At 30.4% G+C, this 115,343-nt stretch carries 136 protein-coding genes (1 of these 136 only partly in view); 87 read left to right on the top strand and 49 right to left on the bottom strand.

Annotation, left to right across the window (positions count from 1 at the left end; genetic code table 11):
- The first annotated feature begins 185 nt into the window (after positions 1 to 185).
- The 20 genes from ABC382_RS01055 (at position 186) to ABC382_RS00960 (ending at position 16,268) form a co-directional block, all read left to right on the top strand.
- A complete protein-coding gene (locus tag ABC382_RS01055) occupies positions 186 to 674 on the top strand; it encodes a hypothetical protein (protein ID WP_412926498.1) in 489 nt (162 codons plus the stop codon).
- A gap of 464 nt (positions 675 to 1,138) precedes the next feature.
- Positions 1,139 to 1,480: a hypothetical protein gene (locus tag ABC382_RS01050; protein ID WP_412926497.1), complete on the top strand. Its 342-nt coding sequence runs from the start codon at positions 1,139 to 1,141 to the stop codon at positions 1,478 to 1,480.
- A 47-nt stretch (positions 1,481 to 1,527) separates the two neighbouring features.
- Positions 1,528 to 1,869, top strand: a complete 342-nt coding sequence (locus ABC382_RS01045) for a hypothetical protein (protein WP_412926496.1) — start codon at positions 1,528 to 1,530, stop codon at positions 1,867 to 1,869.
- Positions 1,870 to 1,882: 13 nt separating this feature from the next.
- A complete protein-coding gene (locus ABC382_RS01040; RefSeq protein ID WP_412926495.1) occupies positions 1,883 to 2,509 on the top strand; it encodes a hypothetical protein in 627 nt (208 codons plus the stop codon).
- Between the two features lie 137 nt (positions 2,510 to 2,646).
- Positions 2,647 to 3,684 (top strand): hypothetical protein, encoded by a 1,038-nt coding sequence (locus tag ABC382_RS01035; protein ID WP_412926494.1) that lies wholly within the window; start codon positions 2,647 to 2,649, stop codon positions 3,682 to 3,684.
- Between the two features lie 527 nt (positions 3,685 to 4,211).
- Entirely contained in the window at positions 4,212 to 4,730 is a 519-nt protein-coding gene (locus ABC382_RS01030; RefSeq protein ID WP_412926493.1) for a hypothetical protein, read from the top strand.
- A gap of 7 nt (positions 4,731 to 4,737) precedes the next feature.
- Complete coding sequence (locus ABC382_RS01025) at positions 4,738 to 4,968, top strand: hypothetical protein (RefSeq protein ID WP_412926492.1); 231 nt, start codon at positions 4,738 to 4,740, stop codon at positions 4,966 to 4,968.
- An 85-nt stretch (positions 4,969 to 5,053) separates the two neighbouring features.
- Positions 5,054 to 5,959 carry a hypothetical protein gene (locus ABC382_RS01020; RefSeq protein WP_412926491.1) on the top strand — a complete coding sequence of 302 codons (906 nt, stop codon included), beginning with the start codon at positions 5,054 to 5,056 and terminating at the stop codon, positions 5,957 to 5,959.
- A 19-nt stretch (positions 5,960 to 5,978) separates the two neighbouring features.
- Positions 5,979 to 6,755 carry a hypothetical protein gene (locus ABC382_RS01015; protein ID WP_412926490.1) on the top strand — a complete coding sequence of 259 codons (777 nt, stop codon included), beginning with the start codon at positions 5,979 to 5,981 and terminating at the stop codon, positions 6,753 to 6,755.
- Positions 6,756 to 7,227: 472 nt separating this feature from the next.
- Positions 7,228 to 8,124, top strand: coding sequence for a hypothetical protein (locus ABC382_RS01010; RefSeq protein ID WP_412926489.1), 897 nt, complete (start codon positions 7,228 to 7,230; stop codon positions 8,122 to 8,124).
- A 765-nt stretch (positions 8,125 to 8,889) separates the two neighbouring features.
- A complete protein-coding gene (locus ABC382_RS01005; RefSeq protein WP_412926488.1) occupies positions 8,890 to 9,180 on the top strand; it encodes a hypothetical protein in 291 nt (96 codons plus the stop codon).
- A gap of 1,172 nt (positions 9,181 to 10,352) precedes the next feature.
- A complete protein-coding gene (locus tag ABC382_RS01000; protein WP_412926487.1) occupies positions 10,353 to 11,141 on the top strand; it encodes a hypothetical protein in 789 nt (262 codons plus the stop codon).
- A 426-nt stretch (positions 11,142 to 11,567) separates the two neighbouring features.
- The gene (locus tag ABC382_RS00995) at positions 11,568 to 12,263 is read left to right on the top strand and encodes a hypothetical protein (RefSeq protein WP_412926486.1); all 696 of its coding nucleotides are present in this window, start codon (positions 11,568 to 11,570) and stop codon (positions 12,261 to 12,263) included.
- Positions 12,250 to 12,711: a hypothetical protein gene (locus ABC382_RS00990; protein ID WP_412926485.1), complete on the top strand. Its 462-nt coding sequence runs from the start codon at positions 12,250 to 12,252 to the stop codon at positions 12,709 to 12,711. Before ABC382_RS00995 ends, ABC382_RS00990 begins: the two co-directional genes overlap by 14 nt.
- A 108-nt stretch (positions 12,712 to 12,819) precedes the next feature.
- Positions 12,820 to 13,551: a hypothetical protein gene (locus ABC382_RS00985; protein ID WP_412926484.1), complete on the top strand. Its 732-nt coding sequence runs from the start codon at positions 12,820 to 12,822 to the stop codon at positions 13,549 to 13,551.
- Positions 13,552 to 13,610: 59 nt separating this feature from the next.
- Positions 13,611 to 13,958: a hypothetical protein gene (locus tag ABC382_RS00980; RefSeq protein WP_412926483.1), complete on the top strand. Its 348-nt coding sequence runs from the start codon at positions 13,611 to 13,613 to the stop codon at positions 13,956 to 13,958.
- Positions 13,959 to 13,976: 18 nt separating this feature from the next.
- Positions 13,977 to 14,177: a hypothetical protein gene (locus tag ABC382_RS00975; RefSeq protein WP_412926482.1), complete on the top strand. Its 201-nt coding sequence runs from the start codon at positions 13,977 to 13,979 to the stop codon at positions 14,175 to 14,177.
- Positions 14,178 to 14,194: 17 nt separating this feature from the next.
- Positions 14,195 to 14,686, top strand: coding sequence for a hypothetical protein (locus ABC382_RS00970; RefSeq protein WP_412926481.1), 492 nt, complete (start codon positions 14,195 to 14,197; stop codon positions 14,684 to 14,686).
- A gap of 78 nt (positions 14,687 to 14,764) precedes the next feature.
- Entirely contained in the window at positions 14,765 to 15,436 is a 672-nt protein-coding gene (locus ABC382_RS00965) for a hypothetical protein (protein WP_412926480.1), read from the top strand.
- Between the two features lie 268 nt (positions 15,437 to 15,704).
- A complete protein-coding gene (locus tag ABC382_RS00960) occupies positions 15,705 to 16,268 on the top strand; it encodes a hypothetical protein (RefSeq protein ID WP_412926479.1) in 564 nt (187 codons plus the stop codon).
- A 54-nt stretch (positions 16,269 to 16,322) separates the two neighbouring features.
- Here the strand turns inward: ABC382_RS00960 and ABC382_RS00955 are convergent, their stop codons facing one another.
- Entirely contained in the window at positions 16,323 to 16,616 is a 294-nt protein-coding gene (locus ABC382_RS00955; protein ID WP_412926478.1) for a hypothetical protein, read from the bottom strand.
- Positions 16,617 to 17,435: 819 nt separating this feature from the next.
- Here ABC382_RS00955 and ABC382_RS00950 point away from each other — a divergent pair.
- Entirely contained in the window at positions 17,436 to 17,699 is a 264-nt protein-coding gene (locus tag ABC382_RS00950; RefSeq protein WP_412926477.1) for a hypothetical protein, read from the top strand.
- Between the two features lie 69 nt (positions 17,700 to 17,768).
- Here the strand turns inward: ABC382_RS00950 and ABC382_RS00945 are convergent, their stop codons facing one another.
- Genes ABC382_RS00945 through ABC382_RS00935 form a run of 3 tightly spaced genes read right to left on the bottom strand, consistent with a single transcriptional unit; the run spans position 17,769 to position 21,393 of the window.
- Complete coding sequence (locus tag ABC382_RS00945) at positions 17,769 to 17,957, bottom strand: hypothetical protein (protein WP_412926476.1); 189 nt, start codon at positions 17,955 to 17,957, stop codon at positions 17,769 to 17,771.
- A 25-nt stretch (positions 17,958 to 17,982) separates the two neighbouring features.
- Positions 17,983 to 21,153, bottom strand: coding sequence for a DUF2325 domain-containing protein (locus tag ABC382_RS00940; protein ID WP_412926475.1), 3,171 nt, complete (start codon positions 21,151 to 21,153; stop codon positions 17,983 to 17,985).
- A 6-nt stretch (positions 21,154 to 21,159) separates the two neighbouring features.
- On the bottom strand, positions 21,160 to 21,393 hold the full coding sequence (locus ABC382_RS00935) for a ribbon-helix-helix domain-containing protein (RefSeq protein WP_412926474.1): 234 nt from the start codon (positions 21,391 to 21,393) through the stop codon (positions 21,160 to 21,162).
- A 351-nt stretch (positions 21,394 to 21,744) separates the two neighbouring features.
- On the opposite strand from ABC382_RS00935, the gene ABC382_RS00930 reads away from it, so the two are divergent.
- The gene (locus ABC382_RS00930) at positions 21,745 to 21,975 is read left to right on the top strand and encodes a helix-turn-helix domain-containing protein (protein ID WP_412926473.1); all 231 of its coding nucleotides are present in this window, start codon (positions 21,745 to 21,747) and stop codon (positions 21,973 to 21,975) included.
- A gap of 51 nt (positions 21,976 to 22,026) precedes the next feature.
- Here the strand turns inward: ABC382_RS00930 and ABC382_RS00925 are convergent, their stop codons facing one another.
- Complete coding sequence (locus ABC382_RS00925; RefSeq protein WP_412926472.1) at positions 22,027 to 22,344, bottom strand: hypothetical protein; 318 nt, start codon at positions 22,342 to 22,344, stop codon at positions 22,027 to 22,029.
- 34 nt (positions 22,345 to 22,378) lie between these two features.
- The gene (locus ABC382_RS00920; protein ID WP_412926471.1) at positions 22,379 to 22,909 is read right to left on the bottom strand and encodes a hypothetical protein; all 531 of its coding nucleotides are present in this window, start codon (positions 22,907 to 22,909) and stop codon (positions 22,379 to 22,381) included.
- Between the two features lie 632 nt (positions 22,910 to 23,541).
- Between ABC382_RS00920 and ABC382_RS00915 the strand changes: the two genes are divergently transcribed.
- From ABC382_RS00915 to ABC382_RS00850, 14 genes are all read left to right on the top strand, one after another.
- Positions 23,542 to 25,308 (top strand): DUF262 domain-containing protein, encoded by a 1,767-nt coding sequence (locus ABC382_RS00915; protein WP_412926470.1) that lies wholly within the window; start codon positions 23,542 to 23,544, stop codon positions 25,306 to 25,308.
- Positions 25,309 to 25,392: 84 nt separating this feature from the next.
- The gene (locus ABC382_RS00910; protein WP_412926469.1) at positions 25,393 to 25,725 is read left to right on the top strand and encodes a hypothetical protein; all 333 of its coding nucleotides are present in this window, start codon (positions 25,393 to 25,395) and stop codon (positions 25,723 to 25,725) included.
- 113 nt (positions 25,726 to 25,838) lie between these two features.
- Complete coding sequence (locus ABC382_RS00905; protein WP_412926468.1) at positions 25,839 to 26,171, top strand: hypothetical protein; 333 nt, start codon at positions 25,839 to 25,841, stop codon at positions 26,169 to 26,171.
- A 24-nt stretch (positions 26,172 to 26,195) separates the two neighbouring features.
- A complete protein-coding gene (locus tag ABC382_RS00900) occupies positions 26,196 to 26,384 on the top strand; it encodes a hypothetical protein (RefSeq protein WP_412926467.1) in 189 nt (62 codons plus the stop codon).
- Between the two features lie 511 nt (positions 26,385 to 26,895).
- Positions 26,896 to 29,334, top strand: a complete 2,439-nt coding sequence (locus ABC382_RS00895) for a hypothetical protein (RefSeq protein ID WP_412926466.1) — start codon at positions 26,896 to 26,898, stop codon at positions 29,332 to 29,334.
- Positions 29,335 to 29,436: 102 nt separating this feature from the next.
- A complete protein-coding gene (locus ABC382_RS00890; protein ID WP_412926465.1) occupies positions 29,437 to 32,067 on the top strand; it encodes a hypothetical protein in 2,631 nt (876 codons plus the stop codon).
- Between the two features lie 515 nt (positions 32,068 to 32,582).
- Positions 32,583 to 33,251 carry a hypothetical protein gene (locus ABC382_RS00885; protein ID WP_412926464.1) on the top strand — a complete coding sequence of 223 codons (669 nt, stop codon included), beginning with the start codon at positions 32,583 to 32,585 and terminating at the stop codon, positions 33,249 to 33,251.
- A gap of 325 nt (positions 33,252 to 33,576) precedes the next feature.
- The gene (locus ABC382_RS00880; protein ID WP_412926463.1) at positions 33,577 to 34,095 is read left to right on the top strand and encodes a hypothetical protein; all 519 of its coding nucleotides are present in this window, start codon (positions 33,577 to 33,579) and stop codon (positions 34,093 to 34,095) included.
- A 29-nt stretch (positions 34,096 to 34,124) separates the two neighbouring features.
- On the top strand, positions 34,125 to 34,556 hold the full coding sequence (locus ABC382_RS00875; RefSeq protein ID WP_412926462.1) for a hypothetical protein: 432 nt from the start codon (positions 34,125 to 34,127) through the stop codon (positions 34,554 to 34,556).
- A 29-nt stretch (positions 34,557 to 34,585) separates the two neighbouring features.
- Positions 34,586 to 35,251: a hypothetical protein gene (locus ABC382_RS00870; RefSeq protein WP_412926461.1), complete on the top strand. Its 666-nt coding sequence runs from the start codon at positions 34,586 to 34,588 to the stop codon at positions 35,249 to 35,251.
- Positions 35,252 to 35,283: 32 nt separating this feature from the next.
- Positions 35,284 to 35,508, top strand: a complete 225-nt coding sequence (locus ABC382_RS00865) for a DUF3797 domain-containing protein (RefSeq protein WP_412926460.1) — start codon at positions 35,284 to 35,286, stop codon at positions 35,506 to 35,508.
- Positions 35,492 to 35,782 carry a hypothetical protein gene (locus ABC382_RS00860; RefSeq protein WP_412926459.1) on the top strand — a complete coding sequence of 97 codons (291 nt, stop codon included), beginning with the start codon at positions 35,492 to 35,494 and terminating at the stop codon, positions 35,780 to 35,782. The genes ABC382_RS00865 and ABC382_RS00860 overlap by 17 nt, the downstream gene beginning before the upstream one ends.
- A 268-nt stretch (positions 35,783 to 36,050) precedes the next feature.
- Entirely contained in the window at positions 36,051 to 36,512 is a 462-nt protein-coding gene (locus ABC382_RS00855; protein WP_412926458.1) for a hypothetical protein, read from the top strand.
- A gap of 41 nt (positions 36,513 to 36,553) precedes the next feature.
- A complete protein-coding gene (locus ABC382_RS00850; RefSeq protein WP_412926457.1) occupies positions 36,554 to 36,769 on the top strand; it encodes a hypothetical protein in 216 nt (71 codons plus the stop codon).
- Between the two features lie 382 nt (positions 36,770 to 37,151).
- Here the strand turns inward: ABC382_RS00850 and ABC382_RS00845 are convergent, their stop codons facing one another.
- Both ABC382_RS00845 and ABC382_RS00840 read right to left on the bottom strand, forming a co-directional pair.
- A complete protein-coding gene (locus ABC382_RS00845) occupies positions 37,152 to 37,595 on the bottom strand; it encodes a hypothetical protein (RefSeq protein ID WP_412926456.1) in 444 nt (147 codons plus the stop codon).
- A 92-nt stretch (positions 37,596 to 37,687) separates the two neighbouring features.
- Entirely contained in the window at positions 37,688 to 38,359 is a 672-nt protein-coding gene (locus ABC382_RS00840) for a hypothetical protein (protein ID WP_412926455.1), read from the bottom strand.
- Between the two features lie 269 nt (positions 38,360 to 38,628).
- Here ABC382_RS00840 and ABC382_RS00835 point away from each other — a divergent pair, with 269 nt between their 5' ends.
- The 7 genes from ABC382_RS00835 to ABC382_RS00805 all read left to right on the top strand — a co-directional run bounded on the left by ABC382_RS00835 (position 38,629) and on the right by ABC382_RS00805 (position 45,339).
- Positions 38,629 to 40,821: a type IA DNA topoisomerase gene (locus ABC382_RS00835; protein ID WP_412926454.1), complete on the top strand. Its 2,193-nt coding sequence runs from the start codon at positions 38,629 to 38,631 to the stop codon at positions 40,819 to 40,821.
- 47 nt (positions 40,822 to 40,868) lie between these two features.
- Positions 40,869 to 41,318 (top strand): hypothetical protein, encoded by a 450-nt coding sequence (locus tag ABC382_RS00830; protein ID WP_412926453.1) that lies wholly within the window; start codon positions 40,869 to 40,871, stop codon positions 41,316 to 41,318.
- A 498-nt stretch (positions 41,319 to 41,816) separates the two neighbouring features.
- A complete protein-coding gene (locus ABC382_RS00825; RefSeq protein ID WP_412926452.1) occupies positions 41,817 to 42,707 on the top strand; it encodes a hypothetical protein in 891 nt (296 codons plus the stop codon).
- A gap of 48 nt (positions 42,708 to 42,755) precedes the next feature.
- Positions 42,756 to 43,139, top strand: a complete 384-nt coding sequence (locus ABC382_RS00820; RefSeq protein WP_412926451.1) for a hypothetical protein — start codon at positions 42,756 to 42,758, stop codon at positions 43,137 to 43,139.
- A gap of 42 nt (positions 43,140 to 43,181) precedes the next feature.
- On the top strand, positions 43,182 to 43,436 hold the full coding sequence (locus ABC382_RS00815) for a hypothetical protein (protein ID WP_412926450.1): 255 nt from the start codon (positions 43,182 to 43,184) through the stop codon (positions 43,434 to 43,436).
- Positions 43,437 to 43,634: 198 nt separating this feature from the next.
- Positions 43,635 to 44,756: a hypothetical protein gene (locus tag ABC382_RS00810; RefSeq protein ID WP_412926449.1), complete on the top strand. Its 1,122-nt coding sequence runs from the start codon at positions 43,635 to 43,637 to the stop codon at positions 44,754 to 44,756.
- Between the two features lie 28 nt (positions 44,757 to 44,784).
- Complete coding sequence (locus ABC382_RS00805; protein ID WP_412926448.1) at positions 44,785 to 45,339, top strand: hypothetical protein; 555 nt, start codon at positions 44,785 to 44,787, stop codon at positions 45,337 to 45,339.
- A 73-nt stretch (positions 45,340 to 45,412) separates the two neighbouring features.
- Here ABC382_RS00805 and ABC382_RS00800 read toward each other — a convergent pair whose 3' ends face one another.
- The 30 genes from ABC382_RS00800 to ABC382_RS00655 form a co-directional block, all read right to left on the bottom strand.
- Positions 45,413 to 45,610, bottom strand: a complete 198-nt coding sequence (locus ABC382_RS00800) for a hypothetical protein (RefSeq protein WP_412926447.1) — start codon at positions 45,608 to 45,610, stop codon at positions 45,413 to 45,415.
- Positions 45,611 to 45,615: 5 nt separating this feature from the next.
- Positions 45,616 to 46,116: a hypothetical protein gene (locus ABC382_RS00795; RefSeq protein WP_412926446.1), complete on the bottom strand. Its 501-nt coding sequence runs from the start codon at positions 46,114 to 46,116 to the stop codon at positions 45,616 to 45,618.
- A gap of 14 nt (positions 46,117 to 46,130) precedes the next feature.
- Positions 46,131 to 46,910 carry a hypothetical protein gene (locus tag ABC382_RS00790; RefSeq protein ID WP_412926445.1) on the bottom strand — a complete coding sequence of 260 codons (780 nt, stop codon included), beginning with the start codon at positions 46,908 to 46,910 and terminating at the stop codon, positions 46,131 to 46,133.
- A 378-nt stretch (positions 46,911 to 47,288) separates the two neighbouring features.
- The gene (locus ABC382_RS00785) at positions 47,289 to 47,885 is read right to left on the bottom strand and encodes a hypothetical protein (protein WP_412926444.1); all 597 of its coding nucleotides are present in this window, start codon (positions 47,883 to 47,885) and stop codon (positions 47,289 to 47,291) included.
- 162 nt (positions 47,886 to 48,047) lie between these two features.
- Complete coding sequence (locus ABC382_RS00780; RefSeq protein WP_412926443.1) at positions 48,048 to 48,344, bottom strand: hypothetical protein; 297 nt, start codon at positions 48,342 to 48,344, stop codon at positions 48,048 to 48,050.
- 193 nt (positions 48,345 to 48,537) lie between these two features.
- Positions 48,538 to 48,780: a hypothetical protein gene (locus ABC382_RS00775; protein WP_412926442.1), complete on the bottom strand. Its 243-nt coding sequence runs from the start codon at positions 48,778 to 48,780 to the stop codon at positions 48,538 to 48,540.
- Between the two features lie 407 nt (positions 48,781 to 49,187).
- Positions 49,188 to 49,388 (bottom strand): hypothetical protein, encoded by a 201-nt coding sequence (locus tag ABC382_RS00770; RefSeq protein ID WP_412926441.1) that lies wholly within the window; start codon positions 49,386 to 49,388, stop codon positions 49,188 to 49,190.
- Positions 49,389 to 49,413: 25 nt separating this feature from the next.
- Positions 49,414 to 49,800 carry a hypothetical protein gene (locus ABC382_RS00765; RefSeq protein WP_412926440.1) on the bottom strand — a complete coding sequence of 129 codons (387 nt, stop codon included), beginning with the start codon at positions 49,798 to 49,800 and terminating at the stop codon, positions 49,414 to 49,416.
- Positions 49,801 to 50,742: 942 nt separating this feature from the next.
- On the bottom strand, positions 50,743 to 51,387 hold the full coding sequence (locus tag ABC382_RS00760; protein WP_412926439.1) for an HD domain-containing protein: 645 nt from the start codon (positions 51,385 to 51,387) through the stop codon (positions 50,743 to 50,745).
- A gap of 1 nt (position 51,388) precedes the next feature.
- Positions 51,389 to 51,673: an AbrB/MazE/SpoVT family DNA-binding domain-containing protein gene (locus ABC382_RS00755; RefSeq protein ID WP_412926438.1), complete on the bottom strand. Its 285-nt coding sequence runs from the start codon at positions 51,671 to 51,673 to the stop codon at positions 51,389 to 51,391.
- 53 nt (positions 51,674 to 51,726) lie between these two features.
- Complete coding sequence (locus ABC382_RS00750; protein ID WP_412926437.1) at positions 51,727 to 52,191, bottom strand: hypothetical protein; 465 nt, start codon at positions 52,189 to 52,191, stop codon at positions 51,727 to 51,729.
- Between the two features lie 41 nt (positions 52,192 to 52,232).
- Complete coding sequence (locus ABC382_RS00745; protein ID WP_412926436.1) at positions 52,233 to 52,691, bottom strand: hypothetical protein; 459 nt, start codon at positions 52,689 to 52,691, stop codon at positions 52,233 to 52,235.
- A 175-nt stretch (positions 52,692 to 52,866) separates the two neighbouring features.
- Positions 52,867 to 53,658, bottom strand: coding sequence for a hypothetical protein (locus ABC382_RS00740; protein WP_412926435.1), 792 nt, complete (start codon positions 53,656 to 53,658; stop codon positions 52,867 to 52,869).
- Positions 53,659 to 53,683: 25 nt separating this feature from the next.
- On the bottom strand, positions 53,684 to 54,190 hold the full coding sequence (locus ABC382_RS00735; RefSeq protein ID WP_412926434.1) for a hypothetical protein: 507 nt from the start codon (positions 54,188 to 54,190) through the stop codon (positions 53,684 to 53,686).
- A 34-nt stretch (positions 54,191 to 54,224) separates the two neighbouring features.
- The gene (locus ABC382_RS00730; protein ID WP_412926433.1) at positions 54,225 to 54,707 is read right to left on the bottom strand and encodes a hypothetical protein; all 483 of its coding nucleotides are present in this window, start codon (positions 54,705 to 54,707) and stop codon (positions 54,225 to 54,227) included.
- Positions 54,708 to 54,730: 23 nt separating this feature from the next.
- Positions 54,731 to 55,036, bottom strand: coding sequence for a hypothetical protein (locus tag ABC382_RS00725; protein ID WP_412926432.1), 306 nt, complete (start codon positions 55,034 to 55,036; stop codon positions 54,731 to 54,733).
- Between the two features lie 40 nt (positions 55,037 to 55,076).
- Positions 55,077 to 55,322, bottom strand: coding sequence for a hypothetical protein (locus ABC382_RS00720; RefSeq protein ID WP_412926431.1), 246 nt, complete (start codon positions 55,320 to 55,322; stop codon positions 55,077 to 55,079).
- Positions 55,323 to 55,359: 37 nt separating this feature from the next.
- A complete protein-coding gene (locus ABC382_RS00715; RefSeq protein WP_412926430.1) occupies positions 55,360 to 55,797 on the bottom strand; it encodes an ASCH domain-containing protein in 438 nt (145 codons plus the stop codon).
- Between the two features lie 52 nt (positions 55,798 to 55,849).
- Complete coding sequence (locus ABC382_RS00710; protein ID WP_412926429.1) at positions 55,850 to 56,326, bottom strand: hypothetical protein; 477 nt, start codon at positions 56,324 to 56,326, stop codon at positions 55,850 to 55,852.
- A gap of 13 nt (positions 56,327 to 56,339) precedes the next feature.
- On the bottom strand, positions 56,340 to 56,513 hold the full coding sequence (locus tag ABC382_RS00705) for a hypothetical protein (protein WP_412926428.1): 174 nt from the start codon (positions 56,511 to 56,513) through the stop codon (positions 56,340 to 56,342).
- Positions 56,514 to 56,605: 92 nt separating this feature from the next.
- A complete protein-coding gene (locus tag ABC382_RS00700) occupies positions 56,606 to 56,971 on the bottom strand; it encodes a hypothetical protein (RefSeq protein ID WP_412926427.1) in 366 nt (121 codons plus the stop codon).
- Complete coding sequence (locus ABC382_RS00695; protein ID WP_412926426.1) at positions 56,958 to 57,638, bottom strand: hypothetical protein; 681 nt, start codon at positions 57,636 to 57,638, stop codon at positions 56,958 to 56,960. Before ABC382_RS00695 ends, ABC382_RS00700 begins: the two co-directional genes overlap by 14 nt.
- 45 nt (positions 57,639 to 57,683) lie before the next feature.
- Positions 57,684 to 58,079 carry a hypothetical protein gene (locus tag ABC382_RS00690; protein WP_412926425.1) on the bottom strand — a complete coding sequence of 132 codons (396 nt, stop codon included), beginning with the start codon at positions 58,077 to 58,079 and terminating at the stop codon, positions 57,684 to 57,686.
- A gap of 2 nt (positions 58,080 to 58,081) precedes the next feature.
- Entirely contained in the window at positions 58,082 to 58,786 is a 705-nt protein-coding gene (locus tag ABC382_RS00685; RefSeq protein WP_412926424.1) for a hypothetical protein, read from the bottom strand.
- Between the two features lie 381 nt (positions 58,787 to 59,167).
- Positions 59,168 to 59,641 carry a transcriptional regulator gene (locus ABC382_RS00680; protein WP_412926423.1) on the bottom strand — a complete coding sequence of 158 codons (474 nt, stop codon included), beginning with the start codon at positions 59,639 to 59,641 and terminating at the stop codon, positions 59,168 to 59,170.
- Between the two features lie 174 nt (positions 59,642 to 59,815).
- Positions 59,816 to 60,271 (bottom strand): hypothetical protein, encoded by a 456-nt coding sequence (locus ABC382_RS00675; RefSeq protein ID WP_412926422.1) that lies wholly within the window; start codon positions 60,269 to 60,271, stop codon positions 59,816 to 59,818.
- A gap of 75 nt (positions 60,272 to 60,346) precedes the next feature.
- A complete protein-coding gene (locus ABC382_RS00670) occupies positions 60,347 to 60,976 on the bottom strand; it encodes a hypothetical protein (RefSeq protein ID WP_412926421.1) in 630 nt (209 codons plus the stop codon).
- 33 nt (positions 60,977 to 61,009) lie between these two features.
- On the bottom strand, positions 61,010 to 61,651 hold the full coding sequence (locus ABC382_RS00665; RefSeq protein ID WP_412926420.1) for a hypothetical protein: 642 nt from the start codon (positions 61,649 to 61,651) through the stop codon (positions 61,010 to 61,012).
- 36 nt (positions 61,652 to 61,687) lie between these two features.
- Positions 61,688 to 62,725, bottom strand: a complete 1,038-nt coding sequence (locus tag ABC382_RS00660; protein ID WP_412926419.1) for a DUF3895 domain-containing protein — start codon at positions 62,723 to 62,725, stop codon at positions 61,688 to 61,690.
- 72 nt (positions 62,726 to 62,797) lie between these two features.
- Positions 62,798 to 63,250 (bottom strand): hypothetical protein, encoded by a 453-nt coding sequence (locus tag ABC382_RS00655; RefSeq protein ID WP_412926418.1) that lies wholly within the window; start codon positions 63,248 to 63,250, stop codon positions 62,798 to 62,800.
- A gap of 206 nt (positions 63,251 to 63,456) precedes the next feature.
- On the opposite strand from ABC382_RS00655, the gene ABC382_RS00650 reads away from it, so the two are divergent.
- The 3 genes from ABC382_RS00650 to ABC382_RS00640 are packed head-to-tail and all read left to right on the top strand — an operon-like array spanning position 63,457 to position 64,617.
- Positions 63,457 to 63,825 (top strand): sunset domain-containing protein, encoded by a 369-nt coding sequence (locus ABC382_RS00650; RefSeq protein ID WP_412926417.1) that lies wholly within the window; start codon positions 63,457 to 63,459, stop codon positions 63,823 to 63,825.
- Positions 63,826 to 63,844: 19 nt separating this feature from the next.
- Entirely contained in the window at positions 63,845 to 64,282 is a 438-nt protein-coding gene (locus ABC382_RS00645; RefSeq protein ID WP_412926416.1) for a hypothetical protein, read from the top strand.
- Between the two features lie 23 nt (positions 64,283 to 64,305).
- Positions 64,306 to 64,617, top strand: a complete 312-nt coding sequence (locus tag ABC382_RS00640; RefSeq protein ID WP_412926415.1) for a hypothetical protein — start codon at positions 64,306 to 64,308, stop codon at positions 64,615 to 64,617.
- Positions 64,618 to 64,828: 211 nt separating this feature from the next.
- Here ABC382_RS00640 and ABC382_RS00635 read toward each other — a convergent pair whose 3' ends face one another.
- The 3 genes from ABC382_RS00635 to ABC382_RS00625 form a co-directional block, all read right to left on the bottom strand.
- Complete coding sequence (locus ABC382_RS00635; RefSeq protein ID WP_412926414.1) at positions 64,829 to 65,113, bottom strand: hypothetical protein; 285 nt, start codon at positions 65,111 to 65,113, stop codon at positions 64,829 to 64,831.
- 217 nt (positions 65,114 to 65,330) lie between these two features.
- Entirely contained in the window at positions 65,331 to 66,071 is a 741-nt protein-coding gene (locus ABC382_RS00630) for a DUF2786 domain-containing protein (RefSeq protein WP_412926413.1), read from the bottom strand.
- 190 nt (positions 66,072 to 66,261) lie between these two features.
- Positions 66,262 to 66,870 carry a hypothetical protein gene (locus tag ABC382_RS00625; RefSeq protein ID WP_412926412.1) on the bottom strand — a complete coding sequence of 203 codons (609 nt, stop codon included), beginning with the start codon at positions 66,868 to 66,870 and terminating at the stop codon, positions 66,262 to 66,264.
- 186 nt (positions 66,871 to 67,056) lie between these two features.
- Here ABC382_RS00625 and ABC382_RS00620 point away from each other — a divergent pair, with 186 nt between their 5' ends.
- The gene (locus ABC382_RS00620; RefSeq protein ID WP_412926411.1) at positions 67,057 to 67,779 is read left to right on the top strand and encodes a hypothetical protein; all 723 of its coding nucleotides are present in this window, start codon (positions 67,057 to 67,059) and stop codon (positions 67,777 to 67,779) included.
- 441 nt (positions 67,780 to 68,220) lie between these two features.
- Positions 68,221 to 68,799 carry a hypothetical protein gene (locus ABC382_RS00615; protein WP_412926410.1) on the top strand — a complete coding sequence of 193 codons (579 nt, stop codon included), beginning with the start codon at positions 68,221 to 68,223 and terminating at the stop codon, positions 68,797 to 68,799.
- Positions 68,800 to 68,842: 43 nt separating this feature from the next.
- Here the strand turns inward: ABC382_RS00615 and ABC382_RS00610 are convergent, their stop codons facing one another.
- Positions 68,843 to 69,121 (bottom strand): single-stranded DNA-binding protein, encoded by a 279-nt coding sequence (locus ABC382_RS00610; protein WP_412926409.1) that lies wholly within the window; start codon positions 69,119 to 69,121, stop codon positions 68,843 to 68,845.
- 279 nt (positions 69,122 to 69,400) lie between these two features.
- Between ABC382_RS00610 and ABC382_RS00605 the strand changes: the two genes are divergently transcribed.
- From ABC382_RS00605 to ABC382_RS00580, 6 genes are all read left to right on the top strand, one after another.
- Positions 69,401 to 69,724 carry a hypothetical protein gene (locus tag ABC382_RS00605; RefSeq protein WP_412926408.1) on the top strand — a complete coding sequence of 108 codons (324 nt, stop codon included), beginning with the start codon at positions 69,401 to 69,403 and terminating at the stop codon, positions 69,722 to 69,724.
- Between the two features lie 399 nt (positions 69,725 to 70,123).
- Complete coding sequence (locus ABC382_RS00600; protein WP_412926407.1) at positions 70,124 to 70,486, top strand: hypothetical protein; 363 nt, start codon at positions 70,124 to 70,126, stop codon at positions 70,484 to 70,486.
- A 464-nt stretch (positions 70,487 to 70,950) separates the two neighbouring features.
- Positions 70,951 to 71,703 carry a nuclease-related domain-containing protein gene (locus ABC382_RS00595; RefSeq protein WP_412926406.1) on the top strand — a complete coding sequence of 251 codons (753 nt, stop codon included), beginning with the start codon at positions 70,951 to 70,953 and terminating at the stop codon, positions 71,701 to 71,703.
- A gap of 375 nt (positions 71,704 to 72,078) precedes the next feature.
- The gene (locus ABC382_RS00590; protein WP_412926405.1) at positions 72,079 to 72,570 is read left to right on the top strand and encodes a hypothetical protein; all 492 of its coding nucleotides are present in this window, start codon (positions 72,079 to 72,081) and stop codon (positions 72,568 to 72,570) included.
- Positions 72,571 to 72,656: 86 nt separating this feature from the next.
- Positions 72,657 to 73,400 carry a hypothetical protein gene (locus tag ABC382_RS00585; RefSeq protein ID WP_412926404.1) on the top strand — a complete coding sequence of 248 codons (744 nt, stop codon included), beginning with the start codon at positions 72,657 to 72,659 and terminating at the stop codon, positions 73,398 to 73,400.
- A 237-nt stretch (positions 73,401 to 73,637) separates the two neighbouring features.
- Entirely contained in the window at positions 73,638 to 75,032 is a 1,395-nt protein-coding gene (locus ABC382_RS00580) for a hypothetical protein (RefSeq protein WP_412926403.1), read from the top strand.
- 785 nt (positions 75,033 to 75,817) lie between these two features.
- Here ABC382_RS00580 and ABC382_RS00575 read toward each other — a convergent pair.
- Positions 75,818 to 76,165 carry a YhjD family protein gene (locus tag ABC382_RS00575; protein WP_412926402.1) on the bottom strand — a complete coding sequence of 116 codons (348 nt, stop codon included), beginning with the start codon at positions 76,163 to 76,165 and terminating at the stop codon, positions 75,818 to 75,820.
- Positions 76,159 to 76,383 (bottom strand): transcriptional regulator, encoded by a 225-nt coding sequence (locus ABC382_RS00570; RefSeq protein ID WP_412926401.1) that lies wholly within the window; start codon positions 76,381 to 76,383, stop codon positions 76,159 to 76,161. Before ABC382_RS00570 ends, ABC382_RS00575 begins: the two co-directional genes overlap by 7 nt.
- A gap of 954 nt (positions 76,384 to 77,337) precedes the next feature.
- Here ABC382_RS00570 and ABC382_RS00565 point away from each other — a divergent pair.
- The 6 genes from ABC382_RS00565 to ABC382_RS00540 all read left to right on the top strand — a co-directional run bounded on the left by ABC382_RS00565 (position 77,338) and on the right by ABC382_RS00540 (position 81,119).
- The gene (locus tag ABC382_RS00565) at positions 77,338 to 77,778 is read left to right on the top strand and encodes a hypothetical protein (RefSeq protein ID WP_412926400.1); all 441 of its coding nucleotides are present in this window, start codon (positions 77,338 to 77,340) and stop codon (positions 77,776 to 77,778) included.
- A 317-nt stretch (positions 77,779 to 78,095) separates the two neighbouring features.
- The gene (locus ABC382_RS00560; RefSeq protein WP_412926399.1) at positions 78,096 to 78,539 is read left to right on the top strand and encodes a hypothetical protein; all 444 of its coding nucleotides are present in this window, start codon (positions 78,096 to 78,098) and stop codon (positions 78,537 to 78,539) included.
- A gap of 27 nt (positions 78,540 to 78,566) precedes the next feature.
- On the top strand, positions 78,567 to 79,013 hold the full coding sequence (locus tag ABC382_RS00555) for a hypothetical protein (protein WP_412926398.1): 447 nt from the start codon (positions 78,567 to 78,569) through the stop codon (positions 79,011 to 79,013).
- A 239-nt stretch (positions 79,014 to 79,252) separates the two neighbouring features.
- Positions 79,253 to 79,678, top strand: coding sequence for a hypothetical protein (locus ABC382_RS00550; RefSeq protein ID WP_412926397.1), 426 nt, complete (start codon positions 79,253 to 79,255; stop codon positions 79,676 to 79,678).
- A gap of 131 nt (positions 79,679 to 79,809) precedes the next feature.
- The gene (locus ABC382_RS00545; RefSeq protein WP_412926396.1) at positions 79,810 to 80,709 is read left to right on the top strand and encodes a tyrosine-type recombinase/integrase; all 900 of its coding nucleotides are present in this window, start codon (positions 79,810 to 79,812) and stop codon (positions 80,707 to 80,709) included.
- A 95-nt stretch (positions 80,710 to 80,804) separates the two neighbouring features.
- Positions 80,805 to 81,119: a hypothetical protein gene (locus ABC382_RS00540; protein ID WP_412926395.1), complete on the top strand. Its 315-nt coding sequence runs from the start codon at positions 80,805 to 80,807 to the stop codon at positions 81,117 to 81,119.
- 111 nt (positions 81,120 to 81,230) lie between these two features.
- Here ABC382_RS00540 and ABC382_RS00535 read toward each other — a convergent pair whose 3' ends face one another.
- The 3 genes from ABC382_RS00535 to ABC382_RS00525 all read right to left on the bottom strand — a co-directional run bounded on the left by ABC382_RS00535 (position 81,231) and on the right by ABC382_RS00525 (position 82,105).
- Positions 81,231 to 81,404, bottom strand: coding sequence for a hypothetical protein (locus tag ABC382_RS00535; protein WP_412926394.1), 174 nt, complete (start codon positions 81,402 to 81,404; stop codon positions 81,231 to 81,233).
- A complete protein-coding gene (locus ABC382_RS00530; RefSeq protein ID WP_412926393.1) occupies positions 81,401 to 81,790 on the bottom strand; it encodes a hypothetical protein in 390 nt (129 codons plus the stop codon). The genes ABC382_RS00535 and ABC382_RS00530 overlap by 4 nt, the downstream gene beginning before the upstream one ends.
- Before the next feature lie 90 nt (positions 81,791 to 81,880).
- Positions 81,881 to 82,105, bottom strand: a complete 225-nt coding sequence (locus tag ABC382_RS00525) for a hypothetical protein (protein WP_412926392.1) — start codon at positions 82,103 to 82,105, stop codon at positions 81,881 to 81,883.
- Between the two features lie 606 nt (positions 82,106 to 82,711).
- Between ABC382_RS00525 and ABC382_RS00520 the strand changes: the two genes are divergently transcribed.
- The 5 genes from ABC382_RS00520 to ABC382_RS00500 all read left to right on the top strand — a co-directional run bounded on the left by ABC382_RS00520 (position 82,712) and on the right by ABC382_RS00500 (position 87,514).
- A complete protein-coding gene (locus ABC382_RS00520; RefSeq protein ID WP_412926391.1) occupies positions 82,712 to 83,146 on the top strand; it encodes a DUF4258 domain-containing protein in 435 nt (144 codons plus the stop codon).
- An 89-nt stretch (positions 83,147 to 83,235) separates the two neighbouring features.
- Positions 83,236 to 83,634, top strand: coding sequence for a hypothetical protein (locus ABC382_RS00515; RefSeq protein ID WP_412926390.1), 399 nt, complete (start codon positions 83,236 to 83,238; stop codon positions 83,632 to 83,634).
- A gap of 91 nt (positions 83,635 to 83,725) precedes the next feature.
- Positions 83,726 to 84,730, top strand: a complete 1,005-nt coding sequence (locus ABC382_RS00510; protein WP_412926389.1) for a DUF6744 family protein — start codon at positions 83,726 to 83,728, stop codon at positions 84,728 to 84,730.
- A 69-nt stretch (positions 84,731 to 84,799) separates the two neighbouring features.
- Positions 84,800 to 85,975, top strand: a complete 1,176-nt coding sequence (locus tag ABC382_RS00505) for an AAA family ATPase (RefSeq protein WP_412926388.1) — start codon at positions 84,800 to 84,802, stop codon at positions 85,973 to 85,975.
- Between the two features lie 72 nt (positions 85,976 to 86,047).
- Positions 86,048 to 87,514 (top strand): vWA domain-containing protein, encoded by a 1,467-nt coding sequence (locus ABC382_RS00500; RefSeq protein WP_412926387.1) that lies wholly within the window; start codon positions 86,048 to 86,050, stop codon positions 87,512 to 87,514.
- 85 nt (positions 87,515 to 87,599) lie between these two features.
- Here the strand turns inward: ABC382_RS00500 and ABC382_RS00495 are convergent, their stop codons facing one another.
- Both ABC382_RS00495 and ABC382_RS00490 read right to left on the bottom strand, forming a co-directional pair.
- Entirely contained in the window at positions 87,600 to 88,184 is a 585-nt protein-coding gene (locus ABC382_RS00495) for a hypothetical protein (RefSeq protein ID WP_412926386.1), read from the bottom strand.
- 272 nt (positions 88,185 to 88,456) lie between these two features.
- On the bottom strand, positions 88,457 to 89,113 hold the full coding sequence (locus tag ABC382_RS00490) for a helix-turn-helix domain-containing protein (RefSeq protein ID WP_412926385.1): 657 nt from the start codon (positions 89,111 to 89,113) through the stop codon (positions 88,457 to 88,459).
- A 573-nt stretch (positions 89,114 to 89,686) separates the two neighbouring features.
- Here ABC382_RS00490 and ABC382_RS00485 point away from each other — a divergent pair.
- The 22 genes from ABC382_RS00485 to ABC382_RS00380 all read left to right on the top strand — a co-directional run.
- Complete coding sequence (locus ABC382_RS00485; RefSeq protein ID WP_412926384.1) at positions 89,687 to 89,914, top strand: hypothetical protein; 228 nt, start codon at positions 89,687 to 89,689, stop codon at positions 89,912 to 89,914.
- A 25-nt stretch (positions 89,915 to 89,939) separates the two neighbouring features.
- Positions 89,940 to 90,089, top strand: a complete 150-nt coding sequence (locus ABC382_RS00480; RefSeq protein ID WP_412926383.1) for a hypothetical protein — start codon at positions 89,940 to 89,942, stop codon at positions 90,087 to 90,089.
- Positions 90,090 to 90,329: 240 nt separating this feature from the next.
- On the top strand, positions 90,330 to 90,782 hold the full coding sequence (locus ABC382_RS00475; protein ID WP_412926382.1) for a metal-dependent hydrolase: 453 nt from the start codon (positions 90,330 to 90,332) through the stop codon (positions 90,780 to 90,782).
- A 322-nt stretch (positions 90,783 to 91,104) separates the two neighbouring features.
- Complete coding sequence (locus ABC382_RS00470) at positions 91,105 to 92,286, top strand: ParM/StbA family protein (RefSeq protein ID WP_412926381.1); 1,182 nt, start codon at positions 91,105 to 91,107, stop codon at positions 92,284 to 92,286.
- A gap of 33 nt (positions 92,287 to 92,319) precedes the next feature.
- Complete coding sequence (locus ABC382_RS00465) at positions 92,320 to 93,090, top strand: hypothetical protein (protein ID WP_412926380.1); 771 nt, start codon at positions 92,320 to 92,322, stop codon at positions 93,088 to 93,090.
- Between the two features lie 101 nt (positions 93,091 to 93,191).
- Complete coding sequence (locus ABC382_RS00460; protein WP_412926379.1) at positions 93,192 to 94,052, top strand: thermonuclease family protein; 861 nt, start codon at positions 93,192 to 93,194, stop codon at positions 94,050 to 94,052.
- A gap of 20 nt (positions 94,053 to 94,072) precedes the next feature.
- A complete protein-coding gene (locus ABC382_RS00455; RefSeq protein WP_412926378.1) occupies positions 94,073 to 94,666 on the top strand; it encodes a hypothetical protein in 594 nt (197 codons plus the stop codon).
- A 240-nt stretch (positions 94,667 to 94,906) separates the two neighbouring features.
- Complete coding sequence (locus ABC382_RS00450; RefSeq protein WP_412926377.1) at positions 94,907 to 95,137, top strand: hypothetical protein; 231 nt, start codon at positions 94,907 to 94,909, stop codon at positions 95,135 to 95,137.
- A gap of 197 nt (positions 95,138 to 95,334) precedes the next feature.
- The gene (locus ABC382_RS00445; RefSeq protein ID WP_412926376.1) at positions 95,335 to 96,672 is read left to right on the top strand and encodes a conjugal transfer protein; all 1,338 of its coding nucleotides are present in this window, start codon (positions 95,335 to 95,337) and stop codon (positions 96,670 to 96,672) included.
- 108 nt (positions 96,673 to 96,780) lie between these two features.
- Entirely contained in the window at positions 96,781 to 96,996 is a 216-nt protein-coding gene (locus tag ABC382_RS00440) for a TcpD family membrane protein (RefSeq protein ID WP_412926375.1), read from the top strand.
- A 137-nt stretch (positions 96,997 to 97,133) separates the two neighbouring features.
- Positions 97,134 to 100,643: a TcpE family conjugal transfer membrane protein gene (locus ABC382_RS00435; protein WP_412926374.1), complete on the top strand. Its 3,510-nt coding sequence runs from the start codon at positions 97,134 to 97,136 to the stop codon at positions 100,641 to 100,643.
- Positions 100,644 to 100,742: 99 nt separating this feature from the next.
- Entirely contained in the window at positions 100,743 to 103,343 is a 2,601-nt protein-coding gene (locus ABC382_RS00430; RefSeq protein WP_412926373.1) for an ATP-binding protein, read from the top strand.
- A gap of 71 nt (positions 103,344 to 103,414) precedes the next feature.
- A complete protein-coding gene (locus ABC382_RS00425) occupies positions 103,415 to 107,062 on the top strand; it encodes a CD3337/EF1877 family mobilome membrane protein (RefSeq protein WP_412926372.1) in 3,648 nt (1,215 codons plus the stop codon).
- Positions 107,063 to 107,160: 98 nt separating this feature from the next.
- Positions 107,161 to 108,018 carry a hypothetical protein gene (locus ABC382_RS00420; RefSeq protein ID WP_412926371.1) on the top strand — a complete coding sequence of 286 codons (858 nt, stop codon included), beginning with the start codon at positions 107,161 to 107,163 and terminating at the stop codon, positions 108,016 to 108,018.
- A 24-nt stretch (positions 108,019 to 108,042) separates the two neighbouring features.
- Positions 108,043 to 109,158: a peptidoglycan DD-metalloendopeptidase family protein gene (locus ABC382_RS00415; RefSeq protein ID WP_412926370.1), complete on the top strand. Its 1,116-nt coding sequence runs from the start codon at positions 108,043 to 108,045 to the stop codon at positions 109,156 to 109,158.
- A 768-nt stretch (positions 109,159 to 109,926) separates the two neighbouring features.
- Entirely contained in the window at positions 109,927 to 110,664 is a 738-nt protein-coding gene (locus ABC382_RS00410; RefSeq protein WP_412926369.1) for a hypothetical protein, read from the top strand.
- Positions 110,665 to 110,997: 333 nt separating this feature from the next.
- The gene (locus tag ABC382_RS00405) at positions 110,998 to 112,545 is read left to right on the top strand and encodes a winged helix-turn-helix domain-containing protein (RefSeq protein ID WP_412926368.1); all 1,548 of its coding nucleotides are present in this window, start codon (positions 110,998 to 111,000) and stop codon (positions 112,543 to 112,545) included.
- 454 nt (positions 112,546 to 112,999) lie between these two features.
- Positions 113,000 to 113,536, top strand: coding sequence for a hypothetical protein (locus ABC382_RS00400; RefSeq protein WP_412926367.1), 537 nt, complete (start codon positions 113,000 to 113,002; stop codon positions 113,534 to 113,536).
- Positions 113,537 to 113,655: 119 nt separating this feature from the next.
- Positions 113,656 to 113,973, top strand: coding sequence for a hypothetical protein (locus ABC382_RS00395; RefSeq protein WP_412926366.1), 318 nt, complete (start codon positions 113,656 to 113,658; stop codon positions 113,971 to 113,973).
- Between the two features lie 69 nt (positions 113,974 to 114,042).
- Positions 114,043 to 114,258 carry a hypothetical protein gene (locus ABC382_RS00390; protein WP_412926365.1) on the top strand — a complete coding sequence of 72 codons (216 nt, stop codon included), beginning with the start codon at positions 114,043 to 114,045 and terminating at the stop codon, positions 114,256 to 114,258.
- Between the two features lie 520 nt (positions 114,259 to 114,778).
- Complete coding sequence (locus tag ABC382_RS00385; protein WP_412926363.1) at positions 114,779 to 115,096, top strand: hypothetical protein; 318 nt, start codon at positions 114,779 to 114,781, stop codon at positions 115,094 to 115,096.
- Between the two features lie 243 nt (positions 115,097 to 115,339).
- On the top strand, positions 115,340 to 115,343 hold the 5' end (the start) of the coding sequence (locus ABC382_RS00380) for a helix-turn-helix transcriptional regulator (RefSeq protein ID WP_412926362.1). Its footprint extends 290 nt past the window's final position; only the first 4 of its 294 coding nucleotides appear in the window; the start codon lies at positions 115,340 to 115,342; its stop codon lies off the right edge, out of view.

Here is a 115,343-nt window from a genome sequence, read left to right as displayed (position 1 = left end):
CCGCAATGACTAACGTCAAAGAAAGTGAATGCTTTTTTGCTACCATGAAAATAAATGTAAAAATTAAGAATTATACTTGAAATAAATGTGTTTTAGTCCGAAATAATTGTAAACAATATGTAGTAGTAAAATATAATTTTGATTCAATATATAGAATCTAATTAATAGAATTGGAAGGTGATAATATGAAGCGGAAAAAACGAAAAGAAGGGTTATTAACATTTCGAATTGAGCATGATTTAAAAGAAGACTTTGAAGATGTTATGTTACGTAACTCAGTAAATCGTTCAAAATTAATGCGTGAATGGGTTACAGACTATGTGAATCAAAATAAGTATCGTTACTTTGAAATTAAAAATGGGGAGTTTGTAGCTATTATAAGAGCGATAGGGGAAAAGCAAGCATACGATTTATTAAACAGTCAATACGGCAACCGCTTCGAGACTGACGTAAATTCCGCATTATGTAAAGAAGTTACAAGGAATTATGCATTAACGATGTTTGTTAGTAATGTGCGTCCAATGATCGTGGTAGGGCGTGAAGCAATGATGTTAAATACAGAAGAATTACTTAGTGAATTTGAAAACACTAAACTTATTGTTTTGTGTGAAAACAATCTCTATTACTATACAACAAAAGAACAATTAGAAAGAGAACAAACAAGACTGGCATAGATTACTTTGTTATTTGTTTGTATAAGGGATTTCATTCTTTATTTTCGAAAAGAAATGTGATAATATAAATATCAATTATACATTTTCTTTTAGACAACATTCATGAAGCCACTTAAACATCTTTTTGTTTAAAACTCTGCTTTTATGAATCAACTGTATATATTCACCTTCAATGATACTAATTAGTATTACAACGTGAAAAAATACAGTGCAGTTAAGGGGATAATCCTCTAGCAATTGTTTTCCACTAAATCACTACAAATGTGTTTAGTTTGGTATAAACAAAGACTGTATTTCACATGAATCGGTCAATAAAAAGAAAATGGATAATCCATGCAACAAACTAAAATATGGATATTTAAAGCTGATTATAGAATGCGCTCTTTAGCGTAAATTATAGTCAGCTTTTTTGCGTTTCATATTTATTCAATTGACTAAAAACAACCAAAATGGAGGAATTAACTATGTTCAATCAATCACAAAAGAAATCACATTTACTACAAAAAAAGGTACAAAACTTTTTACAAAAACAATTAGAAGGTATTGAAAAAGGCATTATTAAAGCATTTGGCGGTCTTACAGTTGGAGCAGTAGATTTTGATACGGCAGTAGAAGACTCACCCGAAGGCTTTGTAAATGTTGTTAAATGCTCTGTTTTCATGAAACATATGCCTAATTTGCCATTTATGGTAAGTGAAGTATCGTTTCCTGTAGAAGTTCATGACATGGAAATTTGTAAAGCATTAGCTTTATCAAAGGCACTTCACAAAGAGAGTGAAAAGGTAGATTTAGAAGTAGCAATCTAATAGAAATAGCAAATATAAAAAAACACAACCAAATGGAGGAATTAATTATGTTCAATCAAACTCAAAAGAAATCACAATTACAAAAAAAGGTATACAATTTTTTGCAAAAACAATTAGAAGGTATTGAAAAAGGCATTATTAAAGCATTTGGCGGTCTTACAGTTGGAGCAGTAGATTTTGATACAGCAGTAGAAGACTCACCCGAAGGCTTAATAAACGTTGTTAAATGCTCTGTTTTCATGAAGCACATGCCGAATTTGCCATTTATGGTAAGTGAAGTATCATTCGCTGTTGATGTTCATGACATGGAAGTTTGTAAAGCACTGGCATTATCAAAAGCACTTCATAAAGAAAGTGAAAAAGTAGACATGGATATTAAATCAGCATAATTAAGGAGTGCCTATGAAGAACAGTAAAATAATTAGTCTTCAATCAGCAAAAGAAAAGTATGGTACAGAAAATTGTACGATTTTATTTGTAGACCCATCTCAACTAATATTTAGAGATATCTACTTCAATCAAAGTAATATTGAAGGGTGGCTTATTGTTCAAACAAAAAGAACACCTTCTTGGTTCTATATTTATAATGTTAATCAAGAACATGTTATTTATTTGAACCAAAGATTAAAAGGACAAGAGTTACAATATCAAAAGAAATGTTACCAAGAGGAGTATGCTTATCAAGAAGTCGAATTAGTTGAAACACAAAAGAAACAAAAAATTCTTGAAGTGTTAACTAAAAAACTTGGTTTTACTCCTTTACTTGATAACGGATTAATATTATCTGCTTATGAATTGGAATACTTCACATGTCCAAAAAAAGCAATACTTTCTGAGGAAAGGGTTGCGGTTGAAAAAATGCACGATTTTGATAAAACCCATTTCGAAAAATATAAAAATCCTATTGAATATTATTTAGTTGAACATGCTAAATTTTTCATACTGGATTCTGAAAGTTGTGATGAAACTTATTACATTAAGGCATCCAATTGGAAAGTGGGGCAAAATCAATGCAAGCAACCTATCTAATAATAGAAGAAAGAGATATGTAATGAACATTATTACATTCTCTTTCTTTTTTTATGTAAATTGTGGTCTATAATTATTTAATTAAATGTCATATTAATTGTGGCATAATGAAAATAACAATCAACGGAGGATTTATTATGAAAGAAGAATTAAAAGAAAGTTTAAAAAAACTAAATGAAGCGGTTAATAATACTCAACATGATGTTAATGCAATAGCTGATTTTTCATTAATTAAACCTACAAGATTAAATACTAACAATATGGAGATATATAAAGGATTGATTGAAAATATAAAAAGAATGACCAAAGAAAAAAATCAGCTTGAAAATAGAATCTCATTTGATGACCTTATTAGTGATAATGTAGCTGTTCCGCTAGAGTTGGTCTTACTTCAATCAAAATTATCTATTACAGAAGAAATGGCATTGTATCTTGATAATATAGGACTTAATTTGCAAAAATTCGTAGTGGATAGAGGGAATTTTATGTATCCCCTGTATTATAATGATGGTATTTTCTATTATAGATTTATGTATGATTATAATATTTTATTGGAAATTATCGCTTGTGCTTCTAAATCAAAAGCTGATTATGAAAGAAATGATATAAATGATTTCTTTGCTAAACAGTTTATCCATATGATGCTTCAACTTGTAGAAGTTCACGACTTATTTAATTCAAAAGAATATAATAGATATCTCAGCTTGATTGATACTCCATTCAAATTTTGGGCTTTTAAAGACAATTTAGAAACCTTTACAAGTGATTCAACAAGCGATCAATTTGTAGAGTTATTTGCATATGTCTATACTCGCTCAGAATATGGTTTCGATGAATTGGATTGGGATGAATTAGACTGGCTTTTGAATGAAGTTACTGAAAGGTCAAATTTCCATTCTAATTATGTATTAAATCATATAGATGCTGATAAAGATGGATATATTAAGATATATCGTGGAGAAGGTTTAAAATCAACAGATATTGAAAATGCTCGATCATGGACATGGGATAAATCGGTTGCTCTAAAATTCGCAAACCGCTTCTCTCAAGGAAGTGGTACTCTGCATACAGCTAAAGTGCATGTAAATGATTTACTACTATGTATTGGAGGGAATGAAAAAGAGGTTTTAGTGACATATGATGTCATTGAGCTAATTGATTCCAAGTCCGTTTAAATGAATTAATAAACAAGTACCTACAGGTGCTTGTTTTTTTTATCATAAATGGGGTTCTTTAGGTTTTCTTGAAAAAAACATGCCGATATGATAGGCTTTAGATAACTTTTACTTTTCTTTTTGACATACTCATATATGCTATTCGGCATTTTTAATATGCTTAGTATTTTATGTTTTATGAGTGTTATGTATATCTACCTTCAATGTCTCTTAAATAAGTGATAAAACGTAGAAAAACATGACAAAAACCGTATTTACGGATTCCTGCGTATGTTCATCTTTTAATAATATTGATATTTTAGATTGAACAATGGCAAACGACACTTAAACACACTTATACAAGTGTATTTCGTTGAATGGCTAACAGGTCAAAGAAAAAAGTAATTGATGAATAATAAATAACATCAAATTTAAAGCGAATTGCTACTAAACCTTACTTTTAAGTTGTAAAAGGTTGATTAGTGATTCGCTTTTTTGCTTATTATTCTCTTATTAAAAATACTAGATGAAACTTAGGAGGTACTACCATGCACTACAACAACAGTTACTATAACGATCAGCCAATACCACAGCATCAAGGGCAACAGCAAGGACAACATTTTCAACAAGAATATTACAATCAAAATCCAAATGCTAATAATATTCAACCACAGCAACAGCAACAGCAACAGAAAGAGCGTAAAATTTATGAACATATTCCACAAACTCTTACAGAAGCCGAAATTTTAGCACAGCAAATTGAACGAATGGAAGTTATCGTGAAGCAAGCTAAAGCTAATCTACGTGCATTTATGGAAGCAAATGAGGGAATAGAAATCAGCGGTGGAACGCATTCTTGGACACTTGGAGATAATGTTTCTTGGGAATTTACTGGACAAAATTTAGAACAACTGGCAAAAATCATGGCTATCGAAGGTATTAATCCTTACGAAATGATGACAATTAACAGTACAGCAAAAAAGGTGGACTGGATTGCAGGTTTGTTACCACAGTTTGCAAACGCAAAGATAACTAAAAGAATTAAAAGTGCGAAGAAAAGGGGATAATTGAATAATGAATACTAATAATATGTCTAAAGAATGGAACGTAATGATAACTACTCAATTTGTGGTAGAAACAAAGGTTATAGCTGATACGTATGAAGAAGCACAGCAAAAAGCAAATATACTTTTACATGATGAAAACGAGCTACCTTCAATTATGGATGATGAACCAGAGACATTCGTAACTGTAGGAAGGGAAGGTACACAAATATCATCTAGTGAAGCTGACAATTTAAAATAATAGTACAGATAAATTATTGAAATGGTTAAGTAATTATTACTTGACCATTTTTTTGTTTTTTAATAAAAAGTAAAGGGTGATTTGAATGCATTATAAAGAAGAACTAGGGGAATTAGTTACCCGTTTTGATGGGACATTATTTGCAACAAATAATCATGTTTTAACACAAGAGGTCGAGGTAGCCGATGTATTACAAAGGCAATATAGAGTTGATTCATTTAGTGCATATAAACAGATCATTGTTGAAGTGGAAGAACAAAATAATGAGAAGCGGTTAATGAGAGTAAATGATTTATATGATGTTTCTACATCAATATTAAATAGCTCAATTTATTTGCAAGACCTGCAAACTGAATTAATAACAAATGTCTTACCTGCAATTCATTTATATAGAAAAAACAGGGCTACTATATCCTATATAGAACGTTTGCAAGTAACGGCATACTATTTAGAGGAATACTTGAATGAACGCTTACAAGGGAATTTAAAGGCAATTGTTAGGCAGGTTAAAAATGGTGATGTAATCAATGATGACAGTGTAATTTCAGTTGATATAGATGATTTGACAGTATGCTATGCAGATAAATTATCTGACTTTTTCAACACTAAAAAAGTAAATTCAAAAGACACTGGCTATAATAATGAAATAGAAATTAATTCATATTTAAAATTAAATTTAAAAAAGACAGCATTGATGTATGATCTTATGGGTGTTCAATCAATGGGTGGATTAACTAATGTTTTTGAAGCAAAGTCCATTCAAGTTAACGCCAATAAAGAAAGAACAGAAGATACCGTATATGTCGCAATTACGGATACTGATTTAGCAGACATTTCTTTTCCGTTAAATAAACCTATCAGTACTAGATTCTATGTTTTCACACATCTTGATATCTTAATCCAAACAACAACTACTTTAATGAAAAGTAAGAATTTGGATGAATCCATAATATCGTTTGTATTAGATAGCTTGAGAAAATTTGAAAACTAAATTAATGGAGTGATTTTATATGACAAAAGAAACTAATGAGGTAATTATCTTAAACTGTCAAGAAAGGGAAGAAAGAGAAAATATATCAGATGGTAGTTTTAAACAAAAAGAGGTTAATATATTTGCCCCTAACTTTATTGAATCAAAGAAGGCAATTATTATTAATGGACTTCCTGCAAATTTAGATGATATCAAAGAATCTATAGAAATAATCGAAAATGCATTAATGAAATCCACTGAAAACACCCTAGATCAAAGAACTGAACAAATTGCAGAGGAAATTAGTTTACACTCATTAGGAGCAACCGTAGAATTAACCACATTATTAGGTGATTACTGGCATGAAGTAGCTGTAGTTGATTTTGAAGCGAATAAGGTAGTGACTGTAAATCGAATGATGGTATTGAATGGTTTTGGGGAACTAGTTCATCAAAAGGAATATGTAGCATTTACTTTAGTAAAGAGTATATCTGTTAACTTCTATGTTGGACTGCCCTTACCTATGAAAGTGCTTTTTTCAGAAAATAAATTTATGAATGTTGAAATGTATCCTGCGAATTATAGCGGAATTGAAGGTTATTTGTTTGCTGATTCCAATGTAGTATTGAAAAATGCAATGCTCAAGAAAAGTAGTAACATACAAAGTAATTTAAAATCATTATTTGTACCATCCACTAACTTAAATGTTTTTCTAGAAGAAAATTTCAACTTGCAAGAGAAATTAAGTATGGTAGAAAACGACAAGAAGGGGCTATTTGTAGATAGCTTTTTAGAAGTAGTGAATTTAGTTTTTTAATTTTATTAACATATAAGAGACATGCGCTGTAAAATAGTGCATGTTTTTTTAATGTTCATTTTTTGTACACAAAAATAAGGTCTAAAGGGCTAATACGAATAGTCAATAAGATACTAAAAAAGAATATCAAATAATTACAAAATGTATATAAGAAAATAAATATAATTAAGATTGTTTAAAAAAAGTAGTTCTATAGAATCCTGCAAATCTTGGTTACGTACAACATAGTTATGTCAAGGTTTTCGTAAGGTGAATAATTTTGAAAGAGGTTTTAAAAGTTGTCAAATGCTCAGAAACAAGCTGTCTTGTTTGAATACAAGGCTTGTGGTATTGTAATATTCAACATATGGCTATGTAGGATAATACGATCTTTTTGACAAAAAATTACTATTTTTATCAGTTGTGTAAATAGTTTTTTTTTGCCAAAATTCAAGGTTGTTATTTTTAAAGATATAGAGAGCAGGTGAGCAACTTGAGCCATTTATTTAATTTAAATGTAGACAGCATGATTACCGATGGGATAAATGAAATTACTAGCATAAAGCCCGAACAGAAATGTGTAAACACAGATATTACCTTATATAAGAAAAACTTAGATAGTATTTTATGTATTGGTAGTGATAAGAAGTACATATCACAAGAACAGATAAGACATATAATAGAAGCTTTTTCAAATTACGATTCGAATTACTACTTTTCGAAAGTTTTTAAATTGATCTACAATCAAAGGATGTCGCTTAAAGAGAAAAGGTTAAAGATAAAAGATATGCTTTCAGAATATTTATATACGTTCTTGGTTGGACAAAGAAGTAATTCGCCATTTTCTTTGGATTTATTGGAGAATCTAAAATTAAAGCCTTTTGATGAACAGTTTTTAATGAAGCCAAATGAAGAATATTATACACTAGATATTTTAGGGTTTAAGCAAGGAGTACAATCAGACATAATAAGGGTATCGCCTATGATATTACCTGTTCAATTAAAAGATAATGGTGGGTATGAATACCATGCAACAGGACGTGTTTATTATGAAAAGAGACAAATTATTTTAAAGCTCAAAAATCAGTTTATTGATACATCCCCTAAAATTGCTGTACGTACTGTTAAAAGGGTTGAGTGGTTCAAAGACAATTCAAATATGAACTATTTTAAAAAAGGTGCTATTGTAGTTTATTTAATAGGAAAATACGAATATGGTTCGGGAATATTGGAATTGAGGGGCGGTAAGGTGTACTCTAATCCAACGAAAGTTATTAGTGACTTACAAAATATAGTTGAGATAACACCATTTGTTACCAAGAAGACAAATAAAAACGATGAAGAACAAGATAAAACTAAATGGTTTGCATCCCTCATAAAAAACTTATAATTTCAGAAAAATATACAATAATAATTTAAAAGAAATTTTAAAAAATAGTGGATAAATTGAATGTTTATAGATGGGATATAAAAATAGTCCATCTTTTTTTTATTAAAAACAAAATAAAGACACCTGCCCTTCTAAAGAAGGGGGTGTCCTTATATATGAATAGATAGATTTTAATCCCTCTTTATGATAGGAGGTGAAATTACTAAAGCGACCCGATTTGAACGTAATTGTCTTGTGACAAATAAATCTAACTTATTATATGAAAGAAGCATTATCAAACAATAAGTATTTTCGCTTTCATTAAATGGTATGGTTCGGTGTGATGCACCGATGAAATCTTTACTTGCCTAATCCTAATATATAGGTTGGCGATTGATCGCAGCATATTCTAGTTAATAATAGTTGGCAGTGAATTTCACATATTTAACACCCCCTTTCAATAAATTGACGCAGGCTATTTTTAGAACACGTTTGTTTTCTTTTTGAAAATACTACGCATTACTTAGAAAATTAATTGCCTTTAAGTGAACTTAATATAACATGTAACAAGACTTGTATCAACAAAAAACCTGACTAATATGTAAAAAATGAGATAAAAAAGGTTAAAAGTAGGGGGTATAATGAGGTAAATACAATAAAAGTTAACTAAAAGGCAATTTTATATTAAAAAATATCATAAAACATTTGTCAAAAAGAAAAGTTGGGTATATAATAATTATATCTTGTAGCAATGAAATTTATATAGAATGCAGAAGGGGTGTTAAAATGCAGGATACAAAGAAAAAAGAAGTTGGTTTTTTTAGTGTGCTACTCAGAATCCCTACTACGTTATTAAAGGAAATAGAACGAATACAGATTACGAAAGGCTTTTCCACACGTACTTCATCATTTGTTTTCGTATTACAAACGGGGATTGAATCATTACGGAGACAAGAAATGGAATTGGAAGCACAACGTCATGAGCAAGAAAGGCAAACCCAACCCAAAAAAGTTACTCCGATAGCATGGTGGGAAAAAGAATTACAGGACAAAGAAGTACAAGTACAAGCAAAATAAAAATGAAAGCCTATTTTTTTTGTAGCAAATTTTTATTTAAAAGATATTTTAAACTCATTCAAGTCGTAGTGTTTTAATTTATTTGAATGGGAAGCTTTTAGAGGTCTGATTTGAAGGTACTACATTTGAATGAGTTTAAAATTAATACAGATTCCTTGCGGTCAAGATCAATATGGAATCTGTATTTAAACTCCCTAAACTTCACGGAAAGAAATACGAACATTTTCTTTACGTGGAATAAGTAGTGTTTGAAAGCTTCAAACAAATCATTTCGCTTTAATTTTCTGCAATATTTCCTTTCAAGACATTCACTCACATAAGGAGAATACAATTTATTGGTCTGCCAAACCGTTTTTTTGTCTTATGTGATATTGTATGGTCTTATTCTACCTTTCTAATAGTTTCTGTTCGAATGTGAGGAGGATATTGATTGAGAAAGTACTAACTTTCATAACCCATCAGTCAATATGCGCTTACATTCGAACTAAAGGATATGTAGATCATTGAGGCATTTGATTCTCTCATATTTTTAAGAGAGCTACAAATTATTTAACGAAGTGGGTAATCCCTAGAGATTGCTCACTTCTTTTTTGAATAAATAAAAGGGGTGTTACTGTATATGAGCCACTTTAATCAAAAGATAATTATTCATTATAAAGATTGTTACAATAATGCGAAAGTAATTGAATTTCCGAGAACATTACAAATGATTTCACAAGCAAACGTATTAATCCGAGAATTACAAATAGCCAACAGGTTAATCAAAGTTCAAAACATATAGTTTCCTTATGTGGGTGGATTTTCTTTGTTGAGAGATGTTATAATAGTCATCATAAATACTTCTCTTTTTGACATACTGCAAACCTCTAAAAATCACTTTAAGTGAAAATGTTGCAGTTCCGATTGTATTCACCTTCAATGCTATAATTTTAGTATATCGTGGAAAGTTTCGGATAAAGAATTGGCGTTAGCCTTATTGTGTTATTTTTTGTGCAAACTAAAATAACAGCTTCATTAGAGAAGTATACACAGTGATTTTCAAATCACTAATAAAAGATATTAATTAAAAGCTTATTTTGCTATGGAAAGACAGAAGGCACAACCTTCTATTAATCTTCTATATTGCAGAATAGGCTTTTTTTAGTTGAAAATATTTGGAAGGAGAAAATGAAATGAAAAATTATTCATACTTCATTAAAAACAACATCTTGGTAATAGAAAAAGGAGAAGGTTTAAATCATCAAAAAGCAACAGCTTATTATTTCCACACTAAAAACTTAAAGATTGAAAAAATTACATCAAATCATGTAAAAATTGCAGGCTTTTTACTTGGAGTAGATAAGAAACGATTAAAAAGACAAGTTACGGCTTTGTCTGATTATTTATGGGTCGAGTTCCATCATCGTAAAGACAGAAATAATAAAGACCATATGTATTTTAATATTGTTGACCATGATGTAGTTAGTCATGAGTTTATACAACTTAATCATTTTGTAATGGTTGTAGAAGCTATTGAAAATCACTTTTTAGATAAAAGGAAATACATGAGTAGTAAAGTCAAAAGAAAGTATTATCCTTATATTAGAAAATATCTTGCTGGCAACAAACGTTACTTTAAAGGAAATCTTGTCACACAGAACATCGACAAATTGTTGAATGGTTATTCTGAAAGTCCAGTTGGTAAAGCATTGGTACAGAAGAAACTAGATCAACCTCAAGATAACTATGCGATTGTTCCTGTAGATAACCGTATTTCCACTAGAAAAACGAATAACCAAGCCGTATATGAAGCTGAATGTATACTAGGTTATCGTGACCGTAAGAATGGAGAATTAAAAGTCATTGAACAAAAAAAGCCTAAGAATGAAGCACTCAATAAAACTTTATCTATTGTAGATAAGGTAGATAAAGTAATACAGCAGATGTGCGATATTATAATTCCTTTCGGGAAAAAGAGATAAGAGTATTGTTTTGCAATTCATATTTGCAACAATTGTTTCGTTATGTTAAATTTTAGATATACTTTATTCACTTTTTGACAAACTCTTTTTGCTTCCAACCCTTAAATCGGTTAGAACATGTTAAAAATTAAGAGTGCTATGTACATCTACCTTCAATGTTATTCCTTTGGATAATACAACGTAGAAAGACATAGTGATTGTAGCCATTAAACATGGCATTGTTTGCATATTCTTTTCCTTTGGGTCGAGAAACAGCAGAAGAAGTAGTTTGACTACAAAAAATGGATTGGTATTACTGATAATTTGCCAATATTTAAAGCTAACTATGATATTCCTTTATTGAGGAAGTATTAATGGTTAGCTTTTTTATTTAGGTTTATTATCAATCAACTTATTAAAACCAAAACGAATAGGGAGGGCATTTATATGTCTCAAGAAATCACATTAAAAGTAAACGGTATTGATTACGAAAAGTTCAAATCGAAATTTGAAAGTACAAAACGAATTTTCCATCAAGTTATGCTTCAATCGAATGTAAATATCAAAAATCAAAAAGGTACTTATACAAACTATGAAGTAACAGAAGACGCATTCGCTTTACTGTTTAATCAGTTATACGAACAACGTTCATTGTTAACTGATTTGTTTGAAAAGAATCATAAGTATCGTTCTGAGTTAGAAGAAATTACATTCAACTTGGGAATAGTAATGAATGTGCAAAGCTACTTATCTGACTTTGGAAATACTGTTCGAGATGAAAAATGGGCATCAAACAAAATGTTCTTAACAGTTGTTGAACGACCAAGTATTATTAAAGCTCTTGGAGAATTTGCTACTAATACTGTAAAAAAATCATATGACAAGACCGAATTTGCACGAATGGTTGATGATTTTTTCTTTAATAAGGAAGATGAAGCAGGTAATCCAATTCCAAGACAAGGCAATTATTATGAAGATAATAAATTAGTTCAAACAGCTTTAAAAACTAGACGAAAAGTACGTAACTTTTTCTACGAAGAAGAAGAAGAAGTACCTGTTAAAAACGGACATTATGTAAGTAGTTCGGATACAAAGGCAAAGTTAAAAGTATTAGATGGGGTGAAGAATAATGAGCTTAACTAGTTATTTGAATAATACAGCAGAAGTGAAGTATCCACCCTATCAGCGTTATTATTACGATAACATTAATGATAAAGTGAGGGAACGCTATACAAACTATGTAAAGAGTATGCTTGTATTAGAGAAGATTGAATACTCTAGTCTATTTAAAAAGATGAACAACATTGTAAAGCGCAACTTACTTAATTATCATAATGATTTTTATGTAACTGATATTGGTGTCTTGAGACATACATTGAAAGATACTAATTTTATTTGGGTGGTTCGACCATACGGTACACACCTAGTAGAATTAACTTCAGATTTACCTATGGAAGAACGTTTAGGATATCTGAAAGCTATAGGGAAATCCGAAGGTGATATTCCATATCGTTATTATTATTTAACGCCACAAGGTTTAAAGAAAATTTCAGTTGAGCAAGCCGAAGAATATATTGCTAATAGCAATTGAAATTAAGCTATGAATAGAGAAAAACTTAAAATGATCGTTAAAGGGATGGGCTTCTTTCTGAGGGCGCATCCTTTTTTATTTGATGAAAACTGGAAGGGGATATTTAAAATGACAACAGTAATTTTTGATTTAGAACAAGTTTATTTAGTTAGCAATCAAGGAGAAAACCTTAATATTACGGTGGAATTTGTGAGTGATGCTTCAATTGACCATCCTCGTAACCACACAGTAACAGAATGGTTAGGAACTATGTATACTGCTAACAATCAGCCACGTGTACTTGGTGAAAGTGTATTTGAAATGTCCGACAGCTTACGAAGTAATATGGAACAAACATTTGCTGAGACTGTTGGAAAACCAAGTGATTACATTTATCTGCCTTTGTATGTAAATGAATCGAATATGAAGATTTCAACTACACCGTTATCAGATGTTTGGGATTTTGGCTTTATTGGGTTTATAGCTGTTTCTAAACAGAAAGCACGTGAAGAATACGGATTAAAGCGTATTACGAAACAATGGAAGGAACAAATTTTAAATGACTTACTTGATGAAGTAAGAGTCTTAGATGATTACCTTAGTGGAAACACTTTTGGGGTGGTTGTAAGGCATTACGATGACGAAGGTAATAAAGTATTTGAGGATAAAATTATGGGCTGTTACGGCACAGGAGATGCCTTAAAAATCGCATCTGATTATACAGGTGTTCTAATCGAGAACATTGAGGATGCAATTGTTCATAGTGTCTTATACATGCATCCTAATGAAGATATTGAGCTAATTAATGAAGCGGTAGTAGAACGCCCAATTGAAGATTGGCGAGTCGAAATTACTGATTAGATTGTAAGCGAAATAGTGAATATTAAAAAATAATAGTAGTTTAATTGGGGGATATAAAATTGATTTTAAATCAAAATTTCACTAATCTAAAAATTGGAAGCGAAGTAGTTATCATTAAATTAGGTTTAGTTCATGATTTGAGCCAAGCTAAAAATATAGAAATGACAACAGTAACAAGAATTAAGGCAAACGGAAATATACAAACAGCATTAGGCATGGAATTTAAAGCAGATGGTCAAGAAGTAGGTACTTTCAAATGGGGAAGTCCATCAAAACTTTCTATTCCTACGGAGAGTATACGTGTATATATAAAAAAGAAATTACTGATTCGAGAAATACTAAAAACGAATTTTGAACATTTACCTTTAGATCAACTTGAGGAAATACAAAAGGTATTACAATCTTAAATTCGGAGGTAAGTAATTATGAATAAAACAGAATTTGCTAATTATATGTTTGAGGAATTTCCTAGTGCGTTTGAAACTTCTTTCGCTAGGGAGATGTTGCAAAATATTTTAGATTATGCAGAGTCTTTAGGTGATAAATCAAAACAATATAATTATTTATCAGCTATGCTCCCTCAAGTTACTAGTAGTGAATTAAGAAAAGTATCTTTAAAAGTATAAAATAGGAGGTTTATCTTATGAAACTATATGTAATTACCACTCAAGAAAAAATGGGTGAATTACCAATAATACAAATTCAAAAAGAGAATGAAATTATTAAAGCATATAGCTCAATACAGGAAGCTTTTAATAATGTACCTTTACAAAGGAACTCCTTATATTATTGCTATACGATAGAAACTGATAGTCTTATGAGAAAACATATTATAACGCCTACAGAAATGTATGCTTGCTATGATAGCGCATTAGCAATTGATATTAATGAATGGGGTTTAAGTAAGGTTGTGATATATGAAGATATAAACATATATCTGTTACGAGAATGGGAGCATACAGAAATTGAAACATGGTCGTTTGATGATGTTCTAACTATAAGTGACCCAAATAAAAAGTTGAATTATGGAAACCGTTCTAAATCTAAGATTTTGAGCAATGTAGTAATTGAACCTCTTGTTAAAGAAGCGGTAGCAATTAGTTCATTACAAAATCAAGATTTAATTGAATGTTAATGGATTATTTAAAGGCTATGTTGATATTCTTCAACACAGCCTTTTTTATTTGAATTTAAAAATAGGGAGGGCATTTAAATGGTATTAACTATAGATAAAAATAATGACTTAAATTTATTATGGACTAATGAGACAGAACAAGGTCTACTGGCTATTAAGAATTTTAATCCTCTAACTGATCTACAACATGATTTTATGATAAATGATTGTGATGGAAAAGAATTGGCAAGTCTCTCTATTCAATATGACATAATAGAAGCTTGCGGATATGGATTGCTGAAAAATATATTTATTAGTGGTGGTCATAATATTAAAAATTACTTGGACGAATTTTCTGAAATAATTAAGGATAAATGGAGTCGTTGGGATACTATAGTAATTGGTTCTACAGATCATATTTCAAAACTTCATTCTAATTGTAGTGAGTGGTTTTATACTGATTTGTTAAATACCAATACCTCATATGATGAAGTAAAAGTTTTAATTAAGCATGGGACACCTATAAAAACTAAAAAACGGTATTTGCAAACTAATATTATAGAAGAAAACTTACCGTTTGGCAGAATAGAAGTACCTACTGAGAAATATGTATTCCATTATGATAACGAATTGTATGAATTAGTTACAAGCGTATTTAATGAGGATGATATAATCAAGGCTTTGTTGAATGTAGAATACCAACGAAAACCAAAACAACTTTTAATCAGTGGTCAATCGGTGTTCATAAAAATAGGGGAATTAAATCATTAAGCAAATGGGAGAACTACTCTAATAAATATTAGGGTAGTTTTTTTATGTCAATTAGCATTGATTTGCTAAAAGAAAAGTTTTAATATTAATTAGAGATATTAACTTTTCTAAAAGAAAACAAATAAGATAAGATTTCAAACAATTCAGAATTTGTATATACATTTTTAATATTGAAAGAAAAGCCACTAAGGAAGTATAAACCTTAGAATACTTAATTGCAAATTCATTGGGAGAAGAAAATCATCAATTTAAGAAAGAAGGGCTTTTTATGGTTAAAAAGACTATACAGCATTTCCAATGTGAAGTAGCAAGTGGTGAACTAATACCAATTGAAAAAATTTGTTCAATTAAAATATACGAAAATTTTAGCTGTTTTCTAAAAGAAAATATAGATTTATTTATTAAAACAAATAACAACCGTTGGTTTGATATTGAGAATGAAGAAAATAGAGCTTACGAAGAAACATATATTGAAAACTTTGGTTATGACGCATATAAGGAATTTAAGCATATTGAAATATATGAAAAATTGATATCAGATGAAAATAGCTTTAATCTATTTAAAAGAAATTTTTCATATATTTATACCTTTACGAAATTACATCATAAATATCTTCATCGAGGGAAATTTAATATCCTTATAGTAGAGTTTATAAGTGATGAATCTAAATTACGACATTTAGTACCAATGGATAAAGTAAACAACAGCATTAATGAATTAGAGGAGTATTTGAATACTCTATTAAATGATTATTATGAGTATACAATCGAAAAAACAAAAAGTAATTTAAAAGATGGGTTTAAATTACATTATTGTAGGGCAACACTCTAAAAGACAGATAAAAAGACCTTTGCATCTAGGGGGAAGCAAAGGTCTTTTTATCATTTATGATATTAAAACTTGGTTCAATTCTTCTTTGTTTAGGAATCCTATTTTGTGGTAAAAGATCGCTTTGTTTTTATCTATTTTGAAAGGAAACTTTTGATTTAATAAGTACTTTTTATTGCAATCAAACTGTTTTTTATTTAAAAGCATTAATGGTCTTTTTCCATTTGAAATGTCTTTTTCTATGAGCAGGGGAACTTCCACTTTTGAAAAATCACAATTTAATTTATATAATTTATTGTCATCTAAAGTTACGTAAATATCGTAGTTGTTAAAAAGTAATTCAATATTCATCTAATATCCTCCCTAATAAAATAAGACCCGAATACCATGTCCTAGTATCTTCGAGTCTTCAATATAATGTCCAGTAAAATATGTAATACAGTCTTGTGATAGTTAACGAAAAATAGGAGAGTTATTTTGGAATGTTGAGCTAGTAGGGGGACTACAAAACTTTACTCATATTTTACTGAACTAGAATTATGCAATTTTCAACTTAATATTGAGGGGGAGAAATGGACATTGTGTTTCATCCATTTCTCTAACCGCTTGTAAATGTTTGGCTCATAAATAGAATAGCATTAACTTCACTAAAAGTAAATATACACTTTTCTCCAAGTGAACATAACTAGTTAAAATTTATTAAAACCTGTATGTTTCATTAACCGACAAATATCACAAGTATAAGTACCTGTGGGTGATTTAGATGACAGTTGCTTCTTTTGGATTGGACTGCCACAAGATGAACATTTAACAGGAGAAAGCCCTTTATAAAGAAGATGATATGCATTCTTTTTTTGTATTCTTTTTTTCATTATGCAATCCTCCATAAATCCATTATGTAGGTCTTATGTATTAATTATATATTCACTATATATTATAATATAAAACACAAAATTAAAACACACATTTATAAACATTTTTAAATAAAAATAAACAATTAAATACAAAAACGGACTAAATACGAATAATTAGTTTTCTTTTAGAAAAAATATATTTTAATTAATTACAAATATATTTCATAAAGTGAAAAATATGTTGTAAATACAAAAAAACTATCCTATGATTATAGTATGCATTTCAGATTTTTCTATTACACAAGGGGGAAATATATTGAATGGAAAACGGTTGGGAATAGGAGGTAAAATACAAGTGATTCCACAAAAAGATGCATTTCTGACTCTTTTAAAAAACAAAGGTTATATTATTGATAATAGTAAAGTGAGTGTAGCATTTTTAGATGGCTATATTGAGTTTAAGGATGGCGAAACTGTGCAGGATAGTGAAAGACTGTTTGATTCAGATGGTAGAAAGGTCTATAACCATAATTATGCTGTCGATTTTCTTATAACAAATAATTTAGTAAAAAGACCTTAATAGAAGCCATAAATAAAACCCTTTTTGTATGTTGTGTGGAGAATATACAAAAAGGGTTTTTTCAATGATTTATTTAGCTTCTAATGCTGTTTTGATACTTTTTAAAGGTTCATTTATATTTTTTAATATATCTCTATACTGCGCAGGGGAGTAGTCTCTTCCAGTAGATATTGAACCTGTTAACTCAATTAAATTATGCAACATAAGATGTACATTTTTATAGGATTCTTTATCCAATTCAATATATGTTTTGTCCACTCATTATCACCCCTTTTATATTGTATCAATCTGTTTTGCTAATGAAACTAGTGATCTCCATAGATATAAAGTTTGCCCCATCTTTTTTTGGATACAGCACAGGCTTATTCTTTGCTTTTGCCCAATCTTTAACTTCCCACATATTTTCATGTGATGCAAACTCATTACAAATAATAATTAAATCAAATTTATTTAAACTTCCCATTATCTTTTTAGGATTATCATACCCATCTATTAAAGTAGAGTCAAAACCATCTTTTCTTAAAGCTAATTGATAGTTGTTACTAAATGATGGATTGCCGAATATCAGTACCTTATGAGTAATTTCAACAGCCTTCGATTCCTTGTTTTTTGATGAAGTATTCTTTGGGCTTGATAAGACTTTTCTTTCAATAGATAAATTATTTAAATACTTTTGGTTTGAATCTTCATTACGTAAATAAGAATAGTCTTCATCTACCAATAAAATATCACCTATTGACGCTTTATAATGACTTGGATATTTCTTTAAAAGTACAACTTCTCCAATGTTGTTTTTAATGAAGATTCTATTGTCTGATTCTATACTTTCAATAGTTACAAGCATTGACTTCTTATAGAAAGTAGATAATTTGAAAAACAATGGATTTTGAAATACCTTTACAATTCTGTTGTTTGAGTTATCAAAAATTACTACCTGTTCATCATTTAAGTTCCATTTTTTAAATACATCTTCTTCACTGAATGAAAGAAAAGTCTCACTTTCAGTATCTATATCGTAGAAAATACCGCCATTGGATAGTTGTTTAATAAATACAACAATACGATGATTCTTGGCAACAATTGATTTAAAAAATGTATCTAATGATAGTGGGGTCATTTGATAAGGCATAAAGGTATTAGAAATACGATTATAGGATACAGCCTGTCCAACACCTATTTTGAATCCTATTTTAAGTTTAGCTTCACTTGGCGTATTTTTTACTTTTATTTCTTCGTCATTTAATATAGTGAAAACTACTTCATCATCATTTATAGAAGTTATAATACCAAAATCATGATACTTGTCTTTTAAACGATCACGATAAATAGAAGGGAACGTTCCTACGAAATTATCCTCTCCATCCACTTTTAAAAATTGAAATGAACCTAAATATATATCGTTTGGTAAATTTTTAATTTGTTTTTTCTCACCATTTGCAAATACTACAAAGTGCTTATTATCCTCTATAAGAGCATAGCCGATACGTGAATTATATGATTCAATTTCTTTAAGTGTTTCGTCTTCTACGAGATGCTTTATATCAAAATTTGCTTCAACAAAATTCAAAATAGCATATTCATAGTCTTTCCTGTTTGAACCATTAAGTAAAAATGCCCCTTGTGCTAACCATGTATCAATGTTAATTTCTGTTGTCTTAGAGGGTAGGGGCTGAACTGGCGGTAATGGTAAAGAAGTAGAATTAATTGATTTTAATTTATCCTCTATGGCTTGTTTTTCGCTCTTAATACTATTCAATTGTTCACATAATTTTTTATTGTTATGTTCTTTTAAATTAAGTTGTGCTTCCATTTCACTTTTATATTGCTCAAAACTATTTTCTATTTGTTCCTTCTCGGTCAAAATTATATTTATTTTTTCTTGTAAATCTTTTGCTGTTTTTGTTGTGCTAGAAGGAGATTTTACTTCCCTGTTTTTCTGTAAATCCCTTATTTCTGCTCTTAAATCTTTATTTTTACCCTTTGCTTCATCTAATTCAGATTTTAAATTGATATTCCTTTTGTTACTTTTTTCAAGCTCTTTTTTAATTAATGCCATTTGCTGTGCCATTTGTGTGTTCTGACTATTAATGTTTTTTATCTGTATTTGGTAAAGATAAAAATTCATATCAATATTTGTATTTTCAATAAGAGTATTCATTTTTTTCGAAGCATTGTTAAAACGTTCTTTATAAAGTGACAGATTTGCAAAGATACGTTCATAACGGTTTAACAATTCTATTGTATTTCCTTCTGCACGATAAAAGTCTAAAAGGAATTGCTTATATTCATCTTTTCGTTCATCTTTATATGAATATATACTATTAAAATTCTCAAAAGCAGACTTGTCACTATTAGATTTTATTAGATTTTCAACCATATTTGTAAATTCAAAATAAGCGTCTATCTCACCATAAGTATCTAAAATGTCCGCTTCAAAAATTTCAACTAAACGTTGAGCTTTACTTAATAGAACTATCTTGCATAAGTAAGTTAGAAGTGGTTTATCTTTGATTTCACAAATAGCATCTAAATTAGAATTTTGTTCTAATAATAAATAAATTGAATCACAAGAGCAGTCAACTATTAGTGTTAATATTTCTTTAACAAGGATTGATTTATTTTGGGATTTAATTGAATTTATAATTAAATCCTCTGCATATTTTCTCAGCATATATTCTGCCTTATGTTCAATAAAACGAAGTATTTGTACATAGGTCACTGGAATTGACAGTTGTTGTTCGCTATCAAAGTGGATTGGTGTAAAGGGTATAGCATTTCTGTACAACTCAGTAGGTAGTTCATCTTTCATCGTTTTATTAATTTCATCATCAGCATTGTAAGGATTAAGGAAAGTTGTATCAAAAGCATAAGTATAAGACTTTGTTGATTTTTCAACTCCAACGATTGCATTAGAATAAATAATATAAGCGTAAGCAACTAAATCAGCGAAGTTGATATTTTCCCATGAATCAGTTAATGCAGATGTAATCGTATCTCCAAAGGCAACGGCTGTTTTTCCGTTTAATGACCTAGATAGCGTTTTATCTTTTTGCAAAAAATGATAGCCCGACTCAACAAAGCTAATATCAAATAGGAGATTCCTTATATTGTTTTTTTCGAATTGTTGAGGAACTGATAAAACACCTAATAGTTGTCGGTCTTTTTCTGTTAATTCACTATAAAACTGTGTCATTGGTATTCCTTTTAAAAATGCAAACTTTTCAAGTACCTGTTCTAGAGAATTTTCTTTAATGCCTAGATTACGATTACGTCCACTTCTATTTGCTTTTTTATTCGCATGGAAATTTTTGAAGTTCTCAATACGTCCAGTTGAGTGATGTAGAACTCCTTTCATATCTAGCTCATACATATCCTTTGGGGTTTCATCTATTTGTTGTCCTTGATGGTCAAATAAGGATTTAATCAAGTCAATAAATTGTCCATTCGTATCCATTAATAACTACCTTCTTTCATTTTTTTGTGAAATAGATTGATCTTTCTCTTTAACATATGTCATTGCAGAAAGATAGGGTGCTTGAGCGTTAGCATATTTATGTAATAATAATTCAACCGCTTCATCTAATAGTTTAGATTTGTCTGTTTTAGTTTCTTTTGATAGAGCTTTTAATGCTTCATGTAATTTGTTATCAATTGCTGAACCCACTCTTGAACGATTGACTAACTCTCTTGGCATAATGAACCACCTTCCATTTTATTAGAATATTGTTGGTGTCAGTTGTAACCAACAATATAAATCTATCATATTTGCTTAAACATTGTCAATTTGTGAATATTAATTATCTTTTCAACCAAAAACTTTTCTTAATGTGAATAATACGGGTAGAAAGACAGTATTAATTTTGGCTTTTTATTGTTCATTTTTGTTCTCAAGTGTTTAAAAAGGTGAAAATTTGTTTCAAAAAGTTTGTTTTCTTGTAGAAATCATTGTAAAATGGGACATATAAGAAGGAGATACCTTTAATATAAAGAAATTTGAACTTTTGAAATGAAACTTGTTTCTCGATTTATTATGGGAGGTTTTAACATGAGTAATGGCGAAAAAAACAAAGACTATTATACTGTGGATGAAACAGCAGAAATATTGTCGTTGCATAGAAACACAATTATGAGACGTTTAAAAGATGGAACATTGCCATTTTATAGAACGAAGGGGGATTCAGGTATCTATCGAATCAAAAGAAGTGCTGTGGATGAAATGACGCAACAGTACAAAACCTCAGTTCCAAAAGAAAGTAATAGTGACGATGAAGAATAAAGAAAAAACCATTTCTTTTGTTGGATTACAAAGAAATGGTTTTTTGTTTTTTCAAATACATTTTATTTCGTTATGGATTACAGACCCATCAGATTGAATACTAAAATCATCTCGGTTATTTATGGATAAGATGCTCAAACAGTTAGGACATTGTAATTCATAACCATTTTGCAATAGAATCTCTTTTAATTCATAAGGGTTATTCTCCATATTATCCGCATATGGCGCACGTCTAATATCTACCTCAAAATGAGCCAATGAGTTTATTTGTTGGTTTCCCAATACCTCAGTTAAGTTATTAGTAAAAATGATCTCAGTTTTTCTTTCTTTTAATTTTGTATTATTTGTCTTTAATAGCCAAGCGTTCATTGTATTATCCTCCTTTTTCATGTCTGACTTGATGCTATATAGAAGGGGTAGGGTGATTTAAAGTATATGAACCTGTATTCTCACATAACTTTCTAAATTGTTGTAAATATATTAATTGTCGTTTACTGAAACTATTTACATTCTTATAGGTTGAGTTATTTAAGGGTGCAGTAGCCGTTGTTTTTAATGCTTCATTGTATGAACCAATTAAATTATCAAGATAAGATGTAATACTATTAACTAGTTCTTCAAATATTTCGTCTGCATTTTCTTCACTAGCCGAAAAATACTGCAATACAAGTACTGGTGCAATAGCTCTTTTTGATGAAGTTAAATTTTGAGTAAAAGCAGTAGGGAACAGTTGAACAGTACCCATAAATTGTTTATCAAGCATAAGGTCATGTTTTTTACCATCATTATCATAATAAGTTACAGATAAATCATTTGATGGTGCTGTATTTAATGAACAGATTGATAATGTTTTATTAATAGAAGCAGTATTACCCCTTTTTGGTAAAACACGAACTTTAAATGCTATTTGATATACATAAATTAAAGGCTTCATAATATACTTCCTTCCATATACAAATGTCCGAACAAACTAATTTCAATTAGTACAATAGCAGAAATTTCACTCTTAGTAAACAAAATATGATGAAAAGGTTTTCTTTTCGCCAAAAACATTTCAATAAGTGTATTTATGTAAATAATAAGTAATTAACTCTATTGCAGTTTGCCTTTTTGAAAATATGGTGTTACTATATTCTTAATAAAACTTCTCTTTTTGACACTTCTTCTGTGATTGTACACTCTGTACATTCTTTTTTAAGAAGTTTCCGCTTGTATTCACCTTCAATGCTATTATTAGTAAATCGTGAAAAGTTTCGGAATCTATACTTAATTTTACCTTTTTCTCTTTTCTTGAGGTTAGGTAGTACGAGAGTACATATTGCTTTCAAGCAACGTCAAAAGATACATTCTAAAATTTTCTGACACCAAAGGATTTTTCTTGTCTTGATATGACGAAAAAACCTTTTTTTTATGTCGTATGATAATTTTAGAAAAAGTTTTAAATTTTGATAAAGGTGGTGGTACACTAGAAGCATTAGAAATTGTTCGTTTTTTAAAAATTGTAGAAAGCAATATGAAATGACTAATTAAAAATACCCCTATGGGCGAAAAAAGGAGACTACTAAAATGAAAGTAGAATTTAAGAACCTATCTTGGAGTTTGAAACAAATTGTTCGAATGATTGATAATGGGAAAATCGAATTAGAATTTCCGATACAACGAAAATCAGAAGCATGGACATTAAAGGGTAGATCGTTATTAATTTTTTCTACAATTAACGAATATCCAATCCCTCCAGTTTACTTCGTTTCTAAAAAAGTAACAGAAGATCAACTTGCTAAAAATAAAGAAAAACGTGCATCAGAAGATTTTAAAGATATCGCTGAATTAAAATCACAAGATGTTGTTCGTTATCTAATTGATGGGTTGCAACGTTTTAGTACGTTTTATTCTTACATTAAAAATGAGTGGGCTTTGGTTGCTGATACACCTAATGTTGAGGTAGAAGGTAATGAATACGTAATTGCAGGGAAGACATTTAGTGAATTAGATGAAGTATGTCAAGATATGATTCTTTCTCGTTCTATTTTGTCTTACACTGTAGATGGTGAAGTAACTGATTATCGTATTATTGACCAAATTTTCTTGCTCATGAACAATGGAGTTGCATTGAAAAATGACCAAAAAATTAAGCCAACTTTAGGTAGTAATATTGCACCTTTATTAGAAAAGTTTGACACTCACCGCTTCATCTTATTATCAAGCTTCTCAAAAGCTCAAATTTTAGGTGATAGTCATATCTCTGCACTTTTACAGCATTTAATGTTGGAAGAATGTCTGAATGACTCAGAAGAAAGAGTGAAAGATTTTTCTATTGGGGAAATTCTTAATTTTGCTACATTGTTTGGAAGCTTTGACAATCAATCGAAAACTGATACTTTAGCTGAATTAACTAATGTACTTGATTATGGAGAAAAGGTGCTTGAAGCAGGAGAGTTCACTAAAAAAGTGAAATTCTTAAAGCGTGTTAACTTCCCTATGGTAGTATCAGTCTTTGCTAAAGCACAGGTAAATGATATTGACCCTAAAGTTACTGCCGAATGGTTTAAAAAGTTTATTGCTGACACTACAGACTCTAATCATGCGTATCAAGCAAGACAAGGTGAAGGAACTACTAAATTCGGTAGCTTTGTGCATCGTTATAATGTTATGGCTATGGATTTCAATTCTTTCTTGCAATCAAAAGATATTAGTTTAACTGTCGAAGCTATTCAAAAAATCGAAATTGCTAAAACTTCTGACGTTGTAGAGTCAAAAGCAAATGAAGCTGTTGACGATAAAGCTAAACCTAATGTTGTTGTAGAAGCTACTAGCTCAATTATTACTACTGACGAAGCTACAAAAAGTAATGATGGTGTTGTAGAAAAAACTAATGAAATTCCTCCTTTTAAAATTGAGGAAAAAATTAAAGTTGAAGCAAATACTGTAAATAACCCTTTAACTGAAATCGTTTCTGACTACTTAGTGAAAGGTAAAAAACTACAGTTTTTAGCTCAAAAATATGTTGAAGAAATGTTAGAACCGACTTTAAGCGAAAATCCAACTGCCAATGAAATCTCTTTCAAAATCGAAGAAGATATTGGTAATGGTGTAGCTACATTCGGTATTTCGATGGAATTAATTAGTGCAGGCATTCCTATGACAGAAAAAACACTTGCTTACATTTCTGCGATGGGTAATGATGGTGAGATTATAAAATCTGCACTTGAATCATTTAAAAAAGAGATCAATATGATTGTCAAAGAAATTGAAAGTGTTACAACTGAGTATGTAATGCATGTTGAAGATACCAATTCTGTTGCAGAAAGTGGCATTTTAGTTGGTGTAAAATAAAAGGTGTAAATTTAAAAGATTACAAAAGGTATAGTCAATAGACTATACTTTTTTGTTTTTAAAAATATGGGAGCGTGTAAATATATGTTAAAATTAGAAAATGTACTAGTAGATATGGAAAAAGTGAACGATTATACAAGTCGTGAAAAAATTGAATTAACAAAAGTTACGATTAACGAAAATGAAATTCATGTAAGTTCTGCATCAACAGTTTTTGTTAATCTAAAGAAAGTACAAGAAGCTAATCTTGATAATACATTTAGCTACAAAGTATACGAAGAAAAATTCAATACTTTGGTTTTCTTATGGCAATCTAAAATTGAAGCAGGATTGTTCGTAGGTACTAACGATGATATTCATTTGCAAAAGGTTATTCTTCCTCTGCAATCTGAAATTGAAGCAATGATTACGAAATAAAGATGTATTTTAAATTTCTAAGTGTGTAATAAAGGTTATTAATTTAAAAATTACAAAAAGTATAGTCAAAAGGCTATACTTTTTTGTTTAAAATAATGGGAGCGTGTAAATATATGTTAAAATTAGAAAATGTACTAGAAGATATGGAAAAAGTGAACGATTATACTAGTCGTGAAAAAATTGATTTAACAAAAGTTACGATTAATGAAAATGAAATTCATGTAAGCTCTGCATCAACAGTTTATGTTAGTCTAAAGAAAGTACAAGAAGCTAATTTTGAAAATGCAATTAGCTACAAAGTATACGAAGAAAAATTCAATGCTTTGGCTTTCTTATGGAAATCTAAGATTGAAGCAGGGTTGTTCAAGGGTACTAACGATGATATTCATTTGCAAAAAGTTATTCTTCCTTTGCAATCAGAAATCGAATCAGTGATTATTAAATAATTAAAAAAACAGGGGGCTATTTTTATGCCAAGAGTGTTAATGTACGAATGTACGAAATGTGGTTGGAATGGTGACAGCGAAGCAGTAGCAACAATTCAAGCGCATGAATTTATGAACATTGATGAATCTCAAATTAGTGAGGAAGATAATGAGTTTTTAAAAGTATGTCCAAATTGCAGACCATTCACTTTGGTTTACAGTAATGAATTTTAATTAGGTATTGAATATTATAGAAGACGTTAACAATATATGTTAACGTCTTTTTTGTGTCCAGTTAATTATCTTTTCAAAAAGAAAACTAAATGCTATTATATATCTATAATTACTTTTCTCTTTGACACTTTCATTTCACTTAATACCATACATATCCTATTGGATGGTTCGTGTTTCGTATGAAAGCATACCGCTTGTATCCACCTTCACTGTTGATTAATCAATACAACGTGGAAAGTTTCGGTTCGTAATGAACAATGCCTTTTAATTAAAATTGTCTATGTGCATCTTAATTATTTAAAGGTAGCCACTTGCTAAAATTTTTGCAGTTACGCATCTATTTGGAAACGGTGAGGTATTGCGGTTAAAGCGCAAAGTAATTGTACAGATTAATAGCTGTTATTAAAAATTAAAAGTGATTTTCAAGATTCTTTATGAGTTCTTGAAATCGCTTTTTCTTTTTTTTAGCTATAAATCTACTAAAATAAAACCAAAAATGGAGGAATTAAAAATGAAAGAAGTAAAAATGACGGTATTAGAAGACTATTCAAAGTTAGGTAGAATTGTATATTACAACAGCCATAATAAAGAAGTAGTTGGTTCTCCAATCAGTGCAGAACATTTTGATGGGTTTCGTAAATATTTAAATGAGATCGGGGATTTCTTTGCTAACAATGAAAATGCCGTTGATCTTTTTAAAAATCACAATTTAGGTTATGCAGGGGAGATGTTAGAACGCTTTGAGGAACGAGAATATTTTAATAATCCTCATGCTGTTGAAGCTCTTGCAGTAATGGCATCTTTAATGTTTGTTGAGAATTACGCACAAAGAAAAATGGTTCATTATGAAGGTCAGATTGAAGGTTTTGGTCTGAAATTAAGAACTAACACTCACACTAAAGAGAATGCATTTGTAAATGTCTTATCTTACTTGTGGGAATTAAATCATCTAGAAGAAAATACGTATGAAGAACGTGCTAAAAGCGTATTGGAATCCTTAGAAAGTGGAAATTATGTTGATAGCTTAACAGCATTTCAGCGTACATTTTGTCGTGGTTTAATGACAACTTTTTCGGGTGAATACTCTCAAAAGCTTCATTCTTTGCTTATTGATTCGGATATTTTTGCGGATACATTCAATAGCTGTGGTTTCCAAGAAAAAATCTTTATAATCACTCAACTAGCAAGTGATTATGAAGGTCAGAAATGGAAGAAAGGTTATTGGTCAAATGATTCGATGTATCATTTTGTAATGAGTGCTTGGCGATTAGCTAAGAAGTATAACTTAAATCGAAGTGATTTTGATTCAATTGCTGAAAAGTTAGGATTAGGGAAATTCAATCATGGTACATTGATAAGTCTTTATCTTTATCTAGTAGATATAAACCTATTGAATGCATTTTCGTACAATAAACAAAATTCCATATTTGTTGACATGATATTTAGTCTAGATTTCTTTACAAAAGATAATTACATTCCAACAATGTATGAGCATTATTTGATGAAAAAATGGAATCCAAGAGAAAATGCCGTATTAGATGGACTTGCGGTATTAGCTAAATCTTACAAAAGCAAAGGAGTTAATTTTGATAATACATTGATTTATCGTGTGAAAATGTTATTGGTAAGAGCTTATAAATTTGACCACCACAACCACGGATTAAAAAAATGGGTAAATGTACCATTTGAGTTTGTGGCATATGTGATGGGAGAATTACGCAACGAATTACCTTACTTTGAATACAATACTTCTCTTGTTCTTGAGAAAAATGGAATTATCATCCCTTTCATAGCAGATGTTGATAGCAATGAAAAACGTTGTATCGAACATTACATTGGAAGAAATACCTTTGATTATGAATTGGCTATTGGAGATATCCTATCGTTTATGGATTTCTTATTAGATGCTTATAGTACTTCTTTATTACCATCGGAAAATGATGAAAATAAAAGTTATAACACATGCGAATTGCCAAACTTATTAAGAGCAATTGAAAGTGTGCGTTTATGGTTTAATGAACCTTTAAAAACATCATATTCAAATTACTATAATTTGCTAATTTCATACAATATCCATGAAATAAATGTGAGAACAGCAGAGGGTATAGTTGAAGCATTTAATTTAAATATGCAAAATTGTATTATTTCTGATTTTACAAACTCATTAGATGATGTGGAAGTTTTAAAAGCAATGAAATCGCTTGGAGAGAAAGTCTACGATTTTATCGCTTCCTTAAAAGTATCTTCATTTGACAATATAAAAGATACAGCAATTTTAGAAGAATGGATTGCTTTGTACTTAGAAACTCATTTTGAAATTAATCCTTTTAAATTCCCAAATGCAATGACTGAAATGTATATACATTGCAGAAAACAAGGGATTGAAGTTGATTTTGGAGTCGATACAGAAATATTCTTCCAAAAGGCATTAGAAATGGAGAAATATAATATTATCCAAATTAATCAAGTAAAACATATAGGAGAATATTTTAAAACAGAAGCCCAAAAGTTAGATGATAAGATGTCTGAGCTTGAATTAAAAATTAATGAAAATCATGGCAATAAAACAGAACATGCGTATACATTCAGAGATACATTTAAAAAGATAATTGAAGTTATTAATTTTGTTCAATCATTAAATAATCTTCATGAGCCGTTAAAGAAAAAGAATCTAAAAATTTTAAATACTCATTTTGACGCATTGTTCCGTGAAGCTCTTGAGCGTAAAGATGTCCACAGAATGTATATGTACGATATGTATGTTGCTTTAGATAATATTACAAATATTGAGGGCGAAGAAGAAATTGCTTCTGAATGGTGGTCGCTATACGCTCTAAAAACTGCCGAAATACGTAGTGATAATAGTGATTTATCTAATAGAAAAATTGCCTATTATGACTTTATTAAAACTACAGTCCTACCCTTAGAAGCTCAAATAAAAAGTTGTTAAGGACTAATTATGATTGTGTCTTGATTAAAAGAAAGTGAACGCACAGCTTGCTTTCTTTTTGTCATTTTTAAAAAAATAAAAACAAAAATGGAGGGTCATATAATGACTATCAACTTAAACTTAATGAATAAATTAAACAAAATCAGTGTATTAAACAACCGTATTTCTGATTTACCAGAGAATCTATCCTCATTATCAAACAAAGTTACTAACCGAGTTATCAAATCTGATAATTTAGATAGGGAGTCAATGTCAATTTTAAAATTTGTTTTAAAGCAAAGTAATGAAAGTGATACTAAAAAGTTTCCATATTGGGCATGGGCATCCGTCGAGGCATATGATTTCAAAAACTTGCATCCTCGATTAACAGAAATCTTATTAGATTATCATGCTAAGAAGCGCAATACTGAAACAATTCCATTAGATTTAGTTAAAGCACTGAATGCTAACATTATAAATAATGGGATAATACATGATTCTAAAGATGTTCCAAATACGCTGAGTATAAATCTTTGGGAAACATATCATGGTACAGGCAAAACTTTATCTGACAATACAATTATGATTTTTGAAAAACAATGGGAACAGATCGTGGAGAAATATGATCGAGATTTATCAACTTTTAAATGTCAAAAAGAACAATTAGGTGAGCTTTTAGACTTTGCTATGTTTTTAACAAAGTTAGTGGAAGCATCTATTTTACATGGAGATACTATGAAAAATAGTAACAACCTCTTTATTTCTCATAACAAAGAGAACAGTAATGTTCCATCAACTAAAACTTTAGATATGGAGCTAATAGGTATAATTAAAAAATTAATTAATGAAAATGACATCCTAGATAAACCAAAGACAGATGGACTTCTACATTTAAAGAAAATTGTTGATTTGTTGAAAAGAACGAAGTTAAACATTAATCAAGTAGATGATATTACATCTATGGACAAAGGATTTAGCTTTTTATATGAATTGTATAGCATGAGTAAATCTCATTTCATTACTCCAATCCATAACCTTAAAGGTTACTTAGTTTATGGTAAGTCATTAAATGATGCTATGCTACCTCCATATATAAACAAATACATTCAATATCTAAAAGATGAACTAGAGTTGGATTTAACAGAAGAAGAACTAAAAGGTAAGTTAGATATATTGTTCGATTTGTTTAGTGATAAAAAGAAATTCTTTGAAAATGCTCTATTAAAATTAGATAAAACCGCTACTATCATTTTATTAGACTCACTTGAGCCTAATAAATATTATTCAAATGAGAGAAAACCAGTGTTCTATTACATTAAAGATGTTGTAAATATGAACACATTAACAGCCAAGTCACTTAATGAATTAATAAAAATAAAATCAAAAGAACTTTATAAATTACCAATCGCATTTGATATTACTTCGGAAGAATACATTTTATTAAGTGGAAAACGAGATTTCCCTTATATTGATAAAATTCATGAAAAAATGAACAATTGGAAAGTTACAGACCGTATAGATGCACTAAAAATCTTGCCTGAGATTTCAGAGGATTTAATGCAAGCTGTCTTAAAAGTAGCAAATGAAAATTATTTTGTGTCATCTGTAATTGATTTTGTACATCAACCTAATGCAAAACATTACCGTTCACAGTTTAATAATCAAATGCTTTCTAAAGGCTGTGCTTTTATTGTTTCTGTTCTTTCTTCGACATACCCAATTCTACGACAAGCTACTACTGATTGGGAGTTGTGGTTACTGTTCAACACATTAAATATTGATTCAGTACTAACGATAGAAGATGCAAAAAAATGGTATATGACGAAATCTACAGATGTTAAAGCACTTACTCGATGGTTGGAATTATCCGATACTTTCTTGCATGATAATACAGATCGTATCCTAGATTTCTTACGTAAAGGTCTTTATGAAACTACACTTCAACATTATGAAAATTCATTGAATACAAAAAAGGATAATATAAAATTACTTGCAAAAGCTGAAATTGCAGGTAAATTAAAAGATATTAAATTGAAAAAAGAAGGGGTTGAAGCTGAGATACAGGAAGTAATTTCAGATGAATTATATGAAAAATGGTACGATGACAAATCTGCTACTATTGAAACTATAATTGATGCTGATACTGGAAAGAAATTTAAATTCACAGTTAACGAAACAACTGATTATGGTACTTTACTAAAAATGGGGCGCATTCCTACACACTCTTGTATGGATTGGGAAAACGGTGAGTTTAGAAGTTGTTTATTATCCATTTTTGATAGTAATAAAAAGCTATTAGTAGCAACGGTCAATGGACAAGTTGTTGCTCGTGGCATTTTACGTCTTACAAAAATGGCTGATAATGATTGCAAAGTATCGTTTGACAGCTCCGAACTAAAATTTGAAGATGTAGATTTACAATCGGAAAATAAGCCTGTTACTGGCTCTAGTTTACCGATTACTACATTGTTCTTAGAACGCCTGTATACAACTTATACAGGGAAACAACTGAAAGAAATTCGAGAGACTATGATAAATTTAATTGCAGAAAAAGCTAAAGAAATGGGCGTTGCATTTTCGACTTCTGTTGGTTATCAATCTACCGACAGCATTCATTTTGAGAATCAATACAAATACCTTTTGATTTCCCATTCAAAAAATGGAGAGCAATATTTAGATTCTCTAGGTGGTAATGCATCAAAAACTGACGGTGGCAGTTATAAAAAAGCTGAGATCAAAGTTATGCTCGATTAAGATTTATAGAAAAATAGGAAAAACGCTAACCTAAAAAGGGGTTGGCGTTTTTTTGTGGATATGCAGATTAATATTTGAATCCTCTTTTAAAACATGCTATAGTACAAGTATATTAACTTTTAATTTCTTTTGGAAACTTTTTTCACAAACTATAACTAGTTTGTGAAAAAGAAACCGACTGTATCCACCATCACTTTTCAAATTAATTTTGATTATATCGTGGAAAGTTTCGGGTCATGTATAACTTTGTAGTTGTCAATAACAAGGTACTGTCTTGACACTCGTTAACCTTTTTAAAGGTTATTCTAGCCCGAAAAGCAATTAAAAGGATTATTTAAAAATTTGATAATGAGTTGTTATATACTAACCGATTAAATTAAACCAAACAGGTTTATTTTAATCGGTTTTTTTGCGTTCTTAGAGCAAAAAATAGCTACTCAAAAAGGAGAGGTGTTAAAAGATAAAATGTTTTTTTCTTCTACATTAAATGAAAATTAGGAAGGGGCAACAAGTAAATGTCTTATTTAAAAAATGACGAACAAATAATAGTAAAAGCCGTATTAACACATCCAGTGATGGGAGAACTAATAAGTTCAACCCAAGAACCTCCCTTTAAAAATATGATTGAAAGCATAATACAATCAACAGAAAGTGAAAAGACAACGACTATATTGCCTTCCATTAAACTAATAGGGAGAAATGGGAATTATTTTGGTCGTACCATTAAGCAGGATGAATCTGTTATTACTGTATGTATGGCAATAGGGAATACAAGTATACTACTAAAATCAAAAACCAATGAAAATATTAAGCAAGTAAAAATTTATTGGGAGTTAGATATATTGTACGAATTTATTGACTATTTAATTAAAGTAGCGAATTTTTGGAACATAAAAATAGATACTCCATACCCTTATGCATATTCAGAAGAAATCACTGTAGAAGAAAAAGGTATTGAGCGTTCCATTTTCTTAACTCCGCAATATCTACGGCTAGAGTGTTTTACAAACATAATACTAGATGAATTATGGACACGAATTAATATGAATCAAGTGAATATTGTTTTAAAAATTCTAACATCATACTTATTTAACCATAATGAATTTAATCAGTCTGTAGTATATGGTAATCGTACCCTTGAGCAACTTTATGAAAATTGGAGGATAATGAAGGGCATAAAATAGACAATGATCTTTAACATAAACAAGGAGAATGCACAATGTTAGACCAATACAATCAATTAAAATATTATTTATACAATCTAGGGAATATTGACAAGTTTGAAAAGCATGTAAATGGATTTACTATTTGATGGAACATTATTTTATTTAAGAGAATTAGAAAATAATTGTGAGGAAAAAAATTTAAAGTGTATTTTAAAATATTCAACTACACTAAAAGTGATGTTTTTGTTATAAGACATCACTTTTAGTGATTTTTTTGGTGTTTTCTATATAAATTTAATATATAGTTAAGTTATATCATTTTATTGATTGGAGTTGAGAAAACGTGATTAGTAATGATGTTTCAAAACATTTTAAATTTAATTACTATGATGCACGTGTGGGGCAAGAAATACTTCAATTCGAAGGAACACCTAAAGCAATATTATTTTTTGCTGAGAAATGCGAAAAGTTAACTGATTATGCTTATTGGTTTTTTTTATCCACCTGTTGGGTGAGTTACACAGGATTTTCAGATTTAGAATTATGGAAAGAGCTATTTTCCTCAGAACGTCCTAAAAGAAAAGAATGCATTATGAAGCCAAGTGAAGTTAAAGCATATAACTCATTACCTTACTTCGTTACAATCTATAGAGCGCATAGAGAAAATGAGAAGGATTGGATTGCTTATACGCTAGATAAGAATATAGCTATTCGATTTGCAAGAGAACGCAATGTTTCTAAAGTATCTGCCTATAAAATAAAGAAACAACATATTCTTGCATTATTTACTAGGCGTGGAGAAGAAGAAGTTATCGTGCTTAATAAGGAAAATGTTGAATTAATAGAAACCTTAGAAATATAGTTTAATTCTTTGAAAGGAGGAGGGATTTCTTGATTGCACCTAATCAACCTTCTTTAGCTAAAGTCGATATACTTATTCGGGTTTTACAAGATAGTTCTTTTAATACTGGAACAGCTTTAATAGTGTACGGTTATAAAGGAAAACTCAAAAGGTGTTATTTTAGCACTCTTAGTTCTGATTTAAATAGATCAATTATTCTAGCTTGTATAACGGCATTACAAGGACTAAAAAAAAGTTGCGAAATCAGTATGTTCGTTCAGAGAAATATCGGTTTTGACTCTTTATTAAGCAATGATTCGGAAATAAAAAAAAGTAAATTAGAAATTTTATTACAAGAAACTATTCAGAGCATGAAACACTTCGTTCATTTTTGTGATTGCTCAGATTCAACTGTCTTTCCTTTAGGAGAAACTTATCAAATTAAGTTAGACATGATGATGAAACAATTTGAGATAAAGTAATGAATTTACTCAATAGAGGGGTTGAAAAAGTGTTCGCAAAAGAAAAAGACATGTTTCCATTGGTCAAGGAATTTTTACTTAAAAAAGTATGTTGTGAAGCTGTCTATGCGGAAGTAATTGATAGGGATATTGTTGGTGTTTTAGGGGAAAGAGCAATAATTGTTGAACTGAAAAAACAACTTAGTTTTAAGGTGATTGAACAGGCAATACGCTCAAAGGAAAATGCTGATTATGTTTTTGTAGCAGTTCCAAAACCTAAAACTTATCATTCAAACCTTGCCAAACAATTACTTAAAGAAAACGGAATAGGCTTAATATATGTAGAAGAATCTGAGTATTTCGGAGAGACTTCTAATGCTACAAATATAGTGTTTTGGGCTAGGAGAAATAAAAAAATAACAAGAAGTATAATAAATTCTATTGACAAGAAATTTCACTCAGAAACAATTGGTGGAGTTAAGTCAGGTGAAAATCCATCACACTATGATTATATGATTGATGAAATAAAATGGTATCTTCGCAGAAGTAAAGGGTGGGTAACAATTGACGATTTACTAGACAATTTAGCGAGTCCACACTCTATGTATCGAAAACCTAAAGAATCATTAATGCAAACTTTAAGAGGATATTGGAATGAAGATTGGTGTGAACGTAAAGTAATTAACCGTAGAACACATTTTAAATTGAAAGAGTGATATGTCTCAGAGAAAGTAGGAGGTTGTGTAGGATGATTAAACAAACATTACTATTTGAAAAACTGTCAGTGTTCAAGTGCATCATGTACATTTTTAAAAATAGGAAATGTGCAAATTGTGGAAGCATTTTGGTTGGAGATGGAGAAGGGCATTTTGTGTTTACAGAAGAATATTTTAAAAGAGAATGTAAATGTGGATGCAAGGTGGAAAGCTTCATGGGTAAAGTTGAGGAGGTTCAAAATGAAAATCACCATTGAAGAAGCACTTACAAGTTGTATTAATGATTTTATTCGAGTTGAAAAAACTATAACAGGTTTTGAGTATCAACAAGAGTCTTATTACATTAGAGGACAAATTTCAATCCTTATTTCGATACTGGGAGAAAAATGGTCTTTCCATGAAACAGGACAGTGTTACTATGCATTTTTGAAATATCTTGTTGATAAATACAAATTAGAAGATGTTAAAGAGATAAATGATTTGAAAGAAAGTCATCAAGTCCATATACCCTTACAAGTACTTAACAAATGATCGTTGTACTAAAAATAAAAAAACTGTAGCAGGAGCTACAGCTAGAATTGGTAATGCCCATAATGAAATGGTTAGTCAGTAAAGGCATCATAGCATATGTATTTTGTATGAGCAAATAATTTCAAAGCAAATTTGAAAATCTAACAGGTTTATCGGGTGATGTAATTTTAAAGGCTTTTGAAACCTTGTATCCAGTAGTTGTATTTGAGAAAATAATTATAAAAGATGATTTAAAAATCAAGGATAAAATAAAGGGAGATTGTTATATATGTCAAACACAAACGTTCTAAGTGTAGAGTTAGGGAAAAGTTATACATTACAACTATCATATGATTTTGAAGCAAATAAAGAAGCTATGCGATATTCATTTGCAGAAGTTGTACTTTATTTAGTCAATCAAAAATCTTCCATGAATATATCTATTCAAAATGTAACAACTCATTATCAAGAAAAGAACACTATTTTAGTTGAAATGGCAAATGTCACTTGTAAAGAAGAAGATGCATTTATGAACGATGTAAATGCCGTACAAGCTTATTTAGAACAATATGGCACAGTTATCTGCATGAAAGGTATTAGTGCTTTTATGGGCATCTCAGAAGGGATAGAACGCTTGATTGCTAATGGTGTAATAGAAGTGGTAGGTGAAGGAAAAAAATTATCAAAAGAACTCCACTCAGATAAAAATGATAATGGTGCATTTATTAAAAAACTATATTCAATAGAGTAATTTAATTATAGTAAATACCCAAAATTGCAGGAGGGGAGTCTATGAAAAAAACGAATATTTCAAAATATCCTTCTACGGTTCAGAAGGATAACGGAAAGAGAAAAGCAGGTATTCGTAAGAAGTCAGTTAGAGCAAGTGCATTAGCAAATAAAAAAAAATCTTACAAACCAAAAATGACCGTTCCTGTTGGTAAATCTTTTGAAGAGTTACAAGAAATGAATGAAAAGGCATTAATAATAATTGCAAAAAGAATTTAACAATATAAAAGGTGGAGAAGTAAATACTTCTTCACCTTTTATATTGTTTATTAAAGTAGTACCTGTTTCTGTTGGATTAAAATAAAGTCAGTTTATTTATAAAAAAAACTCATTGTCAAAGTCTATTCTATTATTTTCCTTATTGAACGACTTTTATAACACTAATTATTATATCTAAATATACATCACATCGCTCATTGCAATTTAAACACAAAGGTTTCTCTGTTTCATTTGAGTATAAATCATTTGTATTTTTATATTTACATACTGGACATTCCCAATCAAATGATTGATTTAATCTACTCATTTCATCGAACTCCATTCTTATATGTTCTATTTATACATCTTTATTTATTGCTGGACATAATGAAAGTTCGTTTAATCAAACAACTCCGTATACACCATATGCCAAACTTTGTACAGAACAAACCCAACTATCCTCTAGACTTTTGACATTAAATAATTCATCCCAATTAGTTGCACTTGGTACATAACAACTATTAGAGTCGTATATATTTTCAGCACCTTCTTCTTTTGCCATACTTATTTTATATCTATACCAATCTTCCCACTTTATAATGTCTAAGATTGTACCTGCCACATGTTCATACCACTTATTTTTAATCATACCCTGCTCCCATTTAGAGTAAATTACAAGAACAATATGCCCATCTCGTTTTTCAAATCTCAGCGAACTATTGTCAAATTTTGCTTCTTCGGCAGTTTTGTATTTTGTAGGCATAGGAACTTCTATTTGATAATTTCTGTTATTCACCCAAAAATCACCAGAAAATTCATATATATAAGTCAATTCATCAATTTCCATTTTAAATCACTCCTTTTATTATTTTGATTAATCCTTTTTATAAAGCTCAATTTTATTGTTTTAATCCAAGATGTTACGTCCTCCGCATTGGATTAAAGTTGCGAGAAATCAATATAGAACCCCGACTTAATGGCAAAATCAGTAGTAAATTCATTTATACATTCAAGCATTTGAGTTTGATTATTAGTATTCATTAATTCTTGTATACGCATCTCGCTATAGCTTGTATTATCAGATTTGCTAGGTATAATTAAATGCTTTTGATGTTCCATAATAAAGCCTACAATGACATTTTCAATGACTGCATATAATGGAAATGCATTTTCATATTCTTTTATGCTTCCGCAATATACTTCGCTTCGTCTAACAACTACCTTTTTTGTAACTGCTCTTTCTTTCAAGTAAGTAACATCTAAAAAAGGTAATTCTTCTACGAAACTTTCAACTAAAAATAATTGACTGTGCTTTATAGGGTTATATTCAATGATTAGATCATCTTCCATCAATGTTAAATTGGATGTCACCAATCCTCTGTGTGATTGCAACTTAACTAGGTGTGCTTTTGTTTCATACTCCTTTTTATCTTTCCTTTCCTTCTCTATACAAGTTTGGAGAATTAAACCTTGTGTAAATCTAGGGTAATACATTTGACCATCTTTGAATGGCTTTTTTGTGTATACCGTGTCTCCGATTTCGATGGAAAGTGGGGGGTCAAGATTATGATTAATCGTCAAAATGCAATTACTTTTAACAGTACCTTTCATACAAAAACCTCCATATTATATAAAATTATTACATTTCCGTTTAATTTATCTTAACATAGCAATCGAAATGATTTCGTATTAATCAAATTAAAAATATATAGTTGTTATATAGGAAATATATATTAATCTCATTTTTTTTCAAAAAGATTTCATTCGTAATTTTAGGTGCATTATTTTATAGTACAATGCACTTGTATGGTGATTTAATTACGAAACATAAATTAATAACTATTCATTTAAAAAGAGAATTTGAAAAGGACGTGTTCAAAATGTCATTACAAGGAAAGGTAGTTATATTGGCTGAGAAGCCGAAACAAGCAACTGCTTATGTAGAAGCCTTCAAACTAAAGAAAAGGTATCCTACACATGTAGAGATCGAAGCATGTGATACATTTCCAAACGGTGCTACTATCACATGGGCTATTGGGCATCTACTAGAATTGTGGACACCTGCGGATTATGACGAGAAATGGAAGAAATGGGATAGAGAATTACTTCCTATTATTCCTAGCGAATTTCGTTATAAAGTATCTGACAGTAAAAAAGCTCAATTTAATGCCGTTAAAAAGTTGTTTAACGAAGCTGATACTATTGTTTGCGGTACAGATATAGATAGGGAAGGTTCTGCAATATTTCATTTGATTTATAGACACACAGGGGCTAAAAATAAAATTTTAAAACGCCTTTGGATTAATTCACTAGAAATACCTGCTATACGAGATGGTTTTAATAACCTACGTGATATTGAAAAAGATTTGCTCATGTTTGAGGAAGCGAATGCACGTCAAATGGCAGATTGGTTAGTAGGCATGAATGCATCACGTTTATACGGAAGTAAATTGGCTGAGAAGGGCATTAGTGTACCAATTTCAGTAGGTAGGGTTCAATCTGTTTTATGTTGGATTATTTATGCTAGACAGCTTGATATCGAAAACTTTAAACCAAGTAATTTCTATGAAGTTGAGGCAGATTTTGCAACGGAAGCAGGAATGTATAAAGGACGTATTACAGGGAGATTTGAAGATAAAAACGCTCTTTTAAATATGCTGAAAAAAGAAGGTATTGGCGTTGGCGAAAGGGTAAATGGGGTCATTGATGGCGTAGAAACTAATAGGAAATCTAGTAAACCACCAAAATTACATTCACTTTCTACTTTACAAGTTAAAGCCAATCGACTTTGGAAGCTGAATCCATCGGAAGTTTTGTCTTTAGTCCAAGCGTTATACGAAAAAAAGATAGTATCATATCCTCGTAGTGATTGCCAATACATTACAGACAGTGAATATAATTATCTTGTTCCAAATTTAGAAAGTTATAAAGCAGTCATCGGTACATCAGTGCCAATAAAAAATACTACTGCAAACAAGCATTTTGTTGATAGTAAAAAGGTCGAAGAACATTATGCGATCATTCCAACTAAAACGATTCCAACAAAAGACGTTTTAAATTCGCTTTCAAAGGAAGAAAAAATAATTTACACAGAAATTGTTCGTAGTACACTCGCTATGTTTTGTGGAGAGTATATTTACGATGAAACACTAATCGAGACAGCAGTTAATGATGTTATATTTGAAACTGTTGGGAAAACAGAAGTTGATATTGGATTTAAAGCTTTATGGGCAAATGAAAAAGGCAATGACGAAGATAGTGAGAAAAATGGTGATAAAGAAGCCGAACAAAAATTACCCCTTGTTAATGAAGACGATGTTGTGGAAGGCATTGTACGCATAAAAGAAGGGGTAACGAGTCCACCTAAATTATTTACAGAAGGTCAACTTATACAAGTAATGAAAACTTGTGGAAGTGGGAAATACATTGAAGTTGAAGAATCCGATAGTGACATACTTAAATCGGTTGAAGGGATTGGTACGGAAGCCACTAGAGCAAGTATTATAGAACGCATAAAAGCACAACAGTATATTGAAATTAAAAGAAACTCAGTTCATATTACCCCTAAAGGTCGTATACATTGTGAAGCTTTACGAGGTACAATGCTTTCTAGCCCTGCAATTACGGCTCAATGGGAAAGTTATTTGCGTACTATCGGAGAAGGAAAAGGACGCAAAGAGGAGTTCATGAACAACATTATTAGATTCGTTAACCATTTAATAGAGACTGTAGATGAAACATTTGAATCTCCACAAGTTTTATCAGCAATACAAATGCAGGTAGAACAAAGTGTCTTGGGTGTTTGTCCCTCTTGCAAGCAAGGTAAGATTGTAGATAAGCAAGCAATGTATGGCTGCTCAGAATATCAAAAGGGTTGTAAATTTACTTTACCTAAAAAAATGCTGAAAAAAGAACTAACAGCTAATCAAATTCAAGCGTTGCTTACAAAAGGGGAAACAGGTCTTATAAAGGGATTTGTAAGTAATAATCAGAAGAAATTTGATGCAAAATTAAAATTAGATAAAGAATATAAAATAGAATTTATTTTCCCTAAAAAAAGACCAAGAAAATAGTATAGGTTTTCAACATTTAATAACAAGATCGGGAAGAAGGTTTTATATTGCTTGAACAAAAATTATTTAAAATTTATAATATTTCCTCTTTGCAAACAAAAGGGCAACTTTCATTTTCGGAAGTATCTACATTTAGAATAAGAAATTCATTAACGGTTGATGATTGTAGTAAATTTATAAATGTACCATTATCCTATCAAGAATTAGAGATATTGGTTGCATATTTTATTTTTAAGGTAGAAGCATTACATGAAGAAAGCACACTGCTTCCAGTGGACATAACAACTCTCTTAACGCAATTTTATAAATGTGTACTAATTGAGAAGCCCATTTCTTATGAGTGTGTACAAACCATTGATATATACGATAATAGAGAGATTTGGTTAGATTGTTTCGATGATATTCTAGAACTAGATTTTTTAAGTTTGAACAATCAAGAAATCGAAAGGTATTTTAAAACAATCGCTAAAGAAATAAGAGAAGCCCAAAACAAATAACTTTTTGGAAGTGTATTTTAAATTTAAATTTGAAATACACTTTTCTTTTTGTTAATATATAAGTATTAACACTTTCCTTTTTGACATACTTCTATTATTAAAACAACCATACACGCTTTTATAAAATTGTTTTCTTAATAGCAAGTGCTTCGCATATTCACCTTCACTACACTACTATCAGTGTATATCGTGAAAAAGCAAGCAATTAAAGTACACCTTTGTACAAACAGTCCTTTTTTTAAAAAGGAACGGCTAGTTTGCCGAATTGGCATACAGTAGTATGTTAAATTGGATTGATGTATAGGTACGTGATTTTTTATATACATATTTAAAACACATTTCTTACCCAAATGGTAAATAGAGATGTGTTTTTTTATGTCTTCAAAAGAACACTCTATACCGTTAATGAAATATTAATGAAAGGAAGTGGAACATTTAAATTACATTTGTTGAAAGGTTGCGTTTTTTAAATTTGATAATGAAAGGGATGTATTATTTATGTTAAATACTTTAATGAATACGGAAATGATGAAAATGATGAACACTCCTCTAACTAAAAAGATGTTAGAAAAGAAAACACATCAAGAAGCTGATAAAATCATGACTTTCTACAATTCAAATTCTAACTTGGCTCTATATATCGGATCAATAAAAGAAACTAATGAAGGTACGAAAGCTCGTAGTTGGAATTTGATTTTGAAAAGACTAGCAAAACATGACTTCTTCACAGGGGTTGCTACTTTCCAACCATCTTTTGCACAACTATTTGAGTTTTTAAAATCTGAAACAAAAGAGTTAAAATATAGTCCTGTAGAAGAATGGAAAAGGCTATGCAAGGCTTGGTTGTTTTCTAATTATAATTCTGAAAAAGAGATTGACTGTGACTTCCATTTCTCTAATTACTACAAATGCCTTACGTATGGAAATACAGGTACACAAGTTAGTAATTTTACATTCGGAATGTTAATACCTAGCATAAAAGCTAATGTCCTTGTTCCGATTACAAATGTCCATTTATTAAAACACATAGATCAATCTCAAATTAAAACTAACTTAACTTGCTTGATTGAAGATTATGGGATTAATTTTAATGGCATTGAATACGAGACTTGCAGAAACTTCCCAAAATTTCCAATTAAATTTGGGAACAATAAGTCATTATTTATAGGTGGCGATAATGATTTCATTTCTTTTTTATCTCCTACTAAAGAAATAAAAGAATCATTAGTTGAACAATTAAGAAATGATTCATTTTATAAATACATTGATGCAGATGATATTGAAGTCGAAGTAAACGGTCAGATTTTCCATTACACATACGCAATCACACCGAATTATTCAAATTATTTATTTGAATTATATTCTCCAGATTTTCCAGATTTAGTTTAGGCGATTTAGAGATAGTATTCGAATAATAATACTAGGAGGGTATGTATAATGATTTTATTCAAATTAGCTGAATGCACAGAATGTAAAGGGAATGGTACTATCGACTTAGCACCTTGTCAAAACTGTGGTGAAGAAAAATTTATAGAAGTTCCACTGAATAAAGAAGACATTGTTTTTGTTAATGTGTATTTGGTAACACGTAAATTTGGTGGTCATGAAGAAGGTGGATGGTACTACGATCACTATGTGTGTGTAGAAAACTTTCCAATTAAATTAAAGTTCTCTCAATTAATAAGGAAAAAGGCGATTAGTGATTTCGCAGTTTATAAAAGAGGGGATATATATTCAGCTAATGGCGGTTTAGATGTAAGGGTATTAATTGAAGACCTGCCACGTAAATCTGAAACAAAAGAAAAACCTATTTACGAATAAACAAAAGGGATTTTAAAATAAAAAATAAGGAGCGACTGTATAATGTCAAATACAACTGTATTATCAACTGAAAAAACAAATGCAATTTTGGATAAATTCTTTTCATCATGTAAGGCTTTTTGGGAAAGGGAGAAACAAAACAATTCTCATTATTATAAGGAAGAAATTGATGTAACACAAAATGCGTTACACGATATTTCTAAATTAAAAAATAACCCATTTTCCCCAAATGGTAATCCTTTAAATATGGAAGCTAAATCGGCATGGTTAATTACAAATGGTTATATTAAAAAATAACTAAAATATAAGCCTTTTTCTTACTGCAATGAGTAGGAGAAAGGCTTTTTTATTATCGTTAAGTTCACTAAAAGAAAAATTATATAGAATTAATATAACTAAAAGTGATAAAATACATATAATTAGCACACATTAAATTGTCTTTATGAAAAGTTCTTTGATAATTATTTAATTGAATCATGAAGGAGAGTAATTATTATGTCTTTAATACTTGTGAAATCTACTGTTGAATATCAATCCATTTTACAACCTTATGAGAACTGCAACTCTAGCCTTTATAAAGAAAAGATTAAAAGAGATGATATTTTACATTTACCACTCGCCTTACAAGTAAAACATCTTTTAAATGCTATAGACCAAACAAGAATAAATAATGTAGATGCCTGTGTAAATAATAGTGAATTATGGATACGTACTACTAAACACAAGAAAAATGTAGTATCTGATTGTCGCAATTTTGTAAGTTGGATATTAAATCAAAATAGCAATGCAACCATTGAGTCTTTGAATGAAAATGATTATATTCGATATTTAAGTTTTGTTGAATCAAAGAATGTATCTAATGGGCATTTAGTTAATATAGAAACCTCTTTGCGCCTACTACAAGGTGCTATGACACATTTAAAAGTAGGGATGACCTTTTGTACTAGAGAACGCTTGTACACCTCTAATAGCAAAGAAAGTGTGTCTAATCGTGCTTATACAGATGAAGAAATTGCTTCTATAAGAAAATATGCTAGTGATGAAGCATGTAAGGCTATTAACTTAATGCTGAATTTAGGGTTAATTGTCCAAGAAGCTGTGAACATTCGTGCAGAACATTTTGTAGTGAATGAAAATGGTATAACACTTTCTTTAATTGATGGACAAGGGGTTTCAAGAGGAGGATGCAGTCGTTTTATTCAAGTTCCTGCGGAATTTGAAACTGATTTGATAATAATGCTGAAAGATAAACATGGGTATGACAAGTTAATCAATATGAAGGTGAGTGGCGTTCGTAACGCAATTAATAAAGCATGTATCAAAGCTAATATTCCTAGCGGGAGAGGTTGTAACGGTTTTCGTCATAGTTTTGCACGAAATCGAATAAATTCTCTTTTAAATGAAAGCGAATTAGAGATGTTAGAAGTTATCTTAAATAAAATGAGAAATCTTGAAGGTAACTTTAATGTAAAGCAGGGCAGGATTGATAAAGGTTTCAAAGGGGAAAGCCTAGTAACGTTTAAAGAATTACGAGAAAAGTTGATGATCGTCCTCGGTGAGTTAGGATGTAATAATTATAAAACGATGTGGCATATGGCACTAAGGTATTACAATTAAAAGTAAATTTAAATAAAGGGGAAACTATATGAAACAGCAATCTGCTAAAACAAATAATTTAGATTTTACTCATCATTATTTTTTTATTTTAGCTATATATTTTGCAGGAGTCATAACTTTCTTTGTAGGTTTTTATCTAACATTTGCTTATCCACTAGATACCTACATAACAGTTCCAATTTTTATAAAAGAGAAAATCATTTTTACGATTGATTCACATTCATTATTAATGCTAGTAGCTAGTATATATATTTACTGGATTGTGCTGTTCTTAGTATTTTCCTTAATTATTTATTGGATTTCATATTTTTTATTTGACGAAACTCCGAAGTTTATCAAATTTATTCAAACAATTAAATTAACATTTAATTATATATTAAAGCTTCTTACTTTAGGTGTTAGTATTGCTATAGCCTTAATAGTTGTTCCTTACTTGATTTCTTTATTGGATGAACCTTTTGTTTCTTTTTCTTTCTTATTATATACATGTGTTTCAATTTCGATTTACAATATTCTCTATCCAAGAATACAAAGGCTTTTGAGTTTAATCTTTAAAAACAAAATGAGGGAGGAATATAGATAAAACTATCTTGTATAAACAATATAAAAAGCATTCGATCTTACGAATGCTTTTTATTATGAATATTAAGATTGAATTACCTTTTAGTACCTTTTAATATTTTTACAAATTTAGAGTTCCTAATCGTTTGTGCATATAAGGTATGTCCAACCCCACTGAATGCTATTAAATACTTGAGAGATTCTAAGCTATATTTTTTACTTAGTATGCTTCCAATACCCACAATGGCAAGCAAAAGAGAAGTGACGAGAAGTCCTTTTAATGTTAATTTCATTTCAATCAACTCCTTATGTAACATTTTGATTTAGTGATTTTATTTTCAACTTCTAGTTGTAAATTTGTATCTTTGTGATAGTCAATGTGAAATTTGTGATTGTTGAAGAAATTTACAATTATCATTCCTGCTTTAAAATCAAAATCAAGTAGGAAAAATTTTGCCTTTGTTCCTTTACGGTAAGTTACAATTAGGTAAGTATCATTAATGGTTAATTCAACTGGATAACTATTTTTGAAATATCTTACAAATCTCATTAATATATCACCAAACGACATGCATAGAACCGCAATTATATTAATACCAAGAAGATAAAACATTAATGAGTCAAATAAAATATGATTTCTTAATGCTAACCAAACAAGGCAACTTCCGAGTAAACCAACTATTATAAAAATTAGTACATAAACATTAAGAAACAATTTATAGTATTCATGCCGTTTCTGTTTTTTTATTTTTAATCTCACTATAACGGTATTAGATATATGATTTGTTCTTTCTATCAAACGAAAACACCTTCTTACTCATTTTTGTATAAATAGCTATCTACAAACTTAATGGGAGAGGGGATAGCCATGTATTCTTCAAACACATCCATTCTAATAAGGGCTTCTTCTATTACTCTTAGACCCTGTTCATGGGTATAATTTATATTTTTTACTTCCTCTACACTTAGTGTTCGCTGTTCATAGTCATCTAACGAATTAAAAGTTTGTCTTGCATAGAAAATGGTTTGATGTATCTCTCTCACCACTTTGCTTAAATATCTACGTTGATTTTCATTGAACTTTTTTTGATTAAAAACTTTTGATTCAACATTTTCTAAGTATAGATGCATTTTTTGTATAACAGTAGGAATTTCCTTTTCCATATTGCTTTTCCGATTGCCTTGCATATAGTAATCAATAATTTTTTGAGTGTTAGCTTGAACAATTTTTATTTTTTCAACAGACTCTATTAATTCTTGTTGAGTAAATTCCAAATAAAAATTTTGTTGTGAAAGCTGTTCATTACTAATATTTTGTTTATTAAAAGAAGCTTCTCCAATTTGCTTTGATAACTCAGCTTCAAATGTTTCTTTTCTAACACGCTCAATCTCCATAAGTTTTTGTTTTTCTTCTTTTTTTTCCTTTTCCATTTGTAACTTAGCTTTTTCTTGTTCTCTTTCTTCTGCTTTAATAGCCCTCTCAACGTTATTTGTTTCGTTCAAAGAAAAGATGCCTTCAAACAAATTAAATAAGCTTAAAACTAATATAAAAAAGCAACCAAGATATATTAACCACCGAAAGAATCGTTTCATACTTTGTAATCCTCTCTAATTTTAATTCATTTCATAAAGTTAATTTTACTATTAAAAACAGAAAAAAACATCATTTTTATCACATAAAGAAAATTATTATTAATAACATACTCTTGTTTTTTTCTTAAAGTGAATGTATAATTTATTTATGCCATGTAACACACCTTACGAAGAATCGTTTGTTTGTGTTGACCAACTTGTAAACGAGAACACGCATAAAGTTCAAACTACGAAAAGAAACCTCTTTATCCTCGACTTATCACCGATGGAAAAGAGGTTTCTTTTTATTTGAGTGCAGATATAAAGTGGGGGGAGTTAAAATAAAAACAGCATGTCTTTAATTTATCTAAAGCACATGCTGTAATTTTATTGAATTTTTTAAAATACTTTTTGTTCATACCCAAAATTCGGCACTTTATAAAGTTCATGTGGTTCATATTGATCTTGAACCTTTTTAATCCGTTTCATTGATTCTTGGATATCAATTTGTTCATTAAATTGCTTATGCAGTAGAGTAGCTAATTTATCTGAGAATGTTGTAGATAAGGACATGTCACGAATTGCTTGAACAATCATTGTTGAAGTATTAATTAAAATTATTGTTAAAGGCATCCCCAATGCTTTACCTAATTTTTCACTTTTTTCTTTATAAATAGCAGGAGGGATTTCTTCTTTACTATCAAATAATAACGAAGCGTGAAAACCCGAATCCGAGACACCAAGATTATTATTCATATCAGTTATTTCACTTAAAAAAAATGCGATATTGCCCATGTCGGCAACAGTAAATTTAAACGTACCTTTTCTAACAGCAATTTTTTCAAAGTCAGTGATATGTGGAAAGCCTATGTAAAGATATGCTCCATGCTGATTTGCTTCAAAATAATGTATATCAGTATTTGGGAGAAATTTATTTGGAATAGGGTAGGGCTTACCAACAATTACCTCTACATTAGAGTTAGTGTTTTTTTGCATATTAATTCTCCTTTCGAATGAATCCTCTATATGGAATATTCTACTACAATAAGCAAAACAAAACAAACAAAAGAGAACATTTTTAAACACTTTAAAACAAAATTGAACAAATTAAAAACACTAAGTATTAATTTATATACTCAGTGTTTTTATGAATATGAGTTATGCACTTCGTTTTATTCGTATAGATATATCAGTCGAAACAACAGTTTGATTAAGCTTTTTTAAATTTATTCGCTGTTCTAAAATTTCTTCTAAACGTTCAATCCGAATATCTATTTTCTTAATTAAAAATATCACCAATGCTGATAAAAATAACAGCACAGTAAATGAAATTAGATTCAAATTTCCCTTTAAAAACATGGCATCAAATAACTGCATCGTTGCATATACACCTGTAAAAGTAAGTACAACTGCTAGTAAATACTGCGCCTGTTCAAGTAGTTTAATTATTTTCATAAAGTGTAATCTCCTCTTAAACTATTAACAATTATTTTCTTTACGTTATTATTATATAGAATTTATATATAATATTCCATATAAATATTACTTTTAGGAAACAAAAAAAGAGGGAGTGCATAAAAAAAATCATGCACTGTTAATAGACAGTACATGATTATATAGAGTAAGTAGTAAGTGGTGTTGAATGTTTTTATGCCCAAGTGCGTTGGCTCTTACGCATTCGACTTTTATTTTCTATAATACCGATTCTTTCTTCAACCTTAACCAATTCTTCATGCATTCCCATGAGGGAATTTTTTGATTTACTAATTTGATCTTCTTTGTTATTTTGCATTGCTTCAAAGAGTGTTATTAATTCATAATCTATATCTGCTAAAATAGCTAGTTTCTTTTTTTTATAAATTTCTGTGGGTGATAAGATAGTTGGCTTCATTATAATTATCTCCTTGTAATTAATATTTTCAAATAGTTAAGAGCTTCTGAAATCTTTTCACTTTTAGAAAACAAACAAAGTCAAAGAATTAATTAATGTACAACAATAATCCGACTATATTTCTTTTCCTTAAATATGTATTTATCCCTAAAAAACATGTTTTTTCTAGAGTTATTGATAAAAATAGACCTTTATAATTTTCCATTTTACTACTTATTAACAAAATTATATCACAACCATTAATGCACTAAAAGTAAAATATATTATATAATTCCATAAATAATTCACTAAAAGAAATGTGAATATCATACTACATTGTTATCGTATACACTATTAATATAGTGATAATCTAAAGTCATATAAAAAAACTTAGTATGAATAGGGAATACACATACCAAGTTTTTAATTTAATTCAGCAATTCAAAACGTGGGGAGCTTTGTGAATCAGATAGATAAACACCTGTAATTGAATTAACAATACGTGATGCATATAAAATATCTAGTGCTTCATCCTCAGAATCAGCATTAATTGTAACGTTTAACTCATGATTGTAAAAAAAATCTCCTTCAATTTCATGTACCTGTGTGAACGATATATCATATAACATATTCATTTTCTCCCTTCAATCAATTTTAGCCGATCACTACAAACTCTCTTTCGTAAAGTTCTATAACAATATTCTTTTCATTAAATAAAACTTCGTATAATTTAGTTCCATTTTTAGTAATAGATATATTTATTATTTCTCCTGTTTGTCCATCCAATTTTTTATAATTACCTTCTAAATATATATAATCATCGTAAAAAACACTGTCGGGATTACATTCAATAATACGTAAACGCACTTGGTCATGAATCGAAATGCTCTTTTCTAATGGAGCAGGGAAGGATGGCATTATCCCATTGTTATCGTGAGAATCATCTATATTATCTTTTATATGTACTATACATCTATTTTCATTTGTTGAATGGTAAATTAAGCTTTCAAAATCATCAAATATATTCATTTGCTTAGGCATTTAAGCAAAATCTCCTTCCTATATTTAGTATTATAACATTACTAATAAACCTTTTAAAACAAAAAGACACACTTTTACACATTTTTAAACAATTTCAGTACAAATTATAAATTTGATTTTAAAGTAGTTTTTAAGAGTTTTTTTGCACATTGGTACATCTTTTATTATTTCGATGCTTCTCACAAGGATGTTGGTAAAACATTCCATATACATATTAATTAAACCTCAATTGAATTTAGTTCAATCAAACTGGGCTTTGAATTTTTTGTAAAATTAATTTCATTTTTAATTAAATATGAATACATATACAAACTAATTATAAACTAATTATGGACTATATGAAATAATATATAAAACAATATGAAACTAAATGTTATTATATTTTAATTATTATTTAATTACATTATTATTTTTTATTAGTTTTTATATAGAACTTTATTTAATTTAAAATGTATTAAAACTTGAAATCCGAGCATATTTTTTCCAATTTCTTAGGTTATGATAATGTTTGATTATTTTAACCTAAGACCAAAAACAGCCAATATATGTATAAATATATATATATAAATGATTGTTTTATTAATAATTAATATTAAAATTAGATTAAATGACTCGTTCTTTGAAATTGTTTTTGCATTTATATTATTCTTTACAGTTTCTAATTGGAAGTAAAAATTCTTTGTCTGGTAAACTACATGATTAAATCGCAGAATATATATATATCATAAAGTAAATTTATGAATTTTTTTTATAAATTGAATTTATATATATATAATTTGCACGCACATTTAATTTAAAAGATAATTTAAAATTTATTGTATTTAAATTAGCTATTATTATAATTCTGAATTAATATAAAATTAAACATAAAATACACATAAATAATTTCATAAAGAATAAAATAAAAAAACTATATCGTTTGATATAGCTTTCTGTAGTGTTTTATTTTTGAAGAATTTCTTCAAGGTTATGCAATAAATAAAATGCATAATCTACCATTTCAAGCGATTCAATCAATCTCAAAAATCGAATATCAAGATCGCCCAATCGTACTCTATCGAGATTGTCACTATCGCATAAAATACAATATAAATACCAAGCATGTTCTTTATTATTTATTTCAGAATCATTTAATATTGCCTGTGCATATTTATCTCCAACGTTGTGATTTGCTATTATGAAATGGAGTATTAGTAAATTATCATTGTCTTCATTAAACTTCTCAGTCAAATAATATTTTGAGACGAATTTTTCCAGTAATTTCAATTCTTTTAGTTTTACGACTGCTTGATTGCCATGTTCAAAATCAACATCGTCATTTACTCTGCCAATATCATGATATACCGCAGATAACCCTAGAATCAGCAAGTCATTATGTGATAATTTATCTCTACCTAAATAATTAATAAGTGTGAAAGATAATTTTAAAACTCTCTCTATATGGCTTATACCATGTACATCATGAGGATTATGATATAAACTAGGAACGATTTCTTCTCTAAATCGGTTATACCAAACTAACAAATCCTCACTAAAATGTGAAGGATGTCGGGGGTCTTCTATTTTCTCTTTGAGCGTATAGGACATGTCAACTTCCCCCTTTGGCTACTTTTTCAATTTCAGCCATTAGAATTTCTGCGCCTTCTGCACTAAGAATTATTTTTCGTTCTTGTAATACAAGATTATCTTGTGATACCTCACCCGTAACGATGCATTCCATATTAGGTTGATATTTTTTTAAAATGATTTTATCTCCATCAATATAAACTTCCATTGGGTCGCCTTCGTTTATTTGTAGTTTTTTTCTTAACTCCGCTGGCATAACCACTCGTCCTAACTCGTCTACCTTCCTAACTATACCTGTTGATCTCATGTTTATTCCCCTTCTTAAAGTAGATTCTTTCTTACCTCTCCAACACTAATATTCTACCTTTCTTTTACACTATTGGTAAGTAGAATGTTAATGACATTTTCATTAATAATCGTTGAGCAGTGATTGAAAATTCTTTTTATTTCTGTCAATGCTATTGTGACTTGTCTTTCGTGAGGTTCAATTGTCCATTGTATATCTTCTGGAATTGTTTTATTGATGTATATAGGAGAATTTTCAAACAGTCTGTTGATCTCCTCAGTTGAATTTTTAAAATAAGATGCTACATCATTGTAAGTATTCATGCTACTTATGAATTTTTCGTATTCCAAAATGAAGTTCAACGCATTTACTTTGTCTAATTTTTTATACTCAGCGTTATTTTTCACAAATGCTATTGCCAAAATTGAACAAACTTGATTATTAAAAGTACGGAAATAATCACTTCTTTCATTGGTATAGTCACTCATAATTTTGTTTACAAAAGGCATACTGTAACCTCGTCTTTCTTCAATATACAAATTATTCATCCTCTCTATTTTCTATTTTGTATCCTTTTGTTCTATAAAGTAAAGTTAGTGTGATTGTAGGCAAAAGCATTTCCGTTATCATCTGTTATCACTATAGAGTCGAAGTAAATATTTATTACAGTATAGGCTTTTCCTAAAGTTAATGAATTAAATGAATTGATAGAAAAAATCGTATCATCAATTTTCACAAGCTCTTTTGATTCTTGGATGCCTTCATTAATAATAAATAATGGTTTAAATTCAACATTATCATCAATCCACTCTATTTTATTTCCTTCGGTGAGAATAGCTTTTTCCCGTCTGTATAACTTTCTGCTTTTTTCTGTTTGCCCTATGGAGTCATCAAACGCAAATAACTCTAAGTAAAGTTCATTTGACTTAACACTTTGAATACTGCATTTTATTTCTTTTATTCCTTCCAATGCTTCCTCATAAGAATTAAAAGTTCGCACTTCTTCATTGATGCAGTTGCCCTCAATTAGATAGTTCATATCAAGTTCCTTTCTGTTTTAGGTCAAAACGTTTCATAAAGTGAAATCTATATATAAATTATATCACTTTTAGTGATTTGAACAACTAATATATGATTTTTATGTCATTTCCAAATAAAAAAAGATATTTACAGTTAAATGTAAATATCTTTGCTCTCCCAAAATAGAAAATTCTCTATTCCCACCCTTTAAAATTATGCGAAGTGGTAGTAGAATATCCAGTTCCTTCTCTAAGAGAATGCTCTATAAAATTTTGCATGACATCCTTAAAATGCTTTAAAAGATGTTTCCTTTGAATAACGATATCAACACCTCTCAAATCAACAAGCGCATTTTTGTTTTTTAATTCTATATTACTTTGAATATTGTCAACCAATTCATTTATTTTCTTTAATGTATCCATACTAAATAAATCTGTTAATTTTCTTCTATATATTGCAGTACCCTGTTCACTACATTCTTCTGTACTAATGAATAAAACTCTTTTACCATCTAGAATATCTGTAAGAATGTAAAATATTTTCTCTTTAAATGGATAATCATAACTAGTTGGTGATACTTTAATATAAAGAAAACATTTATCTTGTGCTGACTCGAAATCTGTTTCATATATATCTAATTCGTGTTTATCGACTTTTATTGTTACCTTATATTTATTAAGCATTAGTGCATTTTTCATGAAAAAAAGCTCTAACTCTCTTTCGACATAGCTATTTGGTTGTTCAATTTGTTCTTTTTTTTCATAATCATCAATCTCGTTTACACGATAACTAAATCCATCTTCACTTACCCTTTCTATTACAATTTCAACTACATCGTATTCATCACCAATAGCTTTACGTTCATCCATTGCAAATTGTAGTGTGGGTAACAGACAGCTAGACGTAGCAACTGTAACATCATCTAATTTTTCAAAATCATAAAAATAACTTTTTTTATATTGTAAGCCAAAAAACTTCATTGTCATTATTCTTCCCTCATTTCTAAACTCCTTAATTTCTACTATTCTCCCAAGCTAAAGGAATAAACATAGTTTCACCTTTTAATTGATCTTTAATATAAACGTATATTCCCTTTCCTAAATCACCTAAAAAACCATATACTTTCCAATCACATTTATTATTCTTTGATATCAATTTACCGCTATTGCATGAATATGGGTTAGTAGATATTCCATTACAAGCAGGACAACGGAATTTTTTCTCTCCTATACTTTCAAGCATTTGCTCAACAGTGTCGAATACTCTAACCTTATCAACTTTAATTTCGGGTTGGTTACAGTCTTGAAAATAATTAACAAATGAATAATTACAATCATTTGCCCAAGAAATCAATATATCATTAATTGGTAAGTCTAATTTATCCGCATAGTGCTTGGCTCTTTCAATCACCCAATTAAATTTTTCATCTACACCTGTTTCCCCCCAACCATGTTGGATGTTGGAATTGGCTTTTTCTCTCAGTTTTATATAACCTTCGCATTTTTCTAATTCACTCATAATTAACATCCTCTTTTTAATATTTTATCCATTATTATTTATTCATTTCTAAAGTGAAAAGTGGTTTCCCTAATTGTATATCTTCCGCTTCTGTAATAATATGAGCTTTAGAAATACCAATTCGATCAACTTCTTTATTGTAGGCAATGATACCATCTTCTATGGCTACTATTCCGTATTTTAGAAATACTGAACGTAATTCTGTTAAAAAATCAAAAAAATCAAGTGTCTGATTAGATGACTTCTTATAATCTGTATTTATAACTATGGAATCTACTGTATTTTTGGGTGTATCGCTTAACTTACATAATAAGTCTTTAGTTGCAACAGAATATAATTCATCTTTTCTTTTATTTTTTACAACTAGTTCACCGATCTTTTGTAATTCATCTTCATAAAGATGAATGCTGTGCTTTTTTTCATCACCATCTGTTTCTTGAGTGATTGTAATTATGTCTCCTTCCACTTCAACTAAGCATTTACTATTTCCATTGTTATAAATTACTTTACTTACCATTAAGCTCAACCTTCCTTACCTACTTATTTTTTGGTTGAGTCAACCCAACCAAACGGTTTCTTACTACTCACTACTAGTAACTTTGGGTCATTCTCTTTAACACGTGCAAAACCACCATAAAACCACATTCTACTTTCTTTATTTAAACTTGCATCATCTAGCAACTTGAAATTAATTCCATCAAAAGCTTCAATCTGAGAAAAAGAATACTCTAACTCTCCTGCGTCTAGTACCCAATCACCTTGATTCATACTCGATTTAAAAATACGTCCATAGATATAGCCATCTCCACCAATTCCGTAATAAGGCAATTCAATTTTTTTATTCAATATTGTGTAACCTCCTAACTTATTAATTAGTTGAATTATTTCAATCACAATACGAGCTTGAACTACTTGAATCACTTGAATTGCTTGAACCACTGGAATCATTTGAACTATATGATTCACAACGTTCACTTGTGATATTAGAAGCAATATTTATCGTATTGATTGTATTTAGCGAGTCATCATTTGAACCTTTATTTGTAGAACCTTTAACTGAGCGTTGAACAATGTTTTTACGTTCTTTCTGTTCTTTCCGTTTTCTCTTTTTTTCAAAAAACTTTTTTAACATGATCTTTTCCTCCCTTAGTTTATATGAAATAAATTTTTCATTTGTTGTCATTATTCCAATTCCATAAGCTTAACTGCCCTTTAGCTTCTATAGGAACTTCAAATGCTTGTACATTAGCAAGCTTCCAAGTATATCTTCCTTCTGTATAATCACCAAAAGCTACTTCCATCCCTTCTACAGTACTACCATCTGATAAAACAGAAACATATCCTATTGTAGCTTCAACTCTATTGCACTCAACCAAGTTAGCAATACCAAGCACAACGCCTGTTGGTAAATCTTCATATGAATTAATGCCATGTTTTGCTAACGCTGATTTAATCCAATAATCGTTACAGGCTTCTTTATCTATCTTCTTACCTGCATGTATCGCAATTTCCCCTCTGTGCTTTGTCTGACGTGAACGTGTTTCTAATTGCTTTTCGTTAAGTATTATAAGTGTTGCCCACGGCTGTCTTATGGTGAGGGCTTTCATAGATATTACTCCTTTCGAAAAAAGGTTTTTACTATTACAGCATTCTAGTTAATTATAATATTTCAATATTTAATCGCTTGCGTTTTTCATGCATCAGTTTAGCTTTAGCTTCTTTTGGATGTATAGGATATACAGGACGACATAAAGCACTTATTCTAATATCAGTTCCATCAATTCTGATTTCTGTGTATTCCATTATTTTATATCTTCTTTCGATACCATCTACATCTAAATTGAACGTAATACCAAGAATAGCTTCATTATTCAACTCTCTATATCTTTTAACAGATGCTTTCCATTCGACTTCAACTTCATTATCTCTCCACGGATTTCCTAATGCATGATGAATAGGAAAATTGGTATCTGATAACTTTTGAACTGTATAGTGAATTTTAATGCTCTGACTCGAAGCAAAAAATCTTTCAAATCCTAGAATAAGATAAATCTCTCCATCCACTTCTAATGTTTCACCTATTTGTTCGATTTTCTTAAAGTATCTTCTTGTACTTACAATGGTGCAAATATACATTCGAATCACCCCATTATAGTAAACCTGCTTTATGACTCTTTATTAAATCAATTCCATAGCATTCTTCTAGCTGTTCATTTGTTTGTACCAATACTACATTCGTTACTTTATGTTGTACTGCCTTTAACTCCATTTTTTTTATTAGTTCAAAAATGCTTTCATGATTATCGTTGTTATTATTTTGCATAACAGCATCTCCCTAACTGGCATTACTATGACTAAAAAAAGACAAATACAAAAAGTAGCCCTTTTTTATCTGTCTGAATAAAATCCTAAATTTTAAAAATTGAAATACACTAACGGTTCGGGTTCAATTTCAAGTTCTTTTCGATACAAATGTACAGGTGTGCTAAATTTCACCTTGCTGTAAGCCCACCATTTCAATGGTTTCCCATGTTCAATAACAACAATTTTATATTCGTACACTTTCCATTTTTCAGCATGGTTACTGATTTCTCTATCTGCACTGTTACTGTAAAAATCACTTTCAATTAATTGCTGTATTTGATCTTTATCTTTGGATAGGTAGAACGTTTCTCCGTAATAATCAACAGCTAGATAAATAGGGGCATATTCGTTTAAATCTGAAAGTGCAGTGTTTTTCAGATGACGCAAAGCCTTCCTAATAGAATTAAACTTTTCCATCTTTTTCTCTCCTTTGTAGAAGTAAATCAAAGAAAAATTCATTTTCACTTAAAATCAGTTTTATATCATCCCAAAGTTGATAAAAAGCAATTTGTATTTGTGAATCATTTTTGATTGCATTGAAATAGTTCACGATTTCACTTAAATATTGTGTTATTTCTTCTATTAAATATCCCTTGTTATTCTTAGAGTTATTAATGGCATGTGGTAAATTTTCTATTGAATCTGCCATGACACCAATTAAATATTGAGTATATACATTTTTTTCAAGTGAGCCTTTCAAAAATGCATTTCTTGTAAGCTTGTGATACTGCCACAACAAATTTGTTGCTATGTTAAGTAAGATTTCTAAATCCAAATTGGTAAAATGTTCGACTAATTTGGATTTATCTACTTGTGGAGAAGCATTGCTTGAAGAATTTAATTTTGCCCTTATTTCGTTCTCTAAAGTAAGCATCTTTTCTTCTTTCTGCTTCTGTTCATAAAACCGTTCAATGTCAGACCAAGAGAGTTCTTTGAGAGAAATATCATCAGATACAAAATTTATATGAATATTTAGCTTTTTACTTATTCTTTTTTTAGCTAGTTTTGTTGTAAGTGCATTGGTTGCATGAATACTTAAAAACTCGCCTTTGTTATTAAAAATGGCTATATATCGTTTGAACATTATTCATCCCCCTTATTTATTTTTAAACATAAACGGTATTGCTTTTTAGTTTTCTGCATTAATTTTTAATTTTATAGAAGCGGTATCTATTCCTAATTCCATTGCTTTATTTTCTAATTCCTTTAAATTCACCTCTGCCTGCAATTGGGCAATGTACTCATTTTGTATTTTTTCTTCTTTTTCATTTTTTTTAATCTGCTGTTCTATTGCAACTTCTGATTGTTTTGCTTTGATATCTTTTTCTTTACATTCATCACACAAATATAAATCACAATCCAAAATTGCTGTATGTTTCAAATTCCACGGAATTTTTTGATACAGAAAATTACTTTGATCTTTAAATGAGGGTACAGGATTTTCCGCTCCACGCTTCCCACAACAAATGCAATTATGCGGAAACACCTTTCTGAAAAGAACTTTTAAATGTTTAATAACATTCATGGCTAGGACTCCCATTCTTTTAATAAATCATTAATCCTTTTGATAGCTTGCTCATGATTAAAAGTTGTGGTTTCAGAATCTTGAGTCAGTTGGATGAATGTTTTAATTAATTGACTAGATTTTTTGTTTTGTTCTTGCATTTTCTGTATTCCTGCATATAACTGAGCAAGTTCTAAACCTGTTAAGGCTTTACTTTGAACCTCTGAGTAATTTTTTAAGCCATACCAATCTAAAAATATTTTTATAGCTTCATCAGTATCTTTTATAGATGTAGGCGACCAATAAGCTTGCCTTTCCTTATCTTTTTCTATTTGCTCGGCATTTCTATAATCATCAAAAAGACTTATATTAGTTTGGTCTTTTAATGCTTTCAATGTCATTTCTGTTACGAAAGATGCCTTATCTGCACAACAAGAGAATCCTTCTATCTTTTTTATACGACTCTCATGAAATTCCTTGTAAATTCCATTTGCAATAAAACGCACAATTGCATCGTTATGACAAGGAGCTATTTCGTAAACAGCCTGTACTATGTTTCCGAATTTATCTGCTGATATATCTAAAAAGGATAAGAAATCTGCACTAACTCTTTTTTTAACTTCTTTTAATTCATTGATTAAATATTCTTCTTTCTCTACTGTTTGCTCAAACATACCTATGCTCATAGCATTTGCAATTTCGCTAATTATGTCATCAAATTTACTCATTCAATCCCCATACCTTTCCTATTACGTTTTTTTATAAAGTTTAATAATAATATTGGATAATTAAAAAAGCTGTGATATTTATTTCAACAATCATAGGACTTACATTTACTCAATCTTTTAATTCTTGTATATCTTTATATCTTTGAATAACAAATGGTGAGGGGGTTAATCTCGAATATAGCGGTGAAATTCATCCAGTGGTGCGAGCTTTGAATAAATTGATCTTTCAATAGCATTTCTTTTGAGATAGTCGTAAATTTTTTCTTGTAGGGTTACGATTCTTGGTAATTGAGGGTTAAGATGCATTTGGCAAGGTAGACTTAGTTGTTTTAACATGTAAACACTTCCTTATATATTTTGGTTTAAATTGACTTTGAAAAACTATTTGTTCCCTTTCTGATTGATTTCTTCTATTTCAGCTTGTATTTCTATCAATCTATTTTTGCTTTTTTGAATTTCTATCGAATCATCATCTTCCATAGCTTGAAAAAGACTAGCAAGTTCATAATCAGTTTCTTCTTTTAATAAGTCGAGATATTGTGTGTTATTTTTCTTTGCTTTAGCTTCTTCTTCAATGACAATTTTATAAAGGAAATCATTAGCATTTGAAAAGAACATAAATTGATAAATAGCTAGACGGATAAATCGTCTACCTTTTTGGAAGACAAAAGTATCACTTAAATTAAGTATCTTTTTGCTTTTTATATCTATAATGATTTCACTAGCACCTACTGGAATAAAGTAGAATATTTCTTTATCCTTTTCTATTGAAATACATTGTGTATCAAAGACTAAGTGGAGAATACCATTTGTAATGCTTGAATGGATTGGTTTCATTTCTCTTATAATCAACATCGAGATTAGCCCCTTACAGATATGATAAATAAATCATTTAGTTTTCAATACGTGAATTAAATGTTTTCTTTAAGCATACCAATATTGTTTTTGTATGTAAATGTATTCCTTTAAGAAATATATTGTGATATAAAAAAACACAGTTACAGCATCTTGCTATAACCGTGTCAAATTCTAATATGCCTTTTTCTTCAATCTTTTTTTATACCCAAAACTTATTATATAAGCTACAAGTGCTATAAATAAACTATACATAATCGGAAGTATATGTATTTCAAAAAAATTGGTTTTGATCGGGTCGTAAAATTCAATTTTAAAATCATTTTCTACACCACCCACAGTGCTTCCATTATTAAATCCGATAGTGTTAACCTCAAAATAATCCTTACACCCTACTGGCAACTTTATACTACCCGAAATTTTCACATTTGAGATTGTAGAGTTTTCAGATTTCCCACTAACTGTCCCTATTAATCCCCCTGCATACTTGGAACATTCATCTTTGTTTAATGCAGATTGCTGTAATACTTGATTTAGCCTTTCGTCATGTGCTTTTTCAAGGGAAAAATAGAAGATGGCTATTGTTAGAAGTGACCATACTATTGTTAAAATAAAATTTATTTTTTTCATCGAATCCCCCTATTGTTGTTTATTTGCCATTAAAAACACAGATATAGCTAATAGCTACTCTGTGCCTTGTCTAAATTAATGAATTATCTCAGTGTGTTTGTAAATTTCAACAGCAACTAAGCTTTTATATACCTCGTTTATTTCAATGTCCTCAATTACATCGGGATAACTGATATCATTTGCAACAATAATATTAACTGTACCACTATCGTTTTTGCTAATACCGACTTCCTCTAATGGTGATTCCAAATCCATTATTTCATTAATAATGTCTTCAACACAGTTATTACTATTTATTAGGTTACAGAATGTTCTAGCGAATGAACCTTCCGTTTTGTATTCATGATCTAATATAAGCAAATTACTACCAAGTAAAAATTTCAATCTAATGCTAGTAATTTGTTCAGCATTAGAAGCACCAACGTCATAGCTTTCAATATTTGACTCTTGATATTCAAGATTATCAATCAGAAAGAAAAAGTCAACCGCTTCTCGTTGCTTTTGGTCTATTTTACTGAAAGTTCTAATGTGTTTTGATTTTAGGCGGTCTGGGTATTTCTCACAGTAATCTTGCATTAATTTATCCTGTGTAATAACGACTTCCCCATCTTTATATTCTCTCTTTACAAATACCCCCAAAGTCTTATGATGCTCTGACCATTTACCAAATTGTGTTTTTAATTCCATAAATCCGAAGTTAGTCATGTTATATTAGCTCCTTTAGTATTTCAAATACTGTTATTTTTTTAAAATCACTTTTAAAAATAGCAAGGATTTTTCAAAAGCATTATCCTTTAATCCAAAATCACTTTTTTTAGTTAGGTTATTTTGATTTTCAAACAGTTCTTTCAAATACTCACTTTCGAGAGTAATAACTTTCATTTGTTCAATCTGTTCTCTGAAATTAGTATTAATGGTATCGACAATTAAATTACATAATAAATTAAACGCTTCTATGTTGCTCGTATCTCCATCATGTACATGTAAAATACTATCTGCTTCTGTTAGTAAATTAATTACATTAACAAGATGTTCTTCCGCAAACATATATTGGTAATGGTTGGTATACGCATCTTTTAACAAATCTAATGATAACGGCATATAGCTGTTCCAATAATATGAAGCTAATGTAGTATGATAAAGCATTTTTTCCTTTTGGATTACTTCATGTTGTTCTTTTGGGATACGCTCGACACTGATTAATATGCCAAGTTCATATAACAAGCTATTTCCCCATGTGAATACCGCTCCGTTCGGAAAAATTGGTGAAGCTTCAACTTCAAAATATGATGATGTTTCCCTTCCTTTTTTTAGTTCTAACCCATCAGCTAACAATTTTGCGAAATTTCTTTTTTCTACAAATACAACATTTTTCTTCATTTTAATTTCCCTTCCTCCTTTAAAAATTGTATAAGCCTAATCCAATGTTTTTTTCGGAATTACATATAGACAATCAAAGCGGTTAGATGTTTCGAGTAAAACTAAATTACCTGTTTTAACAAATTGCTGTAGTACCAAAAATACCTCTGCATACACTTTTGGTCTTCCTGTTTTGAACAAACTACTATCTGCATCAAAGTAATCAATAAGAATAGAACAAATTCTACTTAGGCTACGTTCATTATTTAAAATGAGAAGAAAAGCAATTTCATATATCGAAGTATTGTTCTTTATATAGGGTCTGATTTTACTTACAAGAAGCTCTCTTTCATCTTCATAACTGCTGATTAATTCATCAGATATTTGAGCATCCATTTCAATTTCATTTTGCCAATTGTTAAACCTTACTTCTCTTTCTTTTCTATATTTCGCCTGTCGTTGATCTCGCTTATTCTTTTGTACTTCATATTGCTGTTCTTTATATTCTCGAACAAGCTTGTTTGCTGATTTACTGTGTCTACTAAGCAACTGCTTTCTAGCATTAAAAATCATTGCTATTTGATTTTCTAACAATGGCAATCCCAAAGCTATTTGTTCTTTCAAGTTATTTGGTATTGGAATAGACTCTCTTAAACCGATTTGTAAAGACGATAATATTTTTTCCGATTTTACACCGTTTTTTATTTTGATTAACAATTCATCTAATTCATAATCAATTTCTTTGAAACCTTTTAATACATCCTTCACAACGCCATGAGGTAAATTAACATGTTGTTCAAAGTGATTAATACCAAATTTTAAAATCTCTTTTGTTTTTTTATGTTGGACAATATACTGATACCGCAATGGTTTGCCACATTCACATCTTGTCTTTGGATTAATGAAACCACTATCAATAATCTGAACAAGTACCCAACCATCTAAGTGCTGTTCAATGAGTTCTAATGTATCAGAATCATGATTATTGATAGTAACTCCTTTTAATCGTGCCATAACATTAGCAAAAGCTGTCCTCTTACCACGTTGAATGTGATTTAACAAATAATCTCTTTGTGCAGGTGACAATGATTCCATGATTATATCTCTTTCGGTAACAGATAAATGATAGCTCATATTGAATCACTCGCTTTCTTATACCTTTCATGTTTAACTTTGGTTGTGGTAATAGGACTTTATTTCTTCAAATGATGGAATTTTATTGTAATTGTAATTATTTAAATTTACGATTTTAGGGTCTTTTGAAATAACTTCTAAAGGTTCACTAGTTTGCATTGTTAAACCAACAGTATTGATAATAGTTAATATTTGATTTACTAATGCTAAATTGTGCTTTTTATGATTTTTTCCTCTAGTTTTAAATTGCTTTGATAAATCCACTAAAATACGTTGAACTTCATTTTGGACGTTTAGTTGTTTAGTTAATTGTTCTGCTGTACTCCGACTTTTGATTACTTGTTCTACAAGAAATGAAACTTCATTAAAACTAAGTTGAATTAATGGGTTTTCACCTTTAGGAGCATTCATTTCAAACGTAGTTAGTACTTGTTGAATTTCGCTAAGAATTTTCTCCTCTGTGCATAAACCGCTTTCTGCCTTCACTCAAATCACTCCTGTCTTTATTAAATAATTCTTCCCTCCATCATGATATATACCTAAACAGCATTTCGTAAAGGCATATTCACTGTCATTGTACACGGAAAAAAATATCAATACAAATTAAAAAAAGGAAATTATTTATAAAATATTACTTTATGTTATATAATTATGATAAAAAAATCACTTTTAGAAATGTTTGGGGTGCTTATATGAAACACACTACATTAATGTGCCTTACTTTGTTGGTTGTATTTATTTTAGGGGGATGTAATTATTTAAGATTTCCTAGTAATGAACTCGAAGACGAAAAACAAATAGGAGTTAATACGCTTGATGGTGTAGGGGAACTGGTCATAGTGGAGAATGCAAGTGATTATGTATCAAACTCCGCTATTACCACAACTAGTGATTCTGCTGAAACTGTAAAATGCTTAAAAATAAAAGGGCAAATAAATAAGAATAAGCAATTAATTTACCACTTACCTACAGGGGCTTATTATCAAACGATAGTTCCCGAAGCGGTATTTTGTACAGAAGAAGATGCTAAGAATGCAGGTTATACAGCTTCCAAACGCTAATTATAGAAAGGAGATCAAAATGATCGTAAACAACAACCTAATACAAATGTATAATCTCTCAGTTCTATCCTCAGAAAAAAAGATTATACTTTCGAATCGAATTATATATAGACTCAAAAATTCCAATACAAATGAAATACCTATATATGTTAGTGTACCGATTTCTTATCAAATTTTAGAAATTGTAATAGCATATTTGCTTTTTAAAGTAAGGGAAGTTTATGAAGTAAGTACCTTGATTCTTAATGATATAGTTATGTTATTAGTAGATTGCTTTGATGGAATTATTGAATTAGAAACTACAGGTGTTCCAACTATAGATTTACATGACAACTATATTATTTGGTCGAATCATAAGAAGGAAATTATTAACCTTAACTTTTTAACACTGAACAATAATAAAGATATTTTAAATTCACTTATAAGCCAATTTGGACACGATTGCAATATATTTTAATGATGGATAAAAGGAGCTTTCATATGACTAATCATATATGTAAATGCCACTCAAATTCTACTGGAAATTTTGAAGAAGTGCCTTTAAATATTGTCTGCTTCAATTGTTTCCGCAATCATGGATATGATCTCTTTATAGTTAGTTTTAATATGAACCTAACTAATACAATTCGACATGTTGAAGTTGTTGCCCGCAACAATGAGGAAGCAAGTAGCATAACTAAAGCACATTATGCTGACATACATGTAATATCAGTTTGCCGTACTTTCGAGCGTAAGACACTAGAGGAAATAGATAATGAAATCAAAAGAAACATTATTCATACAAAACCTTAATACAAAATAAAAATGATTATATTAACAAAGTTGAGAATGATAAATCAACTTGTTAGTATAATCATTTTTTGTGACGTTATTTATGTGACGTTATTCAATGACTTAATAATGCGTTATTTTATATGTTTTCATTTAAATAATGTGACGTAATTAAACGGCTGTGACGTATTGGTGACGTATCAGTGACGCTAAGTGACGTTCATATATCACCTTAACATGTTGCTTGTAAAATCTTTGGTATGGGTCTACAACGGTTAATCAGAACGCTTCCTTTAATTATTTCTTTTGTACCCCTATTAAATAAAGTATATATACAACTACTGAAATTTGGTTTGTTCTCTAAAGCAAAATCTTCGACATCCACAAACACTAGCTCAAACTTCTCCATAGACACTTTATTTACATTACAAGCTCGCTTTTTTATATCTAACCACAGTTCATCAATTGTAAAAAGTCCTTTATCCTTAATTAACATAGAAGATTCATTTTGATACATTCTAGCACACACCCTTTATATATAGTTAAATATTTAAATCCACTTTTCATTAAAAATAAATTTCTAAAAGACAAATAATAAACAAATAATATTTCTTTTAGTGAATACATTTGAGATTATATCACTTTATTTTTCATAAAGGAACTTTTTATTCAAAATAAAAACTAATTTCCTAACAGGAATTGAATACCCTGTCGGAAATTAGTTTATTTTTTCATTATGCCGTTGTACTAATAGTTCTCTTATTAAAATCAATACCGTGTCCTTCTTTGAAGCCTAGTTTGAATAAATCCTCTGTATCGGCAAAAACATTAGGGCGTTTTACAGGATTATCTTTAGCTAAGTCGTTAAATCTTTCATGATAAGCTTTTTCTACCTCAATAGGAACAAGTAAAACTAAAGCATGTTTTGGATTATTTCTTTCTAGCTCTTGAGCTTGTTCGTAGAACTTATTTTTGAGTCCGATTAAAAAACCACGTATATATGAATTACTTAATTTATTGTTGTTATGGGGTGTTCTTGTTTGAAAAAAGTTGTTTTGATAATAATTGTCAATCGCTTTTTTAGTGTAATGGATTAATGTTGCATATCCTAATTGGTACATTTCAGAAGCTAATTCCACGTCACTTTTCTCTCCGTAATAATTAAGCTTTCGTTTTTCAACTCCATCTTCTTCGATAGCAGTTAAATATATTTTCACTCGAAAGTTACAAGCAATTGTATTTGCAAGCTCTTTCTCCCACCAAGCTAATTGTTTAAATTCAGATATTCCATTTTCATCTATAACTAAATCATTGAATGATTTCTTTTGCTTTATTTCTAAAACAGATATTTTATATTTTAACATTAATTTTTGTGCAAGAACCATAGCTGACTGTGCTTCTGATACGCTGTTTGATCTATTTGCTGTTTCAAGTAAATCACGTATTTTTTTTATAATAGATTTATTATTTTTCATAAGAAACACCTTCTTTTTTTTATAAATTAGATGCTTTAATTATACCATATTAATATAGGAAAGAGAACGTATTTTCTTATATTTTTACACTTTTTTATACATAATTAAACATTTTTAAACTCTTTTAAATAATAAAAAAACACCAATCAAAAATCTGATTGATGTAAAACGAATAAATTCAAATTTAATTTTAAAACTCCTTAAAATATGGCTTCAACTCTGGAAGGCTGTTTATAAGTTTTCCTCTAATGTTAAGTCTCTCATTAAGATTAGCGTATTGGATTGAAATGGCAAACAGCATAATTACAACACTAGGTAATTTAATACAGAATAATTCTTCATCTTTCCTCTGTTTGACCAAGAAATCTATACATGACAAGGTTTTCTTTATATCTTCAATTGCCCATAGTGTAGCTATCTCATTTTGTAAAAGCATTTTACCATTACTAATACTTGAGTAAAGTATGCTTTGACTTATAATACTAGTCAAATTCAATAATTCCAAGATTAACTTAGCATATCTTTCTTGATAATTATGTTCATTACTTTTAGAAAGCTTTTTGAAGTCCTTTACGAAAAAATCTGTTATTGCATAAGTGATTGAAGGACTCAATGTTTCATTCGATAAAGTAGAACGAAAAGCTACAGCATCATTTAAGTTAAAATCCTTTTGATCTTCTTCAATTCCCTTTATAGATATGCTTGGATTAACAGTATACCCTATATTGGGCATGTACTGATTTTTATGGGGTGTCTGTTGAATCGTTGTTATAGCTTCCTCGAATACTTCTTTGAACATATAATCCCTCCGTTCAGTTCAATTAACCATTACAAACTGATTGAATGTTGAAATGAATAAAAAAGTAACAGATACTTACATTTCTTAATGTAACAAAATACTTCACAAAAAGAAATTAATAATATATAATTTCACTAATACTTTTCTAAAAGTGAATTTTATTTGTATGAGGAGGACATTTTAGAAATGAACATTCCTAAAAAGATGATTTTTAAAACTTCTTTTGTTTTCACATTACTAATTATCTATTCTCTCTTTTTAGTAGGCTGTAATGATGAAGAAAAAGATCACAAGTCTAAAAATCAATATGAAGAAGAAATTAGCTCAGAAGAAGACAGTTCCAAAGAGAAAAAGTTAGAACAATATGCTATAGGCGTTGGTTCTTACGAGGTTGGGAATGATATTTCGGCAGGTGAATATTTGGTCGATATAGACAATTATGGGTTTGTTGAAGTATACCGAGAAAAATCAGAAGAAGAATTAAAATCGTCAGATGACATTTGGCAAGTCTTGTTCAATACAACTCTACAAGAAAAAGGAAATCTATATGTCGAAGTAAAAGAAGGAGAAAATATAGAGGTGATAGGTGCTAAACTTTATCCAATTGATAAAGCTCCAACCATCGTTTCTAAGGATAAACCTCTTTTGAAAAACGGCATGTACAAAGTTGGTCGAGATATTCCCGAAGGCACTTATGAGGTTTCACCAACTCGAAATGCAGATGTTGAAGATAGTATAACTAACAATGAGCCTAGATCAATGGTGGAAATTTATAAAACTGCTCGTTACATTGCTTCTGAGGATTTAAAAAGTATTCCAATTGATAAAACCTCAACTATACAGCTTTCTGACGGAGAATTTTTATATTTAAAGAATGTAGAAATAAATAAATCTATTAAAAACAGGTAAAACGTTATCTATATTTCTTTCGATATTAAAAAACGGAACACATTTAGTTCCGTTTTTTTCTTGCATATGATATTTAAAATTTCTTTTAAACAAATTTAAGTGTACTTAAAAGCACTACACTAAAGGAGGAATTCTAATAGATGAATAAACTTTTATTGATTATCACTTCAATCCTTCTAGGCATTGGATACGTTCTAAAATTATTCCAATACACAGGCTTGGGAAATCTTTTGCAACTTGCAGGTTGCATTGTTTTATTTTTATTTGCACTTTTAGTTATCCGAGACATAGTGATGAAGGTAATTGCTATCATTACATCCATTATTGGATTCTGTTATTTAATAATTAATATTATCCTAAACCATCATAGATTTTCGAAAATATGGGATTTATTTCATTCACTATTTTAAACGAACACTAATTTTGAAAGGATGAAAAAAGTTGAAATTAGAAGACTATTATTTTGATTATGACCAAGTAAAAGTTAACAAAGAAGAATTGGCATTTAAAAAATGGTATGAACGTGGTGTTATTAAGAGTCAAGCTATCATCCTATTGCTTAATCCTCCCCTATCAAAAAGTTCATCCTTATATATAGGCTTACTTACTGTATACATGGCAACTATGACAATAGCAAATGAAGTGATACAAAATGTTCTATTACTTCAAGTATCCACTTTTATATTATGTATTTTATTTACACCTGTGTTTTTCTTGATGGTTATAACAACTGTCTGTTCTTTCCATTATATATTTTGTTTTGTATGGGGTGGTGAAGAAGTAGCTAAGAAGACTTTAAGGGAGATTTTTTCATCTGAGAATACATTATCTTTTAAAGATGAATTTAAAATTGCAGGGAAATTGAGTTTAACAAATAATAAGGAAATAGCATCATCCAAAGATAATGTAAAGTCAGATTCTAAGGGACTGGAAAAAAAGTCAATTATAGACACCTTCCGATTGGCTAAACAGGAAGCTAGAAGAATACAAAATGAAAAAAAGAATATAAGAAAAAAATGAAAGCCTTGATAACAAGGCTTTTATCTTCTTCTTCTCATAAAAATTAAAAACTATGTGACGGCTTAACATCCAGTATAAAAATTTCAACAATATTAGGATTTCGAGTGCGTACAGCACCTTCTATTTTGATTAGATTACTGCTCTTAATACTTTCTTTTAATTGTTCAACACATTGATCTATTGCAACACATGGTATAGTATCAAACTTCCCCCCCTCCTCTCGCTGAACAGATAACACGACATTAGTAAATTGCATTCCATTTGTTGTTTTTACATCTATTGGAGATGAAATATACCCAATTAATTCCACGTTATTCATCATCGTTATCTCCTCCTATCTTTCAGTTATTTGAATTATAGTTGAAATAATATTTGATTACAATTTTAAATTGTTTCAAAATGCAATTAATAAAAAACATATTTAAAACTATATAGAATCTATATGTAATTGATACTGCATTATGTTTAAAATAATTTTGGAATCAATTATACTGAATGTAAGATACAAATTATGATGAAAATTACTTAATTATGATACTTAAATACAAAATAGAGTAATTATTGTCATTAAGCTATCTCTAACGAAAGGGGTTGCAGTAATATGAAATCCATTGCAATAAAAGGAACTAAAGGAAAGAAATTAATGAAAGATTCATTTTTTAAAAGAAGTTTTAAATTTATAAAGAATAAAATGCTTTGGCTTCTCTCCATGTGGTATATCCGTTTGTGTTTATTTGTAGCACTTAGTATTCCTATATTTTCTATTTTAAATTTTTTCTTTGGTGATAATCAAAAACTTTCACTATTTCTATTTGCTCTTATAAAAGCAATAATTTTTGTTTTTATTTGCATTACTTTAGTTGCTTTATTGTATCAACTATTTCGTTTTATTCGATTTTTACTTTATAAATATGTTCTTAAATAATATAAATCTCATACTATTAATAAAGTTCAAAATGGAAGGCGTGTGAAAGATGCTAGGGCTTCTGAAAGGTCGATTGCAATATAGGAAAGAACAATTAGAAGGTATAACTACACTAGATTGGTGGGTACATCATTTTGTACACAGCATATTAGGTATGTCTGCATTTTTTATTATTACAGCTTACTACCTTTGTATTGTTTATTTAATATTCGATTCAGTATTAGTTTTAATTTTCACCATTGTTTGTTATCTATTGTCATGTATAGGTGTACTTTGGTCGTTACTTTCTATATTAATGACTAAATACGCAAATGTATTATTTATTAAAAAACTAAAAAATAATTTTAAAAGAACAGAAGCAAAGTAATTATTAATAAAACGATCAAAGGGTGATACATTATGAATTTATTTAAAAAGAAAGAAACAGTTCTCGCTAATGAGCTATTAGATGGCGATGAAGTACTTAATGAAGAACTAATCATACAACCCCCTCCCCTGCCATTAAATATGGATTTAGTATTAAGAGAAATTAAAACTAAAGAGAGTGTTACATCTACCATTCAATTCTCAGAGAAGGTATTAGATGCCTACAGGGAATCCCCCACCCCTATTACTTTAGATATGCCTTTAGAATTAACAGCATCAAACGCAGTAGAGTTAGATTACGAAAATAAAGACAACCGCATCTATACAACACTAGTAACTATTAAATCATTAGCTTTATATACGGCATTGTCTTTTTCCCTAACTACTACCCACTAATTTTTGTACAATTTACTTCTGTTACTCTAAAGAGATATCTAAATACTTAAAACAGCTTTGGTTTAACTACCAAAGCTGTTTTTATGTAAATAAAAAACTTCTATCCATTCGGTTCAAAATGGTAGAAGTCTTTTAAAAGAAATTTTCAATTGTAAAGTTAGTAGCACCAATCGGAATCGGTTATAAATCCAATTAGAAGAAATTAAACATGCCAATCACATTAATAAATATATCATAAAGAAAAGTAATAGTCTATAAATATTTCAAAAAGAAATGTTTGACGACATTTAATTTCATAATGAAGATAATAATATTTTGAAACATTTTTAATACAAAATATTTTTAAATTAATTATAAAACAATTCAACTGTTGTTATTCATATACATAAATCATACATTGTTATACAATAAATATATATATATAAATTAAAAATACATATTAATTGATGAATGGTGGTATAACAATGACAAGCAATATAACTTTAATTGTTATTTTTACCATATTGGCACTTTTGTTTTCTCCTTGGTATTACCAACAAAAAAAATACCGTAAATCTAAAATAGATTTTGAAAACAGTAATACTTATAAAATGGGGTCATTAGGTGAAGATAAAATAAAAAAAGTGTTTAAGACTGCTTTTAAGTATGATGATGTTTATATATTAAAGAATTTATACTTACCAAAATTACTTAGAGGAAAAGCTTTAAGATATAGTGATGAATTAACGGAAATAGATATGGTAGTCATCCATCATACAGGTATTTATATTATCGAATCTAAAAATTACGAAGGTCTTATCATAGGTGACTCCAAGTTAATTTACTGGCAAGTTCATCATCAAGGTTTTACAAAGTGGTTATATAATCCTTTGTGGCAACATGGCACACACATAAGAGCTATCAGAGGACAAATTGATCTTGACTCTTATCCCTTTTATTCTTTAATCATCTTTGGAGAAGATGCCATATTATCGGATATAAAATACGAAGCATCTAAAAATAATTTTCAAGTACTTCACATAGCTGAATTGAAAGAGTTTTTAAATTCAAAACAAAAAAGGTCGAGTTTTAATAAATCATTATTATCTAGAAATGAAATGAAAATGATATATAAAGAATTAAAAAGACATACTCGTATTTCAAATAAACAAATATATATTCATTCTCAAGCAGTTCTAGCAAAAAGCAAAAAAAAACAACTAACTTCGAAAAAGTAGTTGTTTTTTTCTGTTCATAAAGGAAAATTCCTTAGTGGCTTTTTTTGCACTTGATATTTTTGTATATACAAATTCAGAATTTTCAGATAAGAATAAGGTGCTTTCTTCCGATTTCTACCGAAAACTTTTCTAAAAGAAAATATATTCTTAAATTTGTTTTCTTATTGTGTAATTGTTTTGAATTAATTATTTTAAGTAATGGAAAGATTAATTTTTATTTTCTTTATGAAAACTTTTCGGTTTTTATAATATTCCAATCATAAACACAAAAGATTTAAAACGTAATTAATTTTATTGTTAAAGATATTACTAAATGATATACTTTTTATGAAAAATTAAAACGATTTTGGAATTATTTATAATGGAGGTTTTAAGATGTCTGTCTCAAAGAAAAGTTATACTATACGTATAGGTGAATTGCATCTTGAACGACTTGATGAATTAGTGGAATATTATGCAGACTTTTACCGTAAAAATTCACCACTGGATATTAAAATTACAAAAGCAAATGTAATGGAGATCATTATAGTTCGTGAATATGATAGAGTTTTTGGAGAAAACAAAGAGGGGTCTAATGGAGAAAAACTTCTCTTTAAAGATGACATTTTATTAAATCCAATCCCTTCTGTACATGCTCAAAAAAATTCTGAGGATGCAGATAAACGAAAGTCTTTAACTAAAAAAAGCTTTACTGCACGTTTAAGTGAAGCACATTTAGAAAAACTTGAAAAATTAGTTGAGCATTATGCGGATTATTACCGTAAATCTTCACCTTTGGATATTCGATTAACTAAATCTAACGTAACTGAACTGTTAATTATAAATGAATATGAATTTGTTTTTGGTAATCAAGATGTAACTAATTAATTTTTAGTTTATACTGCCCTGCAAAATCAATGCATACTGTCATTGACTTGTGGGGCTTTTTATTAATTTGAAGGGAGTAATTCAATTTGAATGAATACCATGTTAAACAAAAACAAACAATAATTGAATCCTATCATTTACTTTCAAAAGATATTTTGAATAAAATGAATACCCTCTCTCCTTTTGATGCCTTTGACATATTATCTACAGTAGAAAATGAATGTTTAAAGGAAATTTTGCAGTCAATTATAGATTTACAAATTGCCTATTGTTTTATGAATTTTATTGATATGTATGATGATTCTCCAACCTTTTCGTTCGATGATCTCCTTTTAAATGAATTTAAAGAAGCTCAAAGAAAAAGAAAAATACCGTCTAGTATAAACTGTGATTATTTAAATTGCGTTTTAAATGCATGTAAAGATGTGTTAAACAATGTTGGGACAATAAGTGCCTGTGCTGAACACCATCTGTCAATATATAAACAAGGAACAGGTGATGGTTTCTCTGAGAGTGATATTGAAAAATTAAAAATATATATACGTGAAACAATTAATCCAAATAAACAAGTACTAGTTGAGCTAAATATTTTCGAGCTTAGAAATAAATTAGCGTATTATGATATTTTTGGTATGGTACAAGAATTTGATTATTTCACGATAGGAAAACATTTGTACTTTAAAAAATGGTTCGAAGAAAAAATTAAGAATAAGAATCTGAAAGAAGAATTAAATCTATTACCCCCTTCTAAAAGCAAATTAGAATATATTTCTTTAGCAGAACAACATATAGAAAACACCGACAAAGATATATATACGTTGCCATTCTAGTAATCAAAATTAGATTTGAAGTCACTTGGCATAAATGGTAAAATTCTATTTATAAGTATAGTAGCCTAACTGTATTCTTTACCCTCATTTGGGCGAATAGGTATACTTTTTTAAAAATTAAGAGGTTTTCATTTAGAAAATAAATTCAAGGGAGGTAATCGGAAAAATGGGATTTTAGACAAAAAAATAGCTTAGTCCTCACACGACCAAGCCATCTTACAAAGGAGATAAAAAAATATGTTTGTAGATGATTATAGCACTAATACTACAGAAAATGAAGCAGAAAGAATAAGTTTTGTGATAATACCCACAAATATGCTTTCGTCTCAGGACATTACAAGTAGTGTTACAGATGATGAAATTATTGTCTATTACGAAATAATGTACCATCGAAGTCTACAAAATCCAACACAAACCAATGTAAGTGTTGACTTGTTATACTCTAGATTAATGTGGTGTAAGTCAAAAAAGAATTTAGGGAAGAATCGTATAATTAAAGCTTTGCAAGGGTTGCATATAAAGGGCTATTTATTTATATCTAATGTGGATATAAAATCTATAAAGTATACAACTTATTTGCAAGTTAAAATTATTCCGCTTACTGATATACCAAACTGTGATAGCTTTATGCAAGTTACTGAAAGTACAGCAGACTCCGCAAAACTAACAAATAAAACAGGTCAAACTTTCAAGGTGTTGGTGTATGCTCTTTGGCGTTCAAGAATACAGTATGCTGTCACTTATAGTGAGTGGGCTAATTTGCTTAATCTTGATATATCAAATGCCAAACGAATTATCAAAAGGCTAAAAGACAAAAAATTAATTAGGGTTGAAAAATCTATTGACTATAGAGGATTTGAAGCTAATCACTATTATGTAGATGGTGATAATTACAATTTAATTATGCAATCATCAAAACATCAAAAAGTTGAGCAATTATCATTTGAAAACCAACCAGACATTCAAATTGAAATGGTCAATGATGAAGTCACTTCATCTTCATTTGTTCAGATATATAGTGAAAAAGAAGAAGAATTATTGGATTTCCCGATAGAACGTACTGATAGGGTAGATTCTACCCCATCTAAACCTTCATTAAGCAATAACGATCTTGCTAATCAATCAATATTACAAGAACGTACCAAAGCTTTTGATGATGAATGGTGGGAAACACTTTCCTCGTACCTATGTAAAGTTGAGGAAGGCTTATGTTATACTTCTTCCCAACTAAAAATGCTTTATTCTATCAATGCGAAATATGATGTTATGCCTTATAGTTCGCTTTTGGTTGAAACAATTGATGAACGACTAAAGGGTGGTACTGTAGAATTTAACTTCTTTAAATATGGTGCATCTATCCAAGAAAAAGATGTAATAATTTTGTTAAATACAAATTGTACATTAGCATTATATTATGGAGTTAAACGACTTTCTCTTATCGCTAACAGTGGTACTCTGCAAGCTAAAACGATGGTGCTTAATTGGCTAGAAAATGCGGTAAAACATCACACTGCAAAAAATTCTACTAATAAAATACCATTCTACAATTGGCTTGAAGAACAAGATGTATTAAAGGATACTTTGACTGATTACATTCAAAATCCTAAAATGAAACAATCAAAAATTGAGTAAACTTTACTTTACCCCCTGCCTTTATAGGATAGGGGGTTTTAAATTTCTCATTTTGTATCTGTAACTATACGCAATGGCGTTTTTTTGCAAGATATATAAACTGTTTGAGGGGGCGCATTTTTTTCGTTGATTCCCCTTCTCTGCTATCACATAAGCGGTGGCATTTTTTTCACTGGCTATACTAATAGGTTTGAGGGGGTGCATTTTTTTCCGTTCATTCTTCTGCTCTGCTATCACACAAGCGGTGGCATTTTTTTCACTGGCTATACTAAGAGATTTGAGGGGGCGCATTTTTTTCCGTTCATTCCCCTGTCCTGCTATCGCATAAGCGGTGGCATTTTTTTCACTGGCTATACTAAGAGATTTGAGGGGGCGCATTTTTTTCGTTGATTCCCCTTCTCTGCTATCACACAAGCGGTGGCATTTTTTTCACTGGCTATACTAAGAGATTTGAGGGGGCGCATTTTTTTCGTTGATTCCCCTTCTCTGCTATCACACAAGCGGTGGCATTTTTTTCACTGGCTATACTAAGAGATTTGAGGGGGCGCATTTTTTTCGTTGATTCCCCTTCTCTGCTATCACACAAGCGGTGGCATTTATTTTACTGGCTATACTAATAGGTTTGAGGGGGCGCATTTTTTTCCGTTCATTCCCCTGTCCTGCTATTGCATAAGCAGTAGCATTTTTTTCACTGGCTACATGAGGTACTTGAGGGGTAGCGTTTTTTTCGTTTGATTTCCAACCCTGCTATCAAATAATAAAACAGGCAATTTTTCGTATGCCTGTTATATTTCTTTATCTAAATGTTGATTCAACAATTTTTCCACTTGCGTTTTTAGTGCCATATTTGCATATCGAAGAACCACATCATTACCTGCTGTAGCTATATACACATCACTAAAATACTCGTCTATCTTTTCTACCTTTACTAATTTTATTTTCTCTTTTGCCAACAATCTTTTTGAATTGTAATAATCATGAGATGTATCTTTTAATAACTTTTCGAGGATTCGTATATAAACCTTACTCATTTTCAAATTTTCAATTACTGGGAAATCACGCTGCAATGATTGAACTGCCATTTCTAGTATCAAGAATTTATGAAACAATCGCCTTTGGTCAGATTTCAACATACAACTTTGCGCTCCTTATGGATGATTGGAACAACAGCTAACACGCTATCAATCAAAAATGTTCGTTTTGAATTGCGATTGAAACAATATGCTTGAAATGAATTACCAACAAATTTAATGACCTTAATACGCCTTTTTGTTATTGAACCACTTTTTGAAACATACATCATATCTACTTGTTGATTACGTTTCATTGCTTTTATCAGTTGTTCTTTCATATTACACGCTCCTCAATACAGAACATTCGTTTGTACTATTTTAGAACAAATGTTTGCATTTTGGCAAGTGATAATTTGTGGAAATAAAAATGCATAGGAACTTTTTTGCCATCTATTAAGAGGTAGCAATTTTTTCTACTGGATGAATGATCTACTTGAGGGGGTGCAAATTTTTCCGTTCATTCCCCTGTCCTGCTATCACATAAGCGGTAGCATTTTTTTCACTGGCTGAATAAAGGGTATTTGAGGGGGTGCATTTTTTTCCATCCTTACTATCTATATGCTATCAACTAGGGGTGGCATATATTTCTGTTAAAAGAAACTCATGCTACCAATTCTTTTTGACTATATAATTTTATATTTTGGTTGAGTACCGAATTAGTTGATATACAAGGGTTCATGCAATAATTAAACTAAAAAAAGCACATTTTTAGAAATTTAATATAGGTTTTTAGTAGGGTGGCATTTTTTTCTACATATTGAACAATTTAAGACTAAATGTAGGGCGTTTTTTTCTCATAACGGAATAAAATACGACTAAATACAGGGCGTTTTTTTCTAGTAAAAGAAATAAATGCCCTCTTATATATTAAAAATAGATTAATATATAATATATATAGTTTTATTAATAATATATTATTATTAGGTTTATATATATATATTATTAGTATATATATTAATATTTATATCTACTAACTAACTAGAAGAAGTAAGTAAGTTTAAAATCATAAATGTAATAATCTTTAACTTTAAAATTGCCTAAAAGAAAAAAGGTTAACTCAATTTGACTTTTAGTGAAATTAAATATATAATTGATTTATTTTTAGAATGGTATTATAATTAAGAGACTTATAATTTACTAAAGCTAAAACTTCTAATGCCAAAGAAGCCAAGAATAACTAATCAAGTTGATTTATCCACTTTATGACGATGAAGTGAGGGTGAGGGAAACTTATGCGGAACGAACAAGAAATTAATAATGATAACGTTACGGTTACGAATGAATCAAATAAAGGTGACGTATCACTCTTGACTGGTTTGCGACAATTTCAAAGCGGTGAAAACGGCTTTGTTGTTGTAAAGGTACTCGTATATCTCAATATTGATTATTTAGAAGATTGGCAGGGCTTTAAGAAAGTAAGAAATCAGATTAATGACGACTTCTACTTCAATTTGATTAAAGATAAAATAAAAGATACTGTTGATAATAGAGTTCGCATGAATGGTTTCGATAGTGTTTCAGAAGACATAAAAGAAAGTTTAGCTTCTGCTATGGCACAAGTTGATATTGATACAAATAAACCCGAAATGCATCTAGTTAAACAGATCGTATCTTTGTGGAAGAATGAGTATTTAAAATTTTTACAGCGAAAATTATGGCAGGTTAGTGTTTAAAAAATGCTTCCTTAAATTTAAAATAATCATAAGACCTTCTCTTTTTATAGAGGAGGTCTTTTTTTGTACCCTTAACAACATTTTTTTCTAAGAAATACAAAATGTGTTTTAAAAAAATGCATAAAAAAATAAAATAAAATCTTTTTGTTTTATATGTAGTCATAATTGTTTTTTTAAAAGATGGTGTTATAATTGTTTTAGAAATAACGCAGATTGCTTTTTTGTAATCTTTATGATTAAAAATGTAATCTTTTTTGTTTCTTGTATAATTTTTAAATTTTAAAACTGAGCAAAGCAGTTTAAAAAGGAGTGTAGTTATGAATATACTTGAAGAAAAAAGATTTGGAATTGACTTTAATGTAGATTGTATTTTAATGGAATGGTCTGTAAAGGGTGCTTACATCCCTTCTAGCATTGTAAAGAAGAATATCACTGACTTATGTTCAATACAGCTTTTTGAAAATATGGACGATGTAAACCATTATGTTAGAAATGACGAGCTATCGTCTTCTCCTCTCATTTATCACTTAAAGAGAGATGTTGCAGATTTGGACTCAAGTAAAAAAACAGTAGTAGCAACTTTTGAGACAAATCACAATACTCCCTTTCATATATTAGTTCCAATTGATGTCTTGAATGAAGACAGTTTTAAATTCGATTTTGTAGATACTCTTGCAAATGCTAATCAAATTTTAGTTGTAAAGAATGATCTTAAAGATACATCAGAAACGAGTAAAGAACTAGTTGTTATAGCAAGCTAAATCAAAATAAAGGTTGTGAGGTAAAAAATGATTAAGGAATTTGTAGGAAGTTTCATTGAAAAAATAGAAAACACTCCCCCACCTATCGGCTCTTTAGACGGTATGTGGACGTACAACATAGATGGTGAAGATACTGGATGGAAAAATCCTTTGCTTTCAACTAAAAAAGATGCAATTCGCATTGGAAAAAAAGAAGCCTTGAAGTTGGGGCGGAAAAATTTTTCTATTGCTCAAACTACTACAAGATTAATTGATGAAATTGAATTTGACTGTAGTTCACTTATTGTGGAATATCGGGGCAATGTAAATAAAATTATTGGGAATGTTGCAATTGATTATTTAAAAGATGTCTCAAGTGATGATTATGAAAAATTACAAAAAATTATAAAGAATGCTTTTGAAAAGTGGTTAGCTCAGAATAAACTTAAACCTCCCTTTTACAATCTGCAAGATGTTGAAACTATTTCTATTTAATCAATTCACTTAAATCAAATAGTATCTAATGAAATACTGCATCATCCTTTTGATGGTGCAGTTATCTATTATTAATCAAGACAAAAATTGCCTAAAAGTGATGTTTATATCACTTTTTGTTTGTTAGTTTGAAAGATACAATGTTATAGTTACATATAAGATACTTGCAATTTACAGTTAAAAATATACTAACTTATTAATTCTTAAACTTAATTTATAATCGGATGGTGAAAATCTTTATGGGATGGGCAACCGAATTGAATACGATAGTTGATGAAGCACTTATTGAGATATTTAATTTAGTCTATGGCAAAGTTATGCTTGGAGGAAATCTAGAAACAGAATTAGCTTTATCTTTTGGAGAAACAGTGAAAAATGGAGATGGGCTTAGTGTTGAATGCTACATAGAGTATAAGGTCTATAATCTACTAAGTAATGACTCCAAAGTATGTTTACTTTCAATCCCTTGTTCAACAGAAAAAACTATGATTTATACAAGGGAAGATTTAACAGCAGTAGAATTAGAATTAACTATGATATTAGATATGAGGGTTGGCGATTTAAAACTTGCTTTCGCAGAATCATTGGAATTATTAAGTGATAGAGAACGTGTGTTAATCGAAGAACATCATGTTATACGTGATGCTGAAATAGTTACAATTTAAGATAAATAGATTATTCAGTATCAATAAACTAAAACCTGTCTTTCACTTCACTTTTAAAAAAGTATGATGCTGAAATACACAGGTTTTTATTTTTATAGATGTTTTTAATTTTAAGGAAAGGCTTTGATTAGATGAATAGCCATCAGAATAACGTTATTTATAAAAGTCACTTTGATAATAGAAAACGTGAAGAAGAACGAAAGCTAGTTACTCATGAATTGAATAACTCAATACCCGAAAAATATTTGTATGATATAAGAGCTTATATTGTACACTGTGAAAAAAACGACATGAATGAATACGAATTAAATTCTTTATGTGATTTTTTATATATTTCTATCAAAGAAGAACGTGTAAAAAAAACAACATGGAATAAAAGACTTTCTGCTATTAAATGTTATTTAGAAGTGACATATGAAGTGGAAGTTGATGCAATACATCAAGAGCAGATAAATGGTATGAGGAAAATTTTTACTCAAGAGGGAAATGAAACTTTAAATAGAATAGAAGGAAAAAAGGCATATCCTCAAGAGGATATTTTAGAATTAATATTATCTTTACCTTTAAGATTTAAAGCAATTTTATATGTGAATTTAATAACTGCTAATCGAGCAAGTGAAATGGTTCGTATTAAAGTAAAAGATTTTGATTGGGATAATAGCCTTATACACATTTATTTAAAAAAACAAAAACAATGGCATACCAAGAAGTTGACTAAAGAGTGTATGGATGTAGTTCGTGAATATATTAATCATTATAAATTAAAAGATGACGATTACTTTGTTGGAACTGTAAATAAATATGATAACTATACAAGCAAACAAATTAGTGAAACTGGATACTGGAAGATGATAACGAAGCATACAGATGGTTTGACTGCTTATAATTTCAGAAAGACACAAATTACAAGTATGCATGAAAAAGGTGCTGATATTGCAACAATAGCTCGTCAGACAGGTCATTCTACTTTAAAGACTATTTCAGACCATTATCTAAAGGTTGCAGATAAGACCGTAGAGAAATTTCTTTAAACCCCTCCCCTACTACTATAAAATAAATATGTACCTGCTTTATCCTATTTCCGTTTGTAAAATTGGCTACTACAAACAGATTGGTGTGGTCTAGTATGAAATCATATTTCGAAGCTATTGTTTTTCATGGAGTGGAGGACAACGATCATTTAGTTGTAAAGGCAAGTTCTATCAATGTGGCAAGGAAAGTTGTTTCATCTTGTTTAGGTGTAAATGATACCGAGGTAATTGTTAATCCCCTTTCACGTGATATTGCACTATTTGAATTTGGTAGAGTATACCGAAGTAAACAATCTAAAAATGTGAATGTACAAGCACTGTTAAAATATTTTAACCGTGACAAGGATGAAGTTTTAATTTTAAATAAAGGCGTTCAGTGTGTAGAACATGCATTAAGTAAGTTAATATGAAAACACATATAATTAAAAGCCCTTAAAGACGTTTTAAATCGTTTTTAAGGGCTTTCTTTATTTGGGTGTTGTATTTGTATCAAAATGCGGTGTATTTAACCTTGAGAGGATTTAAATGCCATATATAAGTGCTCTTCGCTTTTTTTCTAGCCATTCCAACAGATCACTTAATTGAATATCTTCTCGATTAATACCCGTTTCCTCAATATAAGGTTGAACAACATATTTATGTAAATCACTATTTTTATCTTGAGCTTGCTCTATCATGTGAAAATATATAATCATTTGTTTCCTTCCTCCCAAATTAGCTTTAAAGTTGGTTCGATGCTACCTTTTCTATCATTGAAATGTACTTGGTAGCATTTTATAGGTACTTCTATAGTTGTAACAACTTCCAGTATAAAGAATTGTTTTTGATGCAGGAAAAATGTATATGTGCCATTAAAATCTAGTTGAGTTAACACTTTATTAAAAATTTCATAAGGGGCTTCTGTATTTATTTTTTCGTTTTCATTTGTATACAGTATATCTTGAAAAAGAACAGATTTAAGAGAGAAATAATTAATAACCTTTCGCTTTTGTTGATAATCCATTTTAGCAGAAGCGGTTGTTCCTACTATTAAATGATTAAAATTATTGTTTTTATCTAATGTCTTTAAAAGATTTTTCATGAGATTCAATCCTTTCAAAAAAAAAGATTAGAATACATAAATTTGTAATCTAATCTCTTTTGATAAATTTTATTGTTACCTAATCATTTTTTAAACAGTATGCTTCTCAGTTGTACTATAGCATTTAGTGTCACTGCCCACTGCTGACAAAATGTTATTTTTCTTTTGTGCATCCAAAGCCATGATTAATAAATACGTGACTGTTTGCGCTCTCGTTGGAAAACCTTTTTCTATTTGAAACGCTTCGATCTGTTCAAGAAGCGTAGTAGAATAACGCATAGTTATCTGTTTGAATGTATCTACACCACCACCCAATGACCTTCCTCCTTCCCCTAATTATTTATACTAATAAGGATTTGGTGTATAGTTCAAAAATAGATAATGACTTTACAACGAGAAGAAAATGATTTTATGCTGTTTATATAATAATAATATTAATTTAACATCATTGTCAATGTAATATAATATCTAATAATTTCTTAAAGAAAAGAAATATATATAAAACATGGAGTGTTTGCAAAAAAAATACCTTTATGATAAATTTGTCTTATTATTACTTTTCTTTTTGACACACTCTTACACGCTATTCAAACACTCCTTTTTTGAGGTTTTGATTATTGCAAAGAGTTTTGTGTACATCTACCTTCAATGTTATTCTTTTGGATAATACAACGTAGAAAAACACAATGAAGATGCCTATGGCGATTATTTTGCGTACTCTTATACCTCCCTATTAATAGGAATTGTGTATTTGTTAGCAAACAACAGCAAAGTTGTAATTCGATTTGTCGAAAATTAAAAGTAACGTTCATACGTTTATTTAAAGCTGACTGCTTTCTAGTGTTTAAATTTTTTAACGCTAGTAATGCAAGTGGCTTTTTTTGCGTTTATGAACAATTAAAAATTTAAGGAGGAATGAGAATGTGTGATTGCAAAAATCCGCAAGAATGTAAACGTAAATCTGAAAAATGGAAAGCTAACCAAACAAAGTTTTTAAAAACAGGTGAAACAGAACATGAAAATTTTATTAAAAAACTAAAAGGAAACACAGCAACTATTGAGTTGGATGGACACTTTAAGATACGCTCGCAAGAACGTGCTGTTTCAACAAGTGAAGTTCTATCTGTTATTGAAAATGGTTGGGCTGTAGAACGTAATCAATCTGTTGGTAAGGCATCTATTGTTTTGCTAGGTTACGTAGGAAAAAATTACAGACCACTTCATGTAGTTGTAAATCAATTGAGTGATTCAAAATGGTTAATTTTAACTTGTTATGACCCACGATCACACGCTTGGAAATGGACAGAGACATTTGATGAAAGAAAATGCTTCTGTAACGATGATTCAGACTTTTAGTGAAGTTTGTCTCAATATTTTCGAAGTGTTACAATTGATAAAAATAAAATTTAAAAGGTCTTTTAAAATATCGAGAGGGGTTCTGAAATATGAACAACAAATACTTAGTTACAAATCTTGAAGGTAGAGAAAAGGATATTGTTAAGCTAAAGGCTTCATTATCTAATAAAACTCTAGATGAATTGGTGTTAGAAGCTCTTAATGCTTTTCCAATTGAAATGCAAGTTTCTACTTGTCCACGTTGCGGTGAAAATAACAAAGCTAAACAACAAACTATTGATTATGTCATTGAAGTAGCAGGACAACAACACTCAATTATTATCGAAAATTTCCCAAAAATGAAGTGTCATGTTTGTGATAATGAGTATGATAATTTGGTGACTGAAACTCTTATTGAAAAATTAATTAGAGTTGAAGTACTCAAATCTTTAAAAGGACGTAAAGGTGTTCTAAAAAATATTGATTTTAATGAATTGATTCGTTTTTAATTAATAGTCTTGAATGACTAAATAATGACTGACAAAGGTTATATAGCCTTTATTTAAAAATTCTTAGATACACTAAGGGAGTGTCTACTTCATGGTAAAATTAGATGAACTTGTAATTGTAACAGATGAAAATGAACAGAACCAACTTGGATTTATTTTTTGGTATAGTGTTGGTCAACAAATAATTAGTACAGAAAACTTGCGACAAAAGGCTATGGATGCAGGAATCGAAGAAGCTTTTTTACCAAAAGAAATTCGAATTTCAGATGCATTTCGTAGAGCTACTAAAGAAGCGGAATACAAAATTACTGTATCTGATAATTTGTATCAAAATATATTGATTCGTGAGGTTCATACAGATAAAGATGCAGTTGTGAGAAATGTTGTAATTGAAACGGTAGATAAGTCGGGTAAAAAATTAGATTATATACCACAAGCAGGTACAATTTATTTAAGAAGAAATGATTCGGATGCTGTTGTTGGCACTGTTATTGGAGAAGATAGTCGTGTGAAAGATAATGGTAGTCTTTACGAACATATCAATCGTACTCTACGAGAAGTTCGTGAAAGATTTGAATTATATAAAACACATCATTCAGCACAACAAATTAGAGATTTAGCAGTGTCTATTTTAAAGTCATGCAATCCTATCCCATTAAAAAAACATGGTAGTATTTATTTTATTCCTTTCGATAGACGAAACGAATTACTAAGTCTTATTGTGTTTTTGGAGAGTTTAGATAATGCTAATGGCTATAAAGTAGATGTAATGAATAAAGCTGATAATCGTAAAATGGTAAGTAATTCATTAATGACATATATTGAAGACCTTAATGAAAAGTTACGTGATCCTAAAATGGATAAAGGGCAAATGAAAAAACTTGCAGAATCCATGAAAAATGTTCTTGAAAAACAAGAAACATACAAGGCAATGTTATCAGATGAAGAAGCTCTAGTTGAAACTAAAATGTTAGTGTTGCAAGCGAATTTAGCAAATCTTGAAACTAGAATTGTTAATCACAAAACACCACAACGAATAGCCAAAGAAGAAGCTTTACAAAATCAACTAAATGAAGTTGAAAATGCTTCTAACTAGAATATAGTATATTTATTCATACTATTTAAAAGTTTCCCTCCCCTATTTTCAATAAGGGAGGGAATATTTTTGAAAACAACACAATGGAGGTTTTATATAATGTCAAATGTGAATTTAATAGTTCAGATAATGAATGCTTTAAATAATAAATATGTTCAACGTGAAAAGGAAATCGAAGCAGTGTTTTTAGGATTGCTTTCTCGCCAACATGTTTTATTGATAGGTTCAGCAGGAACATCAAAATCTGCCTTAATTATGGATATAGCAAATTCCATTCAAGATGCAAATTATTTTCAATGGTTGTTAACTAAGTTTACGAAGGAAGAAGAATTATTTGGTTCTTTGAATCTAGATTCTCTTGAAAATGGTGTTTATGAAAGAAATACAACGTATAAACTACCTCAAGCGAATACGGCTTTCTTGGATGAAATTTTTAAATCTAATTCAGCTATATTAAATTCGTTATTAACAATGTTAAATGAACGTCTTTATTATAATTATAGTTCACCTATTGAAGTGCCACTTTCAACTTTAATTGGGGCTAGTAACGAATATCCCGAAGATGATTCATTAATTGCTTTATTTGACCGTTTTTTACTACGTAGAGAAGTTGAATATATCAAGGAGGACAAAGACTTTGAACGTATGCTTGTGATAGATGGAGATGCAATTCAAATTCCAACTATTACATTATCCGAATTGGAAAATATGCAATACTTGTGTTCATTAGTTACTATTCCAAATGATATAATTCAGAATTTGGTTCGAATACGTGCAGATTTAAAAAATGAGGGTATTCAACCATCTGATCGTAGATATAAACAGTCTCTATCAATATTAAAAGCAAAAGCATTCTTAGCAGGACGAATTGTTGTTGAGTTGGATGATTTAGAAATTCTAACAGATATACTTTGGGAAGAAATATCTCAAAAACCAAAAGTAGAAAGTATAATTCAAAAATTAGATGTAGTGACATATGAAATAAAGGAATTAGTTTCTGTTATGGTTGATTTAAGAGAAGAAGGCGGTAAAATCAATCAAGAAACTGATTTAAAGCGACGCTCAGAAATACTGCTCGATTTAGTAAAAAAAGCGTCTGATATATCTAAAGAATTAGAATCGCTTAAAGTTAAATACAGCAATATTTGGAATGATGAATATTCACAAGCTGTTCAACACGAATGCGAAAATATTCAAAGATTTAAAGAAACATTAGCACAACAAATGACAGTTGTTGCCGAATAAAAATGGGTTGAGAAACTAGATTACTTATGTATTCTAGTTTTTTCTTTAAAAATAGAAAATGAGGTGCATTATATGCAAACTACTATTAATAGTAAGACATACTTATATAAGAAAGAAAATTCAGCAATAAATGTTGATTTATATGATGTAAGAAGATTTAATGCAACTTATGAATCTTCAAATTTACTTGACGATTTGATTAATAATAAAATACTAGATAACTTCAATGATCTAATTGCAGATGTTTGGAATACATTTTATAAAGTAACACCAATTGTTAAAAGTGAAGAAGAATTATCAAATAAACAGATGATGCAAAAACAAATTATAGAAAGAATAATGTCAGATGATGTTTACAACAAATATGCAGTCATGACAGCATATGATGAAACTCTCTCAACAGTTGGTGCATTACATTTAGGTTTTAAAATATTAGAATGGATAAATGACAATATTGATGATGAAATAAAACAAAAAATGAGTAACAATATTCAAGGTGAGGAAGATAAAGAACAAATAGAAACAGCAGTTCAAGACCTAATAAATAAACTTAGCTCAGAAGGAAAAGTCGATAATGAGTCTAAAGAAAATACTTCTTTTTCAGCCAAAATGAATCAATCTTTTAAAAAGACAGTTGAGCTTAAAGAAGGAATGGACAGTTTTTTAGGTGAAGGTAAACAAGGTTCTAATAATGGTGAATTGAATCCTAAAAAAGTGCCATTGAAAGATAAGCTAGAATTAGCTAAACACTTACAAACCATGCCAAAACTTAAACAAATTATGGCTTGGGCAGGTCGGCTGACTCAGATAGCAATAAAAAAACAAAAAAGCAAAAAGATTGAGAGTAATGTTAGAGGTGGTTTGGTTTATGGAAATAATTTTGAACAGATGGTATCTCACGAATTGTTGAACTATAGAAATCCTAAAACAAGATTGGATTTTTTAAAACGGTATGCAGAAGGTGAAATTTTGCAATATGAGTTAGTTGGTGAGGAATCAGCAGGAAATGGTTCAATAATAGTTTGTTTAGATCAATCTGTCTCAATGGAAAGAATAGAATGTCAATCTAAAGCGGTATTGCTTGCATTTTTAGCAATAGCAAGAAGACAAAAACGCTCGTTAGTCTATATTCCTTTTTCATCAAACATAGGGAAAGTATATAAATTCCCTAAAGGGAAAATAGCTGTACATGATGTTATTAGTATTGCTGAGAGCTTTTTAAATAGCAGTACAAACTTTATGTTCCCACTACTTGAAGCGGAAAGACATATCAAAAAAGACTACCAAAATGCTGATATTATTTTTATTACAGATGGTGAGCAAAGTGTAACCGACGATTTTACTGAGGGTTTTATTAAACTCAAGAAGGAAAAAGAATTTAAAATGTTAACAATGATTATTTCAGAAAAGGATATTAAAAGTGCAAAAGAATTAAATAAAATGGCAAATACTTTCATTCCCTTTACAGATAAGTTGTTAGGAATTTCAGCTAATGATTTTGCAAAAGGAATTAATTTCGAGGGAATTTTTGAAATTTAATAAATTAAAGGGAATGTTAATTAACATCCCCTCTCATAGTAAGTAGTCCACTCAATTATTGAATGGACTACTTTTTTTATTCATTTTAATGCAAGGGTTGATAACTTGGAATCTTATTGTAAATAAGAGCATACGACTTTTCTGCAAAAGAGTGTGATACTTTAAATTGGCTTTTGATAAATTCAATAACAACTTTTTCATCAGCATTATTTAATTCTTTGATTTGTTTAATAATAAAAGAAGGTACACAAATAAGGTGAGCTAATGTAGCACTATCCTTCGTTAAATCAAAGTCTTGTACATCTTTTACTTTTCTGTTGAAGAAAATAACGATATTAGAGAACATGAAACCAAAATCTTCCCACTGGCGTTCAATTGTATTTGTGTTATTTATAAAAATATTTATTTGCCCACCCATTGTATTCCATTCTGAGTGTCCGTCATAAAAGTATAGATGAATATGATGTGAACTTGCTAGTTTATCCATATTATTTACTACATCTTCTTCTGTAGTAAATTGATTTACATTTGACAAATTAGCTAATTTAAAAATATTTTCAATGGCATTGTCAGTAAATGTATTCTTTTCACCAATACTTAAATTCCCGAAATGGTGAATATAATTAATGTATGTGTTAATGTCTTTTGTACTTCTTTCTAAAACTTTCATATGATACTTTGTCCTCCCTAAATGAAAAAATGTAGTTCTAAACTAATTTCCAAATATGAATATGTTTAGGAAATTCAATATAGTTAAAGTATAACATGCTAAATATATTGAGAGGCTTTAGAAAAAATTGAAAAAATCAACAATAGTAAATTTTACCTATTAAAAAGAGTATATAAAAAAATCCCTCTTAAACCATTTCTTAGTGGATTTAAAAGGGATTTTAAAATTTATTTTTGCAGGAAAAATATTTTTACAAATTAGTTCTTTTAACCTTATTTTTGTTTAATTAAGTGTGCCATTTTACCTAGATTCTCTAGTTCTTTAGAAAATGATTCTGGTGATTCTCTATACCAACGAATGAACTGGTTAGTATTTAAAATATCTTCAATTTCAGTTCTAGTTAATTCTCTTACTGCTGTTGGGTCTTGTGTAGTTGTATTAGAATTATTCCCATCTAAAAATGCCATCTTATCTTTTACATCTTTAATCGTTGCTAGTTCAGATGCAATAGTATCAGCTAATAGCATATTGTCAGTTCTACCTAAAAGATAGTCTACAGATACGTGGTACATATCAGCTAAAATACGTAATTTAAAAGATGATGGATCACGATACCCTCTTTCATAGTTCGAAATAACAGAACTATTTACATCGAATCTGTCTGCAATTTCATTTTGAGTTAAACCTGCACGTATACGACTGGCTTTTAAACGCTTACCTAACTCTATTTGGTGTGATTTAGGATTGTTGGAATTTTCAATCTCCGTATTAGATGGGTTAGTTAATATGTCACTCTTTTTTTCATCTTCAATTCGGTCTTCTAATTTATTAATTATATCATCCATAGAATGTTTGACACTTTCACCAAAATTGGTAGAAGTGGTATCTTTATTCCCTAATTCTTGTTTGTTTGAATTTAGTGTTCTCATTAAGGCATTTCTCCTTTTCATATTTTTTCACTAAAAGACAATGGTGTATTTTTTAATCAGTCTTAGAGTTAATTTTATTTTATGTTCACAAAAAGAAATCTATTCACTACTGTTTATCTTTTCGACAGTTTTTTAATTTTTTAAATGCCTAATTGAAAAAAAAGCAAAGAAAGCAGGTACACAAAAAAACAAAAATACGAATAAAAATTAAAAAAAATGAACAAAAAGAAAAATAATTGAAATTTTCCTTCATTATATCACCGAAATATATAAAAAAACAGTAGAAATACCTATTAAATAAATCTCAAATTTAGGGAAAAAATCAACTTATTACCCTTTTCATAGACATAAGCATTAAAAATACAAAGTACCTAAAAGAAAAAGGTTTCGTAAAGAAAAGTAAGAGTTTTATTTAAAAACATATTATGTATGTCTTTTAGTATTTGACACTTCACTTAAAGAAAATATATAATTCTCATTAAATACCTAAATTTCTTTTTGGCAAAAAAATATAGATTTCCTTTTGATAACAATATACGTACAATGAAGGGTGAAAAATTATGGTGTTTCTTAATGTCTAAAAAAGATGAAATAAGAAATCTAAAGAGAGTCAAAATTGCTAATGCAGTAAAACAAATAAGAGTAGAAAAAGAAATTCAACAAAAAGAAATAGCCAATTGGCTAGGTATTAGTGTATCAAGTTATTGTATGAAAGAAAGAGGAAATCGCCCCTTTTTAGGTGAGGAATTGGAAATTATTATTGATAATCTAGAAATTGATTCAAATAGAATATATAAATGACACAATAAAAAAGGAGTGCGAACAATTGGGTAGTTTAGAATCAAAACGGAAAGTGATGTTAAAAGAACTACATGGGCGAGGTTACTTTCATAATAAAGCTGGAACTTCATTAGAAAAGTTAAAATATGATGATTTAAAGGCTTTTTTAGCTCTTGTTTCAGCCATAAATAATTAATCAACTTCTATTTGTATATTTAGGCTTTGTATCTTATCTGTGATGAAAGACAGTAATCAGATAAGATACAGGGTCTTTTTGCTTTTTTGGAACAAATTATATTGTTTATTTTTATTAACATTTCTTTAAGTGTATTTTTAGTATTCATTTCGTTGACACTTCACTTTTAGTGATGTATTCTTAGGTTAAGATAAAAATTAACGGAGCGTTAATTAAAAGAATAATTAGTGGAGGGGTTTTATGAATTGGGATACCCATATGCTTTCGGGAGCAATAGCAGGTTATTTGGTAACTAACACATGGGAAGGTGCTTTTATTGGAGGAATTGCAGGGATTATTCCCGATATTGACGAACCTAATTCAAAGTTTGGCAAGTTAATGCTTCCAATATCATATCCACTAAGTAAGGTTGTAGCCCATCGTACTATGACACACTCTTTACCATTCGCAATCATATTGGGCATTCTAGGTGCTACTTTATTTCAAAACGTTACAGTGGGTTATGCAATCTTTGTTGGTATTTTTGCACATATTTTAGGCGATATGTTAACAGGGAAAGTTCAACTCCTTTATCCAATCAAAAAAATGTATGGCATTAGAATTAACCTTAAATTCTTTTATATCATTGATAGAATCACGATTTGTTTATTATTCTCAGTCATCTGTATTCACTTGTTGTTTAAAATAGGTTAAAAAGGTTATTAAATGTTTAAAAAGTGGCATATTTTTAAAGTGTGCGTTAATATATATATGCTAAATAGATTTTTTTTAAAACTATGTAGTGGGGAATAATAGAATAAAAATATTAAACTTCCCCCTACTCTATATTTAAAATCTATTAACTTATATGAATCATTTTTAACAAAATCCTTAATCAAATTAAAAGTAACTACATAAGAAGCAGGAATTGAGGGTTTTGTTAAGAGGGATTCTATTTTATTATATTTATATGTGAACTATGTTTCGTTCCTCTTATGCCAAAAAACAAATATATTAACACAAAGGAGAAAAAACTATGGTAACAACAAGAGATGAAAATCTAACTCCCAAAAAAGAAAGAGCTACAAAAACTTCTAAGGTTATCCCAAAAGTAGTTTCTATTGATATTGGCTATGGTCATGTGAAAGTTGTTTGTGGAGAAAATTCTGTTTTATTCCCTACTGAAATCGGGATTTATAGTTCTAAGGGTCGTTTAGGCGATTTGATTACTTCTACTCATGAAGATAATCTAAACAGTATGATTGTTCAGAATGAGGGTGTAATCTATGCTGTTGGTAAAAGCGCATCACATGCTGATACTGTATTAAAACGTATTAAAGATGATAATGTACGTTTTGAAGCTGACGAATTTAGAATTTTAATCGCAGTGGCAATACATTTAACTTCGGGTGGTGGAGATGTTTATATTTCTACTGGACTCCCAATTGGATATCATCAAAAGCAAAAAGATAAATTCCGTGAATATTTGCTATCTGAGGATTTAGATTTAAATATCGAATGGTTAAGCGGTGTGGCAATGGAAACTGATGGTGAAGGAAATGTAGAACAACCATTTGAAAAGATTAATATAGTTGGAGCATCTGTGTATCCACAAGGTTTATCTGCTGTATACCCTGCTTTGATGGATGGAAACGGTATTTCAACAGAATATACGGAGGATATTGAAGAAGGTTCTTATATTGCGCTTGTAGATATTGGAATGCGTACTTTGGACAGTGCAGTTGTTGAAATGGATGGAGATGCACTAAATTACACTACTGTAGGGCGTTATACTTATATGGATGATACTCTTGGATATAGTAGATTTCTAGAGATTTTCCTTACAGAAGCGGAGAGTAAAATTGATACAGCAATCCCTCCATCAGCGTTAGAAAGAGTTGTAGCCAACGTTAAAAAGAAAGGCTATTTTAAAACTCAAAAAGGAAAATATGAATTAAAAGAAGAATATGAAGAATCAAGAAGAACTGTTGCAAATATGATTTATTCAAGCCTTACGAAAAAATGGGGTTCTGAAATGGAACTGTTTAATGTTATCTTCGTTTTAGGCGGAGGAGGGACTTTCTTCTTCGATGATTTAAAAGAACTGTTTGCAAATAAAGGTATTAACATTGTTTTAGTTGATAATGCACAGTTTGCAAATACAAATGGTTATAATATTTTTGGTAACGTTGCAGTTAACCAATTGTTAAATAGTTAATAAGTAAATCTTTGAGAAAGTGGTGAGTGAAAAATGGATGAAAGCCACGATGACCCAATTTGGAATAAGCGTTATCAATTCCGTTTCGCAAAAGACGACCACGAAATAATTTCATATTTAGAAAGTTTGGATACATCAAGAGAAAAGGGGCTTCATACTACGGTATTGAAGCACCTTGCTTTTTTAGGTTTCTCCTTGGCAAAGGAAAAGGGATTACTTAGAAAAAAATATGCTTTGTCTCAACATGTAAATCAGTTGAAAAGGGGAGAAATAACAATACTTCAGTCCTCCCCTATTATTGAATCCGAGGACTTTAAGAATTTTAATTCCAACAATGAAGCGTATCTTGAGATGCAAAAGATGTATCAAACACTACAGGCACAACACAATATATTACTAATTGAAAACGAGGAATTGAAAAGAAAACAATTAGAAAATCCTTCGTCTTCAATTCAATCTAATGATAACGGTGAAATTCTTAATAGGATTGAAGATTTATTAAAATTACAAATTCAAACTCAAACAAATACTAGTGAAATTTTAGACAAAATGAATGATCTTGAATTAGGTATTATAACACCAACTAAAGAAGTTGCTAGTGAAATATCTGAAAAAGTTGAGCCACCAAAAAATAATGATGATGATGAATTTGAAATTCTTGATGAAGAAGGCGACGAAGAAGAGGTTGATGAAGAAAAAACTTCAAACAATAATAATGCGTCAACCTTTGTAGCTAATTTGCCATTCAACGTAAATGCAATAGCGAGTTCGATGTCTAAGCTAGAAAGTTCGTCTAAAAAATGATGAAAACAAATTTAAGCCCTCTTGATACTATCTAAATTGTTAGAAAGTTACATGGGGGCTTTTTTTAAAATAAATAACTATAAATAGAAATGGTGATATTGATGAAAAAAATATTAATCCCTGTATCGTTAGTTGGGGCAATTTTAATTAGTGTTTTTGTGTTTGATGTTTCGGGTTGGATTGACTCTCAAAACCTTGTAAAGCTGAGAGAAAAAGATTCAACCCTTATTTCTACCAATGAAGTTCACGAAAAGAAAAGTTATGAAGGAGAAATACCTAAAAGTGAACTTGGCAAACAAGATGAAGAAATTACTTCTGACTCCCCTACCCTTTCGGATTCCTTGAAAGAAGAAGATGGCTCAGATAGTGTTGAAAGCCCTGTTTTGGATGATAATACAAATGAGGACATAATTGCCGATAAAAATAATGAAGACTCCTCTAAAGGCTCACAAGGGGCTTTAAATACGAAAGGAAAAGTTAAAGGTGTTTGGTTAAGTACAAAGGATGGTGATACGATAACGGCTCAGTTCGAAGAAGATGGTCAAAAAGTAACTGAAACAATTCGTTTGTTATTAATAGACACTCCCGAAAGTGTACATCCCGATAAAAAAGTTGAAGCTTATGGTATTCAAGCTTCTCGATACACAGGTTCAATTAAAAGAGCAAACAAAGATATATTTATTGAGATCGGTAATCCTCAAAGAGATGATTATGGACGATTGCTTGCATATGTATGGTTAGAAGATGGAACAATGTTAAATATGGACTTAGTTAGGAAAGGATATGCAAGAGTTGGTTATATCTTCCCTCCTAATACTAAATATCTTGATGAATTAAAAGAAGCGCAAAACCAAGCTAAGAAAGAAAAATTACGTATATGGTCTATTGATAATTATGTAACTGACAGAGGTTTTAATATGGATGTTGTCACTGATAAAGATTTATTAAAAATTAGAGATTAAAATAAAGGAGGTTTTTAAAGATGTTAAATGTTAAATCATTAAATTTAGAGCAAACACAACAAGTAGTTTCGTTAATTGATGATTTTGAAGAAAATAAATATGAAATTAATGAAGAAATACGAGGATTAAAAAAACCATATGGGGTTTCAAAAAATGAACTACTAAAAGCTGTACTTATTGGAGTTCCAGTTTACTTAATTGTATTTGTAATTGCTTTGGTGACAAAAATCATGGATAAAATATATTACATTCGTCTATTTCTAGATATTCGTACCCCTGCTGATTTGGCAATGACTGTAACTTGGTGTGTAATAATTCCTTTACTTCTGTTTTACATGATTAAAGGTGAAAGGTATAAAAGATTTTCAAGTCAACGTTTGTTGTTTAATCTTGTTCAAGAGTATGAAGTAAATGAAAATAATGTTGTTGTTTTAAAAAGAATGGTGGACGCAATTTCAACTGTACCAAAATCTTTAATTGATAAAACGATCTTGGATGATATGGTTAGATACAAAAAAAATGGTTTGTTACAAAACGATGAAAAGGTAATTCAAATGTATTTAAAAAGAATGAATGAGCAAGAAATGAAAAAAGTCCATCCATTCAGCAAATAAATTATATTGAAATAACTAATCAGAATATGTATCAAATCTATATAGAATCTATATAATTATAAAAAAATGATATATATTCCATATAATTAACGAAAAAAGGTTAAAATAATGTTAAAAAAATATAGAAAAACAATTGAAAAAAGTTTGGTAGGATACTATTATTATCTCAAGTGTAATAGTATCTTTTTTGTTGCGCTAGAAATGCCCCACTTTAATATTTTGAGAAAGGGGTGATTTTATATGAAAAGGCTTCTAGTATCTTTATTAGCGATATTGTGTTTTGTAGTACTTATTGCATTTATGGGCAGTATTGCTTTAGAACAGTTCCCGACATTAGTTCCAATTTGGGAAGAACTAAAAATGCAAGCAACAGCATTATACAATATGTCGTTAGTTAAATACGGAGCAGTTGCAACAATCTTGATTATTTTCGCTATCTTTATAGTGGTAGGAAGTTCTCAAAAAGGATAATGGTATTTAAATAATTCAAAGTTAGATTGATTTTAGAACGAGAAGAAACCAGTGTGATTTTATGTTGTTTAATTTTTCACTGAATTAGATTTAAACTCTATCTAATTATTGAATCACCATTTTTTAAAAGAACATTCGCATTATAGTGTTAACAAGATACGCTTACAGAATTTTCAGAATGGAAAGGAGTTGAAAGCGTGAAAAAAGCTCGTGACAAAAAGAAGACAAGTCCAATTTCTAATTTTTTTAAAAAGGTAAATGTTGCTTCGAAAAAAAATGCAGAAAGTGACAAAGCCAAAAAAGCAAAGAAAAAGTTAGAAAAAGAAACTGCTGTATTTAAACCTAAAGGTTATCGTCATCGTAAATTAGGTGTGATAGTTTTTTGGGGAATGTTTGCCGTATTTGGTGGAATGTCTGTTGTTAACTTCATGAGTGATGGAGGAGAAAAGGTAGTAGTGCAGGAAGTGGCTGAAAGCGGTGAATCCTTTAACTATAGAGGTGCAGAATTTGGTCGTGATTTTTTACAAGTCTATTTCAATTGGAATGATGATGAAAGTAAAAAGAACCGAATTGAAATGTTGAAGCACTACACAACACCTAACGTAAGTAATGATAGTGAATTTAATACCGTTACAACTGACTGGACTTCTAGTTTAAGTCGTGACGATATTACACTAATTGATACGCAGTCTGTATCAAATACTCGTTCTATTCACACTTATAAAGTTTCTACATTGTTGTCAAAAAGTTTAGGCGAATATGAAAATGTTCTAATTATGAACGAAACTGCCGAACAAAAAAGACAAAGATCAGAAGCAGAAGAAACAGAAGATGAAAAGGAAAGCGAAGAAGCACTTGATGAATTAGCTGAAAAAGATGTATCAGAAAAAGTTACGGCTGAGATTATGCAAGTCGAAAAGCCAAAAGAGCAAAAAACAGATGTGAAATTTGTTTCTGTGGTTGTTGACTATGTAAAAGACTTAAATCGTTATGTAATAACAGAAATGCCTTCTTTTGTTGGTTATGATATGGGTCTGCAAATTGCGACTGAAAATAAAACGCTTGAGAAGCTAGAAACTGCTGAAAGACATGACGCAGATGCCGTAAATGAGTTTCTTACTACTTTCTTTAGATCATACTCAGAAGATGACTATGACAAACTTTCCTATATCCTCAAAGATGAAAACTTTACCGATGGCTTAATGGGTAATGTCTCATTTGATGGTATAAGACATTCACTTGTCTACAAATCTCCAAACGATAATGAGTTTATTGTGAAAGTCAATGTTGGTTACGTTGATGAAAAAATTCAACAAAAATATACATCTACGTATCATTTGATTGTTGAGAAAACAAGCGATAAGTATGTCGTTAAGAAAATTAATGATATGAAATATATCGAAAATCTATTGAAAAATGGTAGCAAGCCAAAGGACGAAAGTAGTCATAATGAAAATGAAGATGCAAAATCAACAGAATCAACAGAATCGACAGAATCAAATGATGAAGTAGAAAACGCAGAATCTAATAATTAGTCTTATTTTTTTGCCCTTAACTTGCCGTAAAGTGAATTTATTTATAAAAATAATTTCTTTATGAATAAAGAGGTTGTTTGATATCACTTGAGGGGAGGTGAAGTTGAAATGAGTTTAAAGAGTTTCTACGATTGGTTCATGCAACAAATCGAATATATCATCCTTATTGTTTTCATCGTTTTATTAATCGGTACAGCTTATAAACGTGCTTGGATTGCGATGGTTGGGGTAATCATCGGCATTGGTTTCATTGCTATCTTTATCTTCTTCCCTGACACGCTTAAAACAATCGCTACATGGGTTAAAGATATGGTCACAAAGTAACCTATTGGCACAGGCACAAAAAATATGCACTACACAAGTATATAAAAAGTTAAAATTTGTATGTTTGTGTAGTGTTTAAATGATTAAACAAAGTTCCATCAACTTTAGTAATAATTTGAACTCATTTAGAAATGGTGGTGGAGAAAATTAAGAATGGTATTCCTTTGTATGTTTTAAATGATGCGATAAAATTTGACCGTAAAATTTATCAAATCTTTGGATTACAGCTAGGAAGACCGATTCGTTTTAAATCTGTTTTATATTTTATTGCTTTTACAATAATTAGTGCAATTTGGTATAACCTGCCCGTTGTTGGGTTGCTAATAAATTGGATTCCATATGTCATTATTTTAATGATGTGTGTGGGATTATCATGGTTAATTTCCGATGTCGGAACAGAAGGAAGACAACCTGTATCATTTTTCCGTTCGTTTGTTCGTTATCATATGCATAAAGCAAAAAAAGTAACGTTTTATCGTAATCGTGAAGTGCCTAAACCGACTCAATATGAGATATCAAAATATGTAACTTTGAAAAGTGAACGTTTCAAGAAAAGCGAAAAAAATCTAAATAGATTTGCGTTCTCGGATTTTGCGCCAACGACTGAAAATATGCCTACTTTAACTGCACTACGTGGAGACGAAAATGATTATCTCTTTATAGAAAATAAGGATATTTCTAAAACGACAATGAAGCAGGCTGTAGTAAATGCATCTGACAGCAAATTTGATCAAAGTACAAGACGTTCAAAGGAAATAAATCATCCTCAAAGAGGAGTTCAAGCGTCACAAAACGAGGAAAATACGTCACAAAACACGTCACATGTGTCACATAACGAGGACGTAAAATTGTCAAATGATACCGTTGATGAAAGATCAATAGTGACACATAAACCTCATGTTAACAACGACGATAGTGTTGTTAATAATGCTCCTAGTTCGGAATTGCAAGCGTCACGTAAATCAAGTGACACGTCACAAAATGCGTCACGTGCGTCACATGAAAATCAAAAAGTGGAAGTTGATAGTAGTATAAATAGACGTGAAAATACTGTAGCTGTGAAAGGAAACACAGAAAATTATATTGCGACAGAAAGTACGTCGCAAAATGTTTCGCATAATGCGTCACACTCAACGTCACAAAACACGTCACATATAACGTCACAAAACACGTCACTGAATACGTCACAATCGGGAATTAAGAAACAGCAAAATCAACCTTTTGTAACTAACAAAAAACCACAAGTTGAAGAAAGTGTGACACGAAACGATAATGTGAATGGCGAAAGTAATTCTGAAAGTAATGCGAGTTTTAATGGTGGTCATAAGGTGTCACAAAGTGTTGATGAACAATCGAACAATCCTTCGATAAAAACGTCACAATATGCGTCACAAAACACGTCACATGATACGTCACAAAGTACGTCACAAAGTACGTCACATGATGTATCTGTAAAAACGTCACAAAACGATGGTTGTGAAAATATAACCTTTGAATCACAAAATGTTACACAACAAAATCAAGAGTACCCTAGAGATTCTATACCGAATCATGGCGAAGTTAATAGTCAAGAAAGAGGTGTTCCGAATGAAAAATCTCATGGATATGCTCAATACGAACAATTCGAACATTATCATAATTCAAAACAATTAGAGTCTAGTCCTTTTGATGACCAATATAGAGAACAAAATAAGCAAAACAATTCTATGGAGAGTAATGGCGGAAATCAGCAACCACATAATCAAATGTGGAGCAACCCTGCTTATTATGGGTATCCACCAATGCAACCAATGTGGCAAGCACCGCAGATGTATCCTGTGTATGCTCAACCGATGCAACCAATGTGGCAACCACCACAGATGTATCCTATGTATGCTCAACCGATGCAACCAATGCAACCAATGCAACCGATGCAACCAATGCAACCAATGCAACCAATGCAACCGATGCAACCAATGCAACCGATGCAACCAATGCAACCAATGCAACCGATGCAACCAATGCAACCGATGCAACCGATGCAACCAATGCAACCGATGTGGCAAGCACCACAGATGTATCCTGCATACGCTCCACAGATGCAACAGCAGTTCAATCCAATGGGACATCAAGGTTATAATCCAATGGGGCATCAGCAAATGAGTCACACTGATTCTTCCCCTACCCCACCATTTAATGAGCAAGGTGCAAATTTAAATAATGGGGGCATAAATCCTTCACAACAACAATCTCAACAAAATAATCAACACGAAGGACAGCAAAAAAAAAAGGGTGAGGAATTAAGTGAAACTGAGGATAAGAATAAAAAGAATTTTCGTGATTTTTTAATTTTTCCTATCCTGTGTGCCATTGCATTAGGTGTTGCTATCTTAGTTATTATTCAACTTCTACCAAATAGTAATACTAATGTGAAAAATGATGATGTTTCTGATTTTGACTATATTGTTCATGAAAAGGAAGAAAAAGATGATGGATTAGAAGGAACAAATGATTATGAAGAATCTAAAGAGGGTTCTAATTTGTGGGAGTATGACGATGAAGAACTGAAATCAGATTCAGACCATGATACGGATGTTCCGACTGACGATCTTATCAATAATGAAGCAGATTCTACTATTGTAAATTCTAATGATGATAAAAACATTAGTTCGGATGGAAGTGAAGTAAAAAATGGAAATTTTACTAATGGAAGTAGTGACAATTCGGCAACAAGTCACCCTTCCGAATCAACTTCTAGTTCAAAAATCGTAAAAGATGACGTGACAGTTGCCAAACAACCAACAAATGTAAGTGGTAATAGTAGTTTATCAGAAAGTAAGAGTGAAAATCGTCAAACTGACAATCGGAATACAAGCAACGCAAACGTTAGTCGCCCTACTTCGATAGTCGAAACGAAAACCACTACTACAAAAACGACAACTACTACATCAAAACAAGTTGCACAATCACAATCCGAAAGTGAAAGCAATAACAGCAAGCCCCTTGATGATAAGAATGTAGGTGGTAATGCTGAACAAACGGAAAAAACCGAAACGGTTAGTCCAAATGAAATCAATAAGAAAGTTCAATTCACTTCTAAAGCAGAAGCTTGGTCTTTTATTGAAAATCAAATGTTATCACAATATGAAAAAAATGGATTTGTTGATTGGAAGATCAATGAAATTTATTCGATTCTTGATGAAGCACAAAAATACGGTGTGACCTTATATAGTGTTGAATGGTTGAATTATCTAGTTAACGAAGATTCATCTAATTTAGATGTAGTTGACATAATTGACTTTACGCATGAATTGGGCGATCACGGAAAAGTATTTAATGATGGTAGATTATATCGTTCGATGGTGGCGGTAAACCGAAATCTTGAAAGTGGTCATTTTGGTGAAATGAGTAAGCGTGGTTATCCTCATTACAATGTTCGAAAAATTCGGATAGTTGACGGTACTTATCGCTACACTATTGATTTTTACCAATTAAAACCGCAAAGTCCAATCGGCAATACAAGTGTTGTTGTATACAGTAAAGATGAAGCGTTGTCTTGGGTAGCAAACAACTATTCTAAATGGTTTGAAAAGGGCTACACAACATGGACAATAAAGACTCTTTATGAAAACCCTAAAGAGAGTATCTACACTGTTGATTTTCAGTGAAACAACAACACATATAACTAAAATTAAATAGTCTGCTATAAGGCAGGCTATTTATTTTTTGCACCGCATTTAGACTATCTGAAAAAGGAGTTAAAGTGTATGAGTATGAAAGTAGATTTTCCTGTTAAGCACATAGACGGAAATCTAGTATTCACGCATGACGACAAAGTTTGGGCATATTACAAAATTGATGGTTTTGGTTACGATTTTCTTTCAGAAGATGAAAAAATAGTTCCATTTCAACAGCAATTAGCCTTTTTGTCTGAGGTAGGACTTGATTTGCATTACTTAACAATTCCGAACCCTACAGATGTGACGAATATTTTAGATCGTACTATGGAAGAAATGATGTTGAAAAATTATCCATTACAACAAAATGGTATTAATTTTTTCAAGCAAGTACAAATTGCTCTGTCAAAGCAAAAAGAACTTACTGAAACCTCTGAATATCACTATTACTTAGGTATTCAGTTAGACCCAAATAAAAATCGTTACAAATCAACTAACGTTGGTCTAGATTTTATTTCTAATTTTAGACAATTTTGGGTTGGTCTTAACTCACCTTTGTACTCTGCTGTAGGTTTACTTTCGGATGATATTTTAGAAAGTGAAATTCAAGCTTATAGAGGTCAAGCAAAAACAATAGAGGTTGCAGTAGCAAATTCATTCAACTCAGTGATTAAACGTCTAACTGCCGTTGAAATCGTATATAACATTGAAAAAATGTTTAGTACACGCAATAACAGTTCTGACGTTAGAGTTCGCACACAATTTGAATGCGGAACAAAAGTGATTGGACGAGAACAAGAAAAAGGTTCGGAATATGTTGCTATTCGTTCTAATGAAAAAGATTTCTATGATTTACAAAGTGTGAATATTGACCAAATAACACCAAAAACTTTGTTATATACACGTATCACTGAAAAAGATGAATTAGAAGAATTATATGCACAATTCCTTACAATCTCCAATATGCCAATGAAGTCTGTTCATCCTAATTCTGAATGGCTTTATGATATCCAATTACGTTTACCATTCCCAATTCTAGTATCAATACGTGCTGACCATCAGCCTAACGATATGATACGCAAACGTCTTGGTAACGTTAAATTAGAGTTCCAAGATCAACGTGAAGAAGCTAGAAAAGGTGGTCAAAATGCAGGTTTAGACGTTATTACTTCTGAAAGAGAAACCATTGAGTTAGAACAATATTTCAAAACACATGGTTTCCCATCTTATACTTGTTCGTTTGTATTTAAAGTAACTGCTGAAAGTGAAGAACAATTACGAAATCGTATCGAACTTTTACGAAGTGAATTAACTAAACGTGGAATTAAATTGGAAGCACCATTTGGAGAGCAAATGTCCTTAATGTATGAATGTATGATGGGTGGACGTAAATACATCAATGACTATCAAATGGAAGTAGCACCTACTGTACTAGCAGGATTAATGTTTGGAGCAACCACGAATATTGGTGATAATCGTGGATTCTACATTGGTAGTACATCAAGATTCCAAAAACCTGTTTTCATACAGCCCGACTTGGCGGCTAAAGCATTCGATGGGCTAGGTAACGTTGTTGATTCTATTTCTGTACTTGTAGCAGGAATGACAGGTAAAGGTAAATCATTCTTCATGAACTTATTTATTTATCTATCAACATTAACAGGTTCACAAGGTTTGATTATCGACCCTAAAGGTGACAGGGGCGGTTGGGTAGACGGTTTACCTTTCATTCCTAAAGAATATATTAACGTTTGGACGTTAGGTGCTGATAAAGCAGATGCAGGCTCTTTAGACCCCTTCCGAACATCAAATGATATTGATGATGGGAAAGAACTTGCTGTAGATATTCTGACATATTTAACGAATGTTAAATTGAATGATATGGAATATAGCATGTTAAGTAAGGCTGTTGACGAAGTTTCACAAATGGAAGACCCATGTATTGGGGCAGTAATTACCAATCTGAAATACAAAATTGAACATGATAGAGCCAATTTAGGTGAACAGCGTGTAGAAAAATTAATAAGCTTAGTGAGTCAATTGGATACCTTGAAGAATGATAAGTTGTCTATGCTTTTATTTGGTGAACAAGGACAGCAATTTAAGGTTTTAAATCAACGCACTCCAATCCAAGTATTAATGATTCAGAATTTATCACTTCCAAAATCAGATCAAGAAATTGCTAATCCACGTGCAAAACAACGTGTATCAGAAGCAATAATGCTTTCCATTACAGCATGGACAAAAACGTACATGATTAAAGGCGATAGAAGTGTCCATAAGTATATTTTGCAGGATGAAGCAAGCGCAATTGAACGTTCTCCAATCGGTGCAGAATTGATGGACTTTATCGTTCGTATGGGACGTTATTACAATACAACTCTTATGAAAGGTTCACAAAATGCAAGTGACCATACAAGTAATGTTGCCAATATTGGTATGAAATTCAGTTTTGCGTTAAAAGAACGCCAAGAAGCTGAACAAATGTTGAAGTATCTGAATTTACCTGTTACAGATGCCACTGCAAACACAATTATGAGGTTAGGTCGTGGTGAATGTTTGTTCCAAGATATATATGGGCGTAGCGCAGTAATTCGTGTAAACCCTGTATTCATAGAGTTACTTGACGCATTTGATTCTTCTACAGCAACTAAAGAAGAGCGAGAGCGTGAAAAAACTCGCATTCATTAATATTTAAAAGACCTTTTAAATAAAGCGAAAGAAAGTGAGGTGGCAACGTATCTTTTTGAGATACGGACTGTATGAAGGAAAAAGCTCAAAAAGTAGTATCCATTATAAGTGGGAAATTTAAAGCTACTTCTACCTTTCGTAAATCTGCTTTAATATTTCTGTTTACAGTTCTTCTAACAGCAACGTTCTTTTTCTCTTTAGATGTAGAACAGCAAAAAACCGAAGCTGAAATTAATGCTGTTGGTACGGTTATTGGTGAGCAATACGCTAAAGAATACGGAACTTTCAAGGGAGCTTCGGGCAAAACGTATTATTACCTAGATGCTGTAACTCAAGATGAAATTGATTCAGCAGATGATGGATGGTTTGAAAGCATTTGGAAAGGTGCATTAGCGAAAATCCAAGTTATCGAAAACGTTGGGAAACAGATAAATATGTATCTGAACAATATCGTAAATGCACTTTTCAAAATGAATATCTTTTTCACTGTCGCAATGATAACAGCCTTTGATTTAGGCAGTAACTTTAACATCATTGATGGAATGATTGACGCTATTGATGGGTCAATATTTAAAATTACAGGAATTACAAATGGCGGTGCAATGACAAACGGAGGGATATTTGGAGCTTTTATTAACGTAATTATTGCTTTAACAGGTGGTTATGCAATTTACATGTTGGTAATCAGTCGAAAAGTAATATCGGGTGTAAAAGCTATTTTCCAAGTAACTATTTGTTTAGCATTATCAGTTATTTTATTAAGTAACTTTGGGTATTACATGAAAGGTATTAACAGTATAACTACTGACTTATCTAATGATGTAATGACTGCCGTAACGCCTACAAGCGCACATAATGCAAATGATCCAACAGGCGTTAAAAATACCCTTTGGTCGATGTTTGTAGAACGTCCATATTTATATATGCAATATGGGCAAGGTCAAGTAGGTGGAGAATTAACAAAGTCTCGAATTGAAAATTTACTTGGTTATGACCCTTTGAATGGTGATGTAGATGATGAAAGTGGTCGTAAATACTATGTAATTAAAGAAGAAATCGGAAAGCATTCAAATACGTTAATGACGGAACACTCAGTGATGGATAAACTATCTTTTTCAGTTGTTTATCTAGCAGTAAATGGAATTGTATCTATTCCGATTTATGCAATGGCACTGTTCATGGTATTACTACAGTTTTGGTTCATTGTAATCGCAGGTTTAGCACCATTTGCATTATTGGTCGGTTGTATTCCTTCAATGGCAAATGTATTAAAGCGTTATGCCATCGAGTTAGTACTTCCTTTAGGATTAAAAATCGGATTTTCGTTTGTTTCTATTTTCGTCATGATGATGGCAACATATGTATTCGAATACTCCAATGCTAATTTATTGGGTTCTAGCAATATCCTTTTGTCATACATCTCCGTTATGTTTATGTTCATAATTCTATTCCTTACGATTTTTATTCTACGAAACAGAATTATGTCTATTTTTACAAAAGGCAGTGCTATGCTTAACGGTTTACGTGAAGGCGCAGGACAACTTACAACCCCATTAACTAACACTGTAAAAGGTGCTGTTCAAGGGGGTGCTACCGTAGCAGGAGCAGTTGTTGGGGGTCTAGCCACAGGTGGTGCAGGTATTATGACTGGCGCAAAAATCGGTGGAGCAATCGGTGGTACATTAACAGGTGAAAAAAGTGTAGGAGATGCAATTGGTACTAGTGTACAAAGTGTCCACCGTCACAAGTTGATGTCAAATCTCGCTGAAAATGGATATGAACGAGGTTTACCAACGAATATGGCAAATGATAGCTTTAATAAGCAAATGGAAGCTATTCAACAAATTGAAGATAAAGAGCAACGTCAAGAAGCAATGGAACAGTTAATGTCCAAAAATGGAATTGGACACGAACCAAATATGGAAAGCAATGATAAAGCTGACCATGATTTAGTTCCACTTTATGCTTCAACTGCTAATACCGAACAGCAACCTAGCCGTATGTATGAGCAATTAGAACATGATCGTATCGAAAAAGAAAAAATAGCCCAACAAATTGATGGTGAAGATAATGTTGTTACCTACGACATTGAACAACTACAACATCAAGAAGATCGAGATGATACTCAATTAGAAGAACGAGATATTGAGGTTGTCCACTCTACAGATGACGGTACTATAGTTACTGTGGAAGATAGTACAAATGACGAAGATATTAAAGACCAACATTTGTACTCATTAAACACAGAAAGTACTACTGCACAATCGACATCTCCAGTAGAAGGTGTTCAAATCAGCAAAGGCTCAAGTGAAGCATCGGAGCGTGTTGATATTAAAGTTGATAATGAAACAAAAGATCGAAATTATGATGAAGAAACTGATACGTTTAAAGGAGCTAGACTGGATGAAATTGATAATCCAAACTCTACATCAGTAGAAACATCTTCTCAACAGCCACAGGTTGATTCATCGAAAATAGAACAAGCAAAAACAGAAGCAGAAGCAGATTTAAGAAATGCACAAAGAATTGAGCAACAAGCGCAAGAGGAGCATGTTAAAGCGCAAGATGCATTAGCACAGGCTCAAGCCAACGCTCAACAAAATGTGAATGATGCAAATGCTCAACAAGTTTTAGCCAATGCAGAAAAAGCAGAAGAAGAAGCTCAAATGCATCTAATGCATACACAACAAGAACGTCAAAATGCAGAACAAAAAGCAAGAGACTTGGAGAATATTCAAAATCCTACATTAGAGGGTTCAAGTACACCGATTAACGGAAGCGCAAATGTTGAGTCAAATCCTGTTTCACAACGAGATATAGAACGTAAAACAGTAGAAGCAGAATTGCTTAAAGATGAAGGCTATAGTGCTGTACATGCACAACAACAACAACAAATGCGTGAAGCTCAAACAAAAGATTTAGATTCAGCATCAAAACTCCCTACAGCAACTTCAATGGGTGGCGGAAATGCAAATACGGCAAGTGTAACGACTTCTCTAGAATCTACTGACCTAAAAGGTAGCGATTTAAACAGTGGTTCTACAGCAGGAGGAAATGGCACTAGAACAGAAGCAGTTTCATTAGAAGAACAATCTGAATTACATGCAAGCGATTTAAACGGTGCAGATGTTAATTCAAGTCCACTTGAAAGTAAATCGTTAGAAAACACAACATTAGAAAGTAGTTCAGCAGAAGGTAGTGATTTAAAAGCTACTCCTTTGAATACAGCGAATGAAAATGTATCAGCCATTCCAAGTCAACCATTACAATCTACACCGTTACAAGGTAGTGAATCAAGAGGAAGCTCGGTGGAAGGTACTCAATTGAAGTCAACACCTTTGGGAACGCCTAATGACAACAGTTCGGCAGTAAAAAATCAGCCATTACAAAGTACACCATTAAAAGGTAGTAATTTAGGTAATGGAGGTTCAGTGGAAGGCACTCAATTGAAGTCAACACCGTTAAAAACGCCACAAGATCAACCTTCTGTAACACAAAGTCAACCATTACAAAGCGCACCACTAAGAGGTAGTGATTTGAGTAATGTAGGTTCAACTGAAGGTCAGAGACAAAGACCATCTACAAATGAAACTAATCAAGAGCAAGTCTTAACGCAAAGAAATAATGTTAATGAGCAAAGTACAGGTCTAAATTCAAACACTAATTTAACAGCACTTAATGCACATGAGCAAAGTACACAAGATAGTGATGAAGATTAATTGAATAACGCTGTATTTGGCGAAAAAAACGTGGTGATGTATTTTCGTCATCACGTTTTTTTACAATTAGACTCTGATATGAACGGAGATGTAACCCTATGAATAGGAAGACGAAGGATAAAGTCTATTACGGTTTAACTATATTAGTATTTTTAGTATTACTGATAGCGATTTTTACAGGTAAAAACACCAACAATAAAGATCGAAATGAAGAAGTTGCTGTTGAGGAAAATAAAGATAAAACAGATGTAATCCGTAATCCTGCATCTCCTTTGGATAAGGATGATGAAAGCAACGGAAAGGGTGATAATTCATCTAACCTTGATTTAGAAGAACCAAATATTGAACATCCAACAAATCCTTCTTCTAATGACAAACAAACACAATCACAAAGTGAGCAAGTTGACCAAAAGCATTTAAAAGAATTAGCTGAGTTAGAGAAGATGTCTGAGGAAGTAAAGAAAGTTTATGGAAATTTGGATAGAGAAAAATTATTTTCAAAAAGTGAGCTAAAGCATTCGGGAAAAATAACAGCAGATTTTTTAGGTAAGTTTTTAACTTATGACAAAGATAATCCCGATGGGAAAATTCGTGAAATTATCCCTTACGGTGATGAAAGTGTCAAATTGACTCTAGCAAAAATATTATCAAAAGAATCTACTGAGGGAGCAAATAGTTTAGGAGAACAAGAGCATGAACATGAAGAAGCAATATTCCCGATAGATATTTACAAGAATGATTTAAAGAACGTAAGCAAACGAACTATTACTGATTTCAAACTACAAGTTCCCGATGCTGAACAAACACCCGATTTTTTGGATTGGGAAGCTTTGATAGATATGGAATTAGAAATGGAAGATGGAACAAAGAAAGCAATTACAGAAACATATGTTGTAAGCCTTCAATATTTTGGGAAAGAAATGAAGGTAGTCTATTTTGGAAAGAAAAAACAATAGGTAGGAAGTAAAGGAGGTGAAAACATGAAATTTAAATATGCGTTTGTAGGCATTTTACTTGTAGGTGTATTAGTCTTTTCACCGATATTAGCCCTTATCGCAGGAAATGTAACCATGATGAATGTTGTCTATGATAGAAGTGTTTGGGGAGGTGCGTTTGGTGTTGCATGTTTGCAAGATGAAGCAAGTGCTGAATCACCAGACCCCGAAGATGGAGAAAACAAACCAAACGAATCCGAAGTGCCTGAATTAGAGGTTGCAAAGTTCGATGAAAAGAAATATAAGGAACTACTAAAAAGTACTAGTCCGAATCTCGCCCCTTTAGCAAATGATTTTATTAATTACGCTAATATGTATGGAATTGACCCTGTTCTTGTAACGGCAATCTCAATCCATGAGACAGGACGAGGAACATCTAAAGCCTTTATTAACAAAAAAAACACAGGTGGGTTAATGAATCCTAATGGTGGAGGTTTATATGTTTTTGCAACATATGGCGAAAGTATTAATGTACAAGCTAAATCTATTAGTAATCGAATCAAAGAAATAGTAGCAGAACATGGCACTTTTTCTTTAGATAAATTAAGAGATAAATACGCTCCACTTGGGGCAGCGAATGACCCAAAAAATTTAAATGCAAACTGGCTACCGAGTATTGTTGGTTATATTAATGAACTAGGTGGTTCTGCTGATATCGGTGCATTTTGTGATGACGTGTCGGGCTTAGTTGCTGGTGGTTGGGGTAGCCCTACTAATCCATTAGTCTATACAAGTTCATTTGGTACACGTTTTGATGGCTTCCATAGAGGAGTAGACTATGATTGTGCGATTGGCGACCCAATCTATGCTGTCAAAAATGGCGTTGTAACAAGATCAATTCACCATTACTCATGGGGTAATTACGTAAAATTAGAACATCCTCCCGAAGACGGAAAATCTACAACCACCTTGTACGCACATATGAGTAAATTAAAAGTTAAAGTTGGTGACGTTGTAGAAGCAGGACAAGTTATTGGTGCTTGTGGTAATACAGGTAACATTATAGCGGGTCCAAATGGAGATGGTTCACATTTACACTTGGAATTCGAAGTAAATGGAAAACTTCAAGATATAAGACCTTTCTTAAAACAATTTGAATAATTGAATGAAAGTCACATCATATTAAATGGTTGAATGTAGGGCAAATAAGTTTTAGTTTTTATAAATAACACTAAATTATTTGCCCTGTATTTAAAAGTGTGACGTAAAAATATAATTCGTAAATATTTAGTGACGTTAATAAATGCTGATTTAACAGTATTTGTATTGTTTTTTTAAAATAAATAAAGTGACGCTAATATAAGCTTTAATGATATTAAGTGACATTATTCTCTTGTGAATGATAGATAAAATTGAAAAGTGACGTTAAATTTACTTTTAAATATTTTATGTGACGTTTATAAATGTTGGTATATAAGTATATATTGTTCATTTTAAAAGAAATTAAGTGACGTTTGTTATTCATTTTTAGAAAAACGGTGACGTTTATATTCGGAAATTCACCCTTATAATACAAAAATGCTTATATTTAGTTTTATTTGTGACGTTAATTATAGTAAATGAATTTAATTGTGACGTTGAAGTTGTTTGGTAAATTAGTCTTTATTATTTATTTTTAAATAAATAAAGTGACGTATTTTAGTTTTATAATTAAATTTAGTGACGTTTTACAGTCTTTGTGGCTATCTGTGACGTTTTATATAAATGGAGAAAATTAATGTGACGTTTTAAAATACTGTTTTTATAGGTTTTTTAGCTAATATATAAATATATAGTGTGACGTTAATAGTTTTATTTGGATTATTTAGTGACGTTTAGTTAGGAATAATACATATATTATTTAATTACATTGAAAGGGGGTGATGAAAAATGGATGATTTCTATAGTGAAAAGCAATTGCTAGACTCCTTAAATACTCTAGAAATGATGAAACATGAAACTATGGCAAGGTTGATTAAAATTAGGGATTCCTATGAATATGCTGAACGGCAAGAAGATTTAGGTGATGCAGAAACATCGGATTTCCCATCTGCATTTGTAAAACAGTTTATTTTGCCCTGTAGCTCAAGTATTGGAGGGACATATACTGTAACTCAGTTTTCTTTTTGGGGTACACTACCGATCTATCAGCAATCATATAAACAAAAGGTATTTGAATACTATAATGATGCTCTAGACAATGCATTTGATTTTGAAAGTATAAGACACTCCTATGGCAAATCTTTATTGATAATACAGCACTTTATGAAAGCTTCAATCATAAGAGATTTAGATAATTTGAATCGTAAGTACATCATTGATTCGATACGATTAACAGGGATTATTAAAGATGATTCTTGGCTAGATTTGTCGTTATACGAAGAAGGTAAAAAAGATAGAACACCTCATATCCAAGTATATTTAGTAGAAGATAAGTATAAATATACATTCCTAGAATACCTTAATGAGCATACTCATGAATTAAAAAGAATACCTAAATTACAAGAACGGAAGAAAGCAAAAAAACACTTTGAAAAAGAAAAGAGTACCGAAAAAATTGAGTCAAACAATATAAATAAAGATGTTATACTGCCCAAAAAAATAGCTAAAACGGAAAGTAGATTTTAGTATTAATACACTTAAAATTCTCAAAAAAAAGAACGCCAAAATCAACAACTTAGAAGGGGTAAAAATCAACATGTTAAGTTGTTGATTTTGGAAGTCTTTTGAATTGAGTCAAAATCAACAACTTGTTTTATTTCAAAATCAACAACTTGAGATTTATGAAAATTAGTTGATATAAGCATCCATTTAATAATCCTACGAATAATGAAATTGCCCGAAAAAAAGGGAAGTTTAGGTTTATCAGTTCGAGGTAGGAAATAATGTCGAATATGATAAACCGTAGATTTACGAATAATGCGAATGCAACTTGAGTGTAACGAAAGGTCGCTGAGAAATATGAATGAACCAATAAAAAAAATAAAGTACAGTCTGCGAAAAGATAAGCAATTTGCTTTAACAGAAAGGGATGTTGAGATTTTGATTTTGTTGTACGAAAATCGAAGTCTCACGAATCCTATATTGATGAATGTGTTTGATGTATCTTTACAAGTTGTGAGTAGGCGTATGAATAAATTATACAAGCAGGGGTGTATCCAAAAGGAACATATAGAGGGCTATAGCCTAAGAGAAGGGCATGTGAGAAAGGGTGTTTCTTATAGGCTCACTAATAAAGGGATTTCAATGCTAATTGAAATCACTAGTCTTTTAGAGAAAAGAGCTTACTTGGAACTGGAAAGGAAACAAATAGATGTTGTAGGTGGAGAACAAATTGAGTTGTTTGATGATACTAGCGAAACGGTAACAGAACGTTTACGTTCAGTGGACGTTGAGCGTGGCGCTACACAACATTATGGGGAGTTGGCAGGAGATGGCGCAATGATCGTGGAGGATATGAGGGGAAATACCGAAAATAAGAGCGAATTTGATTACGCTGAGGGGCATCTAATGACGAAAGATGTATTAAGGGGGGGAAAACAGTCTAGTGAAACGGTAACAGAACGTTTACGTTCAGTGGACGTTGAACGGATGCGTACCTCAGAAGACGGAGTTGAGAAAAAAGAAGCAGAGGTAACAGGGAACACCCACTATGAGTATAGTGAAACACTAGTGGTTAGTTTGTTGGAGAGTGAAATCGTGTCGTCTTTTATGGAGCGAAAGCGGAATGAAAGACTTAAATGGCAGAATGCAGATGCTTTAAGAGTGAGCAAAATGTTACTGCCTGTGGTTCTTACTACTACAGAAGTGACATATGAATTGAAATTAAACAAGTGGCAGTATCACGATAGCCGAAAGACAAAACAAATGCTGAATTTGGATAGAGCTACAATGATTCAAGGTTTGCTATATCCACCATATAACAAAAGTGAAAGAGAAGGGCTATATGTAATTAATGGGGTTATTAGTGACAAATTTTATAGCAGGTTGAAAGCGGAAATAATCAGACACACAATGATTCGTAAATATATTGTGCTGACAAATGGAAAGACTGCCTTTGAGAATTTTATGACTAGAATTAGCGAAGGTGATAACTTAGTAAGTCGAGTAAAAAATATTAAAGTTTTACCTGTTGGGTACGCAAAAAACTACCTTAAAGTGTTCCATAGTGATGAACAAATAAAGCAATATTTACTGGATGTTTACGAGAATGTTTTTACTTTTAAAGAGTTGGAAAAAAATAATAGAACCTCCTTTGAGAGCATTATCAATTATGAAGGGGAAGATTTTTACTTTGTTAATTTATTGGACAATGACTTAGCTAAAATACGTCATTTAAAGCAATACCATAAAGATAAATTTGAGGTAGATAAAAGGAAAGTTATGATCTTAACTAATGACCATTTCAATAAGATGCATAAAGAAATGTTAAAGGATTATCACCATATGTACTACTTAAATGAAAGTGTAGAGTCGCTAATGGAATATATTGCAGGAAAGATAAATTAAGCAATAAACCTTTTAAAAGTGTTTTTAAAAATATGTGTATAATACCGCTTCCGCTTCTTTTGTATGCAGGGTTCTGTTTTGGTAGTGACCGCTTCTTGGATGGATGAACGCAAGCGTTCATCTATAAATCGCTACGTGCCGTAGCTAATGGGGAATGAATCATTCTTTAATGGTCGCTTCGCTGTTTTTGGCTTAGTGTTTTGGTTACTCCGTACTCCGCACTCCGTAAGTCGGAATTGGGTATTGGCTTATAGCCGTATATTTGTAGAACGTTAAACGTTCTACAATAAGAAAACTTTTTGTGGTGTTCAAGAATTCTATGCCGTTTTGAACAAGTATGTTCAAAACATACACATGTAGTACAAAGGTGAGAGCAAAGCGAACACCGAGGGGAACACCAAAGGGAAGTAGTATCAAGAAGCGGTTTTTTAATATTCGAAAGGAGGTGAGATGAATGCTACAGTTTCTAAATCTTAATGCAGGAGAAATTACAAAGTGGACAAGTATTACTTCATTGCTTCTAAGTGGGATAATAACATTTACTATGTTCGATGGTACATTTGTTCCGAAAATTAGTCTTGCGTTCATCATGATGATATTAAGTATTGGCATCTATGTTATTGGGATGCAATTAGGTGAACGTGATAAGCGGTATGATTCTATAATGCTTTTTAGTGGATTGTTATACTTCACGAATTTACTAGGTAGCATGGTTTATACCGTATGGACTTTTGAGTTCTTTCCTGCAATTTTCTTGCTTAGATTAATTATGGTCGTATTACTATTAATTGATTTGTACGCTGTATTTGTTTATGTTCGCTTAGATTATAACTACCGTAAGAAAAAGTTGAATCAAAGGATCGAACATGGGCGCAAGGAGACATGGTTTGAAAAACAACTAAAGAAATTAGGTACTAAAGAAAAACTAAATGAAAACGGAGAATTTTCAATGGTGCTAGGTATCTCCACTGATAAAGAAGCGGAGTTCTAATTACAGAATGAAGGAAGTGAAGTTACGAAACTCTAATACTATTTTAGTTGTTTATGTCTCTTTACTCTCCCTTCATTCTCTTAGTAGTTTTAGAAATCATTAAGGAGGATTGATTATCATTGAATGAAGAACAACGGAGTATAACAAAGCAAAAGTCACATAATGGTTATCTTCTTAGTAACTTGAACTTAAACCCTGTTAATGTAACACACCAAATACAATCGACATCACAGAATGTACCTCATGTTTATAACAATGATTATGAAAATGAATCCGTTGATACGTTGGATATAGAAAAACCTATATCTGCTGTACTGCATACTATCCCTAATAAAGAAGGAGAAGATGAAGTATTTATTAATACCTTAATGGGATGGTTCATGATAATTGTTATAGCTATGATGCTTTTTGGTCTATTCATTACTTACCTTAGTTAGCCTATATTCACAAGTATTCCAAAATGAATTATCTTTTAAAAAAATGTTAGTAAAAGGAGATGGAAAAAGATGAATGGCGTAATTTTACCAACTGTTTTGTGCTTCTTAGGATATGTACTAATGGGGGGCATGGTCATAGCAGATGTAAATGTTTTATATAAGCAAGGGGAAAAGAAATCTTACTCTTTCTATATGTGGCTAGTTACATTCATATTAGTTGTTGGTTTTTGTGGAATGTTTACACTTTTTAAAATGGGGTTTGAAATTACGAATATAACTCAATAGCATAATTAACTATTAGTATAGGAATAAACAGTATATTGTAATAAAATTACACAATAGGAGGAATGGTCAATTGATGGAATATTTTAAAGTGTAAAGTAATTTGTTCCTTACAAAGAATTAAGAGCTGTAAAAAAGATAAATTTAAAATCGCCCTATCTTTAGGATATTGATTTTATTGGAAATATATGTTGTGTTATGAATGTTACATTATATTATAAATGTTTAAGTATATAAGTTTATTAAGATTTGATATGGGATTGGATGTGTAGCTTTGTTAATTGTGTATTTATCAATCGGTTACAACAAAACTTAATATTCCTTTATAAGAATTTATAAAAAATAAGTGAAACAGTAAGGGTAAGTTTGCATTACAAATAAACTATGATTCAACAAATGTGAAGATTTATTTTAGCAGGTTTGCCCTCATAGCATTCCCCACGAATCTTTGTAATTTTCTTTTGAACTCTTTGATTAAAGGAATTACAAAGAATGCTATTTATAGGGAAGGGTGAGTATTCGTATGGAAAATTCTTATAAAGATTTGATAAGAACGAAATTAGAAATGAAGAATGAAGTAGAGTTAGAAAATTACAAATTTAGATTGTTAATATATGCAGATGTAGCATTAACCTATTTAAAGAACTATCGAAAATTTTATAAAAAGATACAAACAGAAACCGTCATTAATCAAATAAAGGTTTTGATAAAGGTTTTAAATGTAGATAAATTGCTTCTTGATAGTTCCACTCAACTAGATTTTATGGTTGATTTGGAATGTGCCTTAATATGGCTATCATTAAATGAAAAAATAGAGATATTAATTTTGGGTGAAAGTTAGGGCATAAATAGTAAGAAAATTTATGGCACATTCAATCCTCCCTCTTTCCCTCCTTGTTCATTTTAAAAGCACTTTTAAATTTATATATCAATTTAATACTAAAGTTATACAGTTTAGTCTAAAAGTGATTTTTTTGTTAAAATAATACGGACAAAACGACAGGAATATGATATTTTTTGAGTACGAAAGGTTATTTTAAAACGCTTTTCGCTTAAACGTTATGACAAGGTGGTGATCGAAATTATGA

The organism is Lysinibacillus phoenicis (genome assembly GCF_047238325.1).
GTDB classification, from domain to species: Bacteria; Bacillota; Bacilli; order Bacillales_A; family Planococcaceae; genus Lysinibacillus; species Lysinibacillus irui.
Note: the sequence above shows the minus strand (reverse complement) of the source record. Positions and strands in the feature narration are given on the sequence as shown.

Coding starts and splice junctions, on each gene's coding strand:
- ABC382_RS00595 (WP_412926406.1), top strand. CDS start 70,951: ATGACAAGCAATATAACTTTAATTGTTATTTTTACCATATTGGCACTT.
- ABC382_RS01015 (WP_412926490.1), top strand. CDS start 5,979: ATGACAAAAGAAACTAATGAGGTAATTATCTTAAACTGTCAAGAAAGG.
- ABC382_RS00695 (WP_412926426.1), bottom strand. CDS start 57,638: ATGTTCAAACGATATATAGCCATTTTTAATAACAAAGGCGAGTTTTTA.
- ABC382_RS00540 (WP_412926395.1), top strand. CDS start 80,805: ATGAAATCATATTTCGAAGCTATTGTTTTTCATGGAGTGGAGGACAAC.
- ABC382_RS00895 (WP_412926466.1), top strand. CDS start 26,896: ATGAAAGAAGTAAAAATGACGGTATTAGAAGACTATTCAAAGTTAGGT.
- ABC382_RS00550 (WP_412926397.1), top strand. CDS start 79,253: ATGGGATGGGCAACCGAATTGAATACGATAGTTGATGAAGCACTTATT.
- ABC382_RS01055 (WP_412926498.1), top strand. CDS start 186: ATGAAGCGGAAAAAACGAAAAGAAGGGTTATTAACATTTCGAATTGAG.
- ABC382_RS00500 (WP_412926387.1), top strand. CDS start 86,048: ATGCAAACTACTATTAATAGTAAGACATACTTATATAAGAAAGAAAAT.
- ABC382_RS00810 (WP_412926449.1), top strand. CDS start 43,635: ATGTCTTTAATACTTGTGAAATCTACTGTTGAATATCAATCCATTTTA.
- ABC382_RS00515 (WP_412926390.1), top strand. CDS start 83,236: ATGAACAACAAATACTTAGTTACAAATCTTGAAGGTAGAGAAAAGGAT.
- ABC382_RS00985 (WP_412926484.1), top strand. CDS start 12,820: ATGACAACAGTAATTTTTGATTTAGAACAAGTTTATTTAGTTAGCAAT.
- ABC382_RS01030 (WP_412926493.1), top strand. CDS start 4,212: ATGCACTACAACAACAGTTACTATAACGATCAGCCAATACCACAGCAT.
- ABC382_RS00740 (WP_412926435.1), bottom strand. CDS start 53,658: ATGACAATGAAGTTTTTTGGCTTACAATATAAAAAAAGTTATTTTTAT.
- ABC382_RS00935 (WP_412926474.1), bottom strand. CDS start 21,393: ATGCCAAGAGAGTTAGTCAATCGTTCAAGAGTGGGTTCAGCAATTGAT.
- ABC382_RS00990 (WP_412926485.1), top strand. CDS start 12,250: ATGAGCTTAACTAGTTATTTGAATAATACAGCAGAAGTGAAGTATCCA.
- ABC382_RS00925 (WP_412926472.1), bottom strand. CDS start 22,344: ATGAACGCTTGGCTATTAAAGACAAATAATACAAAATTAAAAGAAAGA.
- ABC382_RS00600 (WP_412926407.1), top strand. CDS start 70,124: ATGAATTTATTTAAAAAGAAAGAAACAGTTCTCGCTAATGAGCTATTA.
- ABC382_RS01045 (WP_412926496.1), top strand. CDS start 1,528: ATGTTCAATCAAACTCAAAAGAAATCACAATTACAAAAAAAGGTATAC.
- ABC382_RS00660 (WP_412926419.1), bottom strand. CDS start 62,725: ATGGAATCATTGTCACCTGCACAAAGAGATTATTTGTTAAATCACATT.
- ABC382_RS00855 (WP_412926458.1), top strand. CDS start 36,051: ATGTCAAACACAAACGTTCTAAGTGTAGAGTTAGGGAAAAGTTATACA.
- ABC382_RS00955 (WP_412926478.1), bottom strand. CDS start 16,616: ATGAATATTGAATTACTTTTTAACAACTACGATATTTACGTAACTTTA.
- ABC382_RS00965 (WP_412926480.1), top strand. CDS start 14,765: ATGGTATTAACTATAGATAAAAATAATGACTTAAATTTATTATGGACT.
- ABC382_RS00645 (WP_412926416.1), top strand. CDS start 63,845: ATGATCGTAAACAACAACCTAATACAAATGTATAATCTCTCAGTTCTA.
- ABC382_RS00470 (WP_412926381.1), top strand. CDS start 91,105: ATGGTAACAACAAGAGATGAAAATCTAACTCCCAAAAAAGAAAGAGCT.
- ABC382_RS00570 (WP_412926401.1), bottom strand. CDS start 76,383: ATGAAAGAACAACTGATAAAAGCAATGAAACGTAATCAACAAGTAGAT.
- ABC382_RS00910 (WP_412926469.1), top strand. CDS start 25,393: ATGTTAAAATTAGAAAATGTACTAGTAGATATGGAAAAAGTGAACGAT.
- ABC382_RS01025 (WP_412926492.1), top strand. CDS start 4,738: ATGAATACTAATAATATGTCTAAAGAATGGAACGTAATGATAACTACT.
- ABC382_RS00685 (WP_412926424.1), bottom strand. CDS start 58,786: ATGAGTAAATTTGATGACATAATTAGCGAAATTGCAAATGCTATGAGC.
- ABC382_RS00835 (WP_412926454.1), top strand. CDS start 38,629: ATGTCATTACAAGGAAAGGTAGTTATATTGGCTGAGAAGCCGAAACAA.
- ABC382_RS00625 (WP_412926412.1), bottom strand. CDS start 66,870: ATGTTCAAAGAAGTATTCGAGGAAGCTATAACAACGATTCAACAGACA.
- ABC382_RS00575 (WP_412926402.1), bottom strand. CDS start 76,165: ATGTTGAAATCTGACCAAAGGCGATTGTTTCATAAATTCTTGATACTA.
- ABC382_RS00865 (WP_412926460.1), top strand. CDS start 35,284: ATGATTAAACAAACATTACTATTTGAAAAACTGTCAGTGTTCAAGTGC.
- ABC382_RS00970 (WP_412926481.1), top strand. CDS start 14,195: ATGAAACTATATGTAATTACCACTCAAGAAAAAATGGGTGAATTACCA.
- ABC382_RS00700 (WP_412926427.1), bottom strand. CDS start 56,971: ATGGAAAAGTTTAATTCTATTAGGAAGGCTTTGCGTCATCTGAAAAAC.
- ABC382_RS01020 (WP_412926491.1), top strand. CDS start 5,054: ATGCATTATAAAGAAGAACTAGGGGAATTAGTTACCCGTTTTGATGGG.
- ABC382_RS00555 (WP_412926398.1), top strand. CDS start 78,567: ATGATTAAGGAATTTGTAGGAAGTTTCATTGAAAAAATAGAAAACACT.
- ABC382_RS01000 (WP_412926487.1), top strand. CDS start 10,353: ATGAAAAATTATTCATACTTCATTAAAAACAACATCTTGGTAATAGAA.
- ABC382_RS00460 (WP_412926379.1), top strand. CDS start 93,192: ATGAAAAAAATATTAATCCCTGTATCGTTAGTTGGGGCAATTTTAATT.
- ABC382_RS00590 (WP_412926405.1), top strand. CDS start 72,079: ATGTCTGTCTCAAAGAAAAGTTATACTATACGTATAGGTGAATTGCAT.
- ABC382_RS00885 (WP_412926464.1), top strand. CDS start 32,583: ATGTCTTATTTAAAAAATGACGAACAAATAATAGTAAAAGCCGTATTA.
- ABC382_RS00710 (WP_412926429.1), bottom strand. CDS start 56,326: ATGTATATTTGCACCATTGTAAGTACAAGAAGATACTTTAAGAAAATC.
- ABC382_RS00440 (WP_412926375.1), top strand. CDS start 96,781: ATGAGTTTAAAGAGTTTCTACGATTGGTTCATGCAACAAATCGAATAT.
- ABC382_RS00995 (WP_412926486.1), top strand. CDS start 11,568: ATGTCTCAAGAAATCACATTAAAAGTAAACGGTATTGATTACGAAAAG.
- ABC382_RS00475 (WP_412926382.1), top strand. CDS start 90,330: ATGAATTGGGATACCCATATGCTTTCGGGAGCAATAGCAGGTTATTTG.
- ABC382_RS00520 (WP_412926391.1), top strand. CDS start 82,712: ATGTGTGATTGCAAAAATCCGCAAGAATGTAAACGTAAATCTGAAAAA.
- ABC382_RS00800 (WP_412926447.1), bottom strand. CDS start 45,610: ATGAAATTAACATTAAAAGGACTTCTCGTCACTTCTCTTTTGCTTGCC.
- ABC382_RS01035 (WP_412926494.1), top strand. CDS start 2,647: ATGAAAGAAGAATTAAAAGAAAGTTTAAAAAAACTAAATGAAGCGGTT.
- ABC382_RS01050 (WP_412926497.1), top strand. CDS start 1,139: ATGTTCAATCAATCACAAAAGAAATCACATTTACTACAAAAAAAGGTA.
- ABC382_RS00905 (WP_412926468.1), top strand. CDS start 25,839: ATGTTAAAATTAGAAAATGTACTAGAAGATATGGAAAAAGTGAACGAT.
- ABC382_RS00900 (WP_412926467.1), top strand. CDS start 26,196: ATGCCAAGAGTGTTAATGTACGAATGTACGAAATGTGGTTGGAATGGT.
- ABC382_RS00735 (WP_412926434.1), bottom strand. CDS start 54,190: ATGAGTGAATTAGAAAAATGCGAAGGTTATATAAAACTGAGAGAAAAA.
- ABC382_RS00850 (WP_412926457.1), top strand. CDS start 36,554: ATGAAAAAAACGAATATTTCAAAATATCCTTCTACGGTTCAGAAGGAT.
- ABC382_RS00565 (WP_412926400.1), top strand. CDS start 77,338: ATGCGGAACGAACAAGAAATTAATAATGATAACGTTACGGTTACGAAT.
- ABC382_RS00975 (WP_412926482.1), top strand. CDS start 13,977: ATGAATAAAACAGAATTTGCTAATTATATGTTTGAGGAATTTCCTAGT.
- ABC382_RS00430 (WP_412926373.1), top strand. CDS start 100,743: ATGAGTATGAAAGTAGATTTTCCTGTTAAGCACATAGACGGAAATCTA.
- ABC382_RS00805 (WP_412926448.1), top strand. CDS start 44,785: ATGAAACAGCAATCTGCTAAAACAAATAATTTAGATTTTACTCATCAT.
- ABC382_RS00785 (WP_412926444.1), bottom strand. CDS start 47,885: ATGCAAAAAAACACTAACTCTAATGTAGAGGTAATTGTTGGTAAGCCC.
- ABC382_RS00680 (WP_412926423.1), bottom strand. CDS start 59,641: ATGTTGATTATAAGAGAAATGAAACCAATCCATTCAAGCATTACAAAT.
- ABC382_RS00845 (WP_412926456.1), bottom strand. CDS start 37,595: ATGGAAATTGATGAATTGACTTATATATATGAATTTTCTGGTGATTTT.
- ABC382_RS00815 (WP_412926450.1), top strand. CDS start 43,182: ATGTCAAATACAACTGTATTATCAACTGAAAAAACAAATGCAATTTTG.
- ABC382_RS00960 (WP_412926479.1), top strand. CDS start 15,705: ATGGTTAAAAAGACTATACAGCATTTCCAATGTGAAGTAGCAAGTGGT.
- ABC382_RS00465 (WP_412926380.1), top strand. CDS start 92,320: ATGGATGAAAGCCACGATGACCCAATTTGGAATAAGCGTTATCAATTC.
- ABC382_RS00765 (WP_412926440.1), bottom strand. CDS start 49,800: ATGCCTAAGCAAATGAATATATTTGATGATTTTGAAAGCTTAATTTAC.
- ABC382_RS00770 (WP_412926441.1), bottom strand. CDS start 49,388: ATGTTATATGATATATCGTTCACACAGGTACATGAAATTGAAGGAGAT.
- ABC382_RS00675 (WP_412926422.1), bottom strand. CDS start 60,271: ATGAAAAAAATAAATTTTATTTTAACAATAGTATGGTCACTTCTAACA.
- ABC382_RS00560 (WP_412926399.1), top strand. CDS start 78,096: ATGAATATACTTGAAGAAAAAAGATTTGGAATTGACTTTAATGTAGAT.
- ABC382_RS00455 (WP_412926378.1), top strand. CDS start 94,073: ATGTTAAATGTTAAATCATTAAATTTAGAGCAAACACAACAAGTAGTT.
- ABC382_RS00530 (WP_412926393.1), bottom strand. CDS start 81,790: ATGAAAAATCTTTTAAAGACATTAGATAAAAACAATAATTTTAATCAT.
- ABC382_RS00860 (WP_412926459.1), top strand. CDS start 35,492: ATGAAAATCACCATTGAAGAAGCACTTACAAGTTGTATTAATGATTTT.
- ABC382_RS00915 (WP_412926470.1), top strand. CDS start 23,542: ATGAAAGTAGAATTTAAGAACCTATCTTGGAGTTTGAAACAAATTGTT.
- ABC382_RS00410 (WP_412926369.1), top strand. CDS start 109,927: ATGGATGATTTCTATAGTGAAAAGCAATTGCTAGACTCCTTAAATACT.
- ABC382_RS01040 (WP_412926495.1), top strand. CDS start 1,883: ATGAAGAACAGTAAAATAATTAGTCTTCAATCAGCAAAAGAAAAGTAT.
- ABC382_RS00640 (WP_412926415.1), top strand. CDS start 64,306: ATGACTAATCATATATGTAAATGCCACTCAAATTCTACTGGAAATTTT.
- ABC382_RS00535 (WP_412926394.1), bottom strand. CDS start 81,404: ATGATTATATATTTTCACATGATAGAGCAAGCTCAAGATAAAAATAGT.
- ABC382_RS00780 (WP_412926443.1), bottom strand. CDS start 48,344: ATGAAAATAATTAAACTACTTGAACAGGCGCAGTATTTACTAGCAGTT.
- ABC382_RS00890 (WP_412926465.1), top strand. CDS start 29,437: ATGACTATCAACTTAAACTTAATGAATAAATTAAACAAAATCAGTGTA.
- ABC382_RS00545 (WP_412926396.1), top strand. CDS start 79,810: ATGAATAGCCATCAGAATAACGTTATTTATAAAAGTCACTTTGATAAT.
- ABC382_RS00610 (WP_412926409.1), bottom strand. CDS start 69,121: ATGATGAATAACGTGGAATTAATTGGGTATATTTCATCTCCAATAGAT.
- ABC382_RS00665 (WP_412926420.1), bottom strand. CDS start 61,651: ATGAAGAAAAATGTTGTATTTGTAGAAAAAAGAAATTTCGCAAAATTG.
- ABC382_RS00630 (WP_412926413.1), bottom strand. CDS start 66,071: ATGAAAAATAATAAATCTATTATAAAAAAAATACGTGATTTACTTGAA.
- ABC382_RS00425 (WP_412926372.1), top strand. CDS start 103,415: ATGAAGGAAAAAGCTCAAAAAGTAGTATCCATTATAAGTGGGAAATTT.
- ABC382_RS00720 (WP_412926431.1), bottom strand. CDS start 55,322: ATGTTAAAAAAGTTTTTTGAAAAAAAGAGAAAACGGAAAGAACAGAAA.
- ABC382_RS00775 (WP_412926442.1), bottom strand. CDS start 48,780: ATGAAGCCAACTATCTTATCACCCACAGAAATTTATAAAAAAAAGAAA.
- ABC382_RS00450 (WP_412926377.1), top strand. CDS start 94,907: ATGAAAAGGCTTCTAGTATCTTTATTAGCGATATTGTGTTTTGTAGTA.
- ABC382_RS00485 (WP_412926384.1), top strand. CDS start 89,687: ATGTCTAAAAAAGATGAAATAAGAAATCTAAAGAGAGTCAAAATTGCT.
- ABC382_RS00760 (WP_412926439.1), bottom strand. CDS start 51,387: ATGTCCTATACGCTCAAAGAGAAAATAGAAGACCCCCGACATCCTTCA.
- ABC382_RS00705 (WP_412926428.1), bottom strand. CDS start 56,513: ATGCAAAATAATAACAACGATAATCATGAAAGCATTTTTGAACTAATA.
- ABC382_RS00605 (WP_412926408.1), top strand. CDS start 69,401: ATGAAATCCATTGCAATAAAAGGAACTAAAGGAAAGAAATTAATGAAA.
- ABC382_RS00820 (WP_412926451.1), top strand. CDS start 42,756: ATGATTTTATTCAAATTAGCTGAATGCACAGAATGTAAAGGGAATGGT.
- ABC382_RS00420 (WP_412926371.1), top strand. CDS start 107,161: ATGAATAGGAAGACGAAGGATAAAGTCTATTACGGTTTAACTATATTA.
- ABC382_RS00620 (WP_412926411.1), top strand. CDS start 67,057: ATGAACATTCCTAAAAAGATGATTTTTAAAACTTCTTTTGTTTTCACA.
- ABC382_RS00715 (WP_412926430.1), bottom strand. CDS start 55,797: ATGAAAGCCCTCACCATAAGACAGCCGTGGGCAACACTTATAATACTT.
- ABC382_RS00920 (WP_412926471.1), bottom strand. CDS start 22,909: ATGAAGCCTTTAATTTATGTATATCAAATAGCATTTAAAGTTCGTGTT.
- ABC382_RS00495 (WP_412926386.1), bottom strand. CDS start 88,184: ATGAAAGTTTTAGAAAGAAGTACAAAAGACATTAACACATACATTAAT.
- ABC382_RS01005 (WP_412926488.1), top strand. CDS start 8,890: ATGCAGGATACAAAGAAAAAAGAAGTTGGTTTTTTTAGTGTGCTACTC.
- ABC382_RS00940 (WP_412926475.1), bottom strand. CDS start 21,153: ATGGATACGAATGGACAATTTATTGACTTGATTAAATCCTTATTTGAC.
- ABC382_RS00390 (WP_412926365.1), top strand. CDS start 114,043: ATGAATGGCGTAATTTTACCAACTGTTTTGTGCTTCTTAGGATATGTA.
- ABC382_RS00385 (WP_412926363.1), top strand. CDS start 114,779: ATGGAAAATTCTTATAAAGATTTGATAAGAACGAAATTAGAAATGAAG.
- ABC382_RS00790 (WP_412926445.1), bottom strand. CDS start 46,910: ATGAAACGATTCTTTCGGTGGTTAATATATCTTGGTTGCTTTTTTATA.
- ABC382_RS00635 (WP_412926414.1), bottom strand. CDS start 65,113: ATGTATCAAAATGAATCTTCTATGTTAATTAAGGATAAAGGACTTTTT.
- ABC382_RS00580 (WP_412926403.1), top strand. CDS start 73,638: ATGTTTGTAGATGATTATAGCACTAATACTACAGAAAATGAAGCAGAA.
- ABC382_RS00840 (WP_412926455.1), bottom strand. CDS start 38,359: ATGAAAGGTACTGTTAAAAGTAATTGCATTTTGACGATTAATCATAAT.
- ABC382_RS00670 (WP_412926421.1), bottom strand. CDS start 60,976: ATGACTAACTTCGGATTTATGGAATTAAAAACACAATTTGGTAAATGG.
- ABC382_RS00400 (WP_412926367.1), top strand. CDS start 113,000: ATGCTACAGTTTCTAAATCTTAATGCAGGAGAAATTACAAAGTGGACA.
- ABC382_RS00730 (WP_412926433.1), bottom strand. CDS start 54,707: ATGGTAAGTAAAGTAATTTATAACAATGGAAATAGTAAATGCTTAGTT.
- ABC382_RS00755 (WP_412926438.1), bottom strand. CDS start 51,673: ATGAGATCAACAGGTATAGTTAGGAAGGTAGACGAGTTAGGACGAGTG.
- ABC382_RS00745 (WP_412926436.1), bottom strand. CDS start 52,691: ATGAACTATCTAATTGAGGGCAACTGCATCAATGAAGAAGTGCGAACT.
- ABC382_RS00405 (WP_412926368.1), top strand. CDS start 110,998: ATGAATGAACCAATAAAAAAAATAAAGTACAGTCTGCGAAAAGATAAG.
- ABC382_RS00415 (WP_412926370.1), top strand. CDS start 108,043: ATGAAATTTAAATATGCGTTTGTAGGCATTTTACTTGTAGGTGTATTA.
- ABC382_RS00690 (WP_412926425.1), bottom strand. CDS start 58,079: ATGAATGTTATTAAACATTTAAAAGTTCTTTTCAGAAAGGTGTTTCCG.
- ABC382_RS00930 (WP_412926473.1), top strand. CDS start 21,745: ATGAGTAATGGCGAAAAAAACAAAGACTATTATACTGTGGATGAAACA.
- ABC382_RS00510 (WP_412926389.1), top strand. CDS start 83,726: ATGGTAAAATTAGATGAACTTGTAATTGTAACAGATGAAAATGAACAG.
- ABC382_RS00490 (WP_412926385.1), bottom strand. CDS start 89,113: ATGAGAACACTAAATTCAAACAAACAAGAATTAGGGAATAAAGATACC.
- ABC382_RS00650 (WP_412926417.1), top strand. CDS start 63,457: ATGAAACACACTACATTAATGTGCCTTACTTTGTTGGTTGTATTTATT.
- ABC382_RS00825 (WP_412926452.1), top strand. CDS start 41,817: ATGTTAAATACTTTAATGAATACGGAAATGATGAAAATGATGAACACT.